Here is a 111,562-nt window from a genome sequence, read left to right on the forward strand (position 1 = left end):
GTGCTCGGGTTCGCGGTGCCGGAGGAGGGCGGTTCGGTACGGGTCGGGGGCGTCGACCTCGGGGCGCTTGACCTGGAGGAGTGGCGGTCCCGGATCGCCTGGGTGCCGCAGCGGCCGTACTTCTTCGCGGGGACGGTCGCCGAGAACGTACGGCTCGCCCGGCCGGACGCGTCTGACTCGGCGGTACGGGAGGCCCTGCGGGACGCGGGGGCGGACGGGTTCGTCGCGGGGCTGCCGCGGGGGATCGACACGGTCCTCGGCGAGGACGGTGCGGGGCTTTCGGCGGGGCAGCGGCAGCGGCTTGCGCTGGCGCGGGCGTTCCTGGCGGATCGGCCGTTGTTGCTGCTCGACGAGCCGACGGCGGCGTTGGACGGTGTCACCGAGGCGGGGGTCGTGGAGGCGGTGCGTCGCCTCGCGGCGGGGCGGACCGTGTTGCTGGTCGTGCACCGGCCGGCGCTGCTCGCGGTCGCGGACCGGGTGGTGACGGTTGCCGGGTCCTGGGCCGGGGTCGGTGCGGGTCCCGGGGGTGCGGGTGCGGCGGTGAGCGACGGGTCCGTCGGGGAGTCGTGCCCACCCGCGGCGGAACGCATGCCCACCACCGGTGCGGAGCCGACGCCCCCACGTCGTACGGCGGCCCTGGCGCGTGTGCGTGCCCAGGCTCGGGAGCTCAAGGGGCGGATCGCGCTGGCCTTGTCGCTCGGGAGTCTGGCGCTCGGGTCGGCCGTGGGGCTCATGGCGGTGTCCGGATGGCTCATCTCCCGGGCTTCCGAGCAGCCGCCCGTGCTCTACCTGATGGTGGCCGTCACCGCCACGCGTGCCTTCGGCATCGGGCGGGCCGTCTTCCGGTACGCCGAGCGGCTCGTCTCGCACGATGCCGTCCTGCGGATGCTCGCCGACCTGCGGGTCTCCGTCTACCGGCGGCTTGAGCGGATCGCCCCGGCAGGCCTTGGCCGCACCCGGCGCGGTGACCTCCTCGCGCGGCTCGTGCAGGACGTCGACGCGCTCCAGGACTACTGGCTGCGCTGGCTGCTCCCGGTGGGCGCCGCACTCCTCGTGGGGGTCGGTTCCGTCGGGTTCACCGCCTGGATGCTGCCCGAGGCCGGGGCCGTCCTCGCCGTCGGCCTGCTGGTCGCCGGCGTCGCCGTGCCGGCCGCCGGCGGGGCCCTCGCCCGCCGGGCCGAGCGGCGGCTCGCCCCCGCCCGCGGCACCCTCGCGACCGCCGTGGCCGATCTGCTGCGCGGCTGCGCCGAACTGACCGTCTCCGGTGCGCTCCGGGGCCGGATCGAGCGGGCCCGGGACGCCGACCGCGCCCTCACCTCCATCGCCTCCCGGCAGGCCGCCGCCACCGCGCTCGGCGCCGGGCTCTCGGCCCTCGTCTGCGGCCTGACGGTCGCGGCCGCCGCGCTCGTCGGTGTCCAGGCCGTACGGGACGGGCGGCTCGACGGCGTGGCCCTCGCCGTGATCGTCCTGACGCCGCTCGCCGCCTTCGAGGCCGTCACCGGACTGCCGCTCGCCGTCCAGTACCGGCAGCGGGTCAAGCGCAGTGCCGAGCGGGTCTTCGAGGTGCTCGACGCCCCCGTCCCCGTACAGGAGCCGCGGACGCCCGCCGCTCCCCCGGCGAGCCCGTTCCCGCTGGAGCTGTCCGGGCTCTCGGCCCGGTACGCCGGGCAGGAGCGGCTCGCGCTCGACGGGTTCGGGCTCACCCTGGAGGCCGGGCGCCGGGTCGCCGTCGTCGGCGCCTCGGGATCCGGCAAGACCACGCTCGCCCAGGTGCTGCTGCGGTTCCTGGACGTGGAGCACGGCACGTATCGGCTCGGCGGTGTCCCTGCTCGGGAGCTCGACGGCGACGCCGTCCGGCGGCTCGTCGGGCTCTGCGCCCAGGACGCCCACCTCTTCGACAGCTCCGTCCGCGAGAACCTGCGCCTCGCCAAGGTCGGCGCGGACGACGAGGAGCTGCGCGAGGCGCTGCGCCGGGCCCGGCTGATCGACTGGGTCGACGGCCTGCCCGCCGGACTCGACACGCTCGTCGGCGAGCACGGCTCCCGGCTCTCCGGAGGTCAGCGGCAGCGGCTCGCGCTCGCCCGGGCCCTCCTCGCCGACTTCCCGGTCCTCGTCCTCGACGAACCCGCCGAGCACCTGGACCTGGCCACCGCCGACGCGCTCACCGACGATCTGCTCCGGGCCACCGAGGGCCGTACGACCGTCCTCATCACCCACCGGCTGCACGGACTCGACGCCGTCGACGAGGTGGTGGTCCTCGACGGGGGCCGGAGCGTGCAGCGCGGCCCGTACGCCGAGCTCGCCGCGGTGGACGGCCCGCTGCGGCGGATGCTGGAGCAGGAGGGGCGGACGGATGCGCTTCTGATGGGCGCGGACCAGCCGACTTTTCTCGCCAAATAGGACTTACTAGGCTCAAGTCCATGACCGCCGCCGCGTCCGACGCATCGGACCCCCTGGAAGCCGCCACCCAGGCCACCCGCAGCCTCCAGGGGCTGTCCACGGAGCTCACCGCCCGCGTGCCGCAACTCCTGGAGGCCATGCGCTCCGTCGGCACCGGGCTCGAACTCCACTCCACGCTCGACCGGATCTGCGAGACCGCCGCCGAGCTCGCCGACGCCCGGTACGCGGCGATCGGCGTCGTCGACGACGAGGGCGAGGGGCTGTCCGACTTCGTCACCTTCGGCGTCGACGAGGACGTGGCCCGGCGCATCGGCCACCGCCCCGACGGCCACGCGGGACTCCTCGGCGCGCTGATCCGCGACCCGCAGACCATCCGCCTCGCCGACCTGTCCACCGATCACCGCTCGGCGGGCTTCCCGCCGGGACACCCGCCGATGCGGAGCTTCCTCGGCGTCCCCATCCGGGTCCAGGGCGAGATCTTCGGCAACCTCTATCTCGCGGAGAAGCACGACGGCGGCGAGTTCAACGACTACGACGTGCACATGGTCCGGGTCCTCGCCACCGAGGCCGGCATCGCGATCGGCAACGCCCGCCTGTACGAGGCGGCCCGGCAGCGCGAACGGTGGATCGACGGCTCGGTCGCCGTCACCACCGCGCTGCTCTCCGGCGGGGACGCGGACGACGCGCTCACGGTCGTCGCCGAGCAGGCCCGCCGGCTCGCGGACGCCGACGCGGGGATCGTGCTGCTGCCCGCCGAGGAGGGCGGCCTGGAGATCGTCGCCGTCTCCTCGCCCCGGCCCGTCAAGTCGCTGGGCATGGTGATCCCGCCCGGGAGCGCCGTCGTGAAGGAACTCCTGGACGGCGAGGCCGTCTTCGTGGCCGACGCCTCGACGGACCCGCGCATGCTGAGCCGGCTGACGGCCTCGTACGGACCGAGCATGATCCTGCCGCTGCAGTCCGGCGGGCGGGTCCTCGGCGCGCTCGCCACGCCACGGGCGCGCGGCGCCCGGCAGTTCACGGAGATGGAGCGGACGCTCGCCACCCAGTTCGCCTCGCAGGCCGCCCTCGCCCTGATGATGGCCGACGCCCAGCGCGACCGGGAGCGCCTCGCCGTCTTCGAGGACCGCGACCGGATCGCCCGCGACCTGCACGACCTGGTCATCCAGCGGCTCTTCGCCACCGGCATGATGCTGGAGAGCGCGCAGCGGAAGTCGATCGTTCCCGCCGTGCGCGAGGGCGTCGGCAAGGCCGTGGACGAGCTGGACGTGACCATCCAGGAGATCCGTACGGCGATCTTCGCGCTCCAGCAGGGACCCGCCGAGGCCCCGTCGGGGCTGCGCACCCGCGTCCTGCGGGAGATCAACATGGCGGCCGTGCCGCTCGGCTTCAAGCCCGCGCACCGCTTCCTCGGCGCGATCGACTCGACGGTCGGCGAGCTCACCGGGAAGAACCTCATCGCCGCCCTGCGCGAGGCGCTCTCCAACGCGTTCCGGCACGCGGACGCGAGCCGCATCGAGGTGGTCGTCGACGCCGGGGTCACCCTGCCCGACGGCTCCGCCGGGGTGCGCCTCTCGGTCGCCGACGACGGCATCGGCATCCCGGAGGGCGGGCGGCGCAGCGGCCTGCGCAACCTGGCCCGCCGGGCCGAGTCGCTGGGCGGCGCGAGCTGGTGCGATCCGGGCCTGGGCGAGGACGGCGGTGGTACGACGGTGGTCTGGGAGGCACCGCTCTGAGGGGCGGTCCCGGGGCCGCCGTGCTTCGGGAGGCGCGGCTCCGACCGGGAGCTCAGGCCCGGAAGGCCGCCGCTCCGACCGTCAGCCCCGGGTCTCCGCCGCGGCCAGTGCCTCGGCGACGAGCTGTTCGATGACGACGGCCACGCCGTCCTCGTTGTTGCTCACCGTGCGGCCCGAGGCGGCGGCGACGACGTCCGCGTGGGCGTTGCCCATCGCGTACGAGCGGCCGGCCCAGCTCAGCATCTCGATGTCGTTCGGCATGTCGCCGAAGGCGGCGACCTCCTCGGCCGCGATGCCGCGCTCGGCGCAGCACAGGGCCAGGGTGGAGGCCTTGGAGACGCCGAGCGCGCTGATCTCGATGAGGGCGGTCGGGCTGGAGCGGGTGAACGCGGCCAGGTCGCCCGCGGCCTCCCGAGCGAGCGCGAGGAACACGTCGGGGTCGAGCTCGGGGTGCTGCGCGAGCAGCTTCAGCACCGGGGCCGCCGAGCCCGGGGTCTCCTCGAAGAGGAGCTTCTCGGCGGTGGCGACGGTGGCGCCGGGGTCGAGGAAGAAGGGCGGGTACAGCGGCTCGTAGTGGATGCCGGTGGTGAGCTCCACGGCGAAGGAGGTCCCCGGTGCGGCGGCGCGCAGGGCGCGGACGACGTCGAGCGCGACCGGTCGCTGCAGGGGGCGGACCTCCAGGAAGGTGCCTCCCGCGTGGAGGTCGACGACGGCGGCGCCGTTGGCGCAGATCGCCAGCCCGTGCCCGTGGACGTGGTCGCTGACCACGTCCATCCAGCGGGCCGGGCGGCCGGTGACGAAGAAGACCTCGATCCCGGCCTGCTCGGCCGCCGCGAGGGCGGCGACCGTGCGCGGGGACACGGACTTGTCGTCGCGCAGCAGGGTGCCGTCGAGGTCGGTGGCGATCAGCCGGGCCACCGGGGCGGAAGGGCGCGGGGAACGGGGAGAGGTCACCGCACCATTCTTCCCCACCGGACGCACGGGCGTGCGAGGGGTTGCACATATGAGTGCGCGGGTTCCCGGGGCGGTGCCTTCAGTACGCGACCTCCACGACGGCCCGGTGGGCGCGGCGGTCGTCGACGTGGGTGAGCAGGTAGTGCGCGAGATCGGCGCGCGAGAGGGACTTCGGCCGCTCCAGGTGGGCGTTCTCGGCGGTCCGGTAGGTGCCGGTCAGCGGGCCGTCGGTCAGCATCGGGGGCCGGACGACCGTCCACGCGGTGCCGTCCGCGACGGGTGAGCGTACGAGGCTCTCCATCCGGGCCATGTCGGCGTAACCGTGCCGGTAGAGCCGCTGGATCACGTACCGGGTGACGAGGCGCTGCGGCAGCGGCACCTCCGGGGTGATCTCCAGGCCCGCGGAGGAGAGACAGAGCAGCCGGCCGACGCCGGAGGCGCGCATGGCCTCGACGATGTTCCGCGTGCCCTGCGAGTAGACGGTCGTGGGGTGCTTGCGGTCGGTGCTGCCGAGACAGGAGAGGACGGCGTCGTGGCCGGCGACCGCCTGCCGCCAGGTCTCGGGGGCGAGGGCGTCGCCGGGCAGGACGGTCAGCGGCGCGTCCGGGTCCGTGACCGGGACGCGGGCGGGGTCGCGGGCGACGGCGGTCACCTGGTGGCCGGCGCCGAGGGCCTGGGCCAGGAGCTGTGCGCCCGTACCGCCGGTGACGCCGAAGAGCATCAGCTTCATGACGCCTCCTGCGCGAGCGAGTCGACGAGCGCGACCGTGACGGCCCGCTGGCCTTCGAGGGTGAGGTGGATGCCGTCGTCGAGGTGCAGTCCCGCCGTGGCCGGCCGGGTGTCGACCGTGAGTTCGGGGCGCCCGAGGAGGAAGTCGGCGACGGCGTCGACGTCCTCGCTCGTCCAGCCGATCCCGGCGCGGCGGAAGTGCGGGTAGGCGTCGGCCCGTTCCTGGTCCACGGAGCTCGGGGTGAGCCAGATCCAGCGGTCGGGGCCGAGGCCGGAGAGGTCCCGCAGGGCGAGGAGGTTCCGCTCGGTCTCCGTCTCGCTGACCAGCCGGGTGCCGGCCGCTTCCGCGCCGCGGCCCAGGCGCTGGGCGTCGTTCGCGCCGAGCATGCACAGGATCCAGTCGGGGCGCAGGAAGGCGAGCTGCGGCAGGAGGGCGAGGGCCTGCGTGGTGGTGGAACCGGAGACGGCGAGGTCGACGAGTTCGACGCCCTCCGGGAGCAGGTGGCGCAGGATCGAGAACCAGGAGAGCCGGTCGGCGGTGGTGCTCTCGCCGAGGGCCACGATCCGCTGCCCCGGCCGGAAGGGCAGCCGGTCGGCCCGCTCGGCGAAGGCGGGGTCCTCGAGCAGCTCGGCCGCGGTGTGCCGGGTCTGGTCGTCGAGGTCCTCCAGCAGCTTCCGGTACGCCTCGGTGTCGAGGCCGAAGAGGTCGGCGAGGCGGGTGTCGGGCAGTTCGCCCAGGTAGCGCAGGGTCTTCTCGGGCTGCTGGAAGCGCACGAGCTTGTGCGTGAGGTTCTCGGCCATGTCAGTGCTCCTTGCGGGTGCGGTGACGGGGCAGCAGGAAGCCGGCGGCGATCAGCCAGCCCAGGCAGGTGAAGCGGGCCAGCGGCAGCAGCAGGGCGGCGCCGTCGAAGAGCAGGGTGAGGGTGGAGAGTTCGGCGACCGCCGCCAGGACGAGACCGGTCACGGCGAGCGCGCGGGGCAGCAGTCCGGCGAGGAGCCCGGGGACCGCGATCCCGGCGACGAGCAGGCCCAGCGTCACGACGTGGCCCGGACCGCCGGTGGCGAAGGCCAGGTACTGGAGGGCCCGGACGAGCGAAGGGAGTTCGAGCACCTCCGTACGGGAGAGGGTCCAGCTCACCAGGCCGCAGAAGGCCAGGAATCCGGCGGCGAGGAGGCCCCCGGCCAGGGCGATGGTCGCGCCGGGGGCGCGGACGCCGAGCCGGTGCAGCCGGGCCGAGACCGTGGCGGCGTAGACGGCCAGCGGGACCGAGGCCGCGAACTGGAGGGCGCCGGAGATCCGGACGGCGTCGGAGTGGGCCCGGAACCAGGCCACGATCTCGGCGGTCGCGCCCGTCCCGCCGAAGGGCGAGGGGAAGGGGTCGCCGCCGGCGAGCACGGTGCTGAGCACGAGCCCCGCCAGGAACAGCCCGGTGAACACCACGGCGAGCACGCCGGGCGGCGGCCCTCCCTGGGCTTCCTTCCGAGGGGCTTCCGCGGGCCGGGTGCGGGTCTCTGCAGACACGGGTCCTGTCCGTTCTGTGAGGAGAATAGTTCACAGTAGAGAATCGTTCTTGTGGCGTACGATAACTCCGTGAGCAGTGACCGGCAACCAGTGGAAGATCCCGGAGCGGCGTCCGCCCCGCCCCCGCGCGGCGGAGCGTTCCTCCTCGCCCAGCTCGGGGCACACGCGGCGGGACGCTTCGGCGAGCGCGTCGGCGAGCTCGGCCTCGCCCCGCCGGACGTCGGCCTGCTGCGGATGATCGCCATGGAGCCGGGACGGAGTCAGCGCTCCCTCGCCACCGACCTCGGCGTCGTCCCGAGCCGGGTCGTCGCGCTCATCGACAACCTGGAGAAGAAGGGGTTCGTCGAGCGGCGCCGCAGCGCCGAGGACCGCCGCCACCACGAGCTGCACCTCTCCGAGGACGGGCGCCGCGCGCTCGGACGCGTCCGCGAGGTCGCCGCGCTGCACGAGGACGACCTGTTCGCGGCGCTCGACGAGGAGGACCGGGCCCGGCTGACGGCGCTCCTCGGGCGGATCGCCGAGCAGCAGGGCCTTACCCCGGGCGTCCACCCGGGTTACCGCCAACTGCCGAAGCGCCCGGGCTGAGCGGCGGGATGGCGCGTTCCGGCCCGCGCCATTCAGGCCTGCGCCATTCAGGCCCGCGTCATCCCGGCCCCGGGACGTGGCCGCCGGGACGTGGCCGTAAAACACCCGTTCGTTTTCGACGTGACGGGGAAGATTCCTGGGAGCTGACGGCGTATCCAGGGAGGGCGGGCATGGTCGCGGGCCGGCGACGTGCGGAGTGCGACTCCTGCGGTGTGCCGTGCGGGGCGTGGGTCGCGAGCCTCGGGATGGCTCTCTGCGTGGAGTGCGAGCAGGCCGGTATGGGACACCCGGCGCGGGAGCCGGTCCTCGTGGGCGAGGTCCTGGACGATTTTCCGGTCCTGCTCGCCCTGTGGCGGAGCCACGAGCAGCGGAGCCACGAGCGGCGGACGGCCTGAAGGACGGCCACGGGGTCCGCGCAGACGACGAAACGGCACCGAAGACTCTGTCTTCGGTGCCGTTCGGCGTTCTGGGAGGGGCGCCCCGGGGCGCCTCGCGTCCCGTTCCGTGGACCGACGCCGAGGCGTCGGAGCGGGTGTCAGCCCCAGATCACGTCGTCCAGGGCGGCGGCGGTGACGGTGGTGTCGGCGGTGTCGCCGGCCCCGTCGAAAGCCGGGACCAGGAGAGCGAGAGCCGTGAGGATGACTGCGGCCCAGCGGGCGGAACGGAAGCGCAGCAAGGTGTGAGTCCCTTACGAATCGGTGGGGGGGTTGTTCTTTCGGTGTGACAGAGCTTCGTCAAGCCGAAAGGCGTTCGGAAGGGACTTCCGGTGGACGGAACGGGCCCTGGACCGAAGAGGTCAGTGGGCCGCGTCCGGGGAGCTCAGCCCACGAATCCGTCGAAGCCGTACGGCGCGAGCAGCGGCGCCTCCGAGCGGCCGACCCGCCACCCCGGCAGCGGACCGATCTCGGTGACCGCGCGCAGGCACAGCCGCGCCGCCGTCTCCTCCGCGACCCGGAGGCGGTCGGCGAGGAGATAGACCCCCACCGTCAGTCCGTGGCCCGGATGCGGGTGGATCACCACATGCTCCACTCCGTCGCCGGGAAGTGCCAGGTCACGCAGGAGATCCGCGAGGTTCTGAGGGATGCACAACTCCGCCTTCCTATTGAGGAGTTCGGTATGAACGAGATACACACCCGGCATTTTCCTCAAAGGACGAACCGGGAAGAAGAAGAACAGAAGTCCCATTCCGGCAATGGCCGGTACAGTCCAGGACGCCTTCTGTAGAAAACTCGCGACGCATGTGATGATGGAGCCTCTAAACCGCGAGATCTCCGGGGGGAGAGATGAGCCGTGCTCAAGTCGCTCGGTCTTGATTCCATTGCCGAGGCCGTCTACCGGGGTCTCCTGGCGCGGCCGCGCGACGGCGTGGCGGACCTGGCGGAGCGCCTCGCACTCACCCCCGAGCAGGTCCGGTACGGTCTCGACACCCTGAGCGAGCTGGCGCTGCTGCGTCCCTCCTACGACGAGGAGGGCAAGCTCTGGCCCGTCTCGCCCGAGGTCGGCCTCCAAATGCTCATGGCGCGCCAGCAGGCCGAGCTCGCGGCGCACCAGAAACGCCTCGAGGAGTCGCGGGCGGCCGCGGCCCAGCTGATCGCGGAGTACGAGGAGATACGGCCGGCCGACACCCGGCCGCACAGCGAGCGTCTGACCGGGATCGACCAGATCCGCGACGGGCTCGCCGCCCTCAGCCGGGACACCCGGGAGGAGGTCATGACCTTCGCCCCGGACGGGCCCCAGCGGCCGGAGCACATCGAGGCCGCGAAGCCGCTCAATCAGGAACTCATCGACCGGGGGGTCCGCCTGCGGACCGTCTACCTCAACAGCGCCCGCAACAGCCCGCACACCCTCCAGTACGTGAGCTGGCTGTCCAAGCTGGGCGGCCAGGTGCGCACCGTGCCGACCCTGCCGACCCGGATGATCGTCTTCGACCGCAAGGCCGCCGTCATCCCCGTGAACAGCAACAAGAGCGCCGAGGGCGCCGTCGTGCTGACCGGGCAGGGCACGCTGACCGCGCTGTGCGCGCTGTTCGACAGCGTCTGGAACGACGCCCGGCCGCTCAACGAGGAGAGCAGGGCCGACGAGCAGGGCCTCACCGACCAGCAGGCCACGGTCGTGGTCCTGCTGGCCGAGGGACACACGGACGAGACCATCGCGAAGCGGCTCGGGGTGTCGCCGCGGACCGCGCGGCGGCTGGCCTCCGAGCTGATGACCAGGCTCGGGGCGCGCAGCCGGTTCGAGGCGGGCGTCCGCGCCGTGCAGAACGGCTGGATCTCCGAGCAGCGCTGACGCCGCCGTGACCGTTTCAGGGGCCGGCCCTCCACGGGCCGGCCCCTTCGGCATGCCCCCGTACTCCCGGTCCCGTGCCCCCGTACCTCCCCGCGCGCCGATGTCCCTTTCTGTCCAGGGCCCCAACGGGCCACCGGAGTCGCCTTCCGGTGGGTGCTCCGATCACGGAGATTGGTCCTGTGGAGCCGGAGTGGACCGGACCAAGCGAAGACGGGGAGACGACATGACACGTGCCGGGATCTTCGTCGAGAACCAGCTCGCCCTGCTCGGCATCCGCTATCTGCTCGACGCGGAGGCCGACATCCAGGTCGCGTTCGCCGCGAGCACGCCGTTCGCGGTGGCGCCCGGGTCGGTCGACTGCCTCGTGCTCGACCGGGGCCTGCTCGGCGAGCTGCCGCCGGCCGTCCCCGCCGCCCGCACGGTCCTCCTCACCCGAGGACCGGAGACGGGCTCGGAACGGACGGGCGCGACCCTTCCGTTCGACGACGCGCCCCTGCTGCTCGTGGACGCCATCCGGCGGGTGGCGGCACCGGGACCGGCGCCCGTCCGGCAGGGCGTCGCCACGCTCTCCCCGAGGGAGCGCGAAGTGCTCGGGCACCTCGTCGAGGGCTGCACCCACGACCAGGCGGCCCGGCGGATCGGCATCAGCCAGCACACGGTCGACACGTACGTGAAGCGCATCCGCTCCAAGCTCGGCGCGCACAACAAGGCGCAGCTGGTCCGCGCCGCCCTGACCACCCCCTGACCATCCCGCGCGCACCGTCCGCGCACCCCGAACCCCGACAACGACAGCAGGTGGAGACATGACGACCGAAGGCATCGGCACCCAGCTCGTGGTCCGCAATCACGAACTGCAGTACTCGCTCTGGCCCGCCGACCGCGAGCTGCCGGCCGGCTGGGAGCCGGAGGGCTTCAGCGGCGAGCGGCAGGAGTGCCTCGACCACATCGAGCAGGTGTGGACGGACATGAGGCCGCTCAGCGCCCGGGCCCCGCAGCCGGCGGCGGCCCCGAACTGAACCCGGCGGCCGAGGGGCGGCTCCGGGAGTAGGCGGTGAAGACGGGCCGGACGCCGCCGATCACGGCGACCGCGGCCGCGCAGCCCGCACCGGCCTCCAGGTCGGCCAGGACGAAGTCCTCGGCGGGCCCGGCCGCCGGACCGCCCAGGAACAGCACCCTCGGGTCCTCCTCTGGAGCCGACACCCCGACCTCGGACAGTGGTATCCGCAGTCCCTGGCCCGTGGCCTTGAGCACCGCCTCCTTCCGGGTCCACATCCGGTGGAAGCCGCCGATGGTGGCGTGGGCGGGGGTACGCGGCTCCGCGGGGCCGAGGACGTGGGGGAGCAGCTCCGCGGGGGCCACGGAGGCGCTGATCTCCTCGACGTCGATCCCGACGGGGCCCGTGCGGGTGACGGCGACCCCCACCCGGGAGCCGGAGTGGGACACCGACACCTGGAGCCCGGTGCCCGGCAGTTCGGGCTTCCCGTGGTTCCTGGAGCAGTCGGGGCAGCGGGCGACCACCTCGACCCACTGGGGTGGCAGGCCGAGGTAGCCGGCGGCCGCGGTGCGCAGCAGGGCCCGGCCGGCGATGAACCGCTGCCGGTCCTCGACGCGGCGCAGCTGCGGGAGCCGGGACTGCTCGGTCTCGTCGAGCAGGTCCAGGCAGGCGTCGGTGACCGTGGCCGGATCCGCCCACCAGACATGGCAGTCGGCCGGGCCGAGCACGGGGACCGCCGGGAGCCGGTCGATCCGGTGGCCGGCCGCGTACGGCGTGGGGCACGAGCTCATCGTCCACCGCCTCCCTTCCCCTGCCGTTCGCCGCCGTTCCGCTGGTCGGGACGGGGAGGTACCGCATGTACCGATCGGCCTCCCATGCTCGCGGCAGGACGGCGTGAGCACACGCCCCCGAAAGCCGTGACACCTGTTCCGGGGACACCGCGCACTCCGTCCCGTGGACGGAATTGGACACCCCCTGCAATGACCGGATCAGTCCAGGATCCCGATATTGCCCACCGTATGAACGCCCGCCTAACGTCACGGTCGTGATGAAAAGTCAGGGCCTCTCTCTCCCGTAGGAATTCTCATGGCGATAACCCCCTTCAAAACCTCTCCCCTTTCCGACCACCACGGTCTGGTGATCGAAAGCGCAGATCTCCCCCTCGCCGAACTCCCGCACTCCGAGATCGCCGAACTCTTCAAGCAGCACGGCACGCTGATGTTCCGTGGATTCGGTGCCACCGCCGATGATTTCCGCGCGCTGGTCCAGAAGTTCTCGTCGAAGCTGTTCTTCCACCAGAACCCCAACCGGGAGACGATCTCCGACGACGGCGCCGTGCTCCTCGTCGACGCGCACCGGAACCCGATTCCGGCGCACTCCGAGATGAGCTACTGCCCGCTGCACCCCGGCCTCCAGTGGTTCTACTGCGTGCGCCCGGCCGACGAGGACGGCGAGACGACGGTCTACGACGGCGTCGAGGCGTACAAGCGGCTCGCCCCGGAGACCCGCGAGCTGTTCGACAAGCTGCGGCTGACCTGGCGTCTGCCGTTCCCGACCGCCCCCGAGCACCAGGAGCGCGTGTTCGGCACGGCCGACCGCGCCGAGCTGGAGGCGCTGTTCGCCACCTTCGACGACTTCGAGTACGACTTCGACGAGGCCGGCAACCTCAACTGGAAGTGGACCGTCTCCGCGGTCCCGCAGGCCCCCTACGTGGACGCGCCCACGCTGTGCAACAGCTACCTGGGCTCCGGGGCGCTCGTGTCCTTCGAGGACGGCTCGTCCATCCCGCAGCACTGCCGCTGGGACGCGCTCGATGCCACCGAGGAGGTGCGGGTCGACCTCCAGTGGGAGTCCGGCGACATCGTCATGATCGACAACAAGCGCGTGATGCACGGCCGGCGCGGCTTCGAGGACCCCGACCGCAAGGTCGCGGCGATGCTCTCGACGCCGAACTTCTGAACCCCCTCACCCCTCACAGTTTGGATTCGGCCCCATGACCCAAGCCGTCGGACTGCCCACGCTCACCCCTCCGACCGCCCCGCTCTCGGCCTTCTACGAGAACGCCCTGCACGCCATGGAGCTCGGGGACCCGGCCCTGTACGGGCTCCTCGACGACGAGCTGCACCGGCAGCGCGAGACCCTCGCCCTGGTCGCCTCCTGCAGCCCCGTGAACCCGGCGGCGCTGCTGGCCGAGGGCAGCTTCTTCGCCAACGTCACGGCCGAGGGCTACCCCGGCCGCAGGTTCCACGCCGGCTGCGTGAACGTCGACAAGGTCGAGGAGCTCGCGGTCGAGCGCGCCAAGCAGGCCTTCGGCGCCCGCTACGCGAACGTCCAGCCGCACTCGGCGAGCACCGCCAACCAGGTCGTGATGAACTCGCTCCTGAAGCCGGGCGACCCGATCCTGGGCCTCGACCTGGACGCCGGCGGCCACCTCAGCCACGGTGCCAAGGTCAACCTCTCGGGCAAGATCTTCGAGGCGCACAGCTACGGCCTCGGGGCCGACGGCCTCATCGACTACGAGGAGGTCCGCGCCCAGGCGCTCGCGCACCGCCCGAAGCTGATCATCGCGGGCACCACCGCCTACCCGCGTACGCTCGACTGGGCCGCGTTCCGCGCCATCGCCGACGAGGTGGGCGCCTACCTGCTGGCCGACATCACCCACATCGCCGGTCTCGTGGTGGCCGGTCTGCACCCCTCGCCGCTGGCCCACGCCCATGTCGTGACCACGTGCACGCACAAGCAGCTCTACGGCCCGCGCGGCGGCCTGATCATGCTCGGCGACTCGGCCGACATGGTGCTCCCCACCGGCCGCACGCTCCAGCAGACCCTGAACACCGGGCTCTTCCCGCTGATCCAGGGCGCGCCCGTGGTCAACAGCATCGCCGCCAAGGCCTACGCCCTGGGGGCCGCGACCACGCCGGAGTTCACCGCCCGGATCCACCGGGTCCGCGACCTCGCGGCCGCCCTCGCCGGGCAGCTCGTCGCCCGCGGAGTGCGGGTGATCTCCGGCGGAACCGACAACCACATCGTCGTGGCCGACGTCCTCACGTCGTACGGCGTCACCGGTGTCAACGCCGAGAAGGCGCTGGAGCAGTGCGGTGTGCTCGTCAACAAGAACCGGATCGTCGGCGACACGCACTCCGCGTTCGTCACGTCGGGCGTGCGCTTCGGCAGCAACAGCATGGCGGCCCGCGGTTTCGACGAGGCCGACGTCGCGGAGGTCGCGGAGCTCGTCCACGAGGTGCTGACCGACCTCGAGAACACCTCCAACAACACCTACGCCCTCGACCCCGCGCTGCGGGCGCGCGTCCAGGAGCGGATCCGCAGCATCTGCCACCGCCGGCCGGTCGCCGGCTACTGACCGCGATTCCCCGGCGGGCCGGCGAACCCCCATGACGCCGGCCCGCCCCCGCGGTGTGCCCTCCGAGCCACTCCGCCCCCGTCCGGGCCCCGAAACTCCACGCCGATGTGAGAACGGTCTATGTACGCAAACAATTCTGTCGTTGATGTCATCCGCCGCAACGTCTCCGAGCGCGGTGCCGACGCAAGCTACGAATTCCTCGCCGACGCCGGTGGCGTCGACACGAAGCTCAGCATGCTCGAGATCGACAGGCGTGCGCGGGCGATAGCCGTCTCGCTCCTGGAGCGGGCCAAGCCGGGTGCGCGGGTCATGCTGCTCTACCCACCGGGCGAGCACTTCGTCGTGGGCTTCGTGGCCACGCTGTACGCCGGCATGGTCGCGGTCCCGGTCTACCCGCCGGACCCGATGCGCGTCGCCCGTACGCTGCCCCGGCTGCGCGCGGTGGTGCAGAGCTCCCGCGCCGAGATCGTCCTCACCGACGGCCTCGTGCAGGCCTTCACCCGTGAGCTGTTCGAGCAGCAGGCGCCCGAGGTGGCCCGGCTGCCGTGGATCGTCACCGAGGAGGCGATGCTGGAGGGCGCCGACGACTGGCGCATGCCGGCCGTCGCCCCCGACTCGGTCGCCCTGCTCCAGTACACGTCCGGCTCCACCGGCACCCCGCGCGGTGTCGTGGTGACCCACGGGAACCTGCTGTCCAACGGCTCCGCGATCGCCGGCGCCTTCGGCCTCGGCGACGGCGACATCGTCGCCTCGTGGCTGCCCTTCTACCACGACATGGGTCTGCTCGGCGGCGTCCTGCAGCCGATGCTGTCCGGCCTGTCCAACGTCCTGATGTCGCCGCTCGAGTTCATGCGCCGGCCGATGCGCTGGCTGGAGGCCATCTCCAGCCGCGGCGCGACCGTCAGCGGCGGCCCGAACTTCGCCTTCGACCTCTGCGTCAACAAGAGCACCCCCGCCGAGCGGGAGAACCTCGACCTGTCGTCCTGGCGGGTCGCCTTCTGCGGCGCCGAGCCGGTCCGCAACCGCACCATGGAGCGCTTCGCCGACGCCTTCGCCGTCAGCGGCTTCGACCGCTCCGCGCTGCTGCCCTGCTACGGCCTCGCCGAGGCCACCCTGTTCGTCGCCGGCGCCGGCCGCGGCAACGGCACGCACAGCATTCGCGTCGACCGCCCCGCCCTGGAGCAGGGCCGTGCCGAGGAGCTCCCGGACGGCGACCACCTGGTCTCCTCCGGCCTCGTCGCCGACCGCCACGAACTCGCCGTCGTCGACCCGGAGTCCGGCGAGCGCGTCGCCCCCGGCACGGTCGGCGAGCTGTGGGTGCGCGGCGCCTCCGTCGCCGCCGGCTACTGGGAGGACGAGGCCGCGACCGAGACGGCCTTCGGCGCCCGCCTCGCGGACGACCCGAAGCCGTACCTGCGCACCGGCGACCTCGGCTTCGTCCTCGACGAGCAGATCTTCGTCACCGGGCGCCTCAAGGAGATGATGGTCGTCCGCGGCCGCAACCTCTACGCGCACGACCTGGAGGAGACCGCCGTCGCGGCCTCGCCGCTCGCGCGCCCCGGCTGCGGCGCCGCGTTCTCGGTGGAGACCGCGGACGGCGAACAGTGCGTGATCCTGCACGAGGTCGCCGCCTCCGCCACCGAGGAGGACCTCCCCGGGATCGCCGACGCGATCGCCGCGGCCGTCCAGCAGGAGCACGGCATCGCCCTGCACGACGTGGTCCTGCTCGCCGCCCGCAGCCTGGCCAAGACCTCCAGCGGCAAGATCCAGCGCCTGGCCGGCCGCACGGCGTACACCGCCGGGCAGGTCGAGGGCGAGGTCTACCGCCGCTCCACCACCGCCGCCGTCCGCGGCGAGCGCCGCGAGCTCGCCCTGCCGTCGCGCGCCGAACTCCTCCCGCTCGCCCGCGAGGAGCGCGTCGACGCGATCGAGCGCGCCCTGAGCCTGGTCGGCCGTGGCGAGGGCGACGCGCCCGCCACGATGGTCGCCGACCTCGACCTCGACTCGCTGGCCGCGGTCGACCTCGCCTTCCGCATCGAGGAGCAGCTCGGTGTCGTCACCGACCCGGGCCTGCTGCTCCAGCCGACGAGCCTGCGCGAGATCGCGGCCGCGGTCGAGGAGGGCCTGGAGTCCGCCCCCGAGGCGCCGGCCGGGCAGACGTCCGGGCAGCGCGGCGGAGCCGTACCGCTGTCGGCCGGTCAGCAGTCGCTGCTGTTCATGCGGGACCTCGAAGGCCCGGACTGCCGGCAGAACGTCTCCGTCGCCGTCCGGCTGGAGGAGCCGGTCGACGCCGGGGTCCTCGCCGCCGCCGTACGCCACATCGGCACCCGCCACCCCATCCTCACCGCCGGTTTCGGCGTCGACGGCAGCCGCCGCGTGCAACTCGTCGACCCCACCAAGCCGTTCGAGCTCGACGTCGTCGACCTGACGGGCGAGACGGAGCAGGAGCTCCGGGCCCGCGTCGACGCGTGCGCCCTCGACCCCTTCGACATCGAGCACGGCGACGTCGCCCGCGCGAAGCTGTTCACCGGCTGCGGCGCACCGGTCCTGGTGCTCGCGCAGCACCACGCCATCACGGACTTCTGGTCGGTGGTGACCCTGCTCGACGAGCTGACCACCGTCTACGGCGACCTGCTGCACGAGCGCGCCCCCGAGCTCCCGGCGGCCGTCGGCTACGAGGAGTTCGTCCGCTGGCAGCAGGACTACGAGCGCTCCCCCCAGTGGCAGGCCGACGAGCGCTACTGGCTCGGCCTCCTCGACGGTGACGTCCAGGCGCCCACGCTCCCCGTACGGGAGGTGCCGCGGCCGGACCTGGGCATCGCGAGCCACCGGGTGACGGTGGACGCCGAGCTGCTCGCCGCGCTCGAGAAGACCGCGGGCGAGAGCGACACGACGGTCTTCTCCGTCCTGATGGCGGCCTTCGAGGTCCTCGTCGCCGCGCACAGCGGCGCGCGTGACTTCGTCGTCGGCGCCACCACGGCCGGCCGTCCGCAGGCCCGCTTCCGCAACACCCTCGGCTACTTCGCCAACACCATCCCGGTCCGCGCCGAGCCCGGCGCCCACCCGACCGTCACCGAGCTGATCCGCAGCACCGGACAGCAGCTGCGCCGCTCGCTCGGCCACCAGCACTTCCCGGTCAGCCGCCTCGTCGAGCTGCTGCGCGCCCAGGGCAACACCTCGGCCGCGATCAACACGGCCGTCGTCTTCGAGCGGCCGCACACCGCGATCGCCGACGACGTCACCTCGGTCCTCTTCGGCGCGGGCAGCACCGGCGCGGTCCTCGGCGACCTCACCCTCCAGCCGTTCCCGGCCGGTGAGCTGGCCACCCAGTTCGACATCACCCTGCACGCGATCCCGGCCGACGGCGGCCTGCTCGCGCACATGCTGGTCCGCGCGGACCGCTTCGACGAGGCCCTCGCCGGGCAGCTGGGCGAGCAGTTCCTGGAGCTGCTCCGGCAGATCGTCGTCCAGGGCGCGTCCCCGGTCTCCGCGCTGCGGCTGACCGGCGCGACCGAGTCCCTCTCCCGGGCCGGCGTCCCCGCCCGCACCCAGGAGGGCATCACCTCCGTCCACGAGCTGTTCGAGGCGACGGCCGACCGCATCCCCGACGCGACCGCCCTGGTGGCCGGCGCCGAGGAGCTGACGTACGCCCAGGTGGAAGCCGCGGCGAACCGTCTCGCGCACCGGCTGCGGCAGGACGGCCTGCGCCCCGAGCAGACCGTCGGCCTGTGCCTGGAGCGCTCCCCCGAGCTGATCGTCGCGATGCTCGCGGTCATGAAGTCCGGGGCCGCGTTCGTCCCGCTGGACCCGACGCTGCCGCAGAACCGTCTCGCCGACATGGTCGGCGACGCCCGGTGCGAGCGGATCCTCTGCCACGGCGCGACCGCCGCGCTCGCGGCCTCCCTGGGCGAGGCGACCCGCGTCGACGAGGAGTCCGGCGCGGACCTCCCCGAGGACCGTCCCGCGCTCGCCGTCACCGGCGACAACCTCGCGTACGTCATCTTCACCTCGGGCTCGACCGGCCGCCCCAAGGGCGTGCAGATCGAGCACCGTTCGCTCGTCAGCTACGTGCTGTCCTTCCTCGACGCCTTCGACGTCGCCGAGGGCGACCGGGTGCTGCAGTTCGCTCCGCTCACCTTCGACCCCTGCCTGGAGGAGATCTTCTCCGCGTGGACCCGGGGCGCCGCCCTGGTGCTGCGCGACGAGTCGGTGCTCGGTTCGCCCGAGCAGTTCTGGGCCTGGTGCGAGGAACAGCGCCTCAACCTCGTCGACATCCCCACGGCCTTCTTCCACGTCCTCGTCACCGCCCTGGAGTCCGGGGTACGGGTGCCGCCGCAGCTGCGCTCGATCCTCATCGGCGGCGAGGCCGCGCACCCCGACAAGCTCGACCAGTGGTTCGCGGCCGACCGCGCCCACGTGGAGCTGTACAACCGCTGGGGCACCACCGAGACCACGGTGTGCTCGACCGTCGCCCACCTCGGCCCCGAGTCGGGCCGGGTCTCCCGCGCCCGCGACGTGTCCATCGGCGCCGACATGACCGACGCGGTCGTCCACGTCCTCGACGCCGAGCTGCGGCCCGTCGCCGACGGCGTCGTCGGCGAGGCGTACATCGGCGGCATCGGCGTCGGACGCGGCTACGCCTCCGAGCCCCGCAAGACCGCCGAGCGCTTCGTCCCGGACCCGTTCGCGACCGAGCCGGGCCGCCGCCTGTACGCCACCGGCGACCTGGTGCGCCGCGCCGCCGACGGCGAGCTGCGCTACGTCGGCCGCGCCGACCAGCAGGTCAAGGTGCGCGGCTACCGCATCGAGCTCGGCGAGGTCGACGTGGTGCTGCGCCGGCACCCCGAGGTCGCCGAGGCGGCCGTCGTCGCCACCCGCGGCGCCGGCGAGACCGAGCTGATCGCCGCCGTCACCGGCGCGGGCGTCAGCACCGACGGGCTGCGCGACTGGCTCAACCGCGAGCTGCCCAGCTACATGGTCCCCAGCCGCCTCCTCGTCCTGGACGCCATCCCGCTCACCTCGAACGGCAAGGTCGACGCGCACGCCCTGCGCGAGCTGGCCCTCGACGTGTCCCGCTCCGCCGGGGCGGCCGACATGTCGCCGCTCGAGAGCAGGCTCGCCGCCCTCTGGTGCGAGGTCCTCGAAGTCGCCGGCGTCGGTCCCGACGAGGACTTCTTCGCGCTCGGCGGCCACTCGCTGCGCGCCGCCGACCTGAACACCCGGGTCCGCCGCGAGTTCGGCGTCCAGCCGCCGCTGCGGATGTTCTTCGAGTCCGTCACCGTCCGCGCCCAGGCCGCGCGGATCGCCGAACTGGCCGCCGCGGAGCCGGTGGAGACCGCCGCCGCGGACTTCGCCGCCGAGGCCGAGCCCACCCTGTCCCTCGGCCAGCGCCGCCTGTGGTTCCTGGAGAAGTTCGCCCCGGGCTCCCGCGCCTACGTCGTGCCGGGTGTCCTCCGGCTGTACGGCGAGCTCGACCGGGACGTCCTGCGCGGCGCGCTCGACGCGCTCGTCGAGCGGCACCCGGCGCTGCGCACCGGCTTCACGGACGAGGGCGGCCGGCCCGTGCCCTTCGTGCACACCGCCCTGGCCTGCCCCTTCGAGATCCTCGACCGGACCTCGGTCGCGCCCGCCCGCCGCGAGGCGGAGCTCTCCGAGCTCGTCGGCGAGCACGTCCAGCAGCTGTTCGACCTGGACACGCCGCCGCTGATGCGCGCCGCCCTGGTGGAGTTCGGGCCCGACGAGCACGCCCTGCTCCTGGCCTTCCACCACATCGTCTCCGACGGCCGCTCGATGGAGATCATCGCCGGAGAGCTCGCCGAGCTGTACGCGCACGGCGCCGGCACCGGCGCCGCAGAGCCGCCCGCGGTCGTCCACCGGTACGCCCGCTGGGCCCTCGACGAGGGCGCCCGGCTCGGCTCCGAAGAGGGGCGGCAGGGCCTCGCCTTCTGGGCCGGGCACCTCGCCGGCGCGCCGCTCGCCCTCGACCTGCCCTTCGACCGGACCCGTCCGGCCGTGCAGACCTTCGACGGCGCGCGCGTCCCGCTGACGCTCGGCCAGGCCGACTCGGACCAGCTGCGCGCGCTCGCCCGCGACCAGCAGGCGACCGTCTTCATGACGCTGGCCGCCGTCCTCTCCTCGACGCTCTCCCGGCTGACCGGCCAGGAGCGGGTGGTCGTCGGCGTCCCCGACGCCAACCGCCCGGGCGACGGCGCCTACGACGACGTCGTCGGCTTCTTCGTCAACACCGTCCCGCTCTGCTTCGAGGTGCCCGGCGGCGCCACCGGCCGCGACCTCGTCGCCCGGGTCCGCGCCACCACCCTGGAGGCGATGCCGCACAAGTGGGTGCCGTTCTCGGCGATCGTCGAGGCGAGCGGCCAGGACCGCGACCCCAGCCGCAGCCCGCTCTTCCAGGCGATCCTCGACGTCCGCAGCGGAGCCCTGCCCTCGCCGGCCCTGCCCGGCCTGCGGGTCGAGACCGCCCCGCTGTACACCGGCACAGCCAAGACCGACCTCACCTTCGAGATCACCGACGACGGCGGCCCGCTGACGGGCTGGCTCGAGTTCAACACGGACCTCTTCGGGACCGAGACCGCGCAGCTCGTCGCCCGGCTGTTCGCCGAGACGGCCCGCGCGATGGCGCAGCGCCCCGACGAGCGCGTCGAGACCCCCTCGGCGGCCGCGGCCCTCGGCCACTGGCCGGCCGCGACCGGCGCGGAGCAGCACCCCGACACGTTCTGGGCGCAGTTCGAGCGTGCCGCCGACAGCCGTACCGACGCGATCGCCGTGGAGGGCGCCGACAGCGCGCTGACCTACGGCGAGCTGCGCAGCCGGGTCGAGCAGGTCGCCCGCGTGATCGCCGACCGGTTCGCCGTGCGTCCCGGTGACGTCGTCGCCGTGGCGGTCGAGCCGTCCGTCGAGGCCGTCGTCGCCGTCCTCGCGGCGCAGCGCTGCGGAGCGGCGTACCTGCCGATCGACCCCGCCTACCCGGCCGAGCGCAAGGACTTCATGCTGGCCGACTCGGGGGCGCGCGGTCTGGTGACCCGCGAGCTCGTCGAGGAGGCGCTGCGCGAGGCCCCGGCCGAGGCCGTGGCGCTGCCGCAGGCCGACCCGGACGCTCCCGCGTACCTGCTGTACACCTCGGGCTCCACCGGCCGCCCCAAGGGCGTCCTCGTCTCCCACCGCTCGCTCGCCAACCTCACGGCGGCCCAGGCGGGTGTCTTCGGGATCGACGCCGGCTCGCGCATGCTGCAGTTCGCCAGCCTGAGCTTCGACGCCTCCGTCTGGGAGATCTTCTCCACGCTCGCCGCGGGCGGCACCCTGTGCGTCGTCGGCCGTGAGCACGCCCTCGTCGGCGAGGCCCTGGCCGACGTCCTGGCCGAGCGCGCCATCAGCGTCTGCCTGCTGCCGCCGTCGGTGATCGCCTCCCTGCCCGTCCGCGACCTGCCGCACCTGAAGACCCTGGTGTCCGGCGGCGAGGCCTGCCGCGCCGAGCTGGTCGAGCAGTGGCAGCCGGGCCGCCGCTTCGTCAACGCGTACGGCCCCACCGAGTGCACCGTCGCCATCACGGCCGCCGCCCTGGAGCCGGGGCAGCCCGCCTCGCTCGGCGCGGTCCTGCCGGGCGGCACGGCGTACGTCCTGGACGCGGACCTGCGGCCGGTGGTCGCCGGAGCGGTCGGCGAGCTGTACGCCGGCGGTGCCGGTCTGGCCCTCGGCTACCACGGCCGGCCCGCGCTGACCGCCGGGCACTTCCTGCCCGACCCGTTCTCCGCCGTCCCCGGCGCCCGCATGTACCGCACGGGTGACCTCGTCCGGCTGCGCGCCGACGGGACCCTGGACTACTGCGGCCGCAGCGACAGCCAGATCAAGCTGCGCGGCTACCGCGTCGAGCCCGCCGAGATCGAGTCGGTGCTGCTCGCCCTGGCCGGGGTGACCCAGGCCGTGGTCCGGGGCCTCGACGGGGTCCTGGTGGCATACGTCGAGACCGCCGACCCGGAGCTGACCCCGCAGGCGCTCGCGCAGCTGTGCGCGGCGGAGCTGCCGCCGCACATGGTCCCGGCCGCGTTCGTGGCCTCCGCGGAACTGCCCCGCCTGCCCGGCGGCAAGATCGACCCGAGCCGTCTCGGCCGGCCGCGCCGCGCCGACTTCGCGCACGCCGACTTCGCCGAGCCGGAGACGGAGACGGAGCGGACCGTCGCCCGGATCTGGGCCCAGGTCCTCGACGTCGACGCGGTCGGCGCCGGCGACGACTTCTTCACCATCGGCGGCCACTCCCTGCTCGCCACCGTGATCACCTCGCAGGTGGGCGAGGAGCTGGGCCGCGAGGTCCCGCTGCGCGCCCTGTTCGAGGCGCCCGTGCTCCGCGACTACGCCGCCCTGTGCGACACGGCCGCCGCCCGGGACACCTCCGGCGGGATCGCGGCCCACGCCGCCGACGGCGGCGACGCGCCGCTGTCGGTGATGCAGGAACGCCTGTGGCTCCTGGAGGAGATCGAGAACGGCTCCGGCCAGAACGCCCTCACCGGCCGCTACCACCTGGCCGGCGCGATCCGGCTCACCGGCGCCCTCGACGAGGCCGCGCTCCAGCGGGCCGTCGGCCGCCTGGTCGACCGGCACACCACGCTGCGCACGGTCGTCGCCCACCGGGACGGCGTCCTCACGCAGTCCGTCCTCGACCGCGCCGACGTCACCCTGACGCGCACCGCGCTGACCGGCGTCACCGCCGAGGAGCGGGTGTCCGAGGCCCTCTCCCTCGTCGAGCGCGAGGCCGCACAGCCGATGGACCTGTCGGCGGGACCGCTGCTGCGGGTCCGGCTCCTGGACCTCGGCCGCGACGACGCCGTCCTGGTGCTGACGCTGCACCACATCGTCGGCGACGGCTGGTCGATGGAGATCCTCAAGCGGGACCTGACGCACTTCTACGCGGAGGAGACCGGCCACGAGCCCGCGACCCCGCTGCCGCCGCTCCCGGTCACGTACGAGCAGTTCTCCCGCTGGCAGCGCCACCGGCTGGACTCCGGCGCGCTCGACGCCTCCGTCGCGTACTGGTGCGAGAAGCTCGACGAGCTGCCCTCGCTGACCCTCCCGATCGCCCGCTCCGGCTCCGCCCCGGCGGACGACGAGAAGAGCCACCGGGTGCGGGCGACCGTCACGCCGGAGCTGCGCGAGGCGATGGAGCGGCTCGCCGCCGGCTCCGGGGCGACGCTGTTCATGGTGCTCGCCGCCACCCTCCAGCTCACCCTGGGACGACTGGCCGGCCAGCGCGACTTCGCGATCGGCGTGCCCATCGCGGGCCGCCGCCACCGCGAGGTGGAGGACCTGATCGGCTTCTTCATCAACTCGCTGGTGCTGCGCGCCGACCTGTCCGGCGACCCGACCTTCGCCGAGCTGCTCGACCGGGTCCGCGCGACGACCCTCGACGCGTACGAGCACCAGGACGTCCCGTTCGAGACGCTGGTCGGGAAGCTGGCCCCCGAGCGCGACCTGAACACCACGCCGCTGTTCCAGGTCTACCTGAACCTGCTCAACATCCCGCCGCGCCAGTCCGGTCTTCCGGGCATCGAGGTCGACACCTTCGCGGTCCCCGACCTCGGCGCCAAGTTCGACCTCACCTTCTACGTCGACCCCGCCGGTCCCGGCCTCTCGCTGGACCTGATGTACGCCGGCGAGCGGTTCGACGAGGCCACGACGCGGGAGCTGCTCGCCCAGTGGATCCGGGTCATCGAGCAGGCCGTCGCCGACAGCGGCAGCCGGATCGACGCGCTGCGGCTCGACACGCCGCAGGCGCGCCGCGAGCTGCCCGACCCGTCCGCACCGCTGGACGCCGGCTGGTACGGATCGGTCGTCGAGCAGTTCGAGCGTCTCGCCGCCCGTGAGCCGCAGCGGATCGCGATCAGCGAGCCGGGCCAGGAGCTCACCTACGGCGACCTCGCCTGGGCGACGTCCGCCATGTCCGGCCTGCTGAACCAGCAGGGCGTCGCCAAGGGCGACGTGGTCGCCATCTACGGCGAGCGCAGCGCCTCCCTGGTCTGGGCGATCCTGTCGGTGATGCGCGCCGGAGCCTCGTTCGCCATCCTCGACCCGAGCTACCCGGCCGACCGCATCGCCGACTGCCTGGCGGTGGCCCGCCCGAGCGCCTTCCTCCAGCTGGAGGGGGCCGGCGCCGTGCCGCTCGCGGTGGACACCGCGCTCCAGGGGTTCGGTCTGCACTGCCGCTTCGAGCTGCCGTCCCGCCTCGCCGACGCCCGGCACCTGGTGCCGCAGGGCGCCGAACCGGCCGAGGCCGTCCAGGTGGGCCCGCGGGACTGCGCGTACATCGCGTTCACCTCGGGTTCCACCGGCAAGCCGAAGGGCATCCGGGGCGCGCACGGGTCCCTGACCCACTTCGTGCCGTGGATGGTGGAGACCTTCGGGCTCCGCGAGACCGACCGCTACAGCCTGCTCTCCGGCATCAGCCACGACCCGCTGCACCGCGAGGTGTTCACGCCGCTGGTCACAGGCGCCACGATCTGCGTGCCCGACCGCCTCGACGTCGAGACCCCCGGCCGGCTCGCCCAGTGGTTCCGTACGGCCCAGGTGTCGGTCAGCCACATGACGCCCCCGATGGCGCGGCTCTTCGACCAGCTGTCGGTCGCCCCGGGCACGCTGCCCCTCCTGGAGCGGGTGTTCTTCCTCGGCGACACGCTGACCAGCCGTGACGTACGGGCCATCACCCGCATGGCCGGTTCGGCGACCTGCGTCAACCTGTACGGCTCCACCGAGACGCAGCGCGCGGTCGGCTACTACGTGGTCCCCGCAGCCCACGGCACCGCCGAGACCGACCCGGGCGTCACGTACCCGCTGGGTCGCGGCATGAAGGACGTCCAGCTCCTCGTCCTCAACGAGGCCGGGCAGCAGGCCGGCGTCGGCGAGCCGGGCGAGATCGTCATCCGCTCCCCGCACCTCTCCCTCGGCTACGCCGACGAGCAGCTCAACGCCGTCAAGTTCGTGCGCAACCCGTTCGGCACGTCCGACGACGACCGCATGTACCGCACCGGCGACCTCGGCCGCTACCTCGCCGACGGCTCCGTCACCCCGCTCGGCCGCGCCGACAACCAGGTGAAGATCCGCGGCTACCGCGTCGAGACCGACGAGGTCCAGCACGTCATCTGCTCCGCGCCGGAGGTCCAGGACGCCCTCGTCATGGCCCGCGCCGACGCGAGCGGCGAGACCGCCCTCGTCGCCTACGTGGTGGCCAGGCCCGGCCAGAAGGTGGCCGGCAACGAGCTGAAGGGGTACGTCCGCAAGCGGCTCCCGGACTACATGGTCCCGGCGTTCGTCGTGGTGCTCGACGCCTTCCCGCTCACCCCGAACCGCAAGATCGACCGTGCGGCGCTGCCGGAGCCCTCGGCGGCGACCGGTGTCCACGAGGACGGACCGCGCACCCCGCTGACGCCCACCGAGGAACTGGTGGCCGGCCTGTGGCAGGACGTGCTCGGCGCCCACCAGGTGGGTCCCGAGGACAACTTCTTCAACCTCGGCGGGCACTCGCTGATGGCGACCCAGGTCGTGTCCCGGATCCGCCGGGTCTTCGGCTGCGAGATCGCGCTGCGCACCCTGTTCGAGAAGCAGACCGTGCGGGACCTCGCCGCCCACATCGACGGCGTCGCCGGCGGCACCGCCGTCGCCGAACCGATCACCGTCCTGCCCCGCACCGGCGCCCTGCCCGCCTCGTACGGCCAGGAACGCCTGTGGGTCCTCGACCAGCTGGAGGGCGACACCGGCGCCTACAACAGCCCGACGGTCGTGCGGATGCGCGGCCCGCTGGACACCGAGGCGCTGGCCGCCACCCTGGACGAGCTGGTCGCCCGGCACGAGGTGCTGCGCACCCGGATCGTCATGGACGACGGCCGGGTCAGCCAGATCGTCGAGCCGGCCGGCGAGGTCACCATGCCGCTCACGGTCGTCGACCTGGGCGACGAGCCGCAGGAGGCCGCCGAGCAGCGCATGTGGGAGCTCGTCGACGAGGCCGCGCGGCACCGCTTCGACCTGGCCCAGGCGCCCCTCGAGCAGGCCACCCTGATCCGGCTGGCCGACGAGGACCACGTCTTCGTCCTCACCGTGCACCACGTCGTCGCCGACGGCTGGGGCCTGCAGATCGTGGTCCGCGACTTCGCGGCCCTCTACCAGGCACGACGCCAGGGCACGGCCTCGCCGCTGCCCGAGCTCGAAGTGCAGTACGCCGACTGGTCGAGCTGGCAGCGCGACCGGGTCGAGAGCGGCGACTACCAGGGGCAGCTCGACTTCTGGTGCGAGACGCTGGCCAAGCCGGCGTCCGTGCTCGAGTTCCCCGCGCAGAAGCCGAGGCCCGCGGCGATGACCAACCGCGGCCTGACGGTCCGCCGGATCCTCGACGCCGAACTGGTCAACGGGGTACGGCACGTGGGCCGCGAGCACAACGCGACCCTGTTCATGACCCTCCTCGCGGCCTTCAACGCCCAGCTGCACCGCTACAGCGGCGCGGCCGACATCGCGGTCGCCACCCCGGTCGGCACCCGCTCGGTCGAGATCGAGGACGTGGTCGGGTTCTTCGTGAACACGATCGTCTTCCGCAACGAGCTCTCCGCGGAGGAGTCCTTCACCGAGCTCCTCGAACGGGTCCGCTCGACGACCCTGGCGGCCTACGCCAACCAGGACGTCCCCTTCGACCGGGTCGTGGACGCGCTCCAGCCCCACCGCGACCTGAGCGTGAGCCCGCTCTTCCAGGTCATGTTCACCCTGCACAACGCGCCCTACTCGGAGATCGACCTCGGCGACCTCAGGCTGGAGCGGCTGCACGCCCCCGCCGGCACCGCCAAGTTCGACCTCAGCCTCGACCTGGCCGAGGAGAAGGACGGCCTGCACGCCACCCTGGAACTCAACGCCGACCTGTTCGACGCCGAGACCGGCGAGCAGCTCCTCGACCACTTCGAGGCCCTGCTCGGCAGCATCACCGCCGCCCCGACGCGGGCCGTGGCCGACCTGGAACTGCGCTCGGCCGCCGAGGCCGAGGCCCAGGACGCCCTGAGCGCGGGACCGGACGCCCTCACCACGAAGACGACCGCCGAGGCGCTCGAACACTGGGCGCGGCAGACCCCGGACGCGCCCGCCGTCATCGACGGGACCACCGTCTGGACCTACCGCGAACTGCGGGACCGCGTCGCGGCGCTCGCCGAGCGGCTGACCGCGGCCGCCACCGGCCCCGAGCAGGCCGTGGTGGTCTGTGCCGAGCGCTCCGCCCGGCACATCGCCGCCGCCCTCGCCTGCGGCGCGGCCGGCGCCACGTACGTGCCGGTCTCCCCGGCCGTACCGGACCGGCGGATCGCCACGATCCTCGACCGGCTCGGCGAGGTCGTCGCGGTCACCGACGACGAGCAGGCGGACCGTATCGCCGCCCTGCTCGGCGACGGCAAGGCCCGCGGCAGCCACCTCGTCCTCGACGACGCGGCCGCCGACCGTCCGCTCGACGCCGCCGCCGCGCACCCGAACCGGCGCGCGTACGTCATCTTCACCTCCGGTACGACCGGTGAGCCGAAGGGCGTGGAGATCGAACAGGCCGGCCTCCTGGGCCACCTGGAGCTGATGGCGCACGACCTGGAGCTGACCTCGGGCGACGTCGTCGCCCAGACCGCCGCGCAGTCCTTCGACATCTCCGTCTGGCAGATGCTCGTCGCGGTCACGCGCGGTGCGACCACGGTGGTCAGCTCCGACGCCACCAGCCGCGACGCCGAGGCGCTGCTCGCCCTCGTCCGGGAGCGCGGGGTCACCGTGCTCCAGCTGGTGCCCGGCATGATCAGGGCGCTGCTCGACCACGCGGAGGGCGGCGACCTGGCGAGCCTCAGGTTCCTGATCGCCACGGGCGAGGCGCTGCCGCCGGACCTCGCGGCGGACTGGCTGAGCCGCTTCCCCGGGATCCCGATGGTCAACGCCTACGGACCCGCGGAGTGCTCGGACGACACCCACCTCGCGGTGCTGTCCACGCCGCCGCCGGCGGACCGCCCGGTCCCGCTCGGCAGCCCCGTCGCCGGTGTCACCTCGTACGTCCTCGACGCGCAGGGACGGCGTGTGCCGTTCGGCGTGCCGGGCGAGCTCGCCATCGGCGGCCCGGTGGTCGGCCGCGGCTACCTCGGTGACCCGAAGGCCACCGCGGACCGCTTCGTCCCCGACCCGTACGCGACGGTCCCCGGCGCCCGGCTCTACCGCACCGGCGACCGGGTGAGGCTGCACGCCGACGGCCGGCTCGAGTTCCTCGGCCGCCTCGACGACCAGCTGAAGATCCGCGGCTTCCGCATCGAGGCCGGCGAGGTCGAGACGGCGCTGTGCGAGCTGCCGGCCGTACGGGAGGCGGCGGTCGTCCTGCGCGACTGCGACGGCGAGCCCACCCTGGTCGCCTGCGTGGTCGGCACCGAGCACGACCCGGCCGTCCTGGCCGCCGCGCTCGGCACCCGTCTGCCGCGCTACATGGTCCCCACCGGCTACGTCTTCGCCGACCGGCTGCCGCGCAACGCCAACGGCAAGGTGGACCGCGGCGCCCTCCAGCGCGACGACGTCACCGTCGAGCGGGTCCGGCAGCGCTTCGAGGCGCTGTCCGGCCCCACCGAGCGGCTCGTGGCCTCGGTCTTCGAGGAGCTGCTCGGCACCCCGGCGGTCGGCGCGCTGGACGACTTCTTCACCCTGGGCGGCCACTCGCTGCTCGCCACCCGTCTCGTGGCCGAACTGGCCGCGCAGACCGACATCGAACTGCCGCTGCGCACCGTCTTCGAGCAGCCCACCGTGCGCGGTGTCGCCCAGGCGCTGGAGGAGCTCCAGATGGCCGGGCTGAGCGAGGCCGAGCTCCTCGAACTCGAGGTGCTGCTCGACGGTGTGACCGACGACCAGGCCCGCGAGCTGCTCGCGGCCGGCGAGGAGAGGGACGCATGATCGGGGAAGTCTCCACCAAGCGGGAGGCCGTCAAGGGCCTCTCCGCGGCCAAGCGGGAGCTGATGGCCCAGCTCCTGCTCGCCCGCGGCAAGCAGCGGGCGGCGGCGCGCACCATCCGCCGCCGCGACCCCGCGGCGCGCGTCCTGCTCTCCCGCGGCCAGGAGCAGCTGTGGGTCGCCGAGTCCCTCGCGGACGGCCGCCCGCTGTACAACGTGCCGTACGGCGTGCGTCTGCGCGGCGCGCTCGACGTCGCCGCGCTGCGCACCGCCCTCGACGGGCTCGTCGCCCGGCACGCGGTCCTGCGCACCGTCTACCGGCAGCTGCCGGACGGCGGTCTTGAGCAGGTCGTGCGGGACGCCGAGCCGGTGCCGCTGCCGGTCGAGGAGACCGGCGGCGAGGAGGCCGCGATGGCCGCCGCGCAGCGCGAGGCGGCCCGGCCGATCGACCTGGCCGGCGGGCCCGTGATGCACGGCCGGCTGTTCCGGATCGCCGCCGACGACCACCTGCTGGCGCTGGTCGTGCACCACATCGCGACCGACGCCTGGTCGGTGGGCGTCCTCCTGGAGGACCTCGCGGAGCTGTACGACGCGGCCCGCGAGGGCCGCTCGCCCCGGCTCCCGGAGCTCGGCATCGACTACGCCGACGCGGCCGTGCACGAGCGGGCCCAGGAGCCCGCGGACTACAACTGGCTGGTCGCGCAGTGGCGCGAGCAGCTGGCCTGGGCCCAGCCGCTCGGCCTGTCGGCGAGCGGCGACCGGGGCACGGCCCGCACCGGGCGGCGCATCCGCTGCCAGTGGGACGCGCAGTTCGGCCGTGAGCTCCAGCGCACCGCCGAGGCGCACCGCACGACCGCGTTCAACGTGATGCTCTCCGCGTTCGCGGTGCTCCTGCACCGCTACACGGGCACCTCCCGGTTCGCCATCGGCACGGTCATGGCCAACCGGAACCGGCAGACCGAGCGGCTGGTCGGCTACTTCGCGAACACCGTTCCCGTCGTCGCCGACCTGTCCGCCGGGGCCGGCACCCTGGGCGACGTGCTCGCCGGGATCACCCGCGAGTCGCTGTGGGCGCAGGAGCACCAGATCCCCTTCGACGTCCTGGTCGACAAGGTCGCGCCGCAGCGGACCCTGGCCGAGAGCCCGCTCTTCGAGGCCATGTTCGTCTTCAACAACGGCCCCGGCCACGAGATGCGGCTGCGCGACCTGTCGCTGACCCCGACGCATCTGCACTCCGGCACCGCGAAGTTCCCGCTGGACCTGTCCTGCGCGGTGACGGACGACGAGGTCATGGTGTCGCTGGAGTTCGACGAGTCGGTGATCGACGCCGACGCCGCCGAGCGCCTCCTCGGCCACTACCGGCGGCTGCTCACCGGACTGTGCGAGACCCCGGACGTCCACGTCGACAACGCGGACCTGCTGACCCCGGCCGAGTGGGAGCTCGTCGTCGGGGAGTGGAACCGCACGGGCGAGGAGTACCCCGAGGACGCCACCGCGCACGGCCTGTTCGAGCAGTGGGCGGACGTGGATCCGGCCGCCGCCGCCGTGGTCTGCGGCGACGAGGCGGTCGGCTACGCCGAGCTCGACGCCCGCGCCAACCGCCTCGCCCACCTGCTCGTCGAGCGGGGTGCGGGCCGCGGCGAGCGCGTCGGCGTCTGCCTGGAGCGCGGCGTCGACCTGGTCGTCACCCAGCTCGCCGTCGCCAAGGCCGGCGCGGGCTATGTGCCGCTCGACCCGGGCTACCCGGCGGAGCGCCTCCAGTGGATGCTGGCGGACTCCGGCGCCCGCCTGGTCGTCACCCGTGACGACCGGCTCGCCGGCGACGGCGTCACGGCCGTCGACCCGGCCTCCGCCGGGGACTTCCCCGCGACCCGGCCGGAGCGCGACGTCCGCCCGGACGACCTGCTGTACCTGATCTACACCTCGGGCTCGACCGGTCTGCCCAAGGGCGTGCTGCTCGACCACCGGGGCCGCGTCAACAACTTCACCGACTTCAACCGGCGCTTCCAGGTCGGTCCAGGCGACAAGGTCTTCGGCGTCTCCGCGCTGGCCTTCGACATGAGCGCGTACGACGTGTTCGGCACGCTCATGGCCGGTGCGACCGTGGTCTTCCCGACGCCCGAGGACGAGCGCTCGCCGCACCGCTGGATCGAGACGATCGAGCGCGAGTCCGTCACGGTGTGGCACTCGGTCCCCGCACTGTTCGGCCTGCTCGTCGAGGAGGCCGAGGTACGCGGCGGGGAGCGGCTGCCGATCCGCCTGGTGCTGCTCGGCGGCGACTGGATCCCGCTGGCGCTGCCGCAGCGCGGCGCGGCGCAGCTCATCGAGTCGGCGCAGCTGGTCAGCATGGGCGGCGCCACCGAGGTCTCCATGGACTCGACGATCCACCTGATCGGCGAGGTCCTGCCGGAGCAGCGCAGCATCCCGTACGGCGTCCCGATGGCGAACCAGACCTCGTACGTCCTCGACGCCTCGCTGTCCCCGCTGCCCGTCGGCGTCCCCGGCGAGCTGTACCTCGGCGGTGTCGGCGTCGGCTGGGGCTACCACAACCGGGCCCGGCTGACCGGCGAGAAGTTCCTGCCGGACCCGTTCAGCCCGCTGCCCGGGGCGCGGATGTACCGCACGGGCGACCGGGCCCGCTGGATGCCGGACGGCAACCTGGAGCTGCTCGGCCGCATCGACTTCCAGATCAAGATCAACGGCTACCGGGTGGAGACCGGCGAGATCGAGGCGGCCCTGCGGGAGGTCATCGGCGGCGGTTCCTGCCTGGTCGCGGCGCACGGCCCGCGCGACGGCGCGAAGACGCTGGTGGCCTACCTGGTGGCGCCGACCGGCGGGGAGATCCCCGAGGACGCCGAGCTCAAGCGTCAGCTGGCCGAGCGGCTGCCCCAGCACATGGTGCCCGCCTCCTTCGTCCGCATGGACGCCTTCCCGCTGACCCACAACGGCAAGATCAACCGCCGCGAGCTGCCGGCGCCCACGGTCGCCGCCGTCACCGGACGGGCCGCGGGCACCGACACCGAGCGGGCCCTGGTGGAGCTGTGGCGCGAGGCCCTCGGCCGCGACGACGTCCCCGTCGACATCGGCTTCTTCACCCTGGGCGGCAACTCCATCGCCGTCATCCGCATGGTCAGCGCGGCCCGCCGCGTCGGCCTGGAGATGACCCCGCGCATGGTCTTCGCCCACCAGACGATCGAGTCGCTCGCGAAGGCGATCGACGAGCGGGAGGCCGCCCCGGCCGACGGGTCCGCCCGTCCCCGCCCCACCGGGCCGGCGGTGACCACCGGGCAGCAGCACATGCTGGACGTCCTGGAGAACGACTGGGTGCCCGGCCTGTACCAGATGCAGTCCACCACCGAGCTGCCCTTCGAGATCGACCCGGACGGCTTCCGGGCCGCCTGGCGGGCACTCACCGACCGCCACCCCGCCCTGCGCACCGGCTTCCGGCGCGACGGCGACGGCGCCTGGACCCCGGTCGTCGCCGAGGAGCTCGCCCCGGTCATCGAGGTCCTCGACTGGAGCGACCACGAGCCGGACACGGTCGCCGACGAGCTGATCGCCCTCCTGGAGGCCGAGCGGGCCACGCCCTTCGACGTCTCCGAGCCGCCCCTGTGGCGGGTCTGGCTGGTGCGCGGCCGCAACACCTGGTGGCTGGGCCAGATCCAGAGCTACCTGCTCGCCGACGGCTGGTCGAACCTGGTGCTGCTCGACGAACTCCTCGCGCTCTACGTCGCCGCCCTCGAAGGACGCGACGCCGGCCTCCCGCCGGTCCCCGAGCTCGACGCCGAGCACACCGACCCGGAGGCGGACACCGCCTTCTGGCAGAACCAGCTCGACGGGGCCCTCCCGTCCCGCCTCGCGGCGGAGCCGGGCCACTTCGGCCCGTCCCGCTTCGCCCGGGTCGCCGGCCGGCTCGACCCGGCGGTCGCCCGGACGCTGCGCGAGCGCGGCGCCGAGCACGGCCACACCTTCTCCACCCTGGCCTGCGCCGGCTGGTCGCTCCTCGCGGCCTCCCGGCTGGAGCGCGCCGACGTCACGGTCGGCGTGGTCTCGGCGGGCCGCGACCGGGCCGTCGACGGCCTGGAGCGCGCGGTCGGCCTGTTCATCGCCGCCCTGCCCGTACGGGTGGAGATCGACCGGGACGAGAGCCTGACCGCCCTGTTCGACCGCTTCCAGCTGGCCCGCGTCGAGGGCGCCGAGCACACCTCGGTCCCCACCGGCACGCTCCAGCGGATGGGCGCCGGCGAAGGACCGCTGTTCGACTCGGTCGTCGTCGTCGCCAACTACCCGGTCTCCTCGGCGCTCCGCGCCCAGCAGGCCGAGAGCGTCCACGAGGGCGCCGAGAGCGACGGAACCCGCAACCAGACCGAGTACGCGCTCCGCCTCGACGTCACCGACGACGCCGAACCCCGTATCGCCCTGTCGTACTACGGCGACCGCGTCGCCGACACCGACGCCCGGCAGCTGCTCGACGACTACCTCGCGCTGCTCGCCTCCGTCGCCCGTACACCTGCCGCCACCGTCGGCCAGGTGCTCCCGCTCGCCCCCCACACGATTGGAGACCCCCGATGACGGTCATGGCAGAACGCGCCGCTTCCCCCCTCGCCCCTTCCGCTCCCGCCACGTCCACCGAGGTGTTCGAGACCCGAGAGTCCGCCGTCCGCTCGTACTGCCGGGCGTTCCCCACGCTGCTCAGCTCGGCGCACGGCACCACCCTGGTCGCCGAGGACGGCACGGAGTACGTCGACTTCTTCTCCGGCGCCGGCGCCCTCAACTACGGCCACAACCACGACCACATCAAGCGTCAGGTCCTCGCCTACCTCCAGGGCGACGGGCTCCTGCACGCCCTGGACTTCCACACGGCGGCCAAGCGCGAGTTCCTGGAGCGCTTCGGCCGGGAGATCCTGGAGCCGCGCGGACTGCACCACCGCGTCCAGTTCTGCGGCTCCACCGGCACCGACGCCGTCGAGGCCGCGCTGAAGCTGGCCCGCAAGCACACCGGCCGCTCCCAGGTCATCGCCTTCTCCGGCGCGTACCACGGCGTCAGCCGCGGCAGCCTCGCCGCGACGGCGGACAACTCGCTGCGCAAGGTGGCCGGCACGGCCCTCGGCGAGGTCACCCACCTGCCGTTCCCGGTCGGCCCGCGCGGCCACTTCCCGACCATCGACCTCCTCGAGCAGTTCCTGAGCGACGACCTCTCCGGCGTCGACGTGCCCGCCGCGGTGATCCTCGAGGTCGTCCAGATGGAGGGCGGCGTCTACCGCATCCCCGACGAGGACCTGCGCCGCCTGCGCGAGCTCTGCGACCGGTACGGCATCGTGCTGATCGCCGACGAGATCCAGGCCGGCTGCGGCCGCACCGGTGGCTTCTTCTCCTTCGAGCAGGCCGGGGTCGTCCCCGACCTCATCACCGTCTCGAAGTCGATCGGCGGCCTGGGCCTGCCGATGTCGATCCTCCTCATCCGCGAGGGCCTCGACTCCTGGAAGGCCGGTGACCACCCGGGCACCTTCCGCGGCAACCAGCTGGCGTTCGTCGCCGCCTGCGCCGCCCTCGACCTGTGGAAGAACGACGCCTTCCTCGACCAGGCCCGCAACGGCGCCGAACTGCTCCGCGACTTCTGGGAGAGCCACCCGCTGCCCGGCGTCGAGGTGCGCAGCGAGGGCCACGCGATCGGCATCGACCTGACGCACGCCGGAGGCCGCCGGGCCGCCGACGAGGTCGTCGCCTGGTGCTTCGAGCGCGGCCTGATCGTCGAGTCCACCGGCCGCGACAAGGCCGTCCTCAAGCTGCTGCCCGCTCTGACCATGGAGCTCGACGTCCTCCGGTACGGCTGCGAGCTGATCCACGAGGGCCTGCGCACGGCGCTCTCCCACTGACGCGGCCCGCAGTCCCCCCATCCGTCACCCCACAGACTTACGAACAGGACCCACGATGACCATCAGCCAGACCGAGCAGGACGCGGCCGTCGCCGGCACGATCTTCCCCGAGGCGACCGTCAAGATCGACGCCATCGACCGGCTCCACAACCCCGACCCCGAGATGTTCAAGCGCGAGTACGTGTACAAGCGCAAGCCCGCCATCATCACCGGCCTGATGGACGACTGGCCGGCCATGGAGCGCTGGAGCCTGGACTACTTCCGCGAGCACTTCGGCGACCTGGACATCCACGCCAACCTCCAGCGGCTCGACAAGGAGCTGATCCTCGGCAACGTCGGCGGCTTCCGCGGGATGAAGCTGTCCGCCCTGCTCGACGAGATCGAGAAGAACACCGACGAGGGCAAGGCCTACTACCTGCGCGCCTACCCGGTCCACCGGATGGTCGAGCACTACCCGGGCCTCGAGGAGGACTACGACCTCCCCGACCTGGCGCCGAACTGGGCCGACATCCGCTTCAAGGCCAAGCTGCCGGCCGGCACGGTCAACCCGGCGAAGCTGCTCGGCCTGTACCTCGCCAAGCTCTTCCTCAACCGCGGCGGCGGCAAGGGCGCCTCCCGCTCCACCGTGTCCTCCCGGGTCGCGTCCGTGATGTTCGTCGGCAGCAAGGGCACCGTCACCCCGTTCCACAGCGACGGCATGCAGACCGCGGCCTACCTGAGCCAGGTCGTCGGCCGCAAGCGCTGCTACTTCGTCTCCCCGGACCAGCACGCCAAGCTGTACCCGCGCCCGTTCCGCCGCCAGTTCGGCATGGCGCAGGTCGACTACCGCCGTCCCGACCTCCAGCAGCACCCGCGCTTCAAGGACGTGGTCGTGGAGGAGACCGTCCTGCACCCGGGCGAGACGCTGTACGTCCCCAGTGGCTACTGGCACGCCATCGAGGCCATGGACACCTCGATCTCGTACAGCCACCAGATCGTCGGCGAGGACAACGCGCTCGGCTGGCTGACCTGCATCCCCGAGCGCTACCTGGCGCAGCTGTACTTCAAGTCCCAGGGCGGTCTGCGCAACGTGACCGGCGCCAAGGACTGGGACGACTGGGCCTGACCGTGAGCACACCTGCGAGCACGGCCACGGCCGTGGGCCACAACCTGCTGCGGGACCGCGACTTCCTGCTGTTCGCGGGCGGCCAGGGCGCCTCGGCGCTCGGTGACGCGCTGAGCAAGACCGCCCTGCCGCTGCTCGTCCTGGCCCTCACCGGCTCCGGACTGCACATGGGCGTGATCGCCATGCTGTCGGTGCTGCCCATGATGCTGATCGGCGTCCCCGCGGGCGCCTGGGCCGACCGGCTCGACCGGCGGCGGATGATGCTCTGGTCGGACGTGGGACGCGCGCTGCTCGTCGGCGCGGTCCCGCTGGCCGCCTGGCTGGATCTTCCGGTGCTTCCGGTGCTGTACGCGGTGGCCGTGCCGGTCGGTGTGCTGTACGCCGTCTTCGAGGCGGCCTGCCTGTCCTGCGTGCCCTCGCTGGTCGGCCGCGAACGGCTCGGCGAGGCCAACTCGCTCCTGTCGATCGGCAACGCGCTCGGCTACATCGCCGGCCCCGCCCTCGCCGGTGTCCTGGTGACGGGCATCGGCGGGGCGGGCACCCTGGCGGTCGACGCGCTGACCTTCGCGGTGTCGGCGGTCTCCCTGATGCTGATCCGCCGCCCGATGCAGAGCGCGCGGGAGCAGGCGCCCGCACCGATGCGCCGGCAGGTCCTGGAGGGCTTCCGGTTCATCGCCGGGCACCGGCTCCTCCGGGCGGCGCTGCTCTACTGGGCGGCGGTCACCTTCTTCACCTCGCCGGTCGTCATCTGCGCCACGTACTTCATCCGCGAGGACCTCGGCTGGTCGCCCGGCGTGCTCGGGTCGATCATCGCGGTCTACGCGGTCGGGGCGATCGCCGGCGCCGTGCTCGCCTCGCGGATCAAGGCCGCCACCGTCGCCGTCATGTGCACCGGCACGGTCCTCGGGAGCGTCGCGCTGCTCGTCCTGAGCGGCACCGCGTCGCTGCCGCTGGCCCTCGGCGTCGTCTTCCTCGCCGGCGGCGGGGAGTCGCTCTCCGCGATCGTCTACAGCACGCTGCGGGCGCGGCTCACCCCGGACGAGCTCCTCGGCCGGGTGACGACGACCGCACAGGTCGCCGCCTTCAGCCTGAAACCCCTGTCCGTCCTGGCGGCCGGCATCGCCCTGGAGGCGACCTCCGGCTCCGTGACCCTGGCCGTGATCGCGGTCTCCTCCATCGCGATCAGCCTCGTCTTCGCCGGCTACGGCCGCCGGCTCTCCGCGGCGGCCGCCCCCGCCGCCGCACCCACCCTCGTCCGTCCGACACCCGAAGAGGTAACCCCATGAGCGTGACCACCGCAGAGCCCGACTACGTCGTCGTGGTCAACGAAGAGGAGCAGTACTCGATCTGGCGCAGCGACCGCGAGCTGCCCGCCGGCTGGGAGGCCGACGGCCCGGCCGCCAGCAAGGACGAGTGCCTCGACCGCATCGAGACCGTGTGGACCGACATGCGTCCGCGCTGCGCCCGGGGCTGATCGTCCGCCATGACCCTGCTCCGACGGCTCAGCGCCGGTGAAGGAACCAGCCGGATCGTGTGCCTGCCCTACGCGGGCGGCAACGGCACGGTCTACGAGAGCTGGACCCGATGGCTTCCCCCCGAGGTGGAGCTGTGGGCACCCCATCTGCCCGCACGCGAACACCGGATGCTCGAAGAGCCCCTGGACGACATGGGGCTGCTCGTCCGCACCCTGGCCGACGAGCTCGGCGCGGACGAGCGGCCGACGACCCTGTTCGGGCACAGCTTCGGCTCGCTCGTCGCGTTCGAACTGGCCCGCGTCCTCCAGGAGCGTTCACGCCCGGTCGACTGCCTGATCGCGTCCGGGATGGTGGCGCCGGTCGTGCTGCCGCCCAGGCCGGTGCCCACGGACGCCGAGATCCTCTCCAGCCTCCGCTCGCACGGGGTGACGCCCCCGGAGTTCTTCACCCAGCCCGACCTCCTCGAACTCGTCATGCCGGGCCTGCGCGCCGACTACCGGATGGCGATGGGCTACCGGTACGCGGAGGGCCCCGAGCTCTCCGCCCGGGTGTACGCGATCGGGGGCACCGACGACCCCGGCGTGCCCGTCGAGGGCCTCACGGCCTGGACGGCGCACGGGCAGGGCGACTGCCCTGTCCGGATGTGGGAGGGCGGTCACATGTTCCTCCTGCAACACGTCGAGGAAGTCGCCTCGTTCGTGGTCGGCTGTCATCAGCGGTCCGACACCCGCCCCTTGCAGTCAATCGAAGGATGAACATGGAAACGCGTACCCTCACCGTCCCCGGCGGCACCCTGCACGCCGTGAGCAGCGGCGCCCCGGCCGGCCCCTCGGCCGTCCTGGTCCACTCCGGCATCGCCCACGGCCAGATGTGGCACCCGCTGATGGAGGCGCTGAGCGACGAGATGTTCTCCGTCGCCTACGACTGCCGCTGCTTCGGCCGGTCGACGACGACGCTGGACGGGGAGTTCTCCGACCTCGCCGACCTCGGAAGCGTCCTCGACGCGTACGGCCTCGAGTCCACCGTGCTCGTGGCCGAGTCGCGCGGCGCGCGACTCGCGATCGACTTCGCCCTCGCCCACCCCGAGCGGGTGGACGGCCTCTTCCTGCTCGCGCCCGACGTCTCGGGCTTCGACTCCCCGGTCGCGGACGAGGAGCGCCCGCTGCTCGAAGCCGTCGGGGAGGCCGAGGAGGCCTGGGACACCGCCGAGCCGGCCGACGTGCCCCGGACGGTCGAGGAGCTGATCGCCCTCGAGGTGCGGCTCTTCGTCGACGGCCCCGGCCGCGAGCAGGCGCCCGAGCGGGCGGCCGTGCGCGAGGCGGTCGCCGAGATGCTGCGGCTCAACTACACGCAGCAGAAGGACACTCCGGACTTCACGCGGCCCGAGCCCGCGGCCGACCGGCTGGCGAAGCTCGACGTGCCGGTGCGGGTGCTCGTCGGCGAGGCCGACACGCTCGGCATGCGCGCCACGGCCGAGGAGATCGAGCGCGCCGTCCCGCAGGCCTCGCTGGTCCGCGTCCCGGACGCGGCGCACGCGCTCACGCTCGAGCGCGAGGAGACGGTCGTACGCGAACTGCGCACGTGGTGGCGGGAACTGCGGCAGCTGCCGCAGCCCGGGGAATGACCTAGGGAGAGGGCTCTGCGATGAGCATGCTGAAGTCCCGGCCGGACACGGCCGACGAGCCCCCGTCGGAGGACCTGGGGACCTCCGGGGCCGACGCCCCGGCTCCGGCCGACGGTTCAACCGACGGTCCGGCCGGTGGCCTGTCGGGCGGTGCGGCCGGCGGGCGGTTCGGCGCTCGGTCCGGTGCCGCCTCCGGCCGCCCGGCCGGTGCCCGGCGGTTCGCCGGGACCTGGGCCGTCCTCGTGGCGCTCCTGGCCGTCTCCTTCTCGCTGGCGTACGGGGCCACCCGTCCCGCACCCGACGGGGAGGCGGGCCGGGGCGCGTTGGCCACGGCCCAGCGTCTTGAGGACCTCGGCACGCACGTCGCCGCGAGCCCGCAGCTCGCGCAGGGGCTCGACCTCGTCTCCCGCGAGCTGAAGGCGATTCCGGGCCTGGAGGTGGAGCGGCAGCGCGCCACCGGCTCGTACCGCTTCCACGACCGCGCCGTCGACTACGCCGTCGAGAACGTGATCGCCCGCCAGCCCGGCGACAGCAAGGACGCCCTCCTGGTGAACGTCCACGTCGACTCGGCGATGGAGGGACCCGGCTCCGCCGACGACGGCGTCAACGTCGGAGCGGTGCTCCAGGCCGCCCGCCGGCTGGCCGGCAAGGACCACCACCGCACGGTCGTCTACCTCTTCAACGGCGGCGAGGAGGTCGGCCTCACCGGAGCCGACGCCTTCACCCGGCACCCGTGGGCGAAGGACGTCCGCTGGTTCCTGAACCTGGAGGCCGTCGGCTCGGGCGGCCTGCCCATCCTGTTCCAGGCGGGCCAGGACGACGGCCGTCTGATCGAGCTCGCGGGCGACACCGCGCGGCCGTACGGCTCGGTCCTCGGCCAGTGGCTGTTCCAGGCGGGCCTCATCAACTCGGACACCGACGGCCGGGTGTGGCGCGCCCAGGGCTGGTCGGGCCTCGACTACGCACTCTTCGAGGACGGCTACCAATACCACACGCCGAACGACCGGGTCGCCGCGATCGGGGACGGTTCCGCGCAGGCGGTCACCGACCTGACCGTCCGGTTCGCCTCCGACGTCACGGGGTCCGCCGCCCCGGCCGGCCGGAAGCCCGCCCCGTACTACTTCGACGTCCTGTCGCGCTGGTGGGTCACCCTGGACCCGCTGCTCGTGAAGACCGGCACCCTCGCCCTGCTCCTCGCGCTGGCCGCGCTGACCTGGCGGGCCCGCAAGGTCTGGGACCTCCGTCCCGGCCGGGTGGCGGCCACCGCCGGGGCCGCCCTCCTCGGCCTGCCGGCGGCCGTGCTCACGGGTGTCCTGGTGGGCGGTGCCCAGTCCCTGGTCGGCCCGCACGCCTGGTACGCGCACCCCTGGCTGATGTACCTGGTGCCGCTGCCCCTCACCGTCCTCGGGGCGCTCGCCCCGCAGCTGCTCCTGGAGCGCCGGCGCCGCCGCCGCGCCCCGGACGGTGCCGGGCGGCCGGACGCCCGCACCGCCCTGCTCGGCAACGCCTGGGCGGTCGGAGTGCTCGGCGTGCTCACCGCCTGGCTCGGCGTCGGACCCGGCTATCTGCTGTGGATCGGCTCCGCCCTGTCCGTCCTGTCCATCGGCGGCTTCCTGGTGCTGCCGGGCCGCTGGCGCGCGGTGCCGCTGCTCGTGGGCGCGTTCGTGTCGTTCGTGCTGATCGCCCAGTTCACCCGGAACCTGTTCGAGCTGGCAGTCCCGATGATGGGCCGGATGCCGACCGCCATCCCCATGGACGCGGCGCTCGCCGTGGCGTGCGTCCTGGTCGCCGTCCCGCTGGCGCTGGTCCTCGCGCCGTTCGCCGCCCACGCCGGCCGCCCGCCGCGCCGGTCCGGCCTCGCCGTGCTCGCGTACACCGCCTGCGCGCTCCTGGTCGTCGGGCTCGTCCAGCCGTACGACAGTGCGCACCCGAAGCTGGTCAGCGCGTTCCAGGAGCAGACCGATGGCAAGGACCCGCGGATCGTGCTCGAAGGCCGCGACTACCTCACGCCCGAGAGCCTCGGGGTCGTCGACCGGGTCGCCCGCGACACGGGTCTGCGGGTCCGCGACGGCGGGCTCACCGCACGGAAGGTGTCCGTATCCGAGGGGAAGGTCTCCGTCGGCACCGCCGGTGCGACCGCGCCCGTCCGGATCGCGATCGGCGCGAACCGCGCGGAGCTGATCAGGGTCACGGTGACGGGCCCCGGTCTCTCCATCGGCGGTCGGCCCTTCGAGAGCGAGGAGGCGGTGATCGACGTCGTCGGCCGCTTCGACGGCCACACGCTGACCGTCGACCGCAAGGGTCCCGTCGAGATCCAGGTCGACCAGGTCTTCCTGAAGACCGGCGAGGACGCCGAGCGTGCCCTGGCGGCGCTGCCGGACTGGACGGTGGGCCACGCGAGGACGGTCGTCACGCACACGTACAAGTCCTGAGGGACCACCAGAAGTGCGGGGCCGGGCGGTGTTTCACGTGAAACACCGCCCGGCCCCTTCCGTGTATCAGACGCCCTCGGTCCAGTCGGTCGGCAGGCGGTAGTCGAGGTCGGCCTCGACGGTCGCCACGTCCATCTGGGCCTTCTGCAGCGAACCGGAGAAGTCCCAGTTCATCGACTGCCAGCGGGTGAACTGGTCGAGGACCCAGACGCCGGACTGACGGCTGCCGTTGCCGGACTTGCCGTTGCCGCCGAACGGGAGGTGGGCCTCGGCGCCCGAGGTGGAGTTGTTGACGCTGACCATGCCCGCGCCGATGCCCTGCCGGAAGCGGAACACGGTGGCCGGGTCGCTCGTCCAGACGGCGGCGGAGAGGCCGTAGCCGGGGGTGTTGGCGAGCTCGATCGCCTCGTCGAGCGTCCGGTACGTGGTCACGCCGACGACCGGCCCGAAGGTCTCCTCCAGGAAGATCCGGTCCGTCGGGCGGACCCCGTCCACGAGCACCGGGTGGTAGTACAGGCCGTCCGAGGGGTCGCCGACGAAGCCCTCACGGGGCGACTCGGCGGTGATCCGGCCGATCGCGCTCGAACCGAGCACCGTGTGGTGCTCCTCGATCCAGCTCAGAGCCTCCTCGTAGGAGCGCGCGAACTTCTCGTCGAGCAGCGGGCCGTAGACGACGCCCTCGGCCGGATCGCCCACCGCCGCGGCCCGTACCGCCTCGTCGAACTTGCGGACGAACTCGTCGTGCACGTCCTCGTGCGCGATGACCGTGCCCAGCGAGGTGCAGCGCTGGCCCGCCGTGCCGTAGCCGGAGAACAGCGCGGCCTGCACGGCCAGGTCCAGGTCCGCGTCGGGCGCGAGGACCATCGGGTTCTTGCCGCCCAGCTCCAGGCACGGGGTCTGGAGGTGGCGGCCGCACAGCTCGCCGATCCGGCGGCCGACCAGCGTCGAGCCCGTGAAGCCGACCTTGTCGACCAGGCCGCGGCCCAGTGCGGCGTCCAGGCCCTCGAAGGTCGTCTCGCCGTCCGCGTAGACCAGGTTCAGGACGCCGGCCGGGACGCCCGCCCGCCAGGCGAGCTCGGCGAGGGCGCGCGCGGTCGCGGCCGCGTACTCGGCGGGCTTCCACACCACCGCGTTGCCGCACAGCAGCGCCGGGGCGATGTACCAGGACGGCACCGCCACCGGGAAGTTGCCCGCCGTCACGATGACGGACACGCCGACCGGCATCCGGAAGGTGAACAGCTGCTTGTCGGACATCTCGGAGGGGACGGTCTGCCCGTACAGGCGGCGGCCCTCGCCGAGGAAGAAGTCGCAGGTGTCGATGATCTCCTGGACCTCGCCCAGCGCCTCGGCGTACGTCTTGCCCACCTCGCGGGTGACGAGGCGCGCCAGGCTCTCCTTGTTGGCCTGGACGAGACGCCCGAAGGCGCCCACGACCTGGCCGCGCACGGGGGCCGGGACCCGCGCCCACTCGCGCTGGGCCTGCCGGGCCGCCGCACAGGCGTCCTGGAACGTCGCCGAGTCGGCCAGCCGGACCTCGGCGACGACGTCGCTCAGGCGCGCGGGGTTGAGGGAGGCATAGGTGTCACCGCCGCCGGGGACCTCCTTGCCGTCGATCACCGAGTTCAGCGCAGTCGGAGCCACCACTTGAAATTCCTCTCACCATGTCGGATGCGGTGGGTCAGAGTAGCCGCTGACCTGCGCAAGCGGGCCGGATCGAGGGGGATCAGCGGACCCTCTCGTTCATCCAGGGGGTGAGCGAGGCGCCGGGCACCAGTTCCTTGTATGTCACGTCGCCGGGGACCGGGACGACGAGCCACCAGCCGGGCGGGAAGAACCGGCCCTTCACATGGGCGAGTCCGCCGTGGACGGAGCGCAGGAAGGCGGGGACGGCGTCGCGGGGGACGTCCGCGAACTCGATCCCGTCCACGGTGATCCGGGCGTCGTCCTCGGGGAAGACCTGGACGGTGACCGAGGGGGAGCCGCCCAGCTCGACGTAGGCCTCGTGCGGCAGGGATCCGTCCGGGTCGAGGACGGCGAACGCGCCGGAGGAGGTGCGCCGGGACGTCTGGTCCGCGCCGATGGAGTCGTCGACCGTCATCTCCAGGTGGAACTCCCGGGCGATCTCGCGGATCGCCGTGACGGCCGCTTCGGTGGTGGGCAGGTGCGGGTGAGCCATGGGAGCGATCATGCCGCACGGCCCGTGGGGCCCGTCCGGCTCAGGAGGGGAAGCGGAGGAACTCCGGCGGGACGGCGTCGGTCAGCCAGACCCCGTTGGCGCTGACGTGGAAGACGTGCCCGGCCTGCCGCATCGCTCCGGCGTCGACGCTCAGCACGACGGGCCGTCCTCGGCGCGCGCCGACCTGGGTCGCCGTCTCCCGGTCGGGGGAGAGGTGGACGTGGTGGCGGGCCATGGGCCGCAGTCCTTCCGCCCGGATCGCGGGGAGCCGGTCCGCGACCGTGCCGTGGTAGAGGTACGCGGGCGGTTCGGCGGCCGGCAGGTCGAGGTCGACCGTGACGGTGTGGCCCTGGCTCGCGCGGATGCGGGTGCCCTCGATCGCGAAGCGCTTCTTGTCGTTGGTCGCGACGACGTGGTCGAGCTCGGCGCGGGTGATCCGGAAGCCGTGCTCGGCGGAGGCCCGGAGCAGGTCGTCGATCTCGGTCCAGCCGTGCGCGTCGAGGACGAGCCCGATGCGCTCGGGCTGATGGCGCAGATGCTTGGAGAGGTACTTCGACACCTTCACGGTGCGTCGTTCATCCATCTCGATTTCTTCCCCGTTCAGGTTTGATCCACAAGCAAGTGGAGTTATCCACAAGCGAATTGGAGATTCTGTGGACAACGGGGCTGTCAGGTCAAGGCATTTAATCAACTTCCTCGCCTTTGTCCTGCTTTGCGGCAAGTGAGTCCAATGTTCTTTTGTTGACCTCTCGTTCCGTGGCCGCCGCGATGAAGGCCTCGATCCCCTCCGCACCGACCAGGCTCTGAACGGCCCGTATCGTCCCGGCCGGCAGCGACACCGGGCGCGGCTGGTCGTCCCTCACCCGGGGCGGCTCCGGCGACAGATGGAACTGAAGGTGGCGGGTGGCCAACAGGCGCATGGCCCGGGCCAGTTCGGCGTCCACCGTCTGCTGGGCGAGCGGCCTCAGCCGCCGCACCATCGTCGCCGCCTCGGCCGCGTCCGCGTCCGTCGGCGGCCGGTGCTCCAGATAGCGCGCGAAGACGTGCTCGGTCGTGAACTCCAGGAAACGGGAGGCGATGTGCTCGACCTGATCGCGAAGTTCCCTCAGGTGCCCGGTGATCGCCGCGAGCGGCACGCCCGCCGCGTACAACTCGGCCGCCACCGCAAGCTCTTGCGGACTCGGCACGAGGTACTCCTCGCCCCGGCCCTCCCGGCCCGGCAGCCGCTCCAGCACGCCGAGCTCGACGGCCTCCCGGATGGCCTCCTCGTCCGGCGTGCCCCCGAAGCGGGCGTCCAGCTCCGCGCGGGAGATCCGGTCCGCCTCCTCGTCCGTCCACGGCCCGTGGACCTCCGCGACCAGGCCGAGCACCCCGCCGAGCCCCCGGCCGGTGTCCCAGGCCTCCAGGAGCTCCTTGATCGAGGCCAGGGTGTAGCCCCGGTCGAGGAGGTCGGCGATCTGCCGGAGCCGCGCGAGATGCGCGTCCCCGTACACGTTCGACCTGCCCCGCCGCTCCGGACGGGGCAGCAGACCTCGGTCCTGGTAGGCGCGGATCGTCCGGACCGTGGCCCCGCTGTGATGGGCGAGATCCTCGATCCGGTACTCCGGCTGTGCTGACTGCTCGGACAAACCCGCTCCCACCGACCGCATGCTCCACCCCGCCTCCGCGAGGCCCCTCCTGGGAGGGATCGTACGACCGCCGGTCCGTTACGCCGGCGGCTGCCAGCGGGCCAGGGCCCGCAGGGCCCCCGGGCTGAGCCGGGACAGGAAGTGGACGCCCCGGGCCTCGGGCGTCACCGGGACGACGGCCCGGTCGTGCAGGACCGCCCCGAGGATCGCGTCCGCGACCTTCTCCGGCGGGTAGTTCCGCAGGCCGTACAGCCGGGAGGCCTTCTGCTGCCGCCGCTTCTCCTCCGCCGCGTCCGTGACCCCGGCGAACCGCGCGGTCGCCGTGATGTTGGTGTTGACGATGCCGGGGCATATCGCGGAGACCCCGATGCCCTGGTCGGCCAGCTCGGCGCGCAGGCACTCGCTGAGCATCAGCACCGCCGCCTTCGACGTGCTGTACGCGGGCAGCGCACGGGAGGGCTGGAAGGCCGCCGCCGAGGCCGTGTTGACGATGTGGCCGCCCTGGCCGCGCGCGGTCATCTGCGCGCCGAAGACACGGCAGCCGTGGATGACGCCCCACAGGTTGACGTCCAGGACCCGCTTCCACTCCTCCGCGGAGGTCTCGAAGAAGGAGCCGGTGAGCCCGATGCCCGCGTTGTTGACCAGGACGTCGACGACGCCGTACTCGGCTGCCACCTTCGCCGCCAGCTGCTCCATCGCCTGCTCGTCGGCGACGTCGACCGTCTCGCCCCAGGCCTCGGGGGCGCCGATCAGACGCGCCATCTCGGCCGTGCGGGCCGCCCCCTCGGTGTCCCGGTCCACGGCCACCACCCGGGCGCCGGCCTCCGCGAACGCGAAGGCGGTGGCCCGCCCGATGCCGCTGGCCGCCCCGGTGACCAGGACGAGCTGCCCGCCGAACCGCTCCGCGTACTCCGGCTTCACACCGCCCTTCGCCGCGGCCTCCGCGACGGGCTTCGGCGCCTTGGTCGCCGCGTCCTCGTTGGCCCGCACGAACTCGGCGATCCAGGAGGACAGCTGGTCGGGACGGGTGCGCGGCACCCAGTGCTTGGCGGGCAGGGTGCGCCGGGTCAGGTCCGGCACCCAGCTGCCCAGGTCGTCGTAGAGCCGCTCGGAGAGGAAGGCGTCCCCGGTCGGCGTGATCAGCTGCACGGGCGCGTGCGCGTACGCGTCGGGTCGCGGCCTGCCGAGCCGGGCCCGGACGTTGTCCCGGTAGAGCCAGGCGCCGTGCGCCGCGTCGTTCGGCAGGGAGGGCGTCGGGTACTCCCCGGCGGGGACCTTCTCCATCCGCTCCAGGACCTTCGGCCAGCGCTTGCCGAGCGGCCCGCGCCAGGCGAGCTCGGGCAGCACGGGGGTGTGCAGCATGTACACGTACCAGGACTTGGCGCCCTGGCCGAGGAGCTGACCGACCCGGCGCGGGGTGGGCCGGGTCATCCGCTGCTTGATCCAGTGCCCGAAGTGGTCGAGCGAGGGCCCCGACATCGAGGTGAAGGAGGCGATCCTGCCCTCGGTGCGCCGCACGGTGGCGAACTCCCAGGACTGCACCGAGCCCCAGTCGTGGCCGACGAGGTGGACCGGGCGGTCCGGGCTGACGGCGTCGGCGACCGCGAGGAAGTCGTCCGTGAGCTTCTCCAGGGTGAAGCCGCCGCGCAGCGGGGCCGGCGCCGTCGACCGGCCGTGGCCCCGGACGTCGTAGAGCACCACGTGGAACTCCTCGGCCAGCCGGCCCGCGACCTCCGACCACACCTCCTTGGAGTCCGGGTACCCGTGCACGAGCAGGACGGTCGGCCGGTCCGCGTCGCCGAGCTCGGCGACGCACAGCTCGATCCCGCCCGTCCGGACCCAGCGCTCCCGCGCTCCGTTCAGCCCCGCCATCAGACCGCTCCCTCGTTCCAGCGCCGCACGTGCGGCAGATCGTCGTCCAGCCAGAAAGCGCTCTGCTCGGGGTCCCGGGAGTCGGTGACGACCAGGATCTCCTCGAACTTCGCGCCCGTCCCCCGGAATCCGAGGTGCGGTTCGACCGCCCAGAGCCCGGGCACGGGCGGGTGGTCGGAGAACTTGTACGGCGACCAGAGCGGCGACCAGCCGTCCCGGTGGCCGTGCACGGCGTCGCTCGCGAGGCCCTTGAGCGACTGGGTGCCGAAGCCGAAGAGCGTCGGCGCCCAGCGGCGCTCCTTCACCCGGTCGATCTTGTGGGCGATGACGCCGAAGGGATAGGCCCGGTGCCTGTTCGCGTACCCCTGGCGGACCATGAGCCGGTCCACGTCCTCGTATATCTCGCGCAGCGTGCGGCGCTCGCGCACCTCGCGCAGGATCAGCTCGCGGTGGGCCTCCAGGTCGGCGAGCAGCTTGTCGTGCAGGGGGTTGAGGCCCAGGCAGCCGCTGTAGCCGATGTCGGCCGTGTAGCCCTTGTAGACCGGCGCCATGTCGAGGATGAACGGCATCCCCGCCTCCAGGCGCCGGTTGGTGGGGAAGAACTGCAGCGGGATCCTGAAGTCCACGAACGCCGTGCGGTCCCCGAACCAGGCGAAGGGCCGGTGGAACCAGTCCTTCACGCCCCGCTCGTAGAGCCACTCCCGCTGCATCCGGGCGGCCTCGCGCTCGGTCACGCCCGGCTTGAGCTGGGCCGCGACGGCCTCCGCGCACTCGTAGGAGAGCCGCTGTACTTCCCTGAACCCCCGCAGCTCCGCGGAGAGTTCGCCTGTCACTGCTGAGGCCATGCCACCCGCCGTCCGTGTGTGAGCGCCCGGCTGCGCTACGCGTCCGTAACTTGACACCGATGAATGTGACAATGCCCGGAGGCTGAGTCAAGGGGTCGGACGGCGGCCTGTGGAAAAGTCCGGCGGAAAGACCGACCGACGGCCTGGGGAAAAAGACTTTCGTCGTGACGCCCCTACGGGCTCGTACTCCTGAAGTGGGAGAAGGATCGAGCCGTTGGTCTGACGACTTCTGTGGCGCACGCCACTACCGTCGAAGCGTGACTGTGATCGCCACCGAAAGCCTCAGCAAGCGGTTCCCCCGGGTGACCGCTCTCGACCGGCTCTCCCTGGACATCGGGCCCGGTGTGACCGGACTGGTGGGTGCCAACGGAGCCGGCAAGTCCACGATGATCAAGATCCTGCTCGGACTCTCCCCCGCCACGGAGGGCAGCGCGCAGGTCCTGGGCCTCGACGTCCGGACCCACGGCCCGGAGATCCGCGAGCGCGTGGGATACATGCCCGAGCACGACTGCCTCCCGCCGGACGTCTCGGCCACCGAGTTCGTCGTCCACATGGCGCGGATGTCCGGGCTGCCCGCGACCGCCGCCCGGGAGCGGACCGCCGACACCCTGCGCCACGTCGGCCTGTACGAGGAGCGCTACCGCCCGATAGGCGGCTACTCGACGGGCATGAAGCAGCGGGTGAAGCTGGCCCAGGCGCTGGTCCACGACCCGAAGCTGGTCCTCCTCGACGAGCCGACCAACGGCCTCGACCCGGTCGGCCGGGACGAGATGCTCGGACTGATCCGCCGGGTCTGGACCGACTTCGGCATCTCCGTCCTCGTCACCTCGCACCTCCTGGGCGAGCTGGAGCGCACCTGCGACCACGTCGTCGTCATCGACGGCGGCCGGCTGCTGCGCTCCAGCTCCACCAGCGACTTCACCCGGACCACCACGACGCTCGCGGTCGAGGTCACCGACTCCGACGCCCACCCCGACGGCACGGCCTCGCTCCGCGCGGCCCTCGCCGCCGCCGGTGTGACGATCCACACGGGCGTCGAGGACGGCCTGCCGGGCGCCGGCCACATCCTGCTCCTGGAGGCCCCGGGGGAGGAGACGTACGACCTCGTGCGGGACACCGTCGCCGGCCTCGGCCTCGGTCTCGTCCGCATGGAGCAGCGCCGCCACCACATCGCCGAGGTCTTCAAGGCGACGGACCAGGAGGAGGTGCCGGCTCGATGAGCTCCCAGGCCCCCGAAACGACCCAGATCCACAACATCGGCTACCGGTCCTACGACGGCCCGCGCCTCGGCCGGGCGTACGCGCGCCGCGCGCTCTTCTCGCAGTCCCTGCGCGGGGCGTACGGCCTCGGCCGCAGCGCCAAGTCGAAGGTGCTGCCGATGCTGCTCTTCGCGGTGATGTGCGCGCCCGCGCTGATCATCGTCGCGATCTCGGTGTACACCAAGGCGGACAAGCTCTTCATGGAGTACACCCAGTACGCGGTCTACCTCCAGCTCGTCATCGCCGTCTTCCTGGCCTCCCAGGCTCCCCAGTCGGTCTCCCGCGACCTGAGGTTCCGCACGGTCCCGCTGTACTTCTCCCGCCCCATCGAGCGGGTGGACTACGTCCTCGCCAAGTACGGGGCGATGGCCTCGGCGCTCTTCGTCCTCACCGCCACCCCGCTGGTCATCATGTGGATCGGCTCGATGCTGGCCAAGATGGACTTCGCCGAGCAGGCCAAGCTGTTCGGGCAGGGCCTCGTCTCCGTCGCCGTCCTGTCGGTGCTCTTCGCCGGCGTCGGCCTGGTCATGGCCGCGCTCACCCCGCGCCGCGGCTTCGGCGTCGCCGCCGTCATCGCCGTCCTCACCATCTCGTACGGCGCGGTCACCACCCTCCAGGGCATCTCGTACACCACCGAGAACACCGGCTCCATCGTCTGGCTCGGCCTGTTCTCCCCCCTCACCCTCGTCATCGGCCTGCAGAACGCGTTCCTCGGCGCTCCGGCCTCCTTCCCCGGCGAGATGCAGGTCGGTGCGGGCACCGGCGCGGTCTACCTGCTGGTCGTCCTCGGCCTCGTAGCCGCCTGCTACGGCGTCCTGATGCGCCGCTACCGAAAGGTCGGACTGTGAGCGCCCTCCCGTCACCCGCCACCACCCCTCTAAGGAATGGGCTGCGCCCATGAGCACCCTCAACATCGACCACGTCTCGCGCTGGTTCGGAAACGTGGTGGCGGTCAACGACATCACGATGTCGATCGGCCCCGGCGTCACCGGCCTCCTCGGCCCCAACGGCGCCGGGAAGTCCACCCTCATCAACATGATGGGCGGCTTCCTCGACCCGTCCACCGGCAGCGTGACCCTCGACGGTCAGCCGGTCTGGCGCAACGAGTCGGTCTACCGCTCCATCGGCGTCGTCCCCGAGCGGGAGGCGATGTACGACTTCCTCACCGGCCGCGAGTTCGTCGTGGCCAACGCCGAACTCCAGGGCCTCGGCGCGGCGGAGGCCCAGCGGGCCCTGGCGACCGTCGAGATGGAGTACGCGCAGGACCGGAAGATCGCCACGTACAGCAAGGGCATGCGGCAGCGCGTGAAGATGGCCTCGGCCCTCGTCCACGAGCCGTCCGTGCTGCTGCTCGACGAGCCGTTCAACGGCATGGACCCGCGCCAGCGCATGCAGCTGATGGACCTGCTGCGGCGGATGGGCGCGGACGGCCGCACGGTCCTGTTCTCCTCGCACATCCTGGAGGAGGTCGAGCAGCTCGCCTCCCACATCGAGGTGATCGTGGCCGGACGGCACGCGGCCTCCGGCGACTTCCGCAAGATCCGCCGGCTGATGACGGACCGGCCGCACCGCTACCTCGTCCGCTCCAGCGACGACCGGGCGCTCGCCGCCGCGCTGATCGCCGACCCGTCCACGGCCGGCATCGAGGTCGACGCGGTGGACGGCGGACTGCGGATCCAGGCCGTCGACTTCGGACGGTTCACCGAGCTGCTGCCGAAGGTCGCGCGGGAGCACGGCATCCGGCTGCTCACGGTCTCGCCCTCCGACGAGTCCCTCGAATCCGTCTTCTCGTATCTCGTCGCGGCCTGAAAGGAGTACGACCCCGATGTACGACCCCACTGTCGCCCGGCTCACCTACCGGGCCCTCCTCGGCCGCCGCCGGGCGGCGATCCTCTTCCTCCTGCCCGCCCTGCTCCTGGTCATCGCCGCGGCCGTCCGCATGCTCAACGGCGCGGACGACCAGGTCGCGTCCGACCTCCTCGGCGGCTTCGCGCTCGCCACGATGGTCCCGCTGATCGGCGTCATCGCCGGCACGGGCGCGATCGGCCCGGAGATCGACGACGGCTCCATCGTCTACCTGCTCTCCAAGCCGGTGAAGCGGTCGACGATCATCACCACCAAGCTGATCGTGGCCATCGCCGTCACCATGGTCTTCTCGGCCGTGCCGACGCTGATCGCCGGCTTCATCCTGAACGGGAACGGGCAGCAGGTCGCCGTCGCCTACACGGTCGCCGCGCTCGTCGCCTCCATCGCCTACAGCGCGCTCTTCCTGCTGCTCGGCACGGTCAGCCGGCACGCCGTGGTGATCGGCCTGGTCTACGCCCTGGTGTGGGAGGCGCTCTTCGGCTCCCTGATCTCCGGCGCCCGCACCCTCAGCGTCCAGCAGTGGGCGCTCGCGCTGGCCGAGAAGGTCACCGGCGACGGCCTGGTGAAGTCCGACGTGGCCCTGCCGACGGCGACGGTGCTGCTCGTCGCCGTCACCCTCGGCGCCACCTGGTTCGCCGGCCGCAAGCTGCGCACGCTGAAGCTGGCCGGCGAGGAGTAGAAGCCCCCGGGGGCGTCAGACCGTGCGGTCCCGGGCGGCGAGCAGTCCGACGCCCGCGGCCGCCGCGCAGACGGCGAGGACCAGCGCGATCGGCAGGGTCCAGGAGCCGGTGGCCTGGTGGAGGGCGCCGGCCGCCAGCGGCCCGGCGGCGGCCATCAGATAGCCGACCGTCTGGGCCATCCCGGACAGCCGGGCCGCGGTCAGCGCGTCCCCGGAGCGCAGCACGATCAGGGTCAGGGCGAGGCCGACGGCGCCGCCCTGACCGACACCGAGGACCGCCGACCAGAGCCAGGCACCCTCCACGGGCGCCACCATCAGCCCGGCGTAACCGGCCGCGACCAGCGTCGTGACCAGCACGATCAGCGGGCGCTGGCTGCGCATCCGGCCGGCGAGCAGCGGCACCGCGAAGGCGCCGGCGACCTGGATCAGGTTGTTGAAGGCGAAGACCACACCGGCGGTGGAGCGGCTCATCCCGTGGTCGGTGAAGATCGTCGGCATCCAGGCGATCAGCACGTACGACCAGAGCGACTGCAGGCCCATGAAGAGGGTGACCTGCCAGGCGAGCGCCGAGCGCCAGACGCTCACCGGGCGGGCGCCGCCGGCCGGCACGGCCCGTACTCCGTGTCCCGGGCGCCCGCGGGCGATCAGCACCTGCGGGAGCCAGGCGAGGGCCGCGACCGCGGCGAGCAGCGACCAGAAGCTCAGGGAGGCCTCCCAGCCGCCGCCCAGGGCCTTCTCCAGCGGCACCGCGGCGGCCGCGGCGACCGTGGCGCCGGCGATCATCGCGCCCGTGTAGACCGAGGTCATCGACGCGGCCCGGTCCGGGAAGTCGCGCTTGATCAGACCCGGCATCAGCACGTTGAGCAGGGCGATCGCGGTGCCGACCAGGATCCCGCCGCCGTACAGCGCGTACACGGACGGCAGGACGCGCACGAGGATGCCGACGCCGAGCAGCAGCAGCGCCGCGAACAGCACGCGCTCGGCGCCGAACCGGCGTCCGAGCCAGGGAGCCACCAGGGCGCCGAGGCCGAGGAAGAGCACCGGCACCGAGGTCACGAGCGAAGTCGCGGTCGACGAGAGCCCGAAGGCGTCGGATATCTCCCCGACCAGCGGCGCCACACTCGCCAACGCGACCCGCATGTTGAGCGATGCCAGCACGATCCCGACGAGGAGCACGGCGGGGCGCGCGACCAGAGCGCGCCGCGCAGCCGACCCCGCGCCCCCCGCCGCAGCCCCCGAGCCCGCACGCGCCCCGGAACCCGCGTCCGTACGCGCCCCGGAACCCGCGTCCGTACGCGCCTGAGAGCCCCGGGTCGCCGCGCCCGTATCCGTACCAAGGCCCGCGCCCGTACCCGTACCCGTTCCGGAGCCGGCGCCCGTGCGCGTCCCCCGGCTCACTTGGCCTGCTCCGTCAGCGCGGTGACCGCCTCCATCGGGACCCGCAGCAGTTCGCGGGCCTCACGTTCCGCGGCGTCCTGGTCGCCGGACTCGACGGCTGCCACCAGGGCCGCGTGGGCGTCGATGTCGACCGGGGGCATCTCGCGGTCGCCGAGGGCCTCCACGAGGACCTCGTGCACCTGCGCGGAGAAGAAGCGGTACACCTCGACGAAGGCCGCGTTGTGCGTCGCGCCGACGAGCGCGAGGTGGAAGGCGAGGTCCGCGTCCGCGTCCCGGTCGCCCTCCTCCCGCAGGGTGGTCAGGGCGTCCCGCAGCCGCCGCAGGTCGTCGGCGTCGCGCCGGGCGGCCGCGAGCCGGGCGGCCTCGGCCTCCAGGGCGATCCGCAGTTCGAGGACGTCGGCCGCGCCCGCGTGCCGGACCCCGCGGAGCACCGCGGCCGGGTCGGCGGTCGACCTGACGAAGGTGCCGTTGCCCTGGCGGGACTCCAGGAGGCCCGCGTGGACCAGGACCCGGACGGCCTCGCGGACGGTGTTGCGGCCGACGCCGAGCTGCTGCGCGAGCTCGTGCTCGGTCGGGATGCGGTCGCCGACCGCCCACTCCCCGTCGGTGAGCTGCGTGCGCAGCTGTTCCACCACGGAGTCCACCAGCGAGGTCCGCCCCGCCGCCTTGAGTGCCATCGAAATCCTCTATTCGCCCGGTTGCCCAGTCATCCTACAAGTGACCTCCCTCGCGTCCCCGGCCGGGCCGCAGCGACCGGACTACTGTGGGCTCGTACGTGTGCCGAACACCCTCACCACCCTCGGGAGTCAGTCATGTCAGACCGCTTCGACGTCGTCGTACTCGGAGCTGGCCCCGGCGGCTACGTCGCCGCCATCCGCGCCGCCCAGCTGGGCAAGCGGGTCGCGGTCGTCGAGGAGAAGTACTGGGGCGGTGTCTGCCTGAACGTCGGCTGCATCCCCACCAAGGCGCTGCTGCGCAACGCCGAGCTCGCCCACATCTTCAACCACGAGGCCAAGACCTTCGGCATCAAGGTCGACGGCACGGTCACCTTCGACTACCGCGAGGCGTTCAGCCGCAGCCGCACGGTCGCGGACGGCCGCGTCAAGGGCGTCCACTTCCTGATGAAGAAGAACGGGATCACCGAGTTCGACGGCCGGGGCACCTTCCTCGACGCGAACACCCTCCAGGTGGCGAAGTCCGACGGCACCACGCAGACGATCACGTTCGACAACTGCATCATCGCCACCGGCGCCTCCCCGCGCCTGCTGCCCGGCACCGCCCTCAGCGACCGTGTCGTCTCGTACGAGCAGCAGATCCTCGCCGAGGACGCCCCGCAGTCGATCATCATCGCCGGCGCCGGCGCGATCGGCATCGAGTTCGCGTACGTCCTGAACAACTACGGCACCAAGGTCACCATCGTCGAGTTCCTCGACCGGATGGCCCCGCTGGAGGACGAGGAGGTGTCCAAGGAGCTCGCGAAGCAGTACCGCAAGCTCGGCATCGACGTCCTCACCTCGACCCGCGTCGAGGCCATCGACGAGTCCGGCCCGCAGGTCCGCGTCACCGTCACCGGCAAGGACGGCGTCCAGAAGGTCCTGGAGGCCGACAAGGTCCTGCAGGCCATCGGCTTCGCGCCGAACGTCTCGAACTACGGTCTGGAGAGCACCGGTGTCGCGCTCACCGAGCGCGGCGCCATCGACGTCGACGGCCGCTGCCGCACCTCCGTGCCGCACATCTACGCCATCGGTGACGTCACCGCGAAGCTGATGCTCGCGCACACCGCCGAGGCCATGGGCGTCATCGCCGCCGAGACCATCGCGGACGCCGAGACGATGGAGCTCGACTACCCGATGATCCCGCGCGCGACCTACTGCCAGCCGCAGATCGCCAGCTTCGGCTACACGGAGGCCCAGGCGCGCGAGAAGGGCTACGACGTCAAGGTCGCCAAGTTCCCGTTCATGGCGAACGGCAAGGCGCACGGCCTCGGCGACTCGACCGGCTTCGTGAAGATCGTCGCCGACGCGAAGTACGGCGAGATCGTCGGCGCCCACCTGATCGGCCCCGACGTCACCGAGCTGCTGCCCGAGCTGACGCTGGCCCAGCAGTGGGACCTCACGGTCCACGAGGTCGCCCGGAACGTGCACGCGCACCCGACGCTCGGCGAGGCCGTGAAGGAAGCGATCCACGGTATTGCCGGACACATGATCAATTTCTGAGGTTTCTCCCAGCTCCGGGTGATAGGCACTGAAAGGTGCCGAGCGAAACCTCACCGGGTGGCGAACCGTCCCGGCCGATCAGGTCGTGGGTGTGTTCGTCACCCGGTACGCATGTGTGGCTGGCGGTCATCGCGATCACCAGCCTCGTCATCGCGCTCTCCCCGCACGGCCTGGAGACCTATCTCCTGCACCGCAACAGCAGCAATCTGTACCAGCTCGCACACCACCCGATGCGGGCGCTGCTCGGCAGTGCGTTCTGGATCGAGAACCCGGCCGACCTCCTGCTGTACGCGGTGCTCTTCGAGGTCTTCCACGCCCCCGTGGAACGCTGGCTGGGCACCCCGAAATGGCTCCTCACCGTCGCCGGCGCCCACGTCGCGGCCACGCTCATCAGCCAGCAGGTGGTCCTGGCGGCCATCCAGCTCCACGACGTGCCGCGCAGCATGGCGCACGTCGTCGACATCGGCGTCAGCTACGGCCTCGCCGCATCGGCCGGCATCCTGACCTACCGGCTGCCCAACCCCTGGCGCTGGCTCTACCTCGCCGTGGTGACGGCGTTCTTCCTCGTACCGCTCGCCGCCGACCGCACCTACACCGACCTCGGCCACGCGATCTCGCTGGCGATCGGCCTCGGCTGCTACCCGCTGACCCGCGGGGCGCCGCCCCCGGGAAAACCAGTCGCCGTCGAACGCCCGCCCGGCGCACACTAGTTGCACGGGGGGACACGGGGGATCCCCCCGGGTGCGGCCGCTTCGAGCGCGTGGACCCCGGTCCGCGCGGGCCGTGAACCCGCGAAGGCCCGCTCCCCTCGGGGGAGCGGGCCTTCGTACGGAAACCGGCCGGTCAGGCCGAGAGCAGGCGCTCCAGGACGAGCGCGATGCCGTCCTCCTCGTTCGAGGCGGTCACCTCGTCCGCCACCGCCCGCAGCTCCTCGTGCGCGTTGCCCATGGCCACACCGTGCGCCGCCCAGCCGAACATCGGGATGTCGTTCGGCATGTCGCCGAAGGCGATCGTCTCCGCGGCCTTCACGCCGAGCCGGCGAGCCGCGAGCGACAGACCGGTCGCCTTGCTCAGGCCGAGCGGGAGGAGCTCCACGATGCCCGGGCCCGCCATGACGACGTCCACGAGCCCGCCGACCGTGCCCCGCGCGATCCGGGTCAGCTCGTCGTCGGTCAGCGTCGGATGCTGGACGTACAGCTTGGTCAGCGGCGCCGACCACAGCTCCGCCGGATCCTCGTACGCCACGTACGGAATCGGCCTTCCCAGCGGCCGGTAGCCGGGGCCCATCAGGACGTCGCCGTCCAGACCGTCACGGCTGGCGGCCACCGCGAGCGGGCCCACCTCCGCCTCGATCTTGGAGAGGGCGAGCGCCGCGAGCTGCCGGTCCAGGGTCAGCGAGGTCAGCAGCCGGTGCTCACCGGCGTGGTAGACCTGCGCGCCCTGCCCGCACACCGCGATTCCCCGGTAGCCGAGGTCGTCGAGGACGTGCCGGGTCCAGGGCACCGCCCGGCCGGTGACCACGATGTGCGCGGCACCCGCCGCCGTCACGGCGGCGAGCGCGTCCCGTGTGCGGTCCGAGACGGACTCGTCGTCCCGCAGCAGCGTTCCGTCGAGGTCCGTCGCGACCAGGCGGTAGGGGAAGGGGCTCACTTGGCGATCGGCTCCAGGACCTCGCGGCCGCCGAGGTACGGGCGGAGCACCTCGGGCACCCGCACCGAACCGTCGGGCAGCTGGTGGTTCTCCAGGATCGCCACGATCGTGCGCGGTACGGCGCACAGCGTGCCGTTCAGGGTGGCGAGCGGCTGGACGACCTTCTTGCCGTCCTTGTCGTCGCGCATGCGGACGGAGAGGCGGCGGGCCTGGAAGCTGTCGCAGTTCGAGGCGGAGGTCAGCTCGCGGTACTTGCCCTGGGTCGGGATCCACGCCTCGCAGTCGAACTTGCGGGAGGCGGAGGCGCCGAGGTCACCGGTGGCGACGTCGATGACCTGGAACGGAAGCTCCAGGGCGGTCAGCCACTGCTTCTCCCACTCCAGGAGCCGCTTGTGCTCGTTCTCCGCGTCCTCCGGCGCGACGTACGAGAACATCTCGACCTTGTCGAACTGGTGGACGCGGAAGATGCCCCGGGTGTCCTTGCCGTACGTGCCGGCCTCGCGGCGGAAGCAGGGCGAGAAGCCCGCGTACCGCAGCGGCAGCTTGTCGGCCTCGATGATCTCGTCCATGTGGTACGCGGCGAGCGGGACCTCGGACGTGCCGACGAGGTAGTAGTCGTCCTTCTCCAGGTGGTACACGTTCTCCGAGGCCTGGCCGAGGAAGCCGGTGCCCTCCATGGCGCGCGGGCGGACCAGCGCGGGGGTCAGCATGGGGATGAAGCCGGCCTCGGTGGCCTGGGCGATCGCGGCGTTGACCAGGGCGAGCTCCAGGAGGGCGCCGACGCCGGTCAGGTAGTAGAAGCGCGAGCCGGAGACCTTGGCGCCCCGCTCGACGTCGATGGCGCCGAGCGCCTCGCCCAGCTCCAGGTGGTCCTTGGGCTCGAAGCCCTCGGCCGCGAAGTCGCGGATGGTGCCGTGCGTCTCGAGGACGACGAAGTCCTCCTCGCCGCCGACCGGGACGTCCGTGTGGACGATGTTCCCGAGCTGGAGCAGCAGCTGCTTGGCCGTCTCGTCGGCCTCGTTCTGCTCGGCCTCGGCGGCCTTGACGTCGGTCTTGAGCTGCTCGGCCTTCTGCAGGAGCTCGGCGCGCTCCTCGGGGGTGGCCTTGGGGATCAGCTTGCCGAGCGCCTTCTGCTCGGATCGGAGCTCGTCGAAGCGGACGCCGGACGACCTGCGCCGCTCATCGGCGGAGAGCAGGGCGTCGACGAGCGCGACGTCCTCTCCACGGGCGCGCTGGGAGGCGCGAACACGGTCGGGGTCCTCACGGAGCAGGCGAAGGTCAATCACCCCACCAGGCTACCGGTGCGCGTTCGCGTGCCCCCACCGGATAAGGGGGCGCGTGTTGATTCGCCCGAATTGAGAGTTGTGGAAATGCCGGTCGGGGCTCGGCTCATTTACTTATCCACAGGCTGTGCGGAAGATCTGTGGACTACGGAGGGGGGCGCGTGGATTTCCCTCATCATGCCTGGGAATTCCGTGATCAAACACCCACCACGCACTCATTTGGGTGGGAATTGGTCGCTCCAACGGGTGGGTCCCCAGAGGGCTGCTGACGAGGGTGCCGGTGGGGTGCTGTGGATGGCGCACGCGATATCGGGGGGTGAGTGGGGTGATTTGTCGACCTTGTCTCGGCGGGGTGTCGACTTGTCCCCAGGTCTCACCGGACCCCTGTGGATAACCTCTGTGGGTAACTGAAAAGTATGCAGGTGGGACTAGTGGTTCGTACCTGTGGACGAACGCTCACACCGCCGGGAGCGTTCGGTCACCATCGACTCAGGCCCGACCGTCCTGGGCCCTCGCCAGCCAGTCGGAGGCCTCCATGAACTCCACGTCCGAAGTCCCGCGCCGCAGCGCCGACACGTCCTCGGCCGCGACACCCGCCCGGGGGTACGAGCCGAGGAACCGCACCTTGGGGCAGATCCGCTTGAGGCCCATCAGCGCCTCGCCCACCCGCCGGTCCGAGATATGGCCCTCGGCGTCCACGGCGAAGCAGTAGTTCCCGATCCCCGCCCCCGTGGGCCGGGACTGGATCAGCATCAGGTTCACCCCGCGCACCGCGAACTCCTGGAGCAGTTCGAGGAGGGCACCCGGATGATCGTCACCCAGCCACAGCACCACCGAGGTCTTGTCCGCGCCCGTCGGGGCCGCCGGCCGGGCGGGCCGGCCCACCAGCACGAACCGGGTCTCGGCGTTCTCCGCGTCGTGGATCTCCGTGACCAGCGCCTCCAGGCCGTACGTCGCCGCCGCGAACTCCCCCGCGAAGGCGGCGTCGAACCGGCCCTCCTGCACCAGCCGGGCCCCGTCCGCGTTCGAGGCCGCCGACTCCCACACCGCGTCGGGCAGGTGCGCCCGCAGCCAGTTCCGGACCTGCGGCTGGGCCACCGGGTGGCCCGTGACCGTCTTGATCTCCGAGAGCTTCGTCCCGGGCCGGACGAGCAGCGCGAAGGCGATCGGGAGGAGCACCTCGCGGTAGATCATCAGCGGCTCGCCGGAGGCCAGCTCGTCCAGGGTCGCGGTCACCCCGCCCTCGACCGAGTTCTCGATCGGTACGAGCGCGGCGGCCGCCTCCCCGTTCCGTACGGCGTCGAGGGCGGCCGGGACCGAGACCATCGGGACGAGTTCCCGCGTCGCGGCCTCGGGCAGCGTGCGCAGCGCCGCCTCAGTGAAGGTGCCTTCGGGGCCGAGATAGGTGTACCGGGTGGCGGACATACCGTCACCCTAATGGTCGCCGCCGCCGCGGGCGGCCGCCCGAGCGAGGCCTCTCACCCCTCGGACGGCGGCCCGCCCGGGCCGGTCCGGTACCCGCCCGGGCCGGTCCGGCGCTCGCTCGGGCCGACGCGGTCAGGCCTCCAGGAGGCGCTGGCCCACGTACTCGCCCTCGGCGGGGCCGCCCGGGACGGCGAAGAGGCCGCTCGCCTCGTGGCGGATGAACGCGGACAGCGCGTCGCCCCGGTCGAGCTTGCGCTGCACCGGGACGAAGCCCCTGAGCGGGTCCGCCTGCCAGCAGACGAAGAGGAGGCCCGCGTCCGGCGTGCCGTCCGGTCCGATCCCGTCGTGGAAGGAGAACGGCCTGCGCAGCATCGCCGCCCCGCCGTTCTGTTCGGGGGCGGAGATCCGGGAGTGGGCGTTGTCGGGGATCACCGGCTTCCCGTCGGGACCGAGCTTGTTCAGGTCGAGCGCGGTGGTCTCCGAGCCGCCGGTGAGCGGGGCCCCGTCGGACTTCCGGCGCCCGATCACCTTCTCCTGCCGGTCCAGCGGCAGCTTCTCCCAGTCGTCGAGCAGCATCCGGATCCGGCGCACCACCGCGTACGAGCCGCCGGCCATCCACTCCTGCCCGCCGCCGGCCGGGACGAAGATCCGCCGGTCGAAGTCGGGGTCCGTGGGCTTGGGATTGCCCGTGCCGTCGACCTGGCCCATCAGGTTCCGGGCGGTCATCGGCTTGGCGGTGGCGCCGGCCGAGCGGTTGAAGCCGTTCATCTGCCAGCGCACCCGGGCCGCGTCCCCGGCGTCCTTCTGGACGGCGCGCAGCGCGTGGAAGGCGACGAGCGCGTCGTCCGCGCCGATCTGCACCCACAGGTCGCCCTCCGAGCGCCGGGGGTCCAGGGCGTCGGCGGAGAAGGCGGGCAGCGGGTCCAGCTCGGCGGGGCGGCGCGAGGCGAGCCCGGTGCGGTCGAAGAAGGTCCGGCCGAAACCGAAGGTGACGGTGAGGGAGGACGGTCCCGCGTCGAGCGCGACGCCGGTGTCCCCGGCCGGGGCCTTGCCCGACATCAGCACCTTCGCCGTGGCCGACCAGCGGCGCAGCAGGGCGGCGGCCTCCTTGCGGCCGGCGCCCGGGGCGAGGTCGAAGGAGATCAGGTGCCCGCGGGACTGGAGGGGGGTGGTGATGCCGGCCTGATGTTTCCCGTGAAACATCACCGCGGTCGAGCCGACGGTGGTCAGGGCGGGGGAGCCGCCGGAGCCGGTTCCGGCGGCGGTGTCGTCGCCGGACAGGGCCGCGGAGATCCCGACGCCGCCGGCCGCGCCGGCGACGAGGCCGGCCGCGCCCGCCGCGCCGGCGACGCCGAGCAGGCGCCGGCGGGAGAGATCGAGGTTGTCGCTGTCGGTCACTGGGCTCAGCCGATCTTCACGTTCTTGTCGATGGTGGTCTGGTCGATCTCGGAGGTACGGACGGTCACCTGGATCTTCCATTCGCCGGGCATCGGGATCTGGACGCCGCTCGCGCTCCAGTGTCCGGTCTGGATCCGGTCGGGGGCGACGGGCAGAGGGCCCACGTTCTTCGCCTCCAGGGTGAGGGCGAGCTTGATCTCGGGGACGTCCAGCGGCTTCCCGTTGGGGCGCTCGACGAAGATGTGCAGCGCGTTGGCGCCGGTGCGGCCGGGGTCGAGGCTGAGACGGACGACGCCCTTGCCGTCGACGCCGCCGGTGTCGAAGGGCAGCCGGATGTCGACGGGCCGGTCCGGCACGGCGGCCGGGCCGGAGGCGGCGGTGGTCCGCCCGGCCTCTTCCTCCGTGCGGCCGGGCTCGGTGGAGGTGAGGACCGTGGTCACGGCGAGGAGGACGACCGCGACGGCGGCCTCGGTCAGCACCGAACGGCGCAGACCGGTCCGCTCGGGGTCGGCGTCCCGCTCCCGCTTGCGCCGCGCGGTGGCGACGGCGGCCCGCTGCCGGGCGAGCTGCGCGGCCCGCTCGGGATCGGCGTCGCCGGCCGGCTCGTCCGCGGCCTCGGTCTCCGGCTCCTCCGCTTCCGCCGCCGACTCCCGCGGCGACGGGTCCGCCAGGCGCCGGGTCCAGCGGCGGGAGATCCAGGCGATGCCGATGAGGACCGCCATGAGGCCGATCTTGACCAGGAGCAGCTGGCCGTACCGGGTGCCGGTCAGCGCGGACCAGGAGCCGACCTGGCGCCAGGACTGGTAGAGCCCGGTGGCGGCGAGGACGGCCACGGAGCCGAAGGCCACCTTGGAGAAGCGCTCGACGGCGGAGCGCTCGACGGACGGCGCCCGGTAGAGGGCGACGAGGAGCACGGTGAGGCCGCCGAGCCAGGCGGCGACGGCGAGGAGGTGCAGGATGTCGACGGGCATGGCGATGCCGGGCTGGAGGCCGGTCGAGGCGTGCTCGGCGAGGGCCCAGGTCCCGGCGATGCCGGCGGCGACGACGGTGCCGCCGATGCCGAGACCGAAGGAGAGGTCCTTCTTCTCCTTGGGGTCGGTGCGGCGGGCGTAGGAGCCGAAGAGGACGGCCACGAAGAGCGCGGCGGCACCGAGCAGCAGCAGCCGGGAGGTGAGCGCGGCGCCGGTCTTCGTCTCCAGGACGGCCCGCAGGCCCGCCAGGTCGAAGGCGTCGGCGAGCTTCCCGGAGCCGGTGTAGGGGCTGCGCAGGAGCAGCATCGCGAGCGTGGCGCCGGTGAGGGTCAGCCAGCCCCGGACCACCGTCTGCTGGACGGGGCGGACGCTCGCGCCGCGCGGCCAGCAGACCAGGACGAAGGCGCCGCCGCCGACGAGGACGGCGAACCCGGCGTACGAGAGGTAGCGGGCGATCCCGTAGAGGGCGCCGACGAGGCCGCCGCCGACCGCCTGGTCGGGGAGGGCGACGGAGGTCGTGGAAGGGGCTCCGATGGAGAAGGTGAAGGCGCCGGCGATGGGATGGCTGTCGGCCGAGACGGTCTGCCAGGCCACGGTGTACGTGCCGTCGGGAAGACCGGCGCGGAGCCCCACCCCGTACCGGACGACGGAGCCGCTGCACAGGTCGCGGATCTCGCCGGTGTCGGCCCGGCGGCCCGCCGGGTCGAGGACCCGGATGGAGTCGGCGCTCATGGCGACCTGCTCGGAGAAGGTCAGGTTGACCTCCTTGGGGGCGGTGGCGACCACCGCCCCGTCCTTCGGGTCGCTGCCGGTGAGCGCCGCGTGCGCGGAGGCGGGTGCGGCACCGGCGAGCAGCGTGCCGAGCAGCGCGGCCGCGAGGATCAGCAGCCGGGCCAGGGCGTTGCCGAGGCGCGGGGCGGTGGTTGTCATCTCTGTGTCACTCCGTCAACGAGCTCAGTGCTGCTGCGGGTTGTGGTTGGCTGCTTCGACGGGGACGTCGACCTTGATGGGGTCGGACTTCTCGAAGTGCAGCTCGATGCTGACCGTGTCGCCCTGCTTGGGCGTCTTCTTCAGCTCCATGAACATGATGTGGTTGCCCCCGCGTTCGAGCTTCAGCTCGCCGTTCGCGGGGATGTCGAAGAACTTCACCTGCTGCATCTTCTGGTTCTTCGACTCGTGGATGGTGACGTCGTCCGAGATCGGGCTGGTGACGGAGGTCAGCTTGTCCGCCGTGTCGCTGCCGTTCTTGATCGTGAGGAAGCCGCCGGCCATGTCCATCACCGGCTGGGGCATGTACGCGCCGCTGACCTTCAGGTCGGGCTTGCTCTCGGAGGACGAGCACCCGGTCAGCGCGAGCGCGGCGGCGAGCGCCACGGCGGCGGACAGGGCGGTGGTGCGGCGGGTCACGGGTTCTCCCCCTTGATGATCTTCGGCAGGTCCTTCGCGTAGTCGTCGACGCTCGCGTCCTCGCCGTACAGGACGTAGCCCTGGTCGGTGGTGGGCGAGAAGGCGATCACCTGGGCGCCGTGCATGGAGACGACCGTGCCGTCCTTCTCCTTCTTCGGCGGGTCGATGCCGATGCCGATCTGCCGGGCCCCCGCCTGGATGGCGGAGAAGTCGCCGGTGAGACCGGTGAAGGAGGGGTCGCCGGCGGCGGGCAGCCACTTGGCGAGCTCGGCGGGGGTGTCCCGCTCGGGGTCGGTGGTGACGAAGACGACCTGGAGCTTGTCCTGGTCCGCCTTGGGGAGCTTCTTCTTGGCGATGGCGATGTTGCTCATCGTCAGGGGGCAGACGTCGGGGCAGTGCGTGTAGCCGAAGTAGATGAGCGTCGGCTTGCCCTTGGTGCGCTCCCGCAGGTCGTACTTCTGGCCCTTGGTGTCGGTGAGGACGAGCGCGGGCTTGGTGAAGGGCCGGTCGAGGACGGTGGCGGCCTTCGTGGACTCGGATCCGCCGGAGACGACGGCGACCGGGGAGCCCGAGCCCGCGGGCTTGTCGTCGTTGCCGCCGAGGCCGACGGCGGCGGTGATGCCGAGCGCGGCGACGATCGCGACGGCCGCGATGACCAGCGGCGTGCGCCGCCCGGGACGGGCCGATGCCGCCCCGGGCGTCTTCTCTTCAGACATGGTGCTTCTTTCGGATGACGAGCGAGGGTGAGGGCGCGGCCGTCAGGCCGAGCGGCGGCGGCCGGCGAGGAGGCCGAAGGCGACACCGGCGACACCGACGAGGATGCCGATGACACCGAGGACACGGGCCGTGGTGTCGGAGGCGGAGGACGCGGCGGCGGTCTCCTCGTGGTCGGCCTTGTCGTCGTGACCGGCCTTCTCGTCCGTCCCGGCGGAGGCGGACGGAGCGGCGCCGCCGTGGTGGTCCTCGTCGGCGGAGGCGGCGGAGAGCTTCAGGACGGGCGCCGGGTTCTGCGGCTCCTCCGCGCCCTCCTTCTGCTCCTCGATCCAGCGCACGACCTCCTTGTTGTCGTACGTCTGGATCGCCTTGAGGACCAGCTCGTCGGCGTCCTCCGGCAGCTGGCCGAGGGAGAGCGGGAACTGCTGGAACTCGCCGGGGCCGATCTTCGAGCCGTCGGCGGTCCAGGTGACCTTGGAGACGGCCTCGTTGATCTTCTTGCCGTGCAGCTCCAGCGGCTTGGTGAGCTTGCTCTTGGTCACCACGGCCTTCCAGCCGGGGACGGGCTGGGGCATGACGGAGGCCAGCGGGTGGTCGAGCGGGAAGTTGACCTCGACCTTCACGGTGGAGGCGTTGTCGCGCTCGTTCGGGACCTTGAGGTTGACGGTCGCGTAGCCGCCCTTGGCCGCCTCGCCCTGCGGCTGCACGCTGACGTGCGCGAAGGCGGTGCCGGAGAGCAGCACGACGGAGGAGAGGGCGATGCCGCCGGCGAGGAAGGTACGGGAAACGTTCATGGCAGAGGACACTCCAGCTCGGAAGTAAGGGTGCGGGAGTCCGGCGTGCCCGGGACAGGAGTCCCGCGCGGGCGTGCGGACGGGCGCGGCCCGCTCACGTCGAGCGGTCCGCGTCAGGCTGCGAGGACGCAGTGGGCGGCCGGGGGGCCGCGCCTGATCACCGTGTGCTGGAGTGCCTCGGCCACCGGCGGCGGCGAGGAGTCGAAGGCGGTGCGGAGGCTCCGCCGCGGTCCCGTGCCCGGCGCGGCCGGCAGCCCGGCGAGCAGGGCCCGTACGAAGGAGAGCGCGGCCCGCAGGGAGCGCACGACGGCGCATTCGGCGAGCTCCGTCGCGCCCTGCTCGGAGAGCTCCACGAGCCGGCCGAGGGCCCGGTCGCCGCGGCGCAGCAGCCAGCCCGTGGCCAGGGCGGCCAGGAGGTGGCCGAGGAGCATGGGCAGACCGGGCAGCAGCTCGCCGGCGGACGTGGCCGCCCCGCCGGCCATGTGCCCCGTGTGGGCGTGCGCGGTCGCCGGGTCGAGCCCGGCGTCGGTGATGATCCGGGCGGCGTCGGCGGGGGTGAGCGAAGCGGCGCCCGCTCCGCAGACCAGCCGTGCGGCCATCCGGACCAGGGCGTCGTCGGCCCGGTCGCTCAGGGCGAGCTGCCGCTGTCCGAGCCCGAAGAGCACGTGCAGGCCGAGCTGCCCGCCGGCGAGGGCGCCGACGACGAGGCCGAGGGAGCGCTCGCGCCCGGCGAGGAGCACGGCGACCCCGAAGACGTAGAGGAATCCGGCGACGAGGGTCCACAGGGCGATGCCGGCGCAGGCGGCGAGGGCGTGTCCCAGCGCGGACAGCACGACGCAGACCGCGGTGAACACCGCGGCCCTCAGCAGCCGTGGAGCGAGCGCGGGGGCAGTCATGGCGGGCCCATCATCGCACCACGCGCGGCACCGCCATGCGGCAGGTCCGGAAGGTCGTCCTTGGGGGTCTTCGCGGCGAGATACGCCGACCGTCAACCTGACATACACCGGTGCACCCGCCCGGTGCATCCGCCGAACGAGCGCTCTTGACGCCTCCTCGCGCTTACGGAGCGTCCGCCCCGGCAATAGGTATCGGTATGTCGAGCCGCTGCCGGGAGGCTGGAGCATGAGCATCTGGTGGTCACTCCATCTGCGGCGCGAGGCCGCGAGCGTGCCGCTCGCACGGAGGCTTCTGCTGGGCACGATGGAGACGGCGGGTGTCGATCCCGACGTGTCGTACGAGTTGTCGGTCGCGCTGACCGAGGCGTGTGCCAACGCCGTCGAGCACGGCGGCGCGGCCGGCCGCGCGGAGCCGGGCGGGGCGTACCGGGTGACGGCGTACCTGGACGGCGAGACCTGCCGCATCGAGGTGGCCGACTCGGGCCCGGGCTTCCCGGGGAGCGCCGTCCGGGCAGCCCCCTCGGACGACGCCGAGCACGGCCGGGGGCTGCGCCTGATCGAGGAGCTGGCCGATCACGTCCAGTTCGGCAACCGCTCGGGCCGGGGCGGCGCCGTGGTCAGCTTCGACAAGATCCTGAAGTGGCGGGACAGCCCGTCGCTCCTGCTCGCATGAGGGAAGGGCCCCCGCCGGTCGGTCGGCGGGGGCCCTTCGGTACCAACGTACGCGGGGATCAGCCCTTCAGCGCGGCCATCCACGCCTCGACCTCGTCGGCGCGGCGCGGCAGCGCCTCCGAGAGGTTCCGGTTGCCGTCCTCGGTGACGAGGATGTCGTCCTCGATCCGGACGCCGATGCCGCGGTACTCCTCCGGCACGGTCAGGTCGTCGGCCTGGAAGTAGAGACCGGGCTCGACGGTCAGGCACATGCCCGGCTCCAGGGTGGTGTCCACGTACTTCTCGGTGCGCGCGGCGGCGCAGTCGTGGACGTCCATGCCGAGCATGTGGCCGGTGCCGTGCAGGGTCCAGCGGCGCTGGAGGCCGAGCTCCAGGACGCGCTCGACCGGGCCCTCGACGAGGCCCCACTCGACGAGCTTCTCGGCGAGGACGCGCTGGGCGGCGTCGTGGAAGTCGCGGTAGGCGGCGCCGGGCTTCACCGCGGCGATGCCGGCCTCCTGCGCCTCGTACACGGCGTCGTAGATCTTGCGCTGGAGCTCGGTGTACCGGCCGTTGATCGGCAGGGTGCGGGTGATGTCGGCGGTGTAGAGCTCGGTGGTCTCCACGCCGGCGTCGAGCAGCAGCAGGTCGCCGGAGCGGACGTCGCCGTCGTTGCGGACCCAGTGCAGGGTGGTGGCGTGCGGGCCGGCGGCGCAGATGGAGCCGTAGCCGATGTCGTTGCCCTCGACGCGGGCGCGCAGGAAGAACGTGCCCTCGATGTAGCGCTCGCTGGTGGCCTCGGCTTTGTCGAGGACCTTGACGACGTCCTCGAAGCCGCGGGCGGTGGAGGCGCAGGCCTTCTCCAGCTCGGAGATCTCGAAGGAGTCCTTCACGAGGCGGGCCTCGGAGAGGAAGATCCGCAGTTCCTCGTCGCGCTCGGCGGTGACCTTGTCGGTCAGCGCGGCCTCGATGCCGGCGTCGTGGCCGCGGACGGCGCGGACCGGGCCGGTGGCCTCCTTGAGGGCGGCGGCGAGCTCGCGGACGTCCTTCGCCGGGACGCCGAGGAGCTGCTCGGCCTCGGTGAGGGAGTGGCGGCGGCCGACCCACAGCTCGCCCTGGCCGTCGAGCCAGAACTCGCCGTTCTCGCGGTTGGAGCGCGGCAGCAGGTAGATCGTGGCCTCGTGGCCGTCGGCGGTGGGCTCCAGGACGAGGACGCCGTCCTGGGTCTGGTCGCCGGTGAGGTACGCGTACTCGGTGGAGGCGCGGAAGGCGTACTCGGTGTCGTTCGACCGGGTCTTCAGGTTCCCGGCGGGGATCACGAGGCGCTCGCCCGGGAAGCGGGCGGAGAGCGCGGCGCGGCGGGCGGCGGTGTGGCCGGCCTGGGCGATCGGCTCCAGGCCGTGCAGCTCGGTGTCGGCCCAGCCGGACTTCATGTTCTCGGCGAGCTCGTCGGACACGCCCGGGTAGAGGCCGTTCTTCCGCTGCTTGATCGCCTGCTCTTCGGTCTCGGTCTCTTCCGGGGTCTCCGGGGTGAGCTCCTCGGCCACGGGTCTGCCTCCTCTTGGTACGACACTGAACCCCCACCATCGTACGGTCGTACGGAAGGGGGCCCAGGGTCGGAAGACCCATTACCGGAATCTCACACTCCGGCCATCGGAGGTCACGCGACGGCGCGGCTCACTCGAAGCGCGCGGCGAGCAGGACCACGTCCTCCCCGTCCACCGCCGGGTCCAGGCCCTCGGGGAGGAGGGTCCGCAGGACGTGGTCGGCGACGGCGCCCGGGTCGCCCCGGTCGGCCCTCGGCACGCCGGCGGCGGCCGCGTGGAGCCGGGCGAAGGCCCGGTCCATGGCGTCGCCGGTGCGCCGCAGCAGCCCGTCCGTGTAGAGAAGCACCGTTTCTCCGGGTGCGGGGGACAGCTCCACGCTCGGCGCCTCCCAGCAGGAGAGCATCCCGAGCGGGGCCGACAGCGAGGTCTCGACGAACTCGGTGCGGCGGTCGCCGACGACCAGCGGCGGGCAGTGCCCGGCCCCGGCGAGGACGATCCGGCGCTGCGCGGGCTCGGCGTACGCGAAGAGGGCGGTCGCCGAGCGCGCGGGCTCGGTGATCCGCAGCAGCAGCTCCAGGTCGGAGAGGACGGCGACGGGGTCCTCGCCCTCCATCACCGCGTACGCCCGGAGGGAGGCGCGCAGCCGGCCCATGGCGGCGAGGGCGCTGGGTCCGGTGCCGGAGACGGAGCCGACGGCCAGGCCGAGGGCGCCGTCCGGCAGCGGCAGCGCGTCGTACCAGTCGCCGCCGCCGAGCGGTCCGGTGCGGTGACGGGCGGCGAGCTGGACGCCGGGGACGCGGGGGAGCCGGCTGGGGAGCAGCTCCTCGGCGACGGTGGCGACCTGGACGCGGGCGCGCTCGACCTGGAGGAGCCGGGCGAGGTGCTCGGTGGCGAAGCGGCCGTACAGCCCGATGAGGTGGCGCTGCCGGTCGCTGGGTTCGGCGGGCTCGTCGTAGAGCCAGACGACCGCGCCGAGCCGGCCGGCGTCCTCGGTGGCGAGGGGCAGGGCGTAGCTGGCGGCGTAGCCGAGGCGGGCGGCGACCTCGCGGTGGCGCGGGTCGAGGCCCTCCTCCGTGCGGACGTCGCGGATGGCGATCGGGTCGGGGACGCGCTCGGGGTGCCCGGGATCGGGGAGGCCGTCGAGGAGGCGGCCGCAGCTGGTGGCGCTGCGTGGCACGGTCTCGATGGTGCCGAGGTCGGAGTGGGCGAGCCCGAGGCCGATGGTGCTGGTGGGGCCGCGGCCGTCGGCCGGTTCGAGGACGGCCATGCCACGGCGGGCGCCGACGAGCGCAGCGCCGGCGCCGAGCACCTCGCGGAGGGCCTCGTCGAGGGAGGCGGTCCTGATGAGGCGCTCGGTGAGTTCGTGGAGGGTGGTGAGGTCGGAGACCCAGGAGGCCAGCCGGTCCTGGATCAGTGCTCCCGGCGGGAGGGCCGCGTCGGCGGGCCCGGCCGCCGCGGGTACCCCCGGGAGGGGCGACGTAGTGTGCGGGGACCCGGGAACCGTGGAATCGATTCCGGCCACTTTCGGCATGTGTGGGGCGCTCATGACGGTCGGCTTTCCGACCGGTGCGTTTGACGCCAAAGCATCGCAAACCCCCATGTCAATCTGAGCCGCTCGATGCATCCACATGTACACGCACAAGAGGAACGATGTCCAGCATTGTCCCCACGGGACTTGTGGTGTCCGCGAGGTCGTGCGAGGGGGTTGAAGTGCGCGGGAAGTTGGCTGAAAATTGCCCCCGGTGTGCACCTTTTGCGGTCGACTGGCGTCGTTTGAAAGCGCGTCATTCCAAGCGTGCTGGGTACGTAATCGGTGACAGGCAGGGGTAGTTGACACCGCCCCGGAACGTGACGCGGAACCCCGGCGTCTTTCCCGCCGCAGGCCGCAACCCGTCACCGAGTGGCGGGGAACGTGTTCTGACCCGCTCCGGCTCTGACCTGGCTCCACCCGGTTCCCCCGGGATCCACCCGGCACCGGCCCGGTCCGCCCCGCTCCTTCGAGGGCCGGCACCCCGCCGACCCGGCGCGCGCTGATACGCACGGTGAAGAGTTCTGCACATGGTGTGATGTGGATTCGGCGTTCAACGGAAAGGAACGAGCGCTCATGCGCGAGATCCTCGGAAGGCGACGCAGGCTCCGGTTCCGGCGCAAGGAGAGGACCGCCCGGCTCGACGCCGCGGTCACCTTCGCGGTCGAGTGGAACTGGCCCGTCCTGCCGGGCGCGAGCCTGAGAGCGACGACGACCCGTACGGGCGCGAGCCCGAGCGCGAGGACCCGTACGGCCACGGGCGCAGGCCCGGGAGCGGCGACCCCTGCGGCCACGGGGGCGGCCTGTTCCTGTCCCGACCCCGACTGCGTGGTGCCCGGCGCGCACCCCTACGAACCCGGACTGCTCGCGGCCACCACGGACGAGCGCATGGTCCGTTGGTGGTGGACCCGGCGCCCGGACGCCCCGGTGGTCCTCGCCACCGGTGGCCGCGCGCCCTGCGCGGTCAGCCTCCCCGCGGTGGCGGGCGCGCGGGCGCTCGCGGCGCTCGACGCGGCGGGCATGCGGCTCGGCCCGGTGGTGGCGACCCCGACCCGGTGGTCGATCCTCGTCGCCCCGTACGGCCTCGAACGTCTCGGCGAGCTCCTCTACGCGAAGGACAGCGTGCCCAGCTCGCTGCGTTTCCACGGCGAGGGCGGCTACCTGCTCCTGCCGCCGTCGGTCGCGGGCACCGGGCAGGTCCGCTGGGAGCGGGCGCCTTCCCCAAGCTCTCAACTTCGTTCGAGCAGGGAAGACCCCGATGCCGGCTCGGCCCGGCCCTGGCTGCCCGACGTCGAGGCGGTGGTCGACGCCCTGGTCGAGGCGAGCACGAGCACGCCGGGCGGCGGGAGCAGGCTGAAGTACTGAGGTCGGCCGGACGCTCCGCTTCACCCGAACGGGTGCGTCCTTGTCCGACTTGCAAGGGAAACGGGCGCGCGGCCCGCCGGGCGCCCGGATCCCGCGGCTATGTTCACCCCCATGAGCCCGGTGAACCCCCGCGTGGTCGGACTCGGGACCGCCGTCACGGTCGCCGTCCTGCTGCCCCTCGTCGCCATGGCGGGGCCGACGGGGGAGCCCGTACGGCCGTCCGGGGCGAGTGCCGGGGGCGACGCGAAGGCCGGGGACCTGCTGAGCGGGCTCGGCCTGGGACCCCGTACCCCCGCCTCCGCCGCTCCGGCGACCCCCGCGCCTTCCGCGCCTTCCGTCCCTCCCGAACGCGTCACGCGCTGCGGACCGGAACTCGCCTCCCCCGAAGGGGTCGAGGCGCAGACCTGCGTCCTGAGCGAGGGACCCGACGTCTGGGCGCGGACCTACTACCGGAACGCCACCGGCCGACAGCTCGACGCGTTTCTTACCCTCATGGGCCCCGGCGGGCGCACCGTACAAGTGGACTGCCCCGTCCCGGCGCAGGACGAACCGGGAACCTGCGAAACGCCGAGGGAGCGCGGGCGGGGTGCGGCCGCGGCGTATACGGCGGTCGCGGAATTCACGGGAGCCGGTGAGGGTGACGCCACTCCGCTGCTGCTCCGCGCGGGAAGCAACACGGCGGACGGCGGGGGAAGTTGAACGTCGGACGCCCCGGGCCTGCCGGAAGCGGACATGGAAAGGCCCGGTCGCTGGCGACGGGGGATGCACCAGCGACCGGGCTTCAAGAACGGTAACAAGAGATCTGCTGTTCGCAAATTCGATCTCGGTTATTCGGACAGGGAATTGTCCGGCCGAGGACCCGCTTTGTGGCGGAAGTCACCGACCGGTCGGTCTGCCGGTCACCGATACCACCTGGGGTATCAGCTGAGAGTCACCTGACGGTTCGTGAGACCGCCGCGCGCCCGGCGCTCCTCCGCCGTCAGCGGAGCGTCCGAGGCGAGCGCCGCGGCGAGCCGCTCGGCGAACTCGGCCGCCGGCTTCTCGCAGTCCTCGGCGGTCATGGAGGACGGCAGGTCCCACACCGGCACCATCAGGCCGTGGGCCCGGAAGGAGCCGACGAGCCGGGTGTCGGCGCCGAGCGAGGTGCCCTCGCCGGCCTGGAGACGGGCCAGCGCGTCGAGGAGCTTCTCCTCCTCGTGCGGCATGACCCAGCGCAGGTGGTTCTTGTCCGGAACCTCGCACCAGTACGCGGAGTCGACGCTCGCCAGCTTCACGGTCGGGATCGCGGCCGCGTTGGCCCGCTCGAGGGAGGCCGAGACCTCCGGGTCCGCGCCGTCCGCGGACTGCGGGATCCAGAACTCGAAGCCCGAGTGGACCTCCGGGACGAACGGAGCGTCCGCGTCGAGCAGCTCCTGCAGGCGCGGGCCCTCGGCCGGCACGCGGCGCGCGGGGACCGGGGTGCCCGGCTCCGCCTCCAGGGCGCGCTGGAGGGTGTCGGCGAGGTCGCGGGCCAGGTCGCCGGAGGTGGAGTCGTTCTGCAGGGCCAGCAGGACGGAGCCGTCGTCGCGGCGGAGCGCCGGCCACGCCATCGGCAGCACGGTCGCGAGCGTCACCGACGGCACGCCCTCGGGGAGCCCGCCCTTCAGGGTGAGCGGCACGGTCGCGGCCGGCACCAGCTCGCGCAGCGCGACCCAGTCGCACTCGCCGGGCAGACCCTCGAAGGGGCGCTGGACGAGCTCGGTCACGGCGTGCGCGGCGGCCCGGCCGTGACACGCCTTGTAGCGGCGGCCCGAACCGCACGGGCACGGCTCGCGCGCGCCGACGACCGGGATCTCCCCGCTCGTGACCTGTGCCTGGCCGGCCTTGCCGGCCTTCGTCTGGGGGCGCTTCTTGGCCATGGTGTGGCTTTCTCCCGATCGCGGCTGCTGTATCGGGCGCGAGCCTAGCCGCACCGGCGCCCGCCACGGTTCAGGCGGGGCGGCGGTACGGCTGCGCCGGGCAGGACGAGTGGGGTTGCGGCCTGTCCGCTCCCGCGGTGCGGTCGTGCGGCCGGCGCTCGCCCTCTCCCCGGTTCCGGGCGTCCCGTTGCTCCCCGCCGTCCGTGAGGGCCCGTCAGTCCAGGTCGTCGTACGCGTCCAGGAAGTCGAAGCCCGAGCCGCCGCCGACGCGGGTCGCGAAGTCCTCGCGGCGGTGGCCTTCGGTGACCACCACCCAGACCGTGACCTCGCCGGTCGCGCTGTCCCGTACGCCCCAGTCCTGGGCCAGCGCGCCGATGATGTTCAGCCCGCGGCCGCCCCGCGCCGTGACCGAGGGCGTCGACGGGACGGGCCGGGTCGGGCCGCCGCCGTCGGTCACCTCGACCCGCAGGCCGCCCGCCGGGTCGACCCGCCAGGCCGCCCGCACATCGCCTTCGCCCCGCTCCGCGTGCCCCAGCGGCCTGCCGTACCGACAGGCATTGCTGAGCAGCTCGGAAAGGATCAGCACCGCGTCGTCGACGACCGATTCGGCCACCCCGCTGCGGTACAGCTCGTCCCGCATCCGGTGTCGCGCCTCACCCACGCCCGCAGGGCCATGGGGTACGGCCATGCTCGACGACGTGGGCACCTCCTGTGCCACCACCAACGCCACCCCCGAGACCTCCTTTGCCCCACGCCACGGTGTGGATGCCCCAATGGCCTGGACCGGAAACCGGCCAATCCGTGTGGGATGAGGCACTCGTGACGATCGCGTACGCACGGAACGCGCCGGGGCACACCCCATGAGGCGTGTTGTCCTCTGTGACGGACGGGAAACCAGTGACGCGAGAGGTGCCCCGGAGCTCAGCCCCGGCCCAGCTGGGCCAGCACCTGCTTCGGGCGGTTGGTGATGATCGCGTCCACGCCGAGCCGCTCGCAGAGCTCGACGTCCTCCGCCTCGTCCACCGTCCACACGTGGACCTGGTGCCCGGCCTTCTGCAGCCGCAGGATCACCGCGGGATGGTTCCGGACGATCCGGATCGACGGACCCGCGATGCGCGCGCCCGCGGGAAGCCGCCCGTCGCGCAGGCGCGGCGAGACGAACTGGGCGAGCGAGACGGTCGGCAGCGTCGGCGCCGCGGCCGCGATCCGGTGCAGCGACCGCGCCGAGAAGCTCATGACGCGTACGGGGGACTCGGCGGCGGACGCGGGCGCGTCCAGGCCGAAACGCTTCAGGAGCTGGAGCAGCCGCTCCTCCACCTGCCCGGCCCAGCGGGTCGGGTGCTTCGTCTCGATGGCCAGCTCGATCCGGCGCCCCGCGTCGGAGACCAGCTCCAGGAGCCGCTCCAGGGTGAGGACGGACGTGAGTCCGGGGTCCCGCCAGTCGGGGCTCTCGCCGGAGTCGTCCCGGCCCTTCCAGGTCCCGAAGTCGAGGGCCGCGAGGTCGGCGAGTTCGAGCGCGGACACGGCGCCGCGGCCGTTCGACGTGCGGTCGACGCGCCGGTCGTGGACGCAGACGAGATGGCCGTCGGCGGTGAGCCGGACGTCGCACTCCAGGGCGTCGGCGCCGTCCTCGATGGCCTTCACATAGGCGGCCAGGGTGTGTTCCGGTGCGTCCTCGGACGCGCCTCGGTGGGCGACGACCTGGAGGGGGACGCGGTTCGGGTGCTGCCGTGCGTGAGTCACCGCGTCATGGTGCCATTGGCGGGGCGGCGCGGGCACCTCGGAGACTGTCCGTTCTGTCCGTATATAAAGGATGGGGTGCCAATGCACAGCTCCGCCTTACAGCGGCCTGACGTCCTGTGGGAAAAGCTGGTGCAGCACCCTGGAGCCCGTACGAGCACGTACCCAGACCCCGCGCAGTCAACGAGGAGAGCGAGCTGTGAGCACCGAGAACGAGGGCACGCCGGTTCCGGCGGACCCGGCTGCGCCGTCCACCCCTCCGACGTCGCCGTCCATGGAGAAGCCCGCGGCGGAGCCGGCCCCGCAGGCCGCCGCTCCGCAGGAGGACGAGCCGACGGTGGTCCAGGCCCCGGTCCCGTCCCCCGCCCCTGACCAGGCGCCCGCCGCCGCGCCCGCGCCCGCGGCCGTCGCGCCCGCCGGTGGCTGGCCGCCGCCCCCGCCGGCCGTCCCGGCCTGGGGCGCCCCGCCCGTACCCCCCGCCCCGGAGGCCCCGCGCCGGCGGATCGGCGGCCTCGTCGCGGCGGTGCTCGTCGCGTCGCTCGTCGCGGGCGGCATCGGCGGCGGCATCGGCTACTGGGCGGCCGAGCGCGGCGACAACGGCTTCAGCTCGACGACGGTCTCCTCGGGCCAGGCCCCGGCCTCGTTCAAGCGCGACCCGGGGACGGTCGCCGCGGTCGCGGCGAAGGCCCTGCCGAGCGTGGTCACCATCCAGGCGAAGTCCGGCGGCCAGGACGGCGAGGGCGGTACGGGCACGGGCTTCGTCTACGACCAGGAAGGCCACATCGTCACCAACAACCACGTGGTGGCGTCGGCGGCGGACGGCGGCACGCTGTCCGTGACGTTCTCGGACGGCAAGACGTACGACGCGGAGGTCGTCGGCCGGGCCCAGGGCTACGACGTGGCGGTCATCAAGCTGAAGAACGCCCCGAAGGGGCTGACGCCGCTGCCGCTCGGGGACTCCGACAAGGTGGCGGTCGGCGATTCGACCATCGCGATCGGCGCCCCCTTCGGCCTGTCGAACACGGTGACCACCGGCATCGTCAGCGCCAAGAACCGCCCGGTGGCCTCGGGCGACGGCTCCGGCGGCAGCAACTCGTACATGAGCGCGCTGCAGACGGACGCCTCGATCAACCCGGGCAACTCCGGCGGGCCGCTGCTCGACGCGAGCGGCGCGGTGATCGGCATCAACTCGGCCATCCAGTCGACCAGCGGCGGCGGTTTCGGCCAGTCGCAGGCGGGCTCGATCGGCCTCGGCTTCGCGATCCCGGTCAACCAGGCGAAGAACGTGGCCCAGCAGCTGATCAAGACGGGCAAGCCGGTGTACCCGGTGATCGGCGCGACCGTGAACATGAACGAGAAGGGCCAGGGCGCGACGATCGCCGGCCAGGGCTCCGGCGGCACGCCGTCGGTCACGCCCAACGGCCCGGCGGCGAAGGCGGGTCTGAAGGCCGGCGACGTGATCACGGCCTTCGGCGACCACCCGATCGACAGCGGCCCGACCCTGATCAGCGAGATCTGGACGTACAAGCCGGGCGACGCGGTGAAGATCACCTACGAGCGCGACGGCAAGACCGCCACGGCCACGGTGACGCTCGGCGAGCGCACCGGCGACAGCTGACCGAAGCGGGGGGTGCGCCGGCCATCCGGTGCACCCCCCGTGCCGTCACCCCCGCCGGTCGTCCGTCGGCCACGCGCTCGTCGCCGCGGACCCGGCGCCGCCGAATCCCCCGGCTCCCCCGATCTCGCCGATGTCGATCCGGGGGGCGTACGCCGGCTCGTCCTCGCCCATGATCAGCATGGGGTCGAGCATCACGACGGCCGCGGCCAGGACCAGGAAGATCAGCGGGCCGACCAGCATCGGCAGCACGTCGGGGAGCGACGATCCCACGGCCGCGTGCGTGGCGTGGTCCACGCGCACGCTGAGAGCGGCCATGCCGGTGTAGTGCATGCCGGTCACGGCGACGCCCATGACGACACTCGCGCCCAGGCTGGCGAGGAAGCCGCGGATCGAGACCGCGGCCCACAGCGCGGCGGTCGCCGCGACGACGGCGATGACCACGGACAGGGCGACGACGGCCGGGTCGTACAGCAGTCGGCCGCCCATCCGCATCGCAGCCATGCCGAGGTAGTGCATGCCGGCGACCCCGAGCCCGGTGAGCGCGCCCGCGAGCAGCAGCGGGGCCGGCCGGGTGCCGCGGTAGCCGACGATGAAGACGCCGATGCCCACGACGACCACGGCCACGAGCAGGCTGAGGAAGGTCAGTCCGGCGTCGTACGCGATCGAGGTCTCCCGCACCTGGAAGCCGAGCATGGCGATGAAGTGCATGGTCCAGATGCCGCAGCCGATGGAGGCCGCCCCCAGGGCCAGCCAACCGGGCTTGCGCGCCTGCTCGGTACGGAGGGACCTGACCGTGCAGCGGAGCCCCAGTGCGCTTCCGAGGCAGGCCATCACGTAGCCCATCAAGGGGGTGACCATGCCGTAACTGAAGCCGTCGATCGTGCCGTGCACCCTGCAGCCCTTCGGGAATCGCCCAAGCGACCCATATGTGGAGATCTTGTGAACAAGGGACTTTAACCCAGTTCTGGATCACCCCCGCTCATCGCTCATCGCGGCCCCGCCCCCTCAGCCGGTACGCTGTAGCCCGCTCCGCCCCAGGTGGGCCGGGGCGGAGGTGGGTTGCCCGAGCGGCCTAAGGGAACGGTCTTGAAAACCGTCGTGGCGCGAGTCACCGTGGGTTCAAATCCCACACCCACCGCGCACGCCGAAGGCCCCCGACCGACATCGTCGGCCGGGGGCCTTCGCCTTGCCTCCGGATGCGGTTTCGGCGGGGGCCCCTGATGCTGAAGGGGCTGGAACACCGCTAGGAGGGCCAGGATGTCTATGTTGGACAAGCTCAAGGGGATGCTGAAGGGCCACGAGGAACAGGCCGCCCAAGGCATCGACAAGGCCGGCGACATGGTCGACGAGAAGACGCAGGGCAAGTACGCGAAGCACGTCGACACGGCACAGGCCAAGCTCAAGGAGCAGCTGGGAGACACGGGCCAGGGGCAGGACTCCCCGCCCCAGTAGTGGTGTACCGGTGGTGAGGGGTGTCCCGGAGTCGCTCGGGGACACCCCTCATCTCGGTTCTCCGGCGGGTCAGGGGTGGCTGCGGGCCTGTGGGTTGTTCAGGCAGAGGGCGATGTTGCGGACCGCCGCGGTGAGTTCCTCGATCACCCTGGCCGCCTGCTCCGCGTTGTGGAAGACCGGGCGGTTCGTGAGGGAGCGGCTCAGTTCCTCCGCGGCACGGACGGCGGGGCCGGCGTCCTCGGCGGCTGCGGGAGGGGCCGCGGGCGCGGGTGCCGCGTTCTGAGGGGGAGGCGGAGGGGCGGCGGGGTACGGCTCGGGCTCCGTCCGGTAGCCGTCGAAGGACGGCGAGAAGGTGCCGGAGCCGACGGTCAGGGAGGTGTGCGCCTCCTCCCGGATGTACGGGACCGCGAAGTGGTCCTGCCCGTGCTGGGGAACCGAACCCTGCCCGTGCTGGGGAACCGAACCCTGCCCGTGCTGGGGAATCGAACCCTGTCCGTGTGGGGGGACATGCGCCTGGTCGTGCTGGGGGACCGGGAGCGGGGCCGGTGCCTGCCCGTGCTGGGGGACCGGGAGCGGGGCCGGTGCCTGCCCGTGCTGGGGGACCGGGGGCTGGGACTGGCGGGCCCGGGGCAGGACCAGGTGGTCGAAGCCCGGGAACGCCGGCGTGGTCGGGTGCGTGACGGGCTGGGGGTACTCGCTCTGCCACTGCGCGCGGTAGTACTCCACCTGGTCCTCGCAGGAGGAGCGGGAGTGGAAGACCGCGGTGTCGTCGCCGAGGTCCGGGTACCAGAGGTTGGGGCCGGGGAAACGCACGGTCCGCATACGGGGCTTGATCTGCTCGGCACACCCCATGCAGCAGCCCTCCGGCACGATGAGCGGGATGCCGCCGCTCTGCTCCGGACGCCGGGGGCCGCCCTCCGGGCAGTACTCCCCGTGGTGGCAGGGCGGCAGTTCGCCACAGGCCCGGCAGACGGCGTAGTGCTCGGGGAGGACCTGCCAGTCCAGGCTGGCGGGGGCACACCAGTGCTTCACCGCCGACCGGGGCAGGTTCTCGTCGCGCAGCACGAGCACCACCGGTCGCCTGTAGAACTCGGCGCGATCGGGGGCCGGTTTGAGCGCCTGGTTCTCGGCTCGCCGCAGTTCGTTGGCGTGCCACCACAGTTCCACGTGATCGCGCCACGCCTTCTCATAGGATTTCGGCCAGGAGTTGCCGGGGTAACCGGTGATCTCCAGGACGCGCCACGCCCGCCGGTCCAGCACGACGATGGAGCCGGCCCGGAGCCGCAGATGTGTTCCCTTGCCGTCCTCGTCCGGCCAGTTGTGGCGGCCGATGAGAGTGGGCTGGTCCGGGAGCCACCTGCGATTCTGCATGACACGCTCCTAGGCGATGAAACCTCGTAGTTTCAACTGGGGCAGTAGGTGACATTCTGAACAATTTAGGCGTCGGCTTTGGGTTAGACACGCGCACGGCGTTGATCGATCGAGGGCCGGAAACGCCCTCTGAGCCGGGTATTTCGCTTCTTCCGCCCGGCGGGATCCGGAGGCGCGCGTCCCCCGGGGCGGCCGCTGTGGAGCCGGGCCACGGCGTCCTGACACCCACTCGTACGCGTGACGCCGCTTCCATCGTTGTCAGCCCGTACGTATGGATCCTCCCGTGCGGTGGCCGTCAGCGGCTCCGGACGGGACTTTCCCGCTCCGGAGAGGTGGTAAAGCGGCCGCCCCTCCGCGGACGGGGCCGGTAGGGTCCGGGGACCGAGGAGACAGGGGTGTGGAGATGCGCGTCGTGCTCGTGCAGGGGGACATCACCGCCGAGGCGGTGGATGCGGTGGTCAATGCCGCGAACTCCTCGCTGCTCGGCGGCGGCGGGGTCGACGGCGCCATCCACCGGAAGGGCGGCCCCGAGATCCTCGCCGCCTGCCAGGACCTGCGCCGCTCCCACTACGGCAAGGGCCTGCCGACCGGGCAGGCCGTGGCGACCACGGCGGGGCGGCTGCCGGCCCGGCACGTGATCCACACGGTCGGTCCGGTCTGGTCGCGGGACGAGGACCGCTCGGAGCTGCTCGCCTCCTGCTACCGCGAATCGCTGAGGGTCGCCGACGAGTTGGGGGACCGAACGGTCGCCTTCCCGGCCATCTCCACCGGGATCTACGGCTGGCCGATGGCGGACGGCGCCCGGATCGCCGTCGAGACGGTGCGGGCGGCCCGTACCGAGGTCGAGGAGGTCCGCTTCGTCCTCTTCGACGCGGCGGCGTACGGAGCCTTCGAGGCGGCCGTGGGGGACGACTCGTAATCGTCGGCCACAACCGTCGAACACCTTCCCGCTTTCGGTCTCCCCGTTCGGTTCCTCCGGGTGGAAGACGCGCCGGGGGCGCGCCGTCATGCCGCGCCGAAAGCGAGATCGGCTGGAAATCTGCCGGAACGCTTCCTCCCTTGCGGCGCACCGGCCGTGCCGCCCCCGGCCCCCCTCCACCCGTGTGAGCTGCGGCTTTCCTCGGGCTGCCGGGGTTTATCTGCTTGTCCTCACGCTTGCGGGGGAATCGGTCGCTCCGGGGTGGTTCGCCGGGGATTCGGTGGGCAACTCTGGATTCGCGACGTCGAGCACAACGACCGGGGCGGTCGGCCAACCGCCTTGGACATGGCCGTGGTTCAGAGTTCCTGAGCAGTTCCCGCAGTAGTTCCGAAGCGCAGTTCCGTGCACCAGCATCAGCTTTCAGTTCCCGGAGGAACAGACATGGCAAGCATCCGTACCGCCCGCGTTCTCGCCGCTGCCGCCGCCCTGCCCCTCGCCGCCGCGCTCTTCACCGGGGTGGCCCAGGCCGACAACGGCGGTTTCGCGGACGACGGATCGAACACGAGCGTCGCCTCGATCATCGGCAGCGGGGTCGGCGGGGCCAACTTCGGCAACGCGACCACGACGCAGCAGGTGGCGACCGGTTCCGGTGCCTCCAACCAGAACAACACCGCGAGCGTGAACGGCTCGGCCTTCACCCACGTCGACCAGTCCAACAACGTGGTCAACTTCCACCCGCGGTGGTGACCGGCAGTACGGCGACCGGTCCGACGGGGGGCGTGACCGTGGTGTGAACGACGGCCCGCGCGGCGGTACTTCGGTACCGGCGTGCGGGCCGCCGTGCTTTCGCGTGCCTTGACACGGGTGCGGAATCTGACGGACAGTCAGAAACCTCAGTCGTCCCACGGGAGGCCGTCGCCGTGCACCTCGCCCCGACCGAGCGGCAGCTGCGGCTGCGCGCCGAACTCCGCACGTACTTCCGGGACGTGATGCCCGACGGTCCTCCGCCCGCCGCCGACAGCGCCGCACAGCGGCGGCTGCTCCGCCGGATCGGCGCCGACGGGCTGCTCGGCCTCGGCTGGCCCGAGGAGTACGGCGGGCAGGGTCGCGGGCCCGACGAGCAGTTCATCTTCTTCGACGAGGCGTACCGGGCGGGCGCCCCCGTCTCGATGGTCACCCTCAACACCGTCGGACCCACGCTCATGGCGTACGGGACCGAGGAGCAGAAGGCCTTCTTCCTGCCCCGGATCCTGCGCGGCGAGACCGTCTTCGCCATCGGCTACAGCGAACCCGAGGCCGGCACCGACCTCGCCTCGCTCCGTACCCGGGCCGTACGGGACGGGGACTCCTGGCTGATCGACGGGCAGAAGATCTTCACGTCCAACGCCCAGAACGCCGACTGGATCTGGCTCGCCTGCCGCACCGACCCCGACGCGCCGCCGCACCGCGGGATCTCCATCGTCCTCGTCCCCACCGACTCCCCCGGCTTCTCCTGGACCCCGATCGAGACGGTGGGCGGACTGACGACGACCGCCACGTACTACGACGGGATCCGGGTCCCCGCGGGCAACCTCGTCGGGCCCGAGCACGGCGGCTGGGGCCTCATCACCAGCCAGCTCAACCACGAGCGGGTCGCGCTCGCCGCGATCGGCATGCAGGCCGAGGACTTCTTCGCGGCCGTCCTCGACCGGGCGCGCACCCCCGATCCGGTGACGGGGCGGCGTCGCATCGACGAGCCGTGGGTCCGGATCCGGGCCGCCGAGGCGCACGCCCGGCTGGCCGCGACCCGCCTGCTGAACTGGCGTCTCGTGGGTGACGTGGGGGCCGGCCGGCTGGCCCCGGGGGACGCGAGCGGCGTGAAGTTCGCGGGAACCGAGTCGGCGGTGGAGGTGTACCGCATCTGCCAGGAGATCGCGGGCGGTCCGGGGACGGTGCGGGCGGGATCGCCGGGGGACCTCGACGGCGGTGAGCTGGAGCGGATGAACCGGGCCGCGCAGATCAACACCTTCGGGGGAGGGGTGAGCGAGGTGCAGCGCGAGATCGTCGCGAGGATGCGGCTCGGCATGAAGGCGAGGGGCCGGCGATGAGCGGAACGGACGATGCGCTGTACGAGCGGCTCGTGGCCTTCGAGGGGCTGCCCGCCGCCACTGCCGGGACCGGCAAGGACCCGGTCAACCTGCCCATGATCAGGCACTGGTGCGAGGCCATGGGGGACGAGCATCCCGCCTACCGGGGGCCGGACGCCGTCGCGCCCCCGACCATGCTCCAGGCATGGACGATGGGCGGCCTCTCCGGGCACACCGACCGCTCCCCGGCGTACGAGGAGCTGTTCGCCCTCCTCGACGGCGCCGGATACACCTCGGTCGTCGCGACCGACTGCGAGCAGGAGTACCTGCGGCCGCTGCGCCCCGGAGACGAGATCGGCTTCGACACCGTCATCGAGTCCGTGTCGCCGCGCAAGACCACCAAGCTCGGCACCGGCCACTTCGTGACGACCCGGACGGACGTCCGCGCCGGCGGCGAACTCGCCGGCACCCACCGCTTCCGCATCCTCAAGTACGCCCCCGCCGCCCGGCCGTCCCCCGAGACCGAGAGGCCCCGCCGCCCCCGGCCCGTGATCAACCGGGACAACGCCGGATTCTGGGAGGGTGCGGCCGGACACCGGCTGCTGATCCAGCGCTGCGGCGACTGCGCGGCCCTGCGCTTCCCCTGGCTGCCGGGGTGCGCCGACTGCGGCTCGCGGGAGTGGGACACGGTCGAGGCGAGCGGCGCCGGGACGGTCTTCTCGTACGTGGTGATGCACCACCCGTCCTTCCCCGCCTTCGAGCCGCCCTACGCGGTCGGGCTGATCGAACTCGCCGAGGGTGTGCGGATGATCAGCAACGTGGTGGGGGTGCCGTACGACAAGGTGCGGATCGGGATGCCCGTACGCCTTGAGTTCCTGCGGGTCGACGAGGACCTCGAGCTCCCCGTCTTCCGCGCGGGAGGGGAGGACTGACATGGACTTCACCCCCACCGAGGAGCAGGAGGCCGCCCGGGAGCTCGCCGGGCGGATCTTCGCCGACCTCTCCACCCACGAGCGGCTCCGGGCCGCCGGGACCGGCACGGACGCCGAGCTCTGGAAGGCGCTGTGCGCCGCCGGGCTGCCGGGCGCCGTCGAGGAGACCGGCCTGCTCGGCCTGGTCCTGCTCCTGGAGGAGCAGGGACGCAGGACGGCGCAGGTGCCGTTCGCCGCCGGCTGTGTGTACGGCATCCTCGCCGTCGCCCGGCACGGTACGGAGGAGCAGCGCGCCCGGCTGCTGCCCGGTCTGCGCGACGGTACGGCGGTGGCGACGGGCGCGCTCCCGGCACCGGGCACGGTCGCGGCGGCCGACGGGAGGCTCAGCGGCGCCGTGGACTGGGTGCCCTGGCTCAGGGACGCCACCCACGTCCTCGTACCGGACGAGGAGCGCGCCCTCTGGCTGGTCCGCACCGAGGACGCGGCCGCCGTGGAGGCCGTCGAGCTCACCGCGCCCTGGTCCGCCGCCCGGCTCGTCCTCGACGGGACGCCGGCCGAGCGGCTGGGACGGGCGGACGTGGGAGCCCCGTACGACGACGTGCTCGCCGCCGCGCGGATCGCCTTCGCCGGGCTGCAGGCGGGGGTGTGCGCCGGTTCGCTCGCCCGGGCCGTGGAGTACGCCTCAGTACGGGAGCAGTTCGGGCGGCCGCTCTCGACCCACCAGGCGGTGCAACTGCGGGCCGCCGACGCCCACATGGACACCGAGGCCATCCGGCTCACGGCCTACGAGGCCGCCTGGCGCTTCGACGAGGGCCTCGACGCCACCGGGGCGGCCCTGACCGCCGCCTGGTGGGCCTCCGAGGCGGGCAAACGGGTCGTGCACGCCGGGCAGCACCTGCACGGCGGCATGGGCGCGGACCTCGACCACCCCGTCCACCGGCACTTCCTCTGGGGCCGGCAGCTCGACGCGTACCTGGGCTGCGGCACCGAACTCCTCGCCGGACTCGGCGACCTGCTCGCAGAGAGGGACCTGTGATGAAGCCCGGGGACGAGCTGCCGCCGCTGGCCATACCGATCACCCGCACCCTGATCGTCGCCGGGGCCGTCGCCTCCCGCGACTACCAGGACGTGCACCACGACGCCGAGCTGGCCCGGGAGAAGGGCTCCCCGGACATCTTCATGAACATCCTCACGACCAACGGGCTCGTCGGCCGGTACGTCACCGACCACTTCGGCCCCCGGTCCGTCCTCCGCGGGGTCGCCATCCGCCTCGGCGCCCCCAACCACCCCGGAGACACCATGGTCCTCACCGGTACGGTCACCGACGTCGACGGGGACAGGGCGAGCGTCCGGGTCGTCGGCGCCAACGGACTCGGGCACCACGTCACCGGGACGGTCACCGTGGAGGTGCCGCGATGAGCGTCCGGGGCCGGGACACGCTCGGCGGGCGGGCGGCCGTCGTGGGCATCGGGGCGACCGAGTTCTCCAAGGACTCCGGCCGCAGCGAACTCTCCCTCGCCGTCGAGGCCGTGCGCGCGGCCCTCGACGACGCCGGGCTCAGCCCCGCCGACGTCGACGGCCTGGTCACCTTCACGATGGACACCAACCCCGAGATCACCGTCGCGCAGGCGTCCGGGATCGGCGAGCTGTCGTTCTTCTCCCGGGTGCACTACGGGGGCGGTGCCGCCTGCGCCACCGTGCAGCAGGCCGCGCTCGCCGTCGCCACCGGGATCGCGGAGGTCGTCGTCTGCTACCGGGCGTTCAACGAGCGCTCGGGGCGCCGCTTCGGCTCCGGGGTGCAGCAGCGCGAGCCCTCCGCCGAGGGCGCCGCGCTCGGCTGGCAGCTGCCGTTCGGGCTGCTCACCCCGGCCTCCTGGGTCGCCATGGCCGCCCAGCGGTACCTGCACGCGTACGGTCTCACCCCGGACGCCTTCGGACACGTGGCGGTGACGGACCGGCGGTACGCGGCGACCAACCCCGCCGCGTACTTCCACGGGAAGCCGATCACCCTCGCCGACCACACCGCCTCGCGCTGGATCGTCGAGCCGCTCCGGCTCCTCGACTGCTGCCAGGAGACCGACGGCGGCCAGGCGATCGTCGTCACCTCCGTCGAGCGCGCCCGCGACCTGCCGCGGCCACCCGCCGTGATCCTGGCGGCGGCCCAGGGCGCCGGGCGGAAGCAGGAGGCCATGACCAGCTTCTACCGGGACGGTCTCACCGGGCTGCCGGAGATGGGCGTGGTGGCCCGTCAGCTCTGGCGGACGTCGGGGCTCGCACCCTCCGACATCGACGTGGGCATCCTCTACGACCACTTCACCCCGTTCGTCCTGATGCAGCTGGAGGAGTTCGGCTTCTGCGGGCCCGGGGAGGCGGCCGACTTCGTCGCGGCGGACGCGCTCCCGCTGAACACCCACGGGGGGCAGCTCGGCGAGGCCTACCTGCACGGCATGAACGGCATCGCGGAGGCCGTGCGGCAGATCCGCGGCACGTCGGTGAATCAGGTGCCCGGCGCGGCCCGGACTCTGGTCACGGCGGGCACGGGGGTTCCCACGTCCGGGTTGATCCTGGGCACGGACGGCTGAGGCGACGGCCTGAGCGGTGGCCGGGCGGGGCGGGCGGTTCTTCACTCGCGCCATGAGCACTCGCACGCCGTCGGCACCCGAAGCCGTCCCCGCACCCGCATCCGGAGCCGTCCTCGCACCCCGCCCGGTCACACCGCCGGCACCGGGGACACCGGTCCGCCCGCACTCCGCGCCGCCTCCCGCGGCGCGGGCGCGGGCCGTGGCCGCCGCCCTGACGGTGGCGCTGGCCGGGACGGTCCTCCTGAACGCCCCGCCCCCGCCGCCGTCGGAGGCCGTCGCGTCCGGGGCGCCCGCCTCCGCCACGGCGACCCGCGCCATGGCCGGGGCCGGGGCCCCCGGTGGAGCCGCCACCAGCCCCGTCACCTTCTCCGGAAAGGCCTTCGACACCTGCGAGGCGCCGTCCCTCACGGTCATGAAGGCCTGGCGGGGGTCCCCGTACGGGGCCGTCGGGATCTACTTCGGCGGACGGGGGCGCGGCTGCCCCGTGCAGAAGGAGCTCACCCCCGCCTGGGTCGCCTCCGCCCACGCCATGGGCTGGCGGCTGCTGCCGCTCTTCGTCGGCTCCCAGGCGCCGTGCGTGGACTCCCTCGCCAAGCGGAAGTACGCCATCGGCAGCAACCCCACGAGCCAGGGCACCAAGGAGGGGGGCGACGCGGTGAAGGCGGCGAAGGCCCTCGGGATCGGCACGAGCAGCCCGCTCTACCTCGACATCGAGGCGTACCGGCGGGGCGACACGAGCTGCGCCGCGACCACCCTCGCCTTCGTCCGCGCCTGGAACCGAGAGGTGCGGCGCCTCGGCTACCTGCCCGGCTTCTACAGCAGCGCCGACACGGGCGTGCGGGACATGGAGAAGCAGCGGGTGGCGGGGACGAAGGACCTGCCGGACGTGATGTGGTTCGCGCGCTGGCGGGGGGTGCCGGCGCTGCTCACCGAGTCGGTGCTGCACCCCGAGGCCTGGACGCCGCACGCCCGGATCCACCAGTACGTGGGGAACGTGACCGAGACGTACGGCGGGCGCACCCTCGCCGTCGACCGCAACGCGATCGACGCGCCCGTCGCCCGGGTCACCACCCCCGCCGCGTTCGCGGCCCGCGTCCCCGTACCCCTGTCGTTCGTGGACTCCCGGCGCCCCTGACGGGGGGCGCCGACCCTGACGCGGGTGACCCGGGTCTCCACCCAGAGGAGGTGCAGCCGTCCCCACCCCTACAACCTGAGGCGGACGGCGGTTCGGGACCTGGGGCCGATCCGCCGGATCCCGCGCGCTCCTAGCGTGGAGTCATGACTCCGCCACCCTCTGGCCCCGTCTGCGCCGGTGCCTCGCAGTACGCGTCGTTCCCGACCTTCACCTCGTACGTACGGGCGCGTGGACCCGTGCTCCTGCGCACCGCGCGCTCCCTCACCGCGAACCCCTCGGACGCGGAGGACCTCCTCCAGACCGCGCTGGCCAAGACGTTCATGGCCTGGGAGCGCATCGAGGACCACCGCGCCCTGGACGGCTACGTCCGCCGCGCGCTGCTCAACACCCGTACGTCCCAGTGGCGCAAGCGCAAGGTCGACGAGTTCGTCTGCGAGGAGCTGCCGGAGCCGTCCGGTCTCCCGGAGCCGGACCCGGCCGAGCGGCAGGTGCTGCACGACGCGATGTGGCGTGCGGTCCTGAAGCTGCCGGAGCGGCAGCGGCAGATGGTGGTGCTGCGGTACTACGAGGACCTCAGCGAGGCCCAGACGGCCGAGGTGCTCGGGGTGTCGGTCGGGACGGTGAAGAGCGCGGTGTCCCGGGCGCTCGGGAAGCTCCGCGAGGACCCGGAGCTGACACCCGTACGGTAGGACACGTCGCTTGGTGACTCATGCCAGTAATCACTGGCAATTTACGTACTCTCGGGTAGTGACATACCGCGTGGTACGTGCGCAGAATCTCCACACCCCCTCTGCCACGTAGCGCCCACCGGGAGGACGCCCCGTGTACAGCACCATGCAGGACGTACAACTGACCGTGAGCCGCATCCTCCAGCACGGGATGACGATCCACGGGAAGTCCACCATCACCACCTGGACGGGCGAGCCGGAGCCGCAGCGCCGCACGTTCGCGGAGACCGGAACGCGCGCGCACCAGCTGGCCCACGCCCTGCGCGACGAACTCGGCGTCACCGGCGACCAGCGCGTGGCGACCCTCATGTGGAACAACGCCGAACACGTCGAGGCGTACTTCGCGATCCCCTCCATGGGCGCGGTGCTCCACACCCTCAACCTCCGCCTGCCCCCCGAGCAGCTGGTGTGGATCGTCAACCACGCCGCCGACCGGGTCGTCATCGTCAACGGCTCCCTGCTGCCCCTCCTCGCCCCGCTGCTCCCGCACCTGCCGACGGTCGAGCACGTCGTCGTCACGGGTCCGGGCGACCGCTCCGTCCTGGACGGCGCGGCCCCGCGCGTGCACGACTACGAGGAGCTGATCGCCGGCCGCCCGACCGCGTACGACTGGCCCGAGCTGGACGAGCGCACGGCCGCCGCGATGTGCTACACCTCCGGCACCACCGGCGACCCCAAGGGCGTCGTCTACTCGCACCGTTCGATCTACCTGCACTCCATGCAGGTGAACATGGCCGAGTCGATGGGGCTCACCGACAAGGACACGAGCCTGGTCGTCGTCCCGCAGTTCCACGTCAACGCCTGGGGCCTGCCGCACGCCACCTTCATGACCGGCATCAACATGCTCATGCCGGACCGTTTCCTCCAGCCGGCGCCGCTCGCCGAGATGATCGAGCGCGAGAAGCCGACCCACGCGGCCGCCGTCCCCACCATCTGGCAGGGCCTGCTCGCCGAGGTCACCGCGAACCCCCGCGACCTCTCCTCGATGGCCCAGGTCACCATCGGCGGCGCCGCCTGTCCGCCCTCCCTCATGGAGGCGTACGACCGGCTCGGCGTCCGCCTCTGCCACGCCTGGGGCATGACGGAGACCTCCCCGCTGGGCACGATGGCCCACCCGCCGCACGGCCTCACGGCCGAGGAGGAGTGGCCGTACCGCGTCACGCAGGGACGTTTCCCCGCCGGTGTCGAGGCGCGCCTGGTCGGCCCCGGCGGCGAGCACCTCCCCTGGGACGGCGAGTCGGCGGGCGAGCTGGAGGTGCGCGGCACCTGGATCGCCGGCGCGTACTTCGGCGGCATCGACGCCGAGGAGATCCGCCCCGCCGACAAGTTCAGCGAGGACGGCTGGCTCAAGACCGGCGACGTCGGCGTCATCAGCCCCGACGGCTTCCTCACGCTCACCGACCGCGCCAAGGACGTCATCAAGTCGGGCGGCGAGTGGATCTCCAGCGTCGAGCTGGAGAACGCCCTGATGGCACACCCGGCGGTCGCCGAGGCAGCCGTCGTCGCGGTGCCGGACGAGAAGTGGGGCGAGCGCCCGCTCGCCACCGTCGTCCTCAAGGAGGGCGAGACGGCCGACTACGAGACGCTGCGGGCCTTCCTCGCCGACGAGGGCGGCATCGCGAAGTGGCAGCTGCCGGAGCGCTGGGCGATCGTGCCGGCGGTGCCGAAGACGAGCGTCGGCAAGTTCGACAAGAAGGTCATCCGCAGGCAGTACGCGGAGGGCGAGCTGGACGTGACCCGGCTGTAGCGAACGGGAACGGGAGACGGGGAGGGCCTCGGCCCTCCCCGTCTCCCGTTCCGGTCGGTGCCGACCGGTCCGTTCTAGTTGGTGCCGATCTTCGCGAGCAGGTCGACGATCCGCGCCTGGACCTCGGCGCTGTTCGACCGCTCGGCGAGGAACAGGACCGTCTCGCCGGAGTCCAGCTTCGGCAGCTCCTCCTCGACGAGGTCGGCCGAGGTGTAGACGACGAGCGGAGTGCGGTTCAACTGCCCGTTCGCGCGCAGCCAGTCGATGATCCCGGCCCGGCGGCGGCGCACCTGCATCAGGTCCATCACCACCAGGTTCGGCCGGGTCTGGGCGGCCAGCATGACCGCCTCGGTGTCCGTCTCCGCCTGCGCGACCTGCATCCCGCGCCGCTCCAGGGTGGTCGCGAGCGCCTCCGCGATGGATTCGTTCTCCTCGATCAGCAGGACCCGCGACGGGTGCTGCTCGCTGTCGCGCGGAGCGAGCGCCTTGAGGAGCACGGCGGGATCCGCGCCGTACGCGGCCTCCCGGGTCGCCTGCCCGAGCCCGGCCGCGAGCAGCACCGGCACCTCGGCGGCGACGGCGGCCTGACGCAGCGACTGGAGCGCCGTCCGGGTGATGGGCCCGGTCAGCGGGTCGACGAAGAGCGCGGCCGGGAAGGCGGCGATCTGCGCGTCGACCTCCTCGCGGGAGTGCACGATCACCGGCCGGTAGCCGCGGTCGCTCAGCGCCTGTTGGGTGGAGACGTCGGGCGCGGGCCAGACGAGCAGCCGGCGCGGGTTGTCCAGGGGCTCCGGGGGCAGCTCGTCGTCGATGGGCTGCGGAGCGGGCCGGTTGGCGACCTCGACCGCGCCACCCGGGCCGTCGAGCGGCTCGGGCCCCTCGGCGGAACCCTCGGCGGGCGCCCCTATGGCGTACGCGCGGCCCTCGGCCGGGGTGTCGTTCGGGGAGGGCGCCGGCGCGGTCGGCTGCGGCCTGGCCTCGGCGGGCGCGGGCAGCGCGGCCGGGACCGGCGGGTCGACCTCGGGCGGGGTGGCGAGCCTGCGCCGCCGCCCGGAGCCGTTGGAGGGCGCGGGCACGGCGGGAGCGGCCGTCGGGGCCGGCGGGACGAAGGGAACGCCCTGCCCGAGGGTACGGACGCTGAACGCCCGCCCCTGGGTCGAGTCCTTCGACACGGTCATCGGCATCGGCAGCTCGGGAGGCAGCGGTACGGAGCCGGTGCCGGTTCCGGTGCTGTTGCCGTTGCTCGGCGCGGGCTGCGCGGGCTCGGGTGTGGCCTCCGCCGCGGGCTCCGACTGCGGAAGCGCCACGGCGCGCCGCCGTCCGGTCGGCTCGACGGCCGTCGGCGCCCCGGCCTGCGGCTGTACGTGCGGGTGGGGCTGCGGCGGCGTGTGGCCGGCGCCCGGGACGCCCCGTACGGCCTCGTGCCGCCCCTCGTCGGAGACCGGCAGCGGACCGGTCACGGGAGCGGCGGCCGGGAGCGCCGGCTCGGCCTCGCGGTCGACTTCGGCGGGCCCGAGCGCGAACGGGGTGCGGGGCCCGGCCTCGGCCGCGGCGGCCCGCTCCTGCGCGGCGGCCAGCGCACGCCGGCGGCGGCCGCTCGGCTGCGCCTCCTCGACGGGGGCGGAGGCGACGGCGGGCAGGGCGAGGGCCAGGGCGGGAGCTCCCGCCGGCTCGACGGCGACGCCCTGAGGCGGCACGGCCGCGCCGAGCGCGGGACGCCCCTGCGCGCCCTCGGCGGCGGTCACCACGGAACCCTCGGCAGGGCGGCCACGGCGACGCCCGGTGGGCTCCACGGGGGCGCCGGAGGGCACCGGGGAATCCACGGCCGCGTTCTGCTGGGCGGGGATCAGCTCGGCGGGCTCTCCCGTACGGGCACGGCGGCGCCCGCTCGGCTCGGCACCGCCCTCGGGCGCGACCGCGCTCTCCAGGAAGGCGTCCGTCGAAGCACGCCGGGCACGGCGACGTCCACCACCGGAGGTCTCGGAGCCGGGGGTCGCGGCCGGAGCCGGGTGGGCGCCGGAACCCGCGACCGTGGCACCGGCGGGGGCCTCGTCGGGCGTCGCGACCGGAGCCGCACCCGCGCCGGGGAGCCCGCCGGGAGCCGCGACGGACGGCGTCTCGGGGACCGGGTCCCCGGAGGCCTGCGCCGGGAGCGCGAGGGCCTCGCGTGCGCCGGCGGGCGCGTCGCCCGGCTCCGGCGCGGGGACCGTGCCCCGACCGGCCCCGAGCGGCACCTCGACCACGTACGCGCCGCCGCTCGTCCCCGGCACCTCGTGGGTCTGCACGACACCGCCGTGCGCCGCCACGATCCCGCGCACGACGGGCCCGTGGACCGGGTCGCCGCCCGCGTACGGGCCGCGGACCTCGATCCGTACGACGTCACCGCGCTGTGCGGCCGCGACGACGATCGTGGAGTCGCTCGGGGTCCGCTCGGCCTTGCTCTTGCCGGTCGCGTCGACGCCGGCGACGTCCGCGACGAGGTGCGCGAGGGCGGTCTTCAGGCGCGCCGCGTCCACCTCGGCCTCGATCGGCGGCGCGTGCACGGCGAACTGGGCGCGGCCGGGTCCGATCAGCTCGACGGCGCCGTCGATGCCGCCGGTCACGATCCCGTCGAGCAGCACCACGGCCTTGTCCAGCTTCTCGTCACCGGCGTCGAGCCGCTGGTAGCCGAGGACGTTGTCGACGAGGGCGGTCATCCGGGCGTACCCGGCGGCCAGGTGGTGCAGGACCCGGTTGGCCTCGGGCCACAGCTGCCCCGCGTCGTCGGCGGCGAGGGTGCCGAGCTGGGTGCGCAGCTCCTCCAGGGGGCCGCGCAGCGACTCGGCGAGGACGGCGGTCAGCTGCTCGTGGCGGGCGGCGAGGGAGGCGTACTTCTCCGCCTGGGCCTCGCGCTCCGCCGCGTGCCGCTCGGCGCGGTCGGCGAGCTCGGTGGCGTGCTCCTCGACGAGCTGCTCGTACGGCCTGCGGTCGGTGAAGGTCATGACCGCGCCGACGAGCTGGTCCCCGTCCCGTACCGGAGCGGTCGTCAGGTCGACCGGCACCCGGTCGCCCTTCTTCGCCCACAGGACCTGCCCGCGGACCCGGTGCTTGCGCCCGGACTTGAGGGTGTCGGCGAGCGGCGACTCCTCGTACGGGAAGGGCTCGCCGTCGGCGCGCTTGGCGAGGATCAGCGGGTGCAGCTCCTGGCCGCCGAGCTCTCCGGCGCGGTAGCCGAGGATCTGCGCGGCGGCGGGGTTCACGAGGACGACCCGGCCGTCCGTGTCGGTGCCGACGACGCCCTCGGCCGCGGCGCGCAGGATCATCTCGGTCTGCCGCTGGGAGCGGGCGAGTTCGGCCTCGGTGTCGAGGGTGCCGGTGAGGTCGCGGACGACGAGCATGAGCAGCTCGTCGCCGGTGTAGCCGCCGTACGAGTCGTAGGCCTCGCGGCCGTCCTCCAGGCTGGCGTTGGACACCTCGACGGGGAACTCGGAGCCGTCCGTGCGGCGGGCGATCATCCGGGTCGGCTTGGTGCGGCCCCGCTCGTCGGCGCCGTCGGGCCGGCGCATGGAGCCGGGGATGAGGCGCGAGTCGAAGGAGGGCAGCAGATCGAGGAGGCCGCGCCCGACGAGCGCGGTGCCGGGCGTCTCGAACATGCCGAGGGCGATGGTGTTGGCGTTGACGACCGTGCCGTTGCAGTTGACGAGCACGAGGCCGTCGGGGAGGGCGTCGAGTATGGCTGCGAGGCGAGCAGCGCCCCGGGATGGCCTGCTGCTCACGACGACGCTTCCTCCCTGACGCACTGCACGTGCTCGCCCTATCGGCCGGCCGGCCCCATCTTGCCCCTCGGGCCGCAGCCTGTCACTGAGGGGAGTCTAAGGGAGCCTCCGGGCGTCACCCCCGGACGAGGGGAAGCAGAGGCTCCAGATTTTCCCAACGGTCGATTTCGCACCCGTTCGCCCGGGAGAACCGGGCGTCGACCTGACGGCCCTGCCAGGTGCCGGTGACGTGGGCGACCGCGGGCCCGCCGTACACCTGCGTGCACATCTGTCCCTCGGGCACGGGCGCAAACGGATCTCCACCATCCCTCCCCAGTTGCCCCAGCCGCCTGCAGGCGTCCTCGGCGGCCGGGTGGTCGCCCTCGGCGTGGTCGCCACAGGTCAGCCGGAAGGTGCCGTCGGCGTCGCGGTGCCCGCTCTTCTCCACGGTCACGGTCAGGCTGTCGGGCGAGGCGAACAGGGAGGCCAGGGGCGGCAGGGGGCCGAGACCGGCGGTCCCGACGGCGGCGGTGGCGAGGGACGCGAGGACGAGACTGCGCAGCATGCGGATCTCCAGGAGCGCGGAAGGACGACGGGCGCGCACGCACGGCACGCCCGCCCCTCTAACGCTCCGGCCGCCCCGGCGTTGCGCAACCGGGGTGCGCCGGGCGGGGGCGGGGCTTTGCCCTGGACCCCGAACGACCGGTACGGTGAGAATCGATTGGTGACAGCCGGTTCGCCTGTGTCATCATCTGCACGCACCACCCGCGCATGCGCACGGTGCGAGGAGGCGTCGCCTAGTCCGGTCTATGGCGCCGCACTGCTAATGCGGTTTGGGTCTTAAAGCCCATCGAGGGTTCAAATCCCTCCGCCTCCGCAAGACGATCGAAGCCCCGGCCCTTGTGGCCGGGGCTTCGATCGTTTCTGCATGCCCGCGCCCTATGCATCTACATGCCCGCACCCCTGCGCAGACCTGATGTGACCCCGGTCTCTTTCCGCTCGTTTTCGGTGCGCGAAGCACTCCCGCTCCACCCCGGAGCCCCTCCGTCCGCCCCGCTCGCACATCGCGTTTCCGCAGGTCAGAGGGGGTGGAGCCAATGGATTTCACATGACGGCGGGACTCATGTAATGTTCTTCCTGTCGCCGGGACAGCGGGCCGAAAGGGCCGGGAAACGGAGACGAGAACTAAAAACAAGCACTCGTAGCTTAACGGATAGAGCATCTGACTACGGATCAGAAGGTTGCAGGTTCGAATCCTGCCGAGTGCACAGAGACAAGAGGCCCGGACGAGAGTCCGGGCCTCTTGCGTTGTCGGGGTGGAAGTCGAGGCGGCGGCCGCGGTGGGCGCTCTTGTGGGGAGCGCCCGGCCGCGGGCGGGGTCAGGCCGTGGCCTCGGCGGGGGCGGGCCGGCTGGCGAGGACGTGGCGGCGGCGGGTGGGGATGCCCATCTTCGGGTTGGCCACGCCCCAGGCCGCGCCCTTGCAGACCAGTTCCTTGTAGCGCGCGGCGAGCCGGCCCGTCAGGGCCGCGCCGACCGAGCGGTCGTCGGCGGTGACGTACTGGATGAGGCCTTCCCTGCGCCCCAGCGAGATGCACTGGTTGAAGTAGCGCAGCGGCGTCTTCGGGAGCTTGCCGCCGGTCAGGCGGGCCGCGATGGCGTCGGCCGCCTGCCAGGCCATGGGGGTGCCCGAGGCGCACGACATCCGCAGCGGCTTGTCGCCCGGGCCCATGGCCTGGGCCGCGTCGCCGACGGCGTACACGTCGGGGTGGGAGACCGAACGCATGGTCCCGTCGACGATGATCTGGCCGGTCTCGGTGACGTCCAGGGTGGTGGCGCGGGCGATCGGGTGGACCGCGAAGCCGGTCGTCCAGACGGTGGCCGCGGCCGGGACGGGGCCCTCGGGGGTGGTGACACGGTCCGCCTCGACGGCCGTGACCGAGGTGTTCTCCAGTGCGGTGACGCCGAGGTCCGCGAAGACCTTCCGCACGTGCCGGCGGCCCTTCTCCGAGAGCCAGTCGCCGAGTTCACCGCGGGCGGCCAGCGTGACGGCCAGGTCCGGGCGGGCCTCCGCGATCTCCGTGGCGGCCTCGAGGCCGGTGAGGCCGCCGCCGACGACGACCACGCTCTGCCCGGCCTCCAGGGCGGCCAGGCGCTCGCGCAGCCGGAGCGCTCCCGGACGGCTGGAGAGCTCGTGGGCGTGCTCGGCGGTGCCGGGGACGCCCTGGGTGTTCCAGCCGCTGCCGAGGGCGTACACGAGGGTGTCGTAGGTCAGGTCTTCGGCGCCGGTTCCGGTCGTGACGGAGACGGTCCTGCGCTCGGCGTCGACCGCCGTCACCGTCGCCAGCTTCAGCTCGACGCCCGTACCCGCGAACATCTCGACGAAGGGCCGGTGCACGAGCTCCTGGCCGACCGCCAGCTGGTGCAGCCTGACCCGCTCGACGAAGTCGGGCTCGGCGTTGACGAGGGTGATGGCGACGTCCTCGCGGTGGAGCTGCTTGGCGAGGCGTCCGGCGACGATGGCTCCGGTGTAGCCGGCCCCGAGGACGATGATCCGGTGCTGCTGCATGTCCCTGCTCCTGTCTCGCGTGGTTTCGCCCCTTGAACCGGGCAGCCCCGCGATTCCTGACAGGTGGGTGGTGTGACCTGGGTCACGTGCCCCTAGAAGGCTGCCGCCAGCAGCGGGGCGCCGTGGTCCGACGCCGCCCAGTGCCTCGTCGCACGCTCGAGCTTGTCGGGGTTGACCTGGTTGCGGAAGGCCGTGATGCCCTCGGCCGTGACCTCCAGGCACATGACGCCGACGACCCGGCCGTCCAGCACCGCCACGATCGCGGGGACGCCGTTCGCCGTCGTCGCGTAGACGTCGGGCGAACCGCCGATGACCTTCCGCTTGGCGATGCTCGGCTTGAAGAGGCCCCGCATGAACGTCGCGACCGCGAGCGCGCCCTCGAACGCGCGGGCGCGCGCCGGGACCTTGCCGCCGCCGTCGCCGATCGAGACGGCGTCGCCCGTGAGCAGCCGTACGAGCGGCTCGGTGCGGCCGCTGGTGGCGGCCGCGAGGAACTCCTCGACGATCCGCCGGGCCTCGGCCTCGTCGATCTCGGTGCGGGCCTTGCCGGAGGCGACGTGCTTCTTGGCGCGGTGGAAGATCTGCTGGCTGCCGGCCTCGGTGATGTCGAGGATCTCGGCGATCTCCCGGTGCGGGTAGTCGAAGGCCTCCCGGAGCACGTACACCGCGCGCTCGTTGGGGGAGAGGCGCTCCATGACGGCGAGGACGGCGTACGAGACGGATTCGCGCTGCTCGGCGGTGTCGGCGGGGCCGAGCATCGGGTCGCCGGCGAGCAGCGGTTCGGGCAGCCACTCGCCCACGTAGGTCTCGCGGCGGGCGCGGGCCGAGGTGAGCTGGTTGAGGCACAGGTTGGTGAGGACCTTGGTCAGCCAGGCCTCGGGGACCTCGATGAGGTCGACGTCGGCGGCCTGCCAGCGCAGGAAGGTGTCCTGCACGGCGTCCTCTGCCTCGCTCGCCGAGCCGAGCAGGCGGTAGGCGATCGCCTCCAGGCGGGGCCTGGAAGCCTCGAACCGGTCCACGTCGTCCATGGTCAGCACCATGGTGCGGATTTTAGTGCGGGAGGGGTGCGCGCGGGCGACCGGTTGCCGACCTGGGAGCCCTCCCCTTTTGGGTGAACCTGTCTGATTTGCATGTCAGTTGAATATGCCCTCGGCCTAGCTTGCGAGGCGGAGGTGATGATCGATGGACGCGATCGACATCGATGACCTGGTGCACGCCGCCACCGGAGCACGCCTGCGGCGGTTGACCGCGCCGGACGGGACCCACTGGTTCCCGGTGGTGGACGTGGCGAAACGGCTGGGGTACGCGGGGACGCGGGAGGCGCTGCGGACCGTGACGCTCCCCGAGGAGTGCCTGGCGGCGGCGCGGGACCTGAGCGGGGACGGGATCCGGGCCTCCGGGATCCGGGCCTCGACGCGGATGGTGAGCCTGGAGGGGCTCGTCCAGCTCGTCGGGGCGTGCCGGACACCGGAGGCCGGGCCGTTCCGGGCGTGGACGGCGGGGGTCGTGGCGGCGGTCCAGCGATACGGCGGATACGGGCTCGAACCCTCGCCGGTGCACGCCGGGTTCCTGCTGCCGCCGGAGCTCGTCGACGTCCTCGTACGGCTCGAAGGGCGATTCGACGAGCAGTCCCTCGCGTACGCCGAGCACGCGGAGCTGCTCCGCGAGACCCGGCAGAGCCTCTCCAGGGTCGCCGACTCCCTGGAGCGGCTCGCCGTGCCCCGCCAGCGCACCGGCGCCGCCGTCACGCTCACCCCGCAGGCGCTCGTGGAGTCCTGGGCCATCACCGGCGACATGCGGACGGTAGCCACCTGCCTGGCACCCGCGCTCGTACGGGGCGGGGTGCGCTACCGCCCCCAGGACGTCACCCACCGCACCGGCCTCTCCTGCGAACGCGTCCACGCCTGCGTCCGCCTCCTCCTGGAGCGCGGCTACATGCGCGAGGTGGGCGGCCCAGCCCCGGACGGCACCCGCATCTACGTGCTGCCGTGACCCGCCGGGCCCACCGCCACCACCTGGTACGCGTCCGCGTACACGATCCGGCCCGGGTCCGCCGACTCCAGGCGGACGCAGGGCACGCCGTGGTCCCGCAGGATGCGCAGGTACGGGGCGACCCGGGCCAGCGCCTCGGTCGCCGTCGGCAGGAACCAGGCGGCGGCCCCCGGATTCACCGCCGGGTCGTAGACCGTCGGGTCCACGGCCGCCGGGTTCGGGAAGTGCGCGTCGTACCAGTCGTTCGAGGCGCGCCAGATCGTCCACTCCTCGTGGGAGAGCCTTCCTTCCCCGGCCAGGGCGTTGGCCAGGCCGAAGACGCCGGGGTGGTGGCCGCGCGGGCCTCTCGTCGGGGACTGGAAGCGGATGTGGCGGAGACTGGGTGGCATTCGGGGAGCTTAGGGAGGCGTGGCGGCGTGGAGTGGCGGGTTCGGGGGATCGGGTGGGGTGGTGGGGTGCCCGGGCTGCGGTGGCGGGGTGGGCGTGTCAGTGCGCTCACCCATGGGCAGCGGCTCGCCTTTCGGGCCGTCGGGGTCCGGCGGTGCCCCGGGGCCCGCGGGAACCCCTGCCCCCTGGACGCCGTCGTTCCCGGGCGGGCCACCGGCGGGCGGTGTCCCGAGTGCGCGCGGCTCGACCGGGCCCACTCCGTCGCGGCCGACACGATCGCCGACGACCCGCAGCCGTACCGCGTCTACCTGGCCTGGTTCGGGCCCGGGATGACCAAGGTGGGGATCACCGCCGAGGCTCGCGGTGACGCCCGGCTCCTGGAGCAGGGCGCCGTCACCTTCGGCTGGCTCGGCCGGGGCCCGCTCATGGCCGCCCGGCGCACCGAGGAGGTGCTGCGGCAGGCCCTCGGCGTGCCCGACCGGGTGGCGTACGAGCGGAAGCGGGCCGCCCGGCACGCCCTGCCGCCGGCCGGGGACCGGGCCCGCGAGGTCGAGGAGCTGTACCGGCGCGCCCGCGCGGTCGGCGGCTGGACGGAGACCCTGGAGCCCCTGGAGTTCGCCGCACACGACCACGCGGGGGTCTTCGGTCTCGACGGGCTGCCGCGCCTCGACGGCACGGTCGCCGAGCTCGTCGACGGTGGCGTCGTCGCCGGGCGGCTGCTCGCCGCCGCCGGGCCCGACCTGCACCTCCTCGCCCCCGACGGGCGCTGCCTCGCCCTCGACACCCGGCTCATGGGCGGCTGGGTCCTGGAGCCGGCCGGGGAGGGGAGTGCCTTCACCGTCCCGGTCGTTCCCCTGACCGTGGTCGATTCCGCTGCGCAGGAAGGGCTGTTCTGAGGCTTCGTAAAGTCTTGGATCCCTTTGGCCGGGGGCCGTGGACATCCCCCGGCCCGCCCCGCGAGGGTGATCACATGACCCAGAAGCTCGTGGCGGGCATCGAACCGCCTTACTACACCGCTGTCTTCACGTCCGTCCGTCCCGAGTCCCCCGAGGGCTACGCCGAGACCTCCGTCCGCATGCAGGAGTTCGTCCGGGAGATCCCCGGCTTCCTCGGCTACGAATCCGCCCGCACCCCCGGCGGCATCGGCATCACCGTCGGGTACTTCCGCGATCTGGAGTCCCTGGAGAGCTGGGCGCGGCACCCCGAGCACCGGGCGGCCAAGGAGTACGGCCGCGAGCACTGGTACGAGAGCTACAGCGTGCACATCGGGAAGGTCGAGCGCAGCTACGGGTACGCGCGTGACTAGCGAGGGCCGCGGGATCGTCGAGCGGCTCGGGATCCCCGGGCTCGTCGACGTGCACACGCACTTCATGCCGCAGAACGTCCTCGACAAGGTCTGGGCGTACTTCGACGCCGTCGGGCCCCTGACCGGCGTCGAGTGGCCCATCACCTACCGCGAGGAGGAGGAGCGCCGGCTCGCCCTCCTGCGCGGGTTCGGCGCGGTCGCCTTCACCGCGATGCTCTACCCGCACAAGCCCGGCATGGCCGCCTGGCTGAACTCCTGGGCCGCCGACTTCGCGGCCCGCACCTCCGACTGTCTGCACACGGCGACCTTCTTCCCCGAGCCGGGCGTCGACGCGTACGTCCACCAGGCGCTCGACGCCGGCGCCCGGGTCTTCAAGGTGCACCTCCAGGTCGGCGGCTTCGATCCGGCCGACACCGCGCTCGACGGCGCCTGGGGTGCTCTGGCCGACAGCGGCACCCCCGCCGTCGTGCACTGCGGCTCCGGTCCCAGCCCGGGGAACTTCACCGGGCCCGGGCCCATGGGGCGGCTCCTCGCCCGGCACCCCCGGCTGCGGGTGATCGTCGCGCACATGGGGATGCCGGAGTACAGCGACTTCCTCGACCTGGCCGAGCGCTACGAGGGCGTCCACCTGGACACCACCATGGCCTTCACCGACTTCAGCGAGCGGCTCGCGCCCTTCCCCGAGGCCGAGCGCAAGCGGCTCCTCGACCTCGGCGACCGGATCCTCCTCGGCTCGGACTTCCCGAACATCCCGTATCCGTACGTCCACCAGCTCGACGCCCTCGAACGCCTCGGGCTCGGCGACGACTGGCTCCGGCGGGTCCTGTACGAGAACGGAGCCGCGATGTTTCACGTGAAACGGTGAACAGCTGAACCACGAGGCCCTTTCTCAGGGAATTCACAGGAAAGGGAAAGAGGCCTCTCAGCGGCGGCCGCCACCGTGGCTGCCATGACCGTGACCACCCGAAGCACCAGCGCCCGCACCGGCACTCACGCCGACATGCTCCGCGTCGACGGCACCGCCGTCCGTGTCCTCGTCGTGGACGACGAGGCCTCGCTCGCCGAGCTGCTCTCCATGGCCCTGCGCTACGAGGGCTGGCAGGTCCGCAGCGCCGGGGACGGGGCCGCCGCCCTCCGCTCCGCGCGCGAGTTCCGGCCGGACGCCGTCATCCTCGACATCATGCTCCCGGACGCCGACGGGCTGAGCCTGCTCGGCTCGATCCGGCGTGAACTGCCCGACGTGCCCGTGCTGTTCCTGACGGCGAAGGACGCCGTCGAGGACCGCATCGCCGGGCTCACCGCCGGCGGCGACGACTACGTCACCAAGCCCTTCAGCCTGGAGGAGGTCGTGGCCCGGCTGCGCGGCCTCATCCGCAGGTCCGGGGCCGCACAGACGCGCAGCGAGTCGCTGCTCGCCGTGGGCGATCTGACCCTGGACGAGGACAGCCACGAGGTGACCCGGGGCGGCGACTCCATCCATCTCACCGCGACCGAGTTCGAGCTGCTGCGCTACCTCATGCGCAATCCGCGCCGCGTGCTCAGCAAGGCGCAGATCCTCGACCGGGTCTGGTCGTACGACTTCGGCGGCCAGGCCAATGTCGTCGAGCTCTACATCTCCTACCTGCGCCGGAAGATCGATGCCGGACGCTCGCCGATGATCCACACCCGGCGCGGGGCCGGTTATCTGATCAAGCCGGGGGAGTAGGGCCCGGTGCTCGAAGGCGCGGTCCTCCAAGGCCGGGTGCGCAGAAGCTCGGTGCGCAGAGGCCCCGTGTTCAGAGCCGCCCGGCGGCCCTGGTCGCTGCGGACGCGGCTCGTCGTCTCGGCGGTCGCGTTGATCGCGGTCGTCGCGACCGTGATCGGGACGGTGACGACCATCGCGTTCCGCTCGTACCTGTACGACCAGGCCGACGAGCAGGTCCACGCCGTCGCCGACCGGGCGGCCGGCCCGCCCGTCGCCGTGGCCCCCGTGCCCGGCCCGCTCGACCCGGTCGCCGAGAAGAAACCCCTCGCGTTCGTCGCGGGGCCCGGCGCTCCCCTCGGTACCCTCGGCGCGGTCATCGAGGGCGGCGAGGTGACCTCGGCCGGGTACTCGAAGGAGGCCGGGGGCAGCGGGCCGTACGAGCGGAACATACGGGTCACCGAACTCGACGCGGCCCAGCGGGCCGCGCTCGCCGCCGTCCCCCGCGACGGCCGGCCGCACACCGTCGACCTGCCCGGCGGGCTCGGCTCGTACCGGGTCGAGTACGCCGCCGGACTGCACGGCGAGTTCCTCACCGGCATCTCCCTCGCCGAGGTCGAGGACGCCCTCTCCACCCTCGTCCTCGTCGAGCTGAGCGTCACCGGTGCCGGGCTCGTCGCGGCCTCGCTCGCCGGGACGGTGCTCGTCCGGATCGCCCTGCGCCCGCTGCGGCGGGTCGCCGGCACCGCCCGTCAGGTCGCCCGGCTCCCGCTGCACAGCGGAGAGGTGGCGCTCCATCAGCGCGTCCCGGAGACGGAGGCCGACCCGCGCACCGAGGTCGGCCAGGTCGGTGCCGCCCTCAACCGGATGCTCGACCACGTCCACTCGGCCCTCGACGCCCGCCAGCAGAGCGAGACCCGGGTGCGGCAGTTCGTCGCGGACGCCAGCCACGAACTGCGCACCCCGCTCGCCTCGATCAGGGGATACGCCGAGCTGACCCGGCGCGGACGCGAGGAGTGCGGCCCCGACACCCGGCACGCCCTCGGACGGATCGAGTCCGAGGCAACCCGGATGACGGGCCTGGTCGAGGACCTCCTGCTGCTCGCCCGGCTCGACGCCGGCCGCCCCCTCTCGTACGAGACCACCGACCTCGTCCCGCTCGTCGTGGACGCGGTCAGCGACGCCCGCGCGGCCGGACCCGAGCACCACTGGCGCCTCGAACTGCCCACGGACGGTGCGGCCGTACGGGCCGACGGCGCCCGGCTCCAGCAGGTCCTGGTGAACCTCCTCGCCAACGCCCGTACCCACACCCCGCCCGGCACGGAGGTCACCGCCCGGGTCCGCACGGAGGTCCCGGCCGTCCTCGTCGAGATCGAGGACGACGGCCCCGGCATCCCGCCCGAGCTGCTCCCCGCCGTCTTCGAGCGCTTCGCGCGCGGCGACGCCTCCCGCTCCCGGAACGCCGGATCCACCGGCCTCGGCCTCGCCATCGTCCGCGCGGTCGTGCTCGCGCACGGCGGCGACGTGGGCGTCGAGAGCGCCCCCGGCCGGACCGTCTTCACCGTCCGTCTGCCGGCCGACCAGGACTCACAGACAGGCCACAGGCTCATCACACAGCCGTGACAGCGGCCCCGGCGAGTGTCGGTGCATGCCAACCCACACCATCGGGGAAGCCCTCCCCGCCCGGGAGCACCTGCCGGTGAGCGACACCGGACGGCCCGTCCTGGACGTCGTGATCCCCGTCTACAACGAGGAGAAGGACCTGGAGCCGTGCGTCCGCCGGCTCCACGCGCACCTTCTGAGGACCTTCCCGTACGGCTTCCGCATCACCGTCGCCGACAACGCCTCCACCGACACGACGCCCGCCGTCGCCGCCGCCCTCGCGGCCGAGCTGCCCGAGGTGCGCTCCGCACGCCTCGAACAGAAGGGCCGCGGCCGGGCGCTGCGGACGGTGTGGTCGGCCTCGGACGCGCCCGTCCTCGCCTACATGGACGTGGACCTGTCCACCGACCTCAACGCCCTGCTCCCGCTGGTCGCACCGCTCATCTCCGGCCATTCGGACCTGGCGATCGGCTCCCGGCTCTCCCGCTCCTCGCGGGTGGTGCGCGGGCCGAAGCGGGAGTTCGTCTCGCGCGCCTACAACCTGATCCTGCGCTCCTCGCTCGCCGCCCGGTTCTCCGACGCGCAGTGCGGCTTCAAGGCGATACGGCGGGAGGTCGCCGAGCGGCTCCTGCCGATGGTCGAGGACACCGGCTGGTTCTTCGACACCGAGATGCTGGTCCTCGCCGAGCGGGCCGGTCTGCGCATCCACGAGGTGCCGGTCGACTGGGTCGACGACCCCGACTCGACCGTCCACATCGTGCGGACGGCGACCGACGACCTGAAGGGCGTGTGGCGGGTGGGGCGGGCCCTCGCGACGGGTTCGCTGCCCCTGGACCGGCTCGCCCGGCCGTTCGGCGACGACCCCCGGGACCGTGACCTGAACGGGGTGCCCGGCGGCCTGGCCCGCCAGCTCGTCGGCTTCTGCGTGGTCGGGGTCCTGTCGACGCTCTTCTACCTCGCGCTGTACTCGGCCTTCCGGCTCGGCCTCGGTCCGCAGCTCGCCAACGCCGCCGCCCTCCTCGTCTCCGCCGTCGCCAACACGGCCGCCAACCGGCGGCTCACCTTCGGCGTGCGGGGCCGGGACCGGGCCGTCCGCCACCAGGCGCAGGGGCTCGTGGTCTTCGCCATCGGCCTCGCCCTGACCAGCGGTTCGCTCGCCGCCCTCGGCGCGGCGACCGGCGATCCGGCGCACTCCACCGAGCTCGCCGTCCTGATCGTCGCCAACCTCGCCGCGACCGTCCTGCGCTTCCTCCTCTTCCGGCTCTGGGTCTTCCCGGACCGCGCCTCAGCAAGGAACGAACGATGACCACTGCGCCCACCGCCGTCCACGCGGCGCCCCGCACCGGCCGGCTCGCCCGGCTGTGGCGCGGACGGGCCGAGGACGCCCCCTGGGTCCGGCCCGCCCTCCTCGCCCTGCTCGCCGCGACCGCGCTGCTCTACCTGTGGAACCTGAGCGCCTCCGGCTACGCCAACTCCTTCTACTCCGCCGCCGTCCAGGCGGGCTCCGAGAGCTGGAAGGCCTTCTTCTTCGGCTCCCTCGACGCGGCCAACGCCATCACCGTCGACAAGCCGCCGGCCGCGCTCTGGCCGATGGCCCTCTCCGTCCGCCTCTTCGGGCTCGGCTCCTGGCAGATCCTCGTGCCCGAGGTGCTCATGGGCGTGGGCACGGTCGCCGTGCTCTACGCGGCCGTCCGCCGCCGGTTCGGCGCGGGTGCCGGTCTGATCGCGGGCGCGGTCCTCGCGCTGACGCCGGTCGCCGCGCTGATGTTCCGCTTCAACAACCCGGACGCGCTGCTCGCGCTGCTCATGACGGTCGCGGTGTACTGCGTGCTCCGTGCCCTGGAGCGGGAGCCGGGCAGTGCGAAGTGGCTGGTGTGGGCCGGGGCCGCCCTGGGCTTCGCGTTCCTCGCGAAGACCCTCCAGGCCTTCCTGATCCTGCCGCCGCTCGCCCTCGTGTACGTGGTGTGCGCGCCGGGCGGCTTCGTGCGGCGGCTCGGCCGGCTCGCCCTCGGCGGGCTCGCGATGCTGGTCTCGGCGGGCTGGTGGGTGGCCCTGGTCGAGCTGTGGCCGGCGTCCTCCCGCCCGTACGTCGGAGGCTCGCAGCACAACAGCTTCCTGGAGCTGACCTTCGGCTACAACGGCCTCGGCCGCATCAACGGCAACGAGGTCGGCAGCGTCGGCGGCGGGGGCCGGGGCGGTGCGGGCGGTCCCGGCGGGATGGCCGAGAACCTGCCGGCCGGCCTCGAACTGCCCGGCCGCCCCGGCGGCGGCGGTGGCTGGGGCGAGACCGGGATCGGCCGGATGTTCAACGAGGCGGTGGGCGGTCAGATCTCCTGGCTGCTGCCGGCCGCGCTGCTCCTGCTGCTCGCCGGACTCGTCGTCACCTGGCGGGCGCCCCGGACGGACACGGCGCGGTCCGCGTTCCTGGTGTGGGGCGGTTCGCTGCTCACGACGCTGGCCGTGTTCAGCTTCATGGCCGGCATCTTCCACGAGTACTACACGGTGGCCCTGGCCCCGTACCTCGCGGCGCTGATCGGCATGGGCGCGGCGGTGCTGTGGGAGGAGCGGACGCGGTGGCCCGCCTCGGCGGCGCTCGCGGCGGCGGTGGCGGTGACGGCCTGGTGGGCCTGGACGCTGCTCGGCCGTACGCCGGACTGGCTGCCGTGGCTGCGCTGGACGGTCCTGGTGGCCGGGGCGGTGGCGGCGCTCGGGCTGCTCTTCGCGGGCCGGGTCGACCGGCGGCTGGGCCTCGCGGTGGCGGGCCTGGGCCTGGCGGCGGGGCTCGCGGGGCCGTTGGCGTACACCGTGGTGACGGTGAACGCCGGACACCAGGGCTCGATCGTGACGGCGGGCCCGGGCGGCGCGATGGGCGGCGGCCGGGGGCCGATGAACGGCCGGGTGGCCTTCGGCCCGATGCCGGGCGGCCAGAATCCGGGCGGCGGCCAGGCCCCGGGCGTGGGCGGTCAGATTCCCGGCAACGGTCAGGCCCCGGGTGGCGGCCAGCCGCCCGCCAACGGCCGGCCCGTCGGCGGCGGCCCCGGCAGCCGACAGGCCGGTATGTACTTCAGCGGCGGTCCCGGCGGTCTGCTCAACGGCGCGAGCGTCGGTACGAAGGCCAAGGAGGCCCTGCTCAAGGAGGCCGACGACTACACCTGGGTCGCGGCGGCCGTGGGCGCGCAGAACGCGGCCGGCTACCAGCTCGCCACCGGGAAGCCCGTCATGGCGATCGGCGGCTTCAACGGCAGCGACCCGTCCCCGACGCTCGACCAGTTCAAGCGGTACGTCGCCGAGGGGAAGATCCACTACTTCGTCTCGTCCGACCGCATGCAGATGGGTGGCGCAGGCGGCTCCAGCGCAAGCTCCGAGATCTCCGCGTGGGTCACGGCCACCTTCGAGAAGGTCACCGTCGGCAGCTCCACCCTCTACGACCTGACCGCGACCAAATAATCCCTATCCAAATAATCCCTATACAGCGTACGAGAGTCCTTGTACGGTGTACGAGCCTTGGCCTCGTACACCGTACAAGGAGTCGCGCTTCATGACAGCAACCACCGGCAGCCATCCCCAGCGCTGGCTGATCCTCGGCGTCATCTGCCTCGCCCAGCTCACCGTCCTGCTCGACAACACCGTCCTCAGCGTCGCCATCCCCTCGCTGACCTCCGAGCTCCACGCGTCCACCACCGACATCCAGTGGATGATCAACGCGTACTCGCTCGTCCAGTCCGGCCTGCTGCTCACCGCCGGCAACGCCGCCGACCGCTACGGCCGCAAGAAGATGCTCGCCGCCGGTCTCGCGCTCTTCGGCCTCGGCTCGCTCGCCGCCGGCCTCGCCGGCTCCACCGCGCAGCTGATCGCCGCCCGCGCGGGCATGGGCGTCGGCGGCGCGCTCCTGATGACCACCACCCTCGCCGTCGTGATGCAGATCTTCGGCGACGAGGAGCGGGTCAAGGCCATCGCGATCTGGGCCACCGTCGCCTCCCTCGGCTTCGCCGGCGGCCCGCTGATCGGCGGCGTGATCCTGAACCACTACTGGTGGGGAATGATCTTCCTGATCAACATCCCGGTCGCGGTCGTGGCGCTCGTCGCCGTCCTCAAGCTCGTCCCCGAGTCCAAGAACCCCCAGGGCGAGCGCCCCGACCTGCTCGGCGCGCTGCTCTCCACCATCGGCATGACCTCCACCGTGTACGCGATCATCACGGGCCCCGCGCACGGCTGGACCTCGGCCGAGGTGCTCGTCCCGGCCGCGATCGGCGCCGTCGTCCTCGCCGCCTTCGCGCTGTGGGAGCTGCACACCCCGTACCCGATGCTCGACATGCACTTCTTCCGCAACGAGAAGTTCGTGGGCGCGGTCGCCGGCGCGATCCTGGTCATGTTCGGCATGGGCGGCTCGCTCTTCCTGCTCACCCAGCACCTGCAGTTCGTCCTCGGCTACGAGCCGCTCGAAGCCGGTCTGCGGATGGCGCCGCTCGCGCTGACCGTCGTCGCGCTCAACCTCACGGGTGTCGGCCCGCGGATCGTGATGAAGCTCGGCACCTCGCCCACGGTGGCCGTCGGCATGACCCTGGTGGCGGCAGGGCTCGCCTCGATCGCCCTGCTCGGCGGCGGCACGGACGGCACCTACTGGGGCATGCTCCTCGGCCTGGTCCTGATGGGCATCGGCCTCGCCGTCGCCAACCCCGCCATGGCCAACGCGATCATGAGCGCGATCCCGCCGGAGAAGGCGGGCGTGGGCGCCGGCATCAACGGCACCCTGGCCGAGTTCGGCAACGGCCTGGGCGTCGCCGTCCTCGGCGCCGTGCTCAACGCCCGCTTCGCCGCGCTCGTCGCCGTGACCGCGAGCTCGCTCCCGGCCGCGCTGGCCGCCGCGGGCGGCGAGGCCGAGCGCCGGCAGATCTCCGACGCCTTCGCCACCGGCCTCCAGACCAGCCAGCTGGTCGGCGCGATCGCCGTCTTCGCCGGCGGTCTGCTCGCGGCGGCCCTGCTCAAGCGGGCCGAGCGCGCGGAGAAGGCCCTGGCCGCCGAGCAGCCGGTCGCTGCCTAGCATGGTGACGGACAGCTGACAGACGGAGGAACGCGATGGTCAAGGCAGCCGATCGGGCCAAGAACCCGGCGCGTTCCAGCGTGTGGCTGGAGAAGCGGGCCACCCGCAGCGGCGGCGGCCCGGCCGGTCTCGACCGGGACCGGATCGTCGCCGCCTCGATCCGGATGCTCGACGAGGAGGGCCTCGCCAAGCTGTCGATGCGCAAGCTCGCGACCGAGCTGGGCGTCACGGCGATGTCCCTCTACTGGTACGTGGACACCAAGGACGACATCATCGAGTTCGCCATGGACAGCGTCTACGGCGAGTTCGACCTGGCGGCGATCGACGCCGCCGGGGACTGGCAGGACCGGATCCGCGTGCTCGCCCGGGAGTACCGGGCGATGCTGGTCCGCCACGCGTGGATGTCGCCGAGCGCCGGCCAGTACCTGAACATCGGCCCGAACGCGATCGCCGTCGCGTACAAGATCCAGCAGGCGGTCAGCGACACCGGCCTCTCGCTGGACCGGCAGCCGGGCGCGATGTCGGCGGTCTTCCAGTTCGTGTACGGCTACGGGACGATCGAGTCCCAGTTCGGCCGGCGCGCGGCGGAGGCCGGGATGTCGCAGGACGAGTTCTACGTGGACTCGGTGAAGGCCTTCCGGGACGACCCGGAGTTCAGCCCCCAGATCGAGGGCATGCAGGAGATCCTCGACGAGCGCGCCTCGCACGGCAGCGTCAGCGCCATCTGGGACCGCGACTTCGACCACGCCCTGGACGTCCTGATCGCCGGCATCGAGGTCATGGTCGCGCGCGAGGCCGAAGGCGCCTGACGGCAGAAATGACGGAGCGGCGGGCCGTCCCCTGCCCGCCGCTCCGTACCGGACCCGGCCGCGCCTCCGCTCGAAGCGCGCCCGGGAGCTCTGTTACTCGGCTTCCGCCTTCGCCGCGTTGCTCTTCAGCGCGACCTCCTTGATGAACAGCGTCACCACGAAGGCGAGCAGCGCGAACGGCGCCGAGTAGAGGAAGACGTCGCCGACGCCGTGCCCGTACGCGTCCTCCATGACCGTGCGGATCGGGGCCGGCAGCTTGTCCATGTCCGGGATGCCACCGCCCGAGCCGCCCTGGCCCATGGCCGCCGCGGCCTTCGGGCCGAGCGCCGTCAGGCCCTCCTTGACGTAGTCCGTGACCCGGTGGGCCATGACCGCGCCGAGCGCCGAGACGCCGACCGCACCGCCCAGGGAGCGGAAGAAGGTGACGACGGAGGAGGCGGCGCCGAGGTCGGCGGGGGCCACCTGGTTCTGGGTGCAGAGCACCAGGTTCTGCATCATCATGCCGAGGCCGAGGCCGAGGACCGCCATGAACAGCGCGATGTGCCAGTACGTCGTGTCGTAGCGGATCGTGCCGAGCAGGCCGAGGCCGCCGGCCGCCAGGGCGCCGCCGCTGACCAGCCAGGCCTTCCAGCGGCCGGTCTTGGTGATGATCAGGCCGGAGACGGTCGAGGAGACGAACAGGCCGCCGATCATCGGGATGGTGAGGACGCCGGACATCGTCGGCGACTCGTTCCGCGCCAGCTGGAAGTACTGGCTGAAGAAGACCGTGCCGGCGAACATCGCGACACCCACGAAGAGCGAGGCGAGCGAGGCGAGGGTGATCGTGCGGTTGCGGAACAGGCGGAGCGGGATGATCGGCTCGCTCGCCTTCGACTCGACGAGCACGAAGACCGCGCCGAGGGCGATCGCGCCGAGGACCATGACGGCCGTCTGCCAGGACATCCAGTCGTACTTGTCGCCCGCGAAGGTCACCCAGATGAGCAGCAGGGAGACGGCGGCGCTGATGAAGACGGCGCCGGCCCAGTCGACCTTGACCTCACGCTTCACGACGGGGAGCTTCAGGGTCTTCTGCAGGACGATCAGGGCGATGATCGCGAAGGGTACGCCGACGTAGAAGCACCAGCGCCAGCCGAGCCAGTCGGTGTCGGTGATGACGCCGCCGAGCAGCGGGCCGCCGACGGTGGCGACGGCGAAGGTCGCGCCGAGGTAGCCGCTGTAACGGCCGCGCTCACGCGGGGCGATCATCGCGGCCAGGATGATCTGGGAGAGGGCGGTCAGACCGCCGACGCCGATGCCCTGGACGACACGGCAGGCGATGAGCATGCCGGTGCTCTGCGAGAGACCGGCGACGATCGAGCCCGTGACGTAGACGATCAGGGCTATCTGGACGAGCAGCTTCTTGGAGAAGAGGTCGGCGAGCTTGCCCCAGAGCGGGGTGGTCGCGGTCATCGCCAGGAGGGAGGCGGTGACCACCCAGGTGTAGGCGGACTGGCCGCCGTCCAGGTCGGTGATGATCTGGGGGAGGGCGTTGGAGACGATCGTCGAGGACAGGATGGCGACGAACATGCCGAGCAGCAGCCCGGACAGCGCCTCCATGATCTGCCGGTGCGTCATCGGGGCGGAGTCGCCGCCACCGCCGGTACCGGTGACGCCGTCCCGCGCACCGGTGTCGGGCGTGGTCGTAGCCATGAACTTCCTTTTCTCAAGCGTGGTGGGCCTGGGCCCGGCAGTCCCCGAAGGATTCGCGGAGGCGGGCCAGCAGGTGGGTGAGGAGTTCGACGTCGTCGTCGGACCACTCCGCGAGGTGGCGGGAGAAGGCCTCGGTCACCCGGCGGTCGAGTTCGCCGAGCATCGCGTGGCCCGGTTCCGTGAGTCGCAGGATGCGGGAGCGCTTGTCGTCCGGGTCGGGCAGGCGCTCGATCCAGCCGTGTTCCACCGTGTGGGCCACATGGCGGCTGCACACGGACATGTCGACGGCCATGAGTTCGGCGAGGCGGCTCATCCGCATGTCGCCGTGGTGCTTGACCAGGGCGAGCACGGCCGCCGAGCCGCCCTGGCATTCGACGGGCAGGGCACGGGCGAGTCCGCGCTTCACGGCTCCGATCGCACTCACCGAGCGGGCGAGTTCCTCGTACCTGTTCCGTGTCGCCATCGGGCACCCCCGTCCATCTTGTTGCTTAGGGCAACCATAGAGATGGATGGTTGCTTCAGGCAAACTAAATCGGTCAAACGGCGCTAAAGAATCGGCAAAGCCGGATCGTCGGAGCCGGGGCTTGGGCCCCCCACCCCGACTTCGCTAGGGTCCTGGCCCATGGCACACAACCCCCAAGCACCGTACGGCCAGGGTCAGCCCCCGCAGGGCCCCGAGGGTTACGACCCCGCCGGCAGCACCCAGATGTTCCGCGCCTTCGTCGACGAGGGCACCCCGCAGCAGCGGCAGCCGCAGGCCACGGCCCAGTCGGGCGGCCCGAAGGTCGGCCTGATCGTCGGCGTCGTCGCGGTGATCGTCGTCCTGGCGGCCGTCGCCTGGCTGGCACTGGGCTGACCTCGACATCACGGAGAAGGGGCGGGGGGGGGGCGGGGCGGGCCCCCCCCCCCCCCCCCCCCCGGGGGGGTGGGCCCCCCCCCCCCCCCCCCCACGCCCACCTGTTGTGAAAAAAATGGTGCGGGGGGGCCCGCCC

The 111,562-nt window shown here is 72.8% G+C and carries 86 protein-coding genes and 3 tRNA genes (1 of these 89 only partly in view); 51 read left to right on the forward strand and 38 right to left on the reverse strand.

The window, feature by feature from the left end:
• Together cydD and ACFYX3_RS16525 are read left to right on the forward strand one after the other, a co-directional pair.
• On the forward strand, window positions 1-2,400 hold the 3' portion of the coding sequence (cydD, locus tag ACFYX3_RS16520) for a thiol reductant ABC exporter subunit CydD (RefSeq protein ID WP_389013541.1). 1,146 nt of this gene lie to the left of the window's left edge; the window shows 2,400 of its 3,546 coding nt (coding positions 1,147-3,546); its start codon lies beyond the left edge, outside the window; its stop codon occupies window positions 2,398-2,400.
• 20 nt (window positions 2,401-2,420) lie between these two features.
• Window positions 2,421-4,133 (forward strand): GAF domain-containing protein, encoded by a 1,713-nt coding sequence (locus ACFYX3_RS16525; protein WP_376583600.1) that lies wholly within the window; start codon window positions 2,421-2,423, stop codon window positions 4,131-4,133.
• Window positions 4,134-4,214: 81 nt separating this feature from the next.
• On the opposite strand, the gene ACFYX3_RS16530 is transcribed toward ACFYX3_RS16525, so the two are convergent.
• The 4 genes from ACFYX3_RS16530 to ACFYX3_RS16545 all read right to left on the reverse strand — a co-directional run bounded on the left by ACFYX3_RS16530 (window position 4,215) and on the right by ACFYX3_RS16545 (window position 7,338).
• Window positions 4,215-5,087, reverse strand: a complete 873-nt coding sequence (locus ACFYX3_RS16530) for a Cof-type HAD-IIB family hydrolase (protein ID WP_389013545.1) — start codon at window positions 5,085-5,087, stop codon at window positions 4,215-4,217.
• A gap of 79 nt (window positions 5,088-5,166) precedes the next feature.
• Entirely contained in the window at window positions 5,167-5,817 is a 651-nt protein-coding gene (locus tag ACFYX3_RS16535) for an NAD(P)-dependent oxidoreductase (RefSeq protein WP_389013548.1), read from the reverse strand.
• Complete coding sequence (locus tag ACFYX3_RS16540; protein WP_389013553.1) at window positions 5,814-6,617, reverse strand: SGNH/GDSL hydrolase family protein; 804 nt, start codon at window positions 6,615-6,617, stop codon at window positions 5,814-5,816. The genes ACFYX3_RS16535 and ACFYX3_RS16540 overlap by 4 nt, the downstream gene beginning before the upstream one ends.
• Window position 6,618: 1 nt before the next feature.
• Window positions 6,619-7,338, reverse strand: coding sequence for a hypothetical protein (locus tag ACFYX3_RS16545; RefSeq protein WP_389013556.1), 720 nt, complete (start codon window positions 7,336-7,338; stop codon window positions 6,619-6,621).
• 69 nt (window positions 7,339-7,407) lie between these two features.
• Between ACFYX3_RS16545 and ACFYX3_RS16550 the strand changes: the two genes are divergently transcribed.
• Window positions 7,408-7,923: a MarR family winged helix-turn-helix transcriptional regulator gene (locus ACFYX3_RS16550; RefSeq protein ID WP_389013559.1), complete on the forward strand. Its 516-nt coding sequence runs from the start codon at window positions 7,408-7,410 to the stop codon at window positions 7,921-7,923.
• Between the two features lie 535 nt (window positions 7,924-8,458).
• Here ACFYX3_RS16550 and ACFYX3_RS16555 read toward each other — a convergent pair.
• Both ACFYX3_RS16555 and ACFYX3_RS16560 read right to left on the reverse strand, forming a co-directional pair.
• Complete coding sequence (locus ACFYX3_RS16555) at window positions 8,459-8,599, reverse strand: hypothetical protein (RefSeq protein WP_382655996.1); 141 nt, start codon at window positions 8,597-8,599, stop codon at window positions 8,459-8,461.
• 143 nt (window positions 8,600-8,742) lie between these two features.
• Window positions 8,743-9,054: a hypothetical protein gene (locus ACFYX3_RS16560; RefSeq protein ID WP_376583615.1), complete on the reverse strand. Its 312-nt coding sequence runs from the start codon at window positions 9,052-9,054 to the stop codon at window positions 8,743-8,745.
• Window positions 9,055-9,213: 159 nt separating this feature from the next.
• On the opposite strand from ACFYX3_RS16560, the gene ACFYX3_RS16565 reads away from it, so the two are divergent.
• From ACFYX3_RS16565 to ACFYX3_RS16575, 3 genes are all read left to right on the forward strand, one after another.
• Window positions 9,214-10,209, forward strand: coding sequence for a LuxR C-terminal-related transcriptional regulator (locus ACFYX3_RS16565; RefSeq protein WP_389013565.1), 996 nt, complete (start codon window positions 9,214-9,216; stop codon window positions 10,207-10,209).
• A 223-nt stretch (window positions 10,210-10,432) separates the two neighbouring features.
• On the forward strand, window positions 10,433-10,954 hold the full coding sequence (locus ACFYX3_RS16570; protein WP_389013568.1) for a response regulator transcription factor: 522 nt from the start codon (window positions 10,433-10,435) through the stop codon (window positions 10,952-10,954).
• Window positions 10,955-11,012: 58 nt separating this feature from the next.
• A complete protein-coding gene (locus ACFYX3_RS16575) occupies window positions 11,013-11,225 on the forward strand; it encodes an MbtH family protein (RefSeq protein WP_359511563.1) in 213 nt (70 codons plus the stop codon).
• Here the strand turns inward: ACFYX3_RS16575 and ACFYX3_RS16580 are convergent.
• On the reverse strand, window positions 11,185-11,994 hold the full coding sequence (locus ACFYX3_RS16580) for a 4'-phosphopantetheinyl transferase family protein (RefSeq protein ID WP_389013573.1): 810 nt from the start codon (window positions 11,992-11,994) through the stop codon (window positions 11,185-11,187). The genes ACFYX3_RS16575 and ACFYX3_RS16580 overlap by 41 nt on opposite strands.
• Before the next feature lie 346 nt (window positions 11,995-12,340).
• On the opposite strand from ACFYX3_RS16580, the gene ACFYX3_RS16585 reads away from it, so the two are divergent.
• The 11 genes from ACFYX3_RS16585 (at window position 12,341) to ACFYX3_RS16635 (ending at window position 42,006) form a co-directional block, all read left to right on the forward strand.
• Window positions 12,341-13,162 carry a TauD/TfdA family dioxygenase gene (locus tag ACFYX3_RS16585; RefSeq protein ID WP_389013576.1) on the forward strand — a complete coding sequence of 274 codons (822 nt, stop codon included), beginning with the start codon at window positions 12,341-12,343 and terminating at the stop codon, window positions 13,160-13,162.
• Window positions 13,163-13,196: 34 nt separating this feature from the next.
• A complete protein-coding gene (gene glyA, locus ACFYX3_RS16590) occupies window positions 13,197-14,564 on the forward strand; it encodes a serine hydroxymethyltransferase (protein WP_382655982.1) in 1,368 nt (455 codons plus the stop codon).
• 120 nt (window positions 14,565-14,684) lie between these two features.
• Window positions 14,685-29,498, forward strand: coding sequence for an amino acid adenylation domain-containing protein (locus ACFYX3_RS16595; protein ID WP_389013580.1), 14,814 nt, complete (start codon window positions 14,685-14,687; stop codon window positions 29,496-29,498).
• A complete protein-coding gene (locus ACFYX3_RS16600; protein ID WP_389013583.1) occupies window positions 29,495-34,066 on the forward strand; it encodes an amino acid adenylation domain-containing protein in 4,572 nt (1,523 codons plus the stop codon). The genes ACFYX3_RS16595 and ACFYX3_RS16600 overlap by 4 nt, the downstream gene beginning before the upstream one ends.
• Complete coding sequence (locus ACFYX3_RS16605) at window positions 34,063-35,370, forward strand: diaminobutyrate--2-oxoglutarate transaminase (protein WP_389013586.1); 1,308 nt, start codon at window positions 34,063-34,065, stop codon at window positions 35,368-35,370. Before ACFYX3_RS16600 ends, ACFYX3_RS16605 begins: the two co-directional genes overlap by 4 nt.
• Window positions 35,371-35,425: 55 nt before the next feature.
• On the forward strand, window positions 35,426-36,475 hold the full coding sequence (locus ACFYX3_RS16610; protein WP_389013589.1) for a cupin-like domain-containing protein: 1,050 nt from the start codon (window positions 35,426-35,428) through the stop codon (window positions 36,473-36,475).
• 2 nt (window positions 36,476-36,477) lie between these two features.
• Entirely contained in the window at window positions 36,478-37,761 is a 1,284-nt protein-coding gene (locus ACFYX3_RS16615; protein WP_389013592.1) for an MFS transporter, read from the forward strand.
• Complete coding sequence (locus ACFYX3_RS16620) at window positions 37,758-37,949, forward strand: MbtH family NRPS accessory protein (protein ID WP_116159924.1); 192 nt, start codon at window positions 37,758-37,760, stop codon at window positions 37,947-37,949. The genes ACFYX3_RS16615 and ACFYX3_RS16620 overlap by 4 nt, the downstream gene beginning before the upstream one ends.
• 9 nt (window positions 37,950-37,958) lie before the next feature.
• On the forward strand, window positions 37,959-38,705 hold the full coding sequence (locus ACFYX3_RS16625; RefSeq protein WP_389013595.1) for a thioesterase II family protein: 747 nt from the start codon (window positions 37,959-37,961) through the stop codon (window positions 38,703-38,705).
• A gap of 2 nt (window positions 38,706-38,707) precedes the next feature.
• Window positions 38,708-39,574, forward strand: coding sequence for an alpha/beta fold hydrolase (locus ACFYX3_RS16630; RefSeq protein WP_385663170.1), 867 nt, complete (start codon window positions 38,708-38,710; stop codon window positions 39,572-39,574).
• Between the two features lie 20 nt (window positions 39,575-39,594).
• Window positions 39,595-42,006, forward strand: a complete 2,412-nt coding sequence (locus ACFYX3_RS16635) for a M28 family peptidase (RefSeq protein ID WP_389013598.1) — start codon at window positions 39,595-39,597, stop codon at window positions 42,004-42,006.
• Between the two features lie 66 nt (window positions 42,007-42,072).
• Here ACFYX3_RS16635 and ACFYX3_RS16640 read toward each other — a convergent pair whose 3' ends face one another.
• From ACFYX3_RS16640 to ACFYX3_RS16665, 6 genes are all read right to left on the reverse strand, one after another.
• On the reverse strand, window positions 42,073-43,650 hold the full coding sequence (locus ACFYX3_RS16640; RefSeq protein WP_389013601.1) for an aldehyde dehydrogenase family protein: 1,578 nt from the start codon (window positions 43,648-43,650) through the stop codon (window positions 42,073-42,075).
• Window positions 43,651-43,729: 79 nt separating this feature from the next.
• Window positions 43,730-44,182 (reverse strand): hypothetical protein, encoded by a 453-nt coding sequence (locus ACFYX3_RS16645; protein ID WP_389013603.1) that lies wholly within the window; start codon window positions 44,180-44,182, stop codon window positions 43,730-43,732.
• 40 nt (window positions 44,183-44,222) lie between these two features.
• A complete protein-coding gene (locus ACFYX3_RS16650; protein ID WP_389013606.1) occupies window positions 44,223-44,765 on the reverse strand; it encodes an RNA 2'-phosphotransferase in 543 nt (180 codons plus the stop codon).
• 100 nt (window positions 44,766-44,865) lie between these two features.
• A complete protein-coding gene (locus ACFYX3_RS16655; protein ID WP_389013608.1) occupies window positions 44,866-45,831 on the reverse strand; it encodes a MerR family transcriptional regulator in 966 nt (321 codons plus the stop codon).
• A gap of 57 nt (window positions 45,832-45,888) precedes the next feature.
• On the reverse strand, window positions 45,889-47,682 hold the full coding sequence (locus tag ACFYX3_RS16660; RefSeq protein WP_389013611.1) for an SDR family oxidoreductase: 1,794 nt from the start codon (window positions 47,680-47,682) through the stop codon (window positions 45,889-45,891).
• Window positions 47,682-48,527: a M24 family metallopeptidase gene (locus tag ACFYX3_RS16665; protein ID WP_389013614.1), complete on the reverse strand. Its 846-nt coding sequence runs from the start codon at window positions 48,525-48,527 to the stop codon at window positions 47,682-47,684. The genes ACFYX3_RS16660 and ACFYX3_RS16665 overlap by 1 nt, the downstream gene beginning before the upstream one ends.
• 263 nt (window positions 48,528-48,790) lie before the next feature.
• On the opposite strand from ACFYX3_RS16665, the gene ACFYX3_RS16670 reads away from it, so the two are divergent.
• From ACFYX3_RS16670 to ACFYX3_RS16685, 4 genes are read left to right on the forward strand one after another with little or no spacing between them, the layout of a single operon-like run.
• Complete coding sequence (locus tag ACFYX3_RS16670; protein WP_389013935.1) at window positions 48,791-49,747, forward strand: ABC transporter ATP-binding protein; 957 nt, start codon at window positions 48,791-48,793, stop codon at window positions 49,745-49,747.
• Window positions 49,744-50,634 (forward strand): ABC transporter permease, encoded by an 891-nt coding sequence (locus ACFYX3_RS16675; RefSeq protein ID WP_376594544.1) that lies wholly within the window; start codon window positions 49,744-49,746, stop codon window positions 50,632-50,634. Before ACFYX3_RS16670 ends, ACFYX3_RS16675 begins: the two co-directional genes overlap by 4 nt.
• 49 nt (window positions 50,635-50,683) lie before the next feature.
• Entirely contained in the window at window positions 50,684-51,595 is a 912-nt protein-coding gene (locus tag ACFYX3_RS16680; RefSeq protein WP_389013618.1) for an ABC transporter ATP-binding protein, read from the forward strand.
• Between the two features lie 16 nt (window positions 51,596-51,611).
• Window positions 51,612-52,331, forward strand: coding sequence for an ABC transporter permease (locus ACFYX3_RS16685; RefSeq protein WP_376594546.1), 720 nt, complete (start codon window positions 51,612-51,614; stop codon window positions 52,329-52,331).
• A 15-nt stretch (window positions 52,332-52,346) separates the two neighbouring features.
• Here the strand turns inward: ACFYX3_RS16685 and ACFYX3_RS16690 are convergent, their stop codons facing one another.
• Entirely contained in the window at window positions 52,347-53,525 is a 1,179-nt protein-coding gene (locus ACFYX3_RS16690) for a CynX/NimT family MFS transporter (protein ID WP_389013938.1), read from the reverse strand.
• A gap of 200 nt (window positions 53,526-53,725) precedes the next feature.
• Window positions 53,726-54,406 (reverse strand): FadR/GntR family transcriptional regulator, encoded by a 681-nt coding sequence (locus ACFYX3_RS16695; protein WP_382655943.1) that lies wholly within the window; start codon window positions 54,404-54,406, stop codon window positions 53,726-53,728.
• 135 nt (window positions 54,407-54,541) lie between these two features.
• Between ACFYX3_RS16695 and lpdA the strand changes: the two genes are divergently transcribed.
• Both lpdA and ACFYX3_RS16705 read left to right on the forward strand, forming a co-directional pair.
• Entirely contained in the window at window positions 54,542-55,945 is a 1,404-nt protein-coding gene (lpdA, locus tag ACFYX3_RS16700) for a dihydrolipoyl dehydrogenase (protein ID WP_389013623.1), read from the forward strand.
• Between the two features lie 35 nt (window positions 55,946-55,980).
• The gene (locus ACFYX3_RS16705) at window positions 55,981-56,655 is read left to right on the forward strand and encodes a rhomboid-like protein (protein ID WP_389013626.1); all 675 of its coding nucleotides are present in this window, start codon (window positions 55,981-55,983) and stop codon (window positions 56,653-56,655) included.
• 133 nt (window positions 56,656-56,788) lie between these two features.
• Here the strand turns inward: ACFYX3_RS16705 and ACFYX3_RS16710 are convergent, their stop codons facing one another.
• The 9 genes from ACFYX3_RS16710 to ACFYX3_RS16750 all read right to left on the reverse strand — a co-directional run bounded on the left by ACFYX3_RS16710 (window position 56,789) and on the right by ACFYX3_RS16750 (window position 66,483).
• Window positions 56,789-57,595 (reverse strand): HAD family hydrolase, encoded by an 807-nt coding sequence (locus tag ACFYX3_RS16710; RefSeq protein ID WP_389013629.1) that lies wholly within the window; start codon window positions 57,593-57,595, stop codon window positions 56,789-56,791.
• Window positions 57,592-58,881: a serine--tRNA ligase gene (gene serS / locus ACFYX3_RS16715; protein ID WP_376594551.1), complete on the reverse strand. Its 1,290-nt coding sequence runs from the start codon at window positions 58,879-58,881 to the stop codon at window positions 57,592-57,594. Before serS ends, ACFYX3_RS16710 begins: the two co-directional genes overlap by 4 nt.
• A gap of 486 nt (window positions 58,882-59,367) precedes the next feature.
• Window positions 59,368-60,303 carry a prephenate dehydratase gene (gene pheA, locus ACFYX3_RS16720; RefSeq protein WP_389013632.1) on the reverse strand — a complete coding sequence of 312 codons (936 nt, stop codon included), beginning with the start codon at window positions 60,301-60,303 and terminating at the stop codon, window positions 59,368-59,370.
• Window positions 60,304-60,435: 132 nt separating this feature from the next.
• Window positions 60,436-61,701 carry an iron uptake transporter deferrochelatase/peroxidase subunit gene (gene efeB / locus ACFYX3_RS16725; RefSeq protein WP_389013635.1) on the reverse strand — a complete coding sequence of 422 codons (1,266 nt, stop codon included), beginning with the start codon at window positions 61,699-61,701 and terminating at the stop codon, window positions 60,436-60,438.
• A 5-nt stretch (window positions 61,702-61,706) separates the two neighbouring features.
• Window positions 61,707-63,602, reverse strand: coding sequence for a copper resistance CopC/CopD family protein (locus tag ACFYX3_RS16730; RefSeq protein ID WP_389013638.1), 1,896 nt, complete (start codon window positions 63,600-63,602; stop codon window positions 61,707-61,709).
• 24 nt (window positions 63,603-63,626) lie between these two features.
• Window positions 63,627-64,079: a copper chaperone PCu(A)C gene (locus ACFYX3_RS16735; RefSeq protein WP_382655925.1), complete on the reverse strand. Its 453-nt coding sequence runs from the start codon at window positions 64,077-64,079 to the stop codon at window positions 63,627-63,629.
• A complete protein-coding gene (locus ACFYX3_RS16740; protein WP_389013641.1) occupies window positions 64,076-64,795 on the reverse strand; it encodes an SCO family protein in 720 nt (239 codons plus the stop codon). Before ACFYX3_RS16740 ends, ACFYX3_RS16735 begins: the two co-directional genes overlap by 4 nt.
• Before the next feature lie 42 nt (window positions 64,796-64,837).
• On the reverse strand, window positions 64,838-65,587 hold the full coding sequence (locus tag ACFYX3_RS16745; protein WP_376594557.1) for a YcnI family protein: 750 nt from the start codon (window positions 65,585-65,587) through the stop codon (window positions 64,838-64,840).
• A gap of 113 nt (window positions 65,588-65,700) precedes the next feature.
• Entirely contained in the window at window positions 65,701-66,483 is a 783-nt protein-coding gene (locus tag ACFYX3_RS16750) for a hypothetical protein (RefSeq protein WP_389013645.1), read from the reverse strand.
• Window positions 66,484-66,709: 226 nt separating this feature from the next.
• Here ACFYX3_RS16750 and ACFYX3_RS16755 point away from each other — a divergent pair, with 226 nt between their 5' ends.
• Window positions 66,710-67,156, forward strand: a complete 447-nt coding sequence (locus ACFYX3_RS16755) for an ATP-binding protein (protein WP_376594559.1) — start codon at window positions 66,710-66,712, stop codon at window positions 67,154-67,156.
• A gap of 58 nt (window positions 67,157-67,214) precedes the next feature.
• Here ACFYX3_RS16755 and ACFYX3_RS16760 read toward each other — a convergent pair whose 3' ends face one another.
• Both ACFYX3_RS16760 and ACFYX3_RS16765 read right to left on the reverse strand, forming a co-directional pair.
• Window positions 67,215-68,681, reverse strand: a complete 1,467-nt coding sequence (locus tag ACFYX3_RS16760; RefSeq protein ID WP_382655912.1) for an aminopeptidase P family protein — start codon at window positions 68,679-68,681, stop codon at window positions 67,215-67,217.
• A gap of 130 nt (window positions 68,682-68,811) precedes the next feature.
• Window positions 68,812-70,281 (reverse strand): PP2C family protein-serine/threonine phosphatase, encoded by a 1,470-nt coding sequence (locus ACFYX3_RS16765; RefSeq protein WP_389013649.1) that lies wholly within the window; start codon window positions 70,279-70,281, stop codon window positions 68,812-68,814.
• A 504-nt stretch (window positions 70,282-70,785) separates the two neighbouring features.
• Here ACFYX3_RS16765 and ACFYX3_RS16770 point away from each other — a divergent pair.
• Window positions 70,786-71,574: a bifunctional DNA primase/polymerase gene (locus ACFYX3_RS16770; RefSeq protein WP_389013652.1), complete on the forward strand. Its 789-nt coding sequence runs from the start codon at window positions 70,786-70,788 to the stop codon at window positions 71,572-71,574.
• A 920-nt stretch (window positions 71,575-72,494) separates the two neighbouring features.
• Here ACFYX3_RS16770 and ACFYX3_RS16775 read toward each other — a convergent pair.
• From ACFYX3_RS16775 to ACFYX3_RS16785, 3 genes are all read right to left on the reverse strand, one after another.
• Complete coding sequence (locus ACFYX3_RS16775; protein WP_116159895.1) at window positions 72,495-73,472, reverse strand: DUF5926 family protein; 978 nt, start codon at window positions 73,470-73,472, stop codon at window positions 72,495-72,497.
• Between the two features lie 214 nt (window positions 73,473-73,686).
• The gene (locus ACFYX3_RS16780) at window positions 73,687-74,334 is read right to left on the reverse strand and encodes an ATP-binding protein (protein ID WP_376594990.1); all 648 of its coding nucleotides are present in this window, start codon (window positions 74,332-74,334) and stop codon (window positions 73,687-73,689) included.
• A 59-nt stretch (window positions 74,335-74,393) separates the two neighbouring features.
• Window positions 74,394-75,215, reverse strand: coding sequence for a glycerophosphodiester phosphodiesterase (locus ACFYX3_RS16785; RefSeq protein WP_376594991.1), 822 nt, complete (start codon window positions 75,213-75,215; stop codon window positions 74,394-74,396).
• A gap of 196 nt (window positions 75,216-75,411) precedes the next feature.
• Here ACFYX3_RS16785 and ACFYX3_RS16790 point away from each other — a divergent pair, with 196 nt between their 5' ends.
• Window positions 75,412-76,830, forward strand: coding sequence for a S1C family serine protease (locus tag ACFYX3_RS16790; RefSeq protein ID WP_389013657.1), 1,419 nt, complete (start codon window positions 75,412-75,414; stop codon window positions 76,828-76,830).
• Between the two features lie 45 nt (window positions 76,831-76,875).
• On the opposite strand, the gene ACFYX3_RS16795 is transcribed toward ACFYX3_RS16790, so the two are convergent.
• Window positions 76,876-77,721 (reverse strand): MHYT domain-containing protein, encoded by an 846-nt coding sequence (locus tag ACFYX3_RS16795; RefSeq protein ID WP_389013660.1) that lies wholly within the window; start codon window positions 77,719-77,721, stop codon window positions 76,876-76,878.
• A gap of 162 nt (window positions 77,722-77,883) precedes the next feature.
• Here ACFYX3_RS16795 and ACFYX3_RS16800 point away from each other — a divergent pair.
• Both ACFYX3_RS16800 and ACFYX3_RS16805 read left to right on the forward strand, forming a co-directional pair.
• Window positions 77,884-77,968: transfer RNA gene (locus ACFYX3_RS16800), tRNA-Ser, on the forward strand.
• Window positions 77,969-78,087: 119 nt separating this feature from the next.
• The gene (locus tag ACFYX3_RS16805) at window positions 78,088-78,282 is read left to right on the forward strand and encodes an antitoxin (protein WP_382655895.1); all 195 of its coding nucleotides are present in this window, start codon (window positions 78,088-78,090) and stop codon (window positions 78,280-78,282) included.
• A gap of 69 nt (window positions 78,283-78,351) precedes the next feature.
• Here the strand turns inward: ACFYX3_RS16805 and ACFYX3_RS16810 are convergent, their stop codons facing one another.
• On the reverse strand, window positions 78,352-79,653 hold the full coding sequence (locus ACFYX3_RS16810) for a hypothetical protein (protein WP_389013663.1): 1,302 nt from the start codon (window positions 79,651-79,653) through the stop codon (window positions 78,352-78,354).
• Window positions 79,654-80,056: 403 nt separating this feature from the next.
• On the opposite strand from ACFYX3_RS16810, the gene ACFYX3_RS16815 reads away from it, so the two are divergent.
• The 10 genes from ACFYX3_RS16815 (at window position 80,057) to ACFYX3_RS16860 (ending at window position 89,762) form a co-directional block, all read left to right on the forward strand.
• Window positions 80,057-80,572, forward strand: a complete 516-nt coding sequence (locus ACFYX3_RS16815; RefSeq protein ID WP_116165412.1) for an O-acetyl-ADP-ribose deacetylase — start codon at window positions 80,057-80,059, stop codon at window positions 80,570-80,572.
• A gap of 441 nt (window positions 80,573-81,013) precedes the next feature.
• Entirely contained in the window at window positions 81,014-81,319 is a 306-nt protein-coding gene (locus ACFYX3_RS16820; RefSeq protein WP_389013666.1) for a hypothetical protein, read from the forward strand.
• Between the two features lie 173 nt (window positions 81,320-81,492).
• Window positions 81,493-82,659 carry an acyl-CoA dehydrogenase family protein gene (locus ACFYX3_RS16825; RefSeq protein ID WP_389013669.1) on the forward strand — a complete coding sequence of 389 codons (1,167 nt, stop codon included), beginning with the start codon at window positions 81,493-81,495 and terminating at the stop codon, window positions 82,657-82,659.
• Window positions 82,656-83,570 (forward strand): bifunctional MaoC family dehydratase N-terminal/OB-fold nucleic acid binding domain-containing protein, encoded by a 915-nt coding sequence (locus ACFYX3_RS16830; RefSeq protein ID WP_389013672.1) that lies wholly within the window; start codon window positions 82,656-82,658, stop codon window positions 83,568-83,570. The genes ACFYX3_RS16825 and ACFYX3_RS16830 overlap by 4 nt, the downstream gene beginning before the upstream one ends.
• A 1-nt stretch (window position 83,571) precedes the next feature.
• Complete coding sequence (locus tag ACFYX3_RS16835; protein WP_389013675.1) at window positions 83,572-84,606, forward strand: acyl-CoA dehydrogenase family protein; 1,035 nt, start codon at window positions 83,572-83,574, stop codon at window positions 84,604-84,606.
• Complete coding sequence (locus ACFYX3_RS16840) at window positions 84,606-84,989, forward strand: MaoC family dehydratase (protein WP_389013678.1); 384 nt, start codon at window positions 84,606-84,608, stop codon at window positions 84,987-84,989. The genes ACFYX3_RS16835 and ACFYX3_RS16840 overlap by 1 nt, the downstream gene beginning before the upstream one ends.
• Window positions 84,986-86,152 carry a lipid-transfer protein gene (locus ACFYX3_RS16845; RefSeq protein WP_389013681.1) on the forward strand — a complete coding sequence of 389 codons (1,167 nt, stop codon included), beginning with the start codon at window positions 84,986-84,988 and terminating at the stop codon, window positions 86,150-86,152. The genes ACFYX3_RS16840 and ACFYX3_RS16845 overlap by 4 nt, the downstream gene beginning before the upstream one ends.
• A gap of 52 nt (window positions 86,153-86,204) precedes the next feature.
• Complete coding sequence (locus ACFYX3_RS16850; protein ID WP_389013684.1) at window positions 86,205-87,287, forward strand: DUF1906 domain-containing protein; 1,083 nt, start codon at window positions 86,205-86,207, stop codon at window positions 87,285-87,287.
• Between the two features lie 143 nt (window positions 87,288-87,430).
• On the forward strand, window positions 87,431-87,976 hold the full coding sequence (locus ACFYX3_RS16855) for a SigE family RNA polymerase sigma factor (RefSeq protein ID WP_116159881.1): 546 nt from the start codon (window positions 87,431-87,433) through the stop codon (window positions 87,974-87,976).
• 133 nt (window positions 87,977-88,109) lie between these two features.
• Complete coding sequence (locus ACFYX3_RS16860) at window positions 88,110-89,762, forward strand: long-chain fatty acid--CoA ligase (protein WP_382655873.1); 1,653 nt, start codon at window positions 88,110-88,112, stop codon at window positions 89,760-89,762.
• 74 nt (window positions 89,763-89,836) lie between these two features.
• Here the strand turns inward: ACFYX3_RS16860 and ACFYX3_RS16865 are convergent, their stop codons facing one another.
• Window positions 89,837-93,517 (reverse strand): PAS domain-containing protein, encoded by a 3,681-nt coding sequence (locus ACFYX3_RS16865; RefSeq protein ID WP_389013688.1) that lies wholly within the window; start codon window positions 93,515-93,517, stop codon window positions 89,837-89,839.
• A 115-nt stretch (window positions 93,518-93,632) separates the two neighbouring features.
• On the reverse strand, window positions 93,633-94,061 hold the full coding sequence (locus tag ACFYX3_RS16870; RefSeq protein ID WP_389013691.1) for an SSI family serine proteinase inhibitor: 429 nt from the start codon (window positions 94,059-94,061) through the stop codon (window positions 93,633-93,635).
• A gap of 221 nt (window positions 94,062-94,282) precedes the next feature.
• Between ACFYX3_RS16870 and ACFYX3_RS16875 the strand changes: the two genes are divergently transcribed.
• A tRNA-Ser gene (locus ACFYX3_RS16875) sits at window positions 94,283-94,373 on the forward strand.
• 318 nt (window positions 94,374-94,691) lie between these two features.
• A tRNA-Arg gene (locus ACFYX3_RS16880) sits at window positions 94,692-94,764 on the forward strand.
• A 111-nt stretch (window positions 94,765-94,875) separates the two neighbouring features.
• Here the strand turns inward: ACFYX3_RS16880 and ACFYX3_RS16885 are convergent.
• Window positions 94,876-96,063, reverse strand: a complete 1,188-nt coding sequence (locus tag ACFYX3_RS16885; RefSeq protein ID WP_389013694.1) for an NAD(P)/FAD-dependent oxidoreductase — start codon at window positions 96,061-96,063, stop codon at window positions 94,876-94,878.
• 92 nt (window positions 96,064-96,155) lie between these two features.
• A complete protein-coding gene (gene sigJ, locus ACFYX3_RS16890) occupies window positions 96,156-97,103 on the reverse strand; it encodes an RNA polymerase sigma factor SigJ (RefSeq protein WP_389013697.1) in 948 nt (315 codons plus the stop codon).
• 142 nt (window positions 97,104-97,245) lie between these two features.
• Between sigJ and ACFYX3_RS16895 the strand changes: the two genes are divergently transcribed.
• On the forward strand, window positions 97,246-98,055 hold the full coding sequence (locus ACFYX3_RS16895; RefSeq protein ID WP_389013700.1) for a Bro-N domain-containing protein: 810 nt from the start codon (window positions 97,246-97,248) through the stop codon (window positions 98,053-98,055).
• Here ACFYX3_RS16895 and ACFYX3_RS16900 read toward each other — a convergent pair.
• Complete coding sequence (locus ACFYX3_RS16900) at window positions 98,040-98,444, reverse strand: hypothetical protein (RefSeq protein WP_389013703.1); 405 nt, start codon at window positions 98,442-98,444, stop codon at window positions 98,040-98,042. The two genes, ACFYX3_RS16895 and ACFYX3_RS16900, sit on opposite strands and share 16 nt — an antisense overlap.
• A gap of 66 nt (window positions 98,445-98,510) precedes the next feature.
• Between ACFYX3_RS16900 and ACFYX3_RS16905 the strand changes: the two genes are divergently transcribed.
• The 9 genes from ACFYX3_RS16905 (at window position 98,511) to ACFYX3_RS16945 (ending at window position 108,881) form a co-directional block, all read left to right on the forward strand.
• A complete protein-coding gene (locus ACFYX3_RS16905) occupies window positions 98,511-99,338 on the forward strand; it encodes a DUF2797 domain-containing protein (protein ID WP_389013706.1) in 828 nt (275 codons plus the stop codon).
• Between the two features lie 74 nt (window positions 99,339-99,412).
• Window positions 99,413-99,748 carry an antibiotic biosynthesis monooxygenase family protein gene (locus tag ACFYX3_RS16910; RefSeq protein WP_389013709.1) on the forward strand — a complete coding sequence of 112 codons (336 nt, stop codon included), beginning with the start codon at window positions 99,413-99,415 and terminating at the stop codon, window positions 99,746-99,748.
• Window positions 99,741-100,613 carry an amidohydrolase family protein gene (locus ACFYX3_RS16915; protein ID WP_389013712.1) on the forward strand — a complete coding sequence of 291 codons (873 nt, stop codon included), beginning with the start codon at window positions 99,741-99,743 and terminating at the stop codon, window positions 100,611-100,613. Before ACFYX3_RS16910 ends, ACFYX3_RS16915 begins: the two co-directional genes overlap by 8 nt.
• An 84-nt stretch (window positions 100,614-100,697) precedes the next feature.
• Entirely contained in the window at window positions 100,698-101,453 is a 756-nt protein-coding gene (locus ACFYX3_RS16920; protein WP_389013715.1) for a response regulator transcription factor, read from the forward strand.
• A gap of 66 nt (window positions 101,454-101,519) precedes the next feature.
• Window positions 101,520-103,052 carry a sensor histidine kinase gene (locus ACFYX3_RS16925; protein WP_389013718.1) on the forward strand — a complete coding sequence of 511 codons (1,533 nt, stop codon included), beginning with the start codon at window positions 101,520-101,522 and terminating at the stop codon, window positions 103,050-103,052.
• 25 nt (window positions 103,053-103,077) lie between these two features.
• Window positions 103,078-104,337: a glycosyltransferase gene (locus ACFYX3_RS16930; protein ID WP_376592993.1), complete on the forward strand. Its 1,260-nt coding sequence runs from the start codon at window positions 103,078-103,080 to the stop codon at window positions 104,335-104,337.
• Window positions 104,334-106,478, forward strand: a complete 2,145-nt coding sequence (locus tag ACFYX3_RS16935) for a glycosyltransferase family 39 protein (RefSeq protein WP_389013721.1) — start codon at window positions 104,334-104,336, stop codon at window positions 106,476-106,478. The genes ACFYX3_RS16930 and ACFYX3_RS16935 overlap by 4 nt, the downstream gene beginning before the upstream one ends.
• A 91-nt stretch (window positions 106,479-106,569) precedes the next feature.
• Window positions 106,570-108,072, forward strand: coding sequence for an MFS transporter (locus tag ACFYX3_RS16940; protein ID WP_359512671.1), 1,503 nt, complete (start codon window positions 106,570-106,572; stop codon window positions 108,070-108,072).
• A 35-nt stretch (window positions 108,073-108,107) separates the two neighbouring features.
• Complete coding sequence (locus tag ACFYX3_RS16945) at window positions 108,108-108,881, forward strand: TetR/AcrR family transcriptional regulator C-terminal domain-containing protein (RefSeq protein ID WP_389013725.1); 774 nt, start codon at window positions 108,108-108,110, stop codon at window positions 108,879-108,881.
• 93 nt (window positions 108,882-108,974) lie between these two features.
• Here ACFYX3_RS16945 and ACFYX3_RS16950 read toward each other — a convergent pair whose 3' ends face one another.
• Together ACFYX3_RS16950 and ACFYX3_RS16955 are read right to left on the reverse strand one after the other, a co-directional pair.
• Window positions 108,975-110,570: an MDR family MFS transporter gene (locus ACFYX3_RS16950; RefSeq protein ID WP_389013728.1), complete on the reverse strand. Its 1,596-nt coding sequence runs from the start codon at window positions 110,568-110,570 to the stop codon at window positions 108,975-108,977.
• A 13-nt stretch (window positions 110,571-110,583) separates the two neighbouring features.
• On the reverse strand, window positions 110,584-111,033 hold the full coding sequence (locus ACFYX3_RS16955; protein WP_389013731.1) for a MarR family winged helix-turn-helix transcriptional regulator: 450 nt from the start codon (window positions 111,031-111,033) through the stop codon (window positions 110,584-110,586).
• A gap of 159 nt (window positions 111,034-111,192) precedes the next feature.
• Here ACFYX3_RS16955 and ACFYX3_RS16960 point away from each other — a divergent pair, with 159 nt between their 5' ends.
• The gene (locus ACFYX3_RS16960) at window positions 111,193-111,426 is read left to right on the forward strand and encodes a hypothetical protein (protein ID WP_389013734.1); all 234 of its coding nucleotides are present in this window, start codon (window positions 111,193-111,195) and stop codon (window positions 111,424-111,426) included.
• Window positions 111,427-111,562: the final 136 nt, after the last annotated feature.

The organism is Streptomyces sp. NPDC002463, assembly GCF_042889835.1.
GTDB lineage: Bacteria > Actinomycetota > Actinomycetes > Streptomycetales > Streptomycetaceae > Streptomyces > Streptomyces nymphaeiformis.

Excerpts from the sequence above, each read along its gene's own strand:
- ACFYX3_RS16525 (WP_376583600.1), top strand. The coding sequence starts at position 2,421 with ATGACCGCCGCCGCGTCCGACGCATCGGACCCCCTGGAAGCCGCCACC.
- ACFYX3_RS16535 (WP_389013548.1), bottom strand. The coding sequence starts at position 5,817 with ATGAAGCTGATGCTCTTCGGCGTCACCGGCGGTACGGGCGCACAGCTC.
- ACFYX3_RS16540 (WP_389013553.1), bottom strand. The coding sequence starts at position 6,617 with ATGGCCGAGAACCTCACGCACAAGCTCGTGCGCTTCCAGCAGCCCGAG.
- ACFYX3_RS16570 (WP_389013568.1), top strand. The coding sequence starts at position 10,433 with ATGACACGTGCCGGGATCTTCGTCGAGAACCAGCTCGCCCTGCTCGGC.
- ACFYX3_RS16575 (WP_359511563.1), top strand. The coding sequence starts at position 11,013 with ATGACGACCGAAGGCATCGGCACCCAGCTCGTGGTCCGCAATCACGAA.
- ACFYX3_RS16580 (WP_389013573.1), bottom strand. The coding sequence starts at position 11,994 with ATGAGCTCGTGCCCCACGCCGTACGCGGCCGGCCACCGGATCGACCGG.
- glyA (WP_382655982.1), top strand. The coding sequence starts at position 13,197 with ATGACCCAAGCCGTCGGACTGCCCACGCTCACCCCTCCGACCGCCCCG.
- ACFYX3_RS16595 (WP_389013580.1), top strand. The coding sequence starts at position 14,685 with ATGTACGCAAACAATTCTGTCGTTGATGTCATCCGCCGCAACGTCTCC.
- ACFYX3_RS16600 (WP_389013583.1), top strand. The coding sequence starts at position 29,495 with ATGATCGGGGAAGTCTCCACCAAGCGGGAGGCCGTCAAGGGCCTCTCC.
- ACFYX3_RS16605 (WP_389013586.1), top strand. The coding sequence starts at position 34,063 with ATGACGGTCATGGCAGAACGCGCCGCTTCCCCCCTCGCCCCTTCCGCT.
- ACFYX3_RS16610 (WP_389013589.1), top strand. The coding sequence starts at position 35,426 with ATGACCATCAGCCAGACCGAGCAGGACGCGGCCGTCGCCGGCACGATC.
- ACFYX3_RS16620 (WP_116159924.1), top strand. The coding sequence starts at position 37,758 with ATGAGCGTGACCACCGCAGAGCCCGACTACGTCGTCGTGGTCAACGAA.
- ACFYX3_RS16625 (WP_389013595.1), top strand. The coding sequence starts at position 37,959 with ATGACCCTGCTCCGACGGCTCAGCGCCGGTGAAGGAACCAGCCGGATC.
- ACFYX3_RS16630 (WP_385663170.1), top strand. The coding sequence starts at position 38,708 with ATGGAAACGCGTACCCTCACCGTCCCCGGCGGCACCCTGCACGCCGTG.
- ACFYX3_RS16635 (WP_389013598.1), top strand. The coding sequence starts at position 39,595 with ATGAGCATGCTGAAGTCCCGGCCGGACACGGCCGACGAGCCCCCGTCG.
- ACFYX3_RS16645 (WP_389013603.1), bottom strand. The coding sequence starts at position 44,182 with ATGGCTCACCCGCACCTGCCCACCACCGAAGCGGCCGTCACGGCGATC.
- ACFYX3_RS16650 (WP_389013606.1), bottom strand. The coding sequence starts at position 44,765 with ATGGATGAACGACGCACCGTGAAGGTGTCGAAGTACCTCTCCAAGCAT.
- ACFYX3_RS16655 (WP_389013608.1), bottom strand. The coding sequence starts at position 45,831 with ATGCGGTCGGTGGGAGCGGGTTTGTCCGAGCAGTCAGCACAGCCGGAG.
- ACFYX3_RS16660 (WP_389013611.1), bottom strand. The coding sequence starts at position 47,682 with ATGGCGGGGCTGAACGGAGCGCGGGAGCGCTGGGTCCGGACGGGCGGG.
- ACFYX3_RS16665 (WP_389013614.1), bottom strand. The coding sequence starts at position 48,527 with ATGGCCTCAGCAGTGACAGGCGAACTCTCCGCGGAGCTGCGGGGGTTC.
- ACFYX3_RS16675 (WP_376594544.1), top strand. The coding sequence starts at position 49,744 with ATGAGCTCCCAGGCCCCCGAAACGACCCAGATCCACAACATCGGCTAC.
- ACFYX3_RS16680 (WP_389013618.1), top strand. The coding sequence starts at position 50,684 with ATGAGCACCCTCAACATCGACCACGTCTCGCGCTGGTTCGGAAACGTG.
- ACFYX3_RS16685 (WP_376594546.1), top strand. The coding sequence starts at position 51,612 with ATGTACGACCCCACTGTCGCCCGGCTCACCTACCGGGCCCTCCTCGGC.
- ACFYX3_RS16695 (WP_382655943.1), bottom strand. The coding sequence starts at position 54,406 with ATGGCACTCAAGGCGGCGGGGCGGACCTCGCTGGTGGACTCCGTGGTG.
- lpdA (WP_389013623.1), top strand. The coding sequence starts at position 54,542 with ATGTCAGACCGCTTCGACGTCGTCGTACTCGGAGCTGGCCCCGGCGGC.
- pheA (WP_389013632.1), bottom strand. The coding sequence starts at position 60,303 with ATGTCCGCCACCCGGTACACCTATCTCGGCCCCGAAGGCACCTTCACT.
- ACFYX3_RS16730 (WP_389013638.1), bottom strand. The coding sequence starts at position 63,602 with ATGACAACCACCGCCCCGCGCCTCGGCAACGCCCTGGCCCGGCTGCTG.
- ACFYX3_RS16740 (WP_389013641.1), bottom strand. The coding sequence starts at position 64,795 with ATGTCTGAAGAGAAGACGCCCGGGGCGGCATCGGCCCGTCCCGGGCGG.
- ACFYX3_RS16745 (WP_376594557.1), bottom strand. The coding sequence starts at position 65,587 with ATGAACGTTTCCCGTACCTTCCTCGCCGGCGGCATCGCCCTCTCCTCC.
- ACFYX3_RS16750 (WP_389013645.1), bottom strand. The coding sequence starts at position 66,483 with ATGACTGCCCCCGCGCTCGCTCCACGGCTGCTGAGGGCCGCGGTGTTC.
- ACFYX3_RS16755 (WP_376594559.1), top strand. The coding sequence starts at position 66,710 with ATGAGCATCTGGTGGTCACTCCATCTGCGGCGCGAGGCCGCGAGCGTG.
- ACFYX3_RS16765 (WP_389013649.1), bottom strand. The coding sequence starts at position 70,281 with ATGGGGGTTTGCGATGCTTTGGCGTCAAACGCACCGGTCGGAAAGCCG.
- ACFYX3_RS16770 (WP_389013652.1), top strand. The coding sequence starts at position 70,786 with ATGCGCGAGATCCTCGGAAGGCGACGCAGGCTCCGGTTCCGGCGCAAG.
- ACFYX3_RS16775 (WP_116159895.1), bottom strand. The coding sequence starts at position 73,472 with ATGGCCAAGAAGCGCCCCCAGACGAAGGCCGGCAAGGCCGGCCAGGCA.
- ACFYX3_RS16780 (WP_376594990.1), bottom strand. The coding sequence starts at position 74,334 with ATGGGGTGTGCCCCGGCGCGTTCCGTGCGTACGCGATCGTCACGAGTG.
- ACFYX3_RS16805 (WP_382655895.1), top strand. The coding sequence starts at position 78,088 with ATGTCTATGTTGGACAAGCTCAAGGGGATGCTGAAGGGCCACGAGGAA.
- ACFYX3_RS16810 (WP_389013663.1), bottom strand. The coding sequence starts at position 79,653 with ATGCAGAATCGCAGGTGGCTCCCGGACCAGCCCACTCTCATCGGCCGC.
- ACFYX3_RS16815 (WP_116165412.1), top strand. The coding sequence starts at position 80,057 with ATGCGCGTCGTGCTCGTGCAGGGGGACATCACCGCCGAGGCGGTGGAT.
- ACFYX3_RS16820 (WP_389013666.1), top strand. The coding sequence starts at position 81,014 with ATGGCAAGCATCCGTACCGCCCGCGTTCTCGCCGCTGCCGCCGCCCTG.
- ACFYX3_RS16830 (WP_389013672.1), top strand. The coding sequence starts at position 82,656 with ATGAGCGGAACGGACGATGCGCTGTACGAGCGGCTCGTGGCCTTCGAG.
- ACFYX3_RS16835 (WP_389013675.1), top strand. The coding sequence starts at position 83,572 with ATGGACTTCACCCCCACCGAGGAGCAGGAGGCCGCCCGGGAGCTCGCC.
- ACFYX3_RS16840 (WP_389013678.1), top strand. The coding sequence starts at position 84,606 with ATGAAGCCCGGGGACGAGCTGCCGCCGCTGGCCATACCGATCACCCGC.
- ACFYX3_RS16845 (WP_389013681.1), top strand. The coding sequence starts at position 84,986 with ATGAGCGTCCGGGGCCGGGACACGCTCGGCGGGCGGGCGGCCGTCGTG.
- ACFYX3_RS16850 (WP_389013684.1), top strand. The coding sequence starts at position 86,205 with ATGAGCACTCGCACGCCGTCGGCACCCGAAGCCGTCCCCGCACCCGCA.
- ACFYX3_RS16855 (WP_116159881.1), top strand. The coding sequence starts at position 87,431 with ATGACTCCGCCACCCTCTGGCCCCGTCTGCGCCGGTGCCTCGCAGTAC.
- ACFYX3_RS16870 (WP_389013691.1), bottom strand. The coding sequence starts at position 94,061 with ATGCTGCGCAGTCTCGTCCTCGCGTCCCTCGCCACCGCCGCCGTCGGG.
- ACFYX3_RS16885 (WP_389013694.1), bottom strand. The coding sequence starts at position 96,063 with ATGCAGCAGCACCGGATCATCGTCCTCGGGGCCGGCTACACCGGAGCC.
- sigJ (WP_389013697.1), bottom strand. The coding sequence starts at position 97,103 with ATGGTGCTGACCATGGACGACGTGGACCGGTTCGAGGCTTCCAGGCCC.
- ACFYX3_RS16895 (WP_389013700.1), top strand. The coding sequence starts at position 97,246 with ATGGACGCGATCGACATCGATGACCTGGTGCACGCCGCCACCGGAGCA.
- ACFYX3_RS16900 (WP_389013703.1), bottom strand. The coding sequence starts at position 98,444 with ATGCCACCCAGTCTCCGCCACATCCGCTTCCAGTCCCCGACGAGAGGC.
- ACFYX3_RS16910 (WP_389013709.1), top strand. The coding sequence starts at position 99,413 with ATGACCCAGAAGCTCGTGGCGGGCATCGAACCGCCTTACTACACCGCT.
- ACFYX3_RS16920 (WP_389013715.1), top strand. The coding sequence starts at position 100,698 with ATGACCGTGACCACCCGAAGCACCAGCGCCCGCACCGGCACTCACGCC.
- ACFYX3_RS16930 (WP_376592993.1), top strand. The coding sequence starts at position 103,078 with ATGCCAACCCACACCATCGGGGAAGCCCTCCCCGCCCGGGAGCACCTG.
- ACFYX3_RS16935 (WP_389013721.1), top strand. The coding sequence starts at position 104,334 with ATGACCACTGCGCCCACCGCCGTCCACGCGGCGCCCCGCACCGGCCGG.
- ACFYX3_RS16940 (WP_359512671.1), top strand. The coding sequence starts at position 106,570 with ATGACAGCAACCACCGGCAGCCATCCCCAGCGCTGGCTGATCCTCGGC.
- ACFYX3_RS16945 (WP_389013725.1), top strand. The coding sequence starts at position 108,108 with ATGGTCAAGGCAGCCGATCGGGCCAAGAACCCGGCGCGTTCCAGCGTG.
- ACFYX3_RS16950 (WP_389013728.1), bottom strand. The coding sequence starts at position 110,570 with ATGGCTACGACCACGCCCGACACCGGTGCGCGGGACGGCGTCACCGGT.
- ACFYX3_RS16955 (WP_389013731.1), bottom strand. The coding sequence starts at position 111,033 with ATGGCGACACGGAACAGGTACGAGGAACTCGCCCGCTCGGTGAGTGCG.
- ACFYX3_RS16960 (WP_389013734.1), top strand. The coding sequence starts at position 111,193 with ATGGCACACAACCCCCAAGCACCGTACGGCCAGGGTCAGCCCCCGCAG.